The following is an 84,795-nucleotide window of genomic DNA, read 5'->3' as shown; positions in this document are numbered from 1 at the left end:
CACTCGTAGCTCAGCTGGATAGAGTACTCGGCTACGAACCGAGCGGTCACAGGTTCGAATCCTGTCGAGTGCACCATATACCAGAAAGCCCGCGTTTAACGCGGGCTTTTTGCTGTCCGGGATTTGGCTTTTCCCGTCACGCATCCTTTTTCATCAAAATCGACTTGAGCACTGCGACCTCGCTTGAGGTCGTAACGATAGCTCGTTGCCGAATTGCGAATGCTCACCTTGTCGGGTTTGCCCAGGGCGCTTTCAACGTCCTGTTGGCTCATGCCGGCGATGATTCGTTGATTGATGATTGCTTCGCGCTTCTGTCGCGCGTCGATCAGATCTCCGCATTTGTCCTGGGTGCGCCCTACGACGGCCATTTCGCGTTTTCTGATATTCATACCGGATATTTCTTCGTGCCGGGCTTCGGGCATCAGTGCCACCGTCGAGCCAGGCGAGTAGGGGCGTACCTCCTGAAGTGAAAGATGCTCATCGTTCGCGCAGCTCAGTGTCGTGAAGGTGAGGCTGCCGTCAGGGGCTTCGCAGCGATGAAGTGTCGTTGCGTTCCCTGTGGGTGGGAGGCAGAGCAGGGTGGTCAGCATGAATCGGGATGTTTTCGATGGCATTCGGCGTCCTCCATGACGTTCCTCCTCAAGCGTAGCCGGCAGTTTTTTCACCGTCGGTGTGTTTTCTTTTCAGGATGAGTCGTCGCAGTCTGAAGAGTCAGGACAGCGCTCAGGTTTGTCTCGCAAGCGCTTGTTTCAGCCTAGATTTTTAACGTTTAAAACCGTCAGGCGGTGTATCATTGCGCCCGTCAGCCCCGCCGGGGCTTATGGAAAACCTCCATGGACTTACCCAGTAGTTACTCAGTACCCCGTTTTACCAATCATGAATTGACTGATTGATCCTTCCGGCGTGCCCCGCTGCTGGGAGTGGAGTTCGCCTATGTCCGAAATCGAAGTAAAGAAAACACAGGAAAGCCTGCAGGATCGCCTGGCTCAGGTCGTTGAGCTGCTGCAGCGCCAACGGGTCGTCGAAGACCTGACTCACCGCCAGGAAGGCGCACATCATGACCGGGTCGAGAACCTGGTCCACCGGCAAAATCTCGTCGAGCTGCAACGCAAGCTCGATGATCTGCACTCCGCCGACGTTGCCTACATTCTTGAAGCCCTGCCGCTGGACGATCGTCTGACGCTCTGGCAGTTGGTCAAGGCTGATCGCGACGGCGACATTCTTCTCGAAGTATCCGACTCCGTCCGTGAAACGCTGATCGCCGACATGGACGATCACGAGCTCCTGGCTGCCGCCAAGGACATGGATGCCGACGAACTTGCTGATCTGGCCTCCGAGCTGCCGCGAGACGTCGTCCATGAGCTGATGGAGACCCTGGATCAGCAACAACGCGAGCGTGTGCGTTCGGCCCTTTCCTATGACGAGGAGCAGGTCGGTGCGCTGATGGACTTCGAGATGGTGACCATCCGTGAGGATGTCAGTCTTGAAGTGGTTCTGCGTTACCTGCGCCGCCTCAAAGAGCTGCCGGGCCATACCGACAAACTGTTCGTGGTCGATTACGACGGCGTGCTCAAGGGCGTGCTGCCGATCAAGCGTTTGCTGGTCAATGATCCGGAGAAGCAGGTTTCCGAAGTGATGGCCAGCGATCCGGTGAGTTTCCACCCGGACGAAGACGCCTATGACGCTGCTCAGGCGTTCGAACGTTACGACTTGATCTCGGCCCCGGTGGTCGACAAGAACGGCAAGCTGATCGGCCGTCTGACCATCGACGAAATGGTCGACCTGATTCGTGAGGAGAGCGAAAGCGAAGTCCTCAACATGGCGGGTCTGCGTGAAGAGGAAGACATTTTCGCGTCGGTCTGGAAATCCCTGCGCAACCGTTGGGCGTGGCTGGCGATCAACCTGATCACGGCATTCGTTGCGTCGCGGGTGATCGGCCTGTTCGAGGGCTCGATCGAGAAGCTGGTGGCGCTGGCGGCCCTGATGCCGATTGTGGCGGGCATTGGCGGCAACTCCGGCAACCAGACGATCACCATGATCGTTCGCGCCATGGCGCTCGATCAGGTCAGCACCGGCAACACGTCGCGCCTGATGCGCAAGGAGCTCGCCGTAGCCTTGATCAACGGCCTGGTCTGGGGTGGTGTGATCGGTGTGGTGGCTTACTTGCTCTATGGCAGCTGGTCGCTGGGCGTGGTGATGACCGCCGCCATGACGTTGAACCTGCTGCTGGCAGCGTTGATGGGGGTGTTGATCCCGATGACCCTGGCCAAGATGGGCCGCGATCCGGCGATGGGCGCCAGCGTGATGATCACGGCCATGACCGACAGTGGTGGCTTCTTCATCTTCCTGGGATTGGCGACGATATTCCTGCTCTGATTGTCCGTATCGAAACAGCCCGCCGATTGGCGGGCTTTTTTTCGTCCTTGAAAAGCCAGAATGGCGAGCAAAAAAAAGCCAGCATTCATGCTGGCTTGAGATGTTCGGTTTGACTCAGGATGCGTCTGCGGCCATTTCGGCGTCGTGGGCGATCAGAGAAACCAGCGCGTTCTGCTGGCGATGGGAGAGTTGACGGAAGCGTTGCAACAACTCGCGTTCGTGCAGCGAAAGCTCCGGGCTGTCGAGGCGCATGCTCAGCTCTTCGCCCAGTGCACCTTCCTGAATAAGACTCTGCTCAAGGCGCGCAATGATCTCGGAGTTCATGCTGCGATGATGATTGCGAGCCACCTCGGCAATGCGTTCACGCATTCCGTCTGGCAGACGTACGACGAACTTGTCAGCCGTACGGCTGGAATAAATTGCCTGTTTCAATGGGCGCATATATTTAACCGGTTAGTTCAGGGGAGCGGTTCTCGGGATTGGCCGCAGGATGAGTCGTAGGACAAGCATCCGCGCCAAATGGTTCAACCTGAATTGTTAAGAGGCTCGCATCATGCCTCAAAATTGCCAGATCATTGGCGTCAATTCTGTGACAAATATTGATCCGGGTAAAGGCGTAATGCCAGCACCAATTATCAGAAATGCGGACTGGTTTGAAAAGAATGCGTCGGCCCGTATCGCTGACCGCGTCCTGAAGCGCACGAACAGATGCCCGAAGACGTCAGACCGTGCATGCTATGCGGCTAGAATCCTTGTTCCTTACCTTGTACAGGATAGTGGCAAATGGCCGATTTACTAGGGGCAAATGCCCGCCGGAGGGCGTTTTCAGGATGGATGGCAGGCTGATTTATCTCATGGGGCCATCCGGTTCCGGCAAGGACAGTCTGATCGAGGCTGCGCGTGAGCCATTACATGCGTTGAACTGCGAAGTGATGCGGCGGGTGATCACGCGTTCGGCTGAATCGGTGGGCGAGGATGCGATCGGTGTGACGCCGCAAGAGTTCGAACAGCGTCAGCGCGCCGGGGATTTTTCTCTCGCGTGGCAAGCCAACGGCCTCTCTTACGGAATTCCGGTGGAAATGGACCAATGGTTGAAAGCCGGGAAGCATGTGCTGGTCAACGGCTCTCGGGCGAACCTTCGACAAGCGCTGGAAGGCTACCCGACATTGGTGCCAGTGTTGCTGACCGTTCGCGATGATGTGTTGCGTGAGCGCTTGCTCAGGCGTGGCCGGGAGACGTCTGAACAGATCGATGCCAGGCTCGCTCGCAATGCGCTGTTCAAGGAAAGGCGTTCAACTGACATGACTGTGCATCTGATCGACAACTCGGGCGACCTGGCCGATGCCGTTGGTCATCTGCTGGATCTGGTCAGGCTCAACGCAGTACCGGATCAAACTTGATCTTGCGCCCGGCAACCAGGGCCAGCGTAAACAGCACAGCGAAAACGCCGCAGCCAATCAGGGGCAAAGAGATTTCCGTCTCTTCGAACAGCGAGAAATGCAAAACACCGCTCAAGAAAGCGAGGATCAACAACCCCAGGGCGGATTTGGACATGCTGTACTCCGAAAATGATTCAAAACACCAGGCGTTCGGACATCGGTGTCGTCTGTGCCTGATCTGACTCGCTGACATCTTGCGCAACAACGCTGTGCTGATCGCTCAGCACCGCCCACTGTGGCGCCTTCTGTACTTGCAGGTAATGCGGCATGCGCTGGGCTACTGCCTCACTGTGCTGGGGAACGAATTGAAACCCCACCAGAACCATCAGGGCGATTGCGTTGGCGAGCAAGAGGACGCGGTTCATGAGGCGGTTCTCCAGTTGTTCTTTTATAAGAATGACTGAAGCAGCCGTCGTGCCACTAGTCTAACCGCTGCCAAGTCCTTTAAAAACAAGCATTTAGCAGGGTTTTTAGCAGGGCGTGGATTGCATTCTGCAATGATGGCTTTTTGGAGGGGTGCAAATTGCACGATAAAACGTCCGACTGCATTGCAGGGCGCCTGCCTACACTTAAAAAGCCCTGCGGACGACATGACAAATCAGGGCTTGGCCGTTAACATGCACGCCGTCTGTTGCACCGACAGTCCTGTGTCTCAGTAGCTCAATTGGATAGAGCATCCCCCTCCTAAGGGGAAGGTTGGCAGTTCGAACCTGCCCTGGGACACCACATATTCAAAAGCCCCGCGCAGAGTGATCTGGCGGGGCTTTTTTGTGGCTCTCGGCGGCGCAGAATCAACTGCTAGAAAAGCTCGGCTCCGCGAGTACTGATCTCGGAACTGACCTGCGTCACATGTCGACGTCCTTTGACCGAGTAACTCTGCTCCGGATCCGTCGACCCAGGCTTGCGCAACATCAACTTTGCATACAGCCCGTCTTTATCGCCGTAACGCCCATACCAATTGATCAATCTTGCGATGTAGCACTCTTTGCCGATGATCACCGGCATATCGGTCACAGGTTCGTCTACGTAGTAGCCGGCACCATAGCTGTAGTAGGTATCGTCGCCTTCTCCCGATGCAGGAATGGGGCAGAGAGGGCCTTTATGCTCGCTCGGCTGCTGTGGTTTGCCAGCGTTCGATTTGGTCAACGCTTGGCTGAGCGTCTTTTGCAAACCTGGTTGAAGCTTGTAGGCGGTATTGTCGTTCTCGCGGTTTTGGTTGTGGGGCACGGTCAGTTGGTAGTCGTACCGAACCGTAATTGTTGGTATCTGACGATTGATCTTCAGGGGATTGATCAAGTACAGCTCATCAACACCGTATGAGCCATTGCGGAAGGCGAGATACGTTCTCCCGTGAGACTTGATCCAGCTTGCCCATTGTTCGGCTCCGCGTTCACTAACGGAAAACAACGAGCTGCCAGCGCCTGATTCAGGATCATAAGGCGTCAATCGGCGAGTAAACCGCTCTCCATCACGGCGAAAGGTTTCATAGAACGTGAACAGGCCGGTGCCGCCGGTGTAGGTTGCAATGAGTAAGTCGCGTTGACCGTCACCGTCCAGATCCACAAGTGTGTAACTGGCCCGACCTTGCTCTGCATCTGCTTCGAGTCCTGATGCGGTCAGCGCCTTCCATTCATCCTGTGTGACACCCTTGGGAATGGTTTTGGGAAACAGTGTGTGATCCTCGGACGGGTCATCATTTGGATCGCCATCGAATGAGGTTTGACCCTTGCTGATCGTGAGAGAACCCAGCGCCCGTTCCAGGGCGAACTCCGGTTTGACCTTGGTCGCGGCGCGAATGCGTTGTTGCAGATCTTGCATGACCTGTTTGTCGGTGTCGTCAGGTTGATAGGCGACGGCGTCGATCCACTGCGCATGCAATCCTTCTATGCGATGTGAATAGCTCCGATTCAGGCAATCCACATCTTCGCCGCACGCTTCCCTTGTCTTCAGCCACTCGCGCTGGGCAGTCTTGATCCCGGCCTGTCCCGGCGCAATAGCCCTGATTAACCGCCCATAAATCGAGGCCATCTGCGCATCCAGCTCATACAGAGGCTTGTTCGCACAAATGGTGGTTTCCACAACACTCGCAGCCTTTGTGCAGTCCATTCCGCTCGCCTGTGCCTGCTGGAAAAACAGCAGTGCACAGGCCGACACGATGTAGCGTCCTTTGATGTACACGATGAAAACCTTGAAGTAGGAGGGTGAGAGCAGGTGCGCAGGGTAATCGCTGTACAACGAATCTTGAAGCCCCGCTTCAAGAGAACCGTTGATCCGGCCGATAACCCATTCGGTGACTTCAGAGTCGCACGAAATCGCTTGATAGCATTTGGCCGGCAGCTATCATCTGCGCGCCTGAAATTTGCCCTCGGTCCATCCTCTTCAATTGCCTGGAAATCCTCGATGCTGTCGTATCACCAAAAGAGTTTTCTGATCGTCGATGATTTCTCGGATTTCCGCAGTTCCGTACGCTCGATGTTGCGCGAGCTGGGCGTCAAGGACGTGGACACCGCCGACACCGGTGAGCAGGCGCTGAAAATGTGCGCGCAGAAGTCCTATCACTTCATCCTCCAGGACTTCCACCTCGGTGACGGCAAGAAAAACGGTCAGCAGGTGCTGGAAGACCTGATGGTGGACAAGCTGATCAGTCACGAAGCGGTGTTTGTGATGGTCACCGCCGAGACCAGTCAGGCGATGGTGCTCAGTGCCCTGGAGCACGAGCCGGATGCGTACCTGACCAAGCCGTTCAACCGCATCGGCCTGGCCCAGCGCCTGGAGCGTCTGGAGCAGCGCAAGACCCTGCTCAAGCCGATTCTGCAAGCCCTCGACCGTGGCAAACCGGTCGAAGTGCTCAACGCCTGCATCGCCCTGTGCAAACAGGACATCCGCTATTCGCCGCTGTGCCTGCGTTACCGCGCCGATGCCTTGCGCGACATGAATCAGAACGAAGCACTCGAGCGGCTGTATGACAGCATCATCGCCGACCGACCGCTGCCATGGGCATTTGCCGGTCTGGGCAAGTTGCTGTTCAAGCGCGGTCAGATTGCCCAGGCCAAAGGCGTGTATGAAAAAGCCCTGAAGGTGTTCCCGATGATGCCGGCGCTGTACGACGGCATGGCGGATGTCCTAGTGGCTGAAGGCGACACCAAGGGCGCGCAACAGGTGCTGGAAGAGGCGATCCGTCTGTCGCCGCTGGCGGTACGTCGCCAGGCACTGCTCGGCAAACTGGCGATGGCCAACGAGGATTTCGACACGGCGTCGCGGGCCTACCGTCAGGCCGTGTCCCAAGGCGCGCAGTCGCGCTTCAAGGACCCGGAGAGCAATCTGGGCCTGGCCCATGCGCTGATCAGCAAGGGCAGCGAGAAAGGCCTCGATACCCGCACGCGACTGGAGATCAACACCACCCTCAGCGCCGTGGCCAAGGAGAACCCGACCGACCCGGGCCTGCAGATTCGTGCGCGTCTGATGAAGGCCACCAGTCTGCTGCTCAACGACGCCGAAACTGCCGAGAAACTCACCGAACAAGCGCTGATGCGTCTCGACGGCATGGAGCAGTTCATGAGCCCCGAAGCCGCGCTGCTGGTCGCCAAGCAATTGCAGATGCTCGGCCAGGCCGAGGCGGGCACGTCGATGCTCAAGAGCTGCGCGGAAATCTACGGCGATGACCCGACGGTGATGAAAGACATCGCCAAGCTCACCGACGACCCGACTATTCTCAGCTCCAGCAATGCCGCCGCCGACCTCAACCGTCAGGGCGTGCGCGTGTACAAGACCGGCAACCTGGTGGAGGCCCGCGAGGTGTTCCGCAAGGCGCTGAAGATGCAACCGAAGAACATCAGTATTGCGCTGAACATGGCGCAGTCGCTGCTGCACGGCACCGACACCAGTGTGCCGTCGGCGGAGCTGGAAGAATGTCGGGCCTGCCTGAAACTGGTGGGCATGATGCCCGACACCGACGCGCGTTATCCGCGTTATCAGAAGCTGAAAAGCAAGGCGTTTGGCGAATGAACCAAGACGAGCAGGCACTGGATTTTTCCACGGTGATTGCCTCCACCGTGCACGACATGAAGAACTCTCTGGCCATGTTGATGCAGGCCCACAGCCAATGGCTGGCGCGTCTGCCCGAGGCTCAGCGCAAGGTGCCGGAGCAGGGCGTGATCGACTTCGAGTTCGCTCACCTCAACGGCATGCTGGTGCAGTTGCTCGGGCTGTACAAGCTCGGGGTCAACCAGATGCCGTTGCAGCCGGCCTACCACGAGCTGGACGATTTCATCGAGGCGCAACTGGCGGCTCATCAAGAGGTTTTCGCCAGTCGTGGAATCATCGCCACATACGAAGTCGACCCGCTCAGCCCCCTGGGTTTCTTCGACCGGGAACTGATCGCCTCGGTGCTCGGCAACTGCATCAACAACGCGATCCGTTACGCCCGTGAATCGCTGCTGATCACTGTCAGCGACGAGGCCGGGCAGCTGGTTCTGAGCATCAATGACGATGGCCCCGGTTACCCGGTCGAGATGCTCGAGCGCCAGGCCGATTATGTGCAGGGCATCAATCACAGCAGCGGCAGTACCGGCCTCGGTCTGTACTTCGCCGGGCGCATTGCGGCACTGCATCAGCGCAACGGTGTCGGCGGCCGGACCGAGATTCGCAATGGCGGGCCACTGGGCGGCGGCGTGTTCAGTATTTACCTGCCCTGAATCACGGATTCATCGACTCGAAGTCTTTTTGTTGGCCGCTGCTTGATATTCCGAACAGCTGAAGCCTATTTTGTCCGGGTCGCCGTTCGCGGCTCGCACAATAACAAGGATTGCGTCATGACAACCGATGGCCAGCGTTCACTCGCGCAGCGATTGACGGGCATTGATGAGATTGAATGTGTCACGCCGGATTTGAACGGCGTACCACGAGGCAAGGTAATGACCGCCGAGGGTTTCCTCGAAGGGCGGCGTTTGCAGATGGCCCGGGGGGTGCTGCTGCAATGCATCATGGGGGGCTATCCCGCTGCGCGGTTCTACGGCAGCGATGATGGCGACCTGGCGCTGGTGGCCGACCCTGCGCAAATCCATCCTCTACCGTGGAGCCAGGAGCCGCGCGCGCTGGCCATCTGTGATGCCGACGAACTGACCGGCGAAAGCTCCAACCTGTCGACCCGTGGCCAGCTCAAGAAAGTCATTGGTCGCTACGCAGCTCTCGGCCTGGCGCCGGTGGTGGCGACTGAACTCGAATTCTTTGTGTTCGCTCCGAACACTGACCCGACCCAACCGTTCCAGCCGCCAGTCGGTCTCGACGGTCGTCGCGAGGACGGTCACTCGGCCTTCAGTGTCAGCTCCAACAACGGTCTGCGACCGTTCTTCAGTGAAGTCTACAAATGCATGGCGGCCCTGGGCCTGCCGCGCGATACCTTCATGCACGAAATGGGCGTCAGCCAGTTCGAGATCAACCTGCTGCACGGTGATCCGCTGTTGCTGGCCGATCAGACCTTCCTGTTCAAGCACTTGCTCAAGGAAGTCGCGCTCAAGCATGGCCTGACCGTGGTCTGCATGGCCAAGCCGCTGGCGCACACGCCGGGCAGTTCGATGCACATTCACCAGAGCATCGTCGAAATCGGCAGCGGCAAGAATGTGTTCAGCGATGAGAACGGTCAGCCGACCGCGATGTTCCGCCATTTCATCGGCGGGCAGCAGGCAGGCATGGCTGACTTCACCGCGCTGTTTGCACCGAACGTCAATTCCTACCAGCGTCTGTGCCATCCGTTTGCGTCGCCGAACAATGCTTGCTGGTCTCACGACAACCGCGCTGCGGGCTTGCGGATTCCGGCCAGTTCGCCGGTCGCCCGTCGGGTCGAGAACCGTTTGCCGGGCGCCGATGCCAACCCTTACCTGGCGATTGCCGCGAGTCTGGCGGCCGGTCTGCACGGTATCGAACATGAGCTGGAACCGAGCGCGCCGATCCAGGGTGAATTCGAAGTGCCGGACAATCTTTCGCTGCCGTGCACGATGCACGCTGCACTTGAGCGTCTGAAACGCAGCCAGTTGGCCAAGGAACTGTTCGGCAAGGAGTTCATCGAAGGCTACATCGCTTCGAAAACCATGGAGTTGACCAGTTTCTTTGATGAAATCACTCCCTGGGAACGGCGTGTTCTAGCTGCCCAGGCCTGACGAACTGTCGCCATCGGGCTATCGTTTGATAGCCCGATACTCACCGCAAGGAGCCGCTCGGAACGCCGATGCGCCAAATCTGGAAATCCTTTCGAGCGCTGTATTTCGCCTCGCTGATGATGTTGATCGGCTCGGGCCTTCTTTCTACTTATCTGGCTTTGCGTCTGGCGGCCGACCATGTCGACGGACTGTGGGTCGGTGCGTTGATGGCGGCCAACTATTTCGGTCTGGTGCTGGGCGGCAAGATCGGTCACCGGTTGATTGCCCGGGTCGGGCATATCCGTGCTTACTCGGCGTGTGCCGGTATCGTCGGCGCGGCGGTGCTCGGTCATGGTCTGGTGGACTGGTTGCCGGCCTGGCTGGTGCTGCGGACCATCGTCGGCCTCGGCATGATGTGCCAGTACATGGTGATCGAGAGCTGGCTGAACGAACAGGCTGACGCCAACCAGCGCGGCGTGGTGTTCAGCGGCTACATGATCGCCTCGTACCTGGGGCTGGTACTCGGTCAGCTGATTCTGGTCATGCACCCGGGGCTGGGCCTGGAACTGCTGATGCTGGTCGCCCTGTGTTTTGCCCTGTGTCTGGTGCCGGTGGCACTGACCCGACGGATTCACCCGGCGCCGCTGCATCCGGCACCGATGGAACCTCGCTTCTTCATCAAGCGCGTACCGCAGTCGTTGAGTACGGTACTCGGTGCCGGTTTGATCATCGGTTCGTTCTACGGTCTGGCGCCGCTCTATGCGTCGCAGCAGGGGTTGTCCACCGAACAGGTCGGTCTGTTCATGGGTACCTGCATTTTTGCCGGGCTGCTGGTGCAGTGGCCGTTGGGCTGGCTCTCGGACCGCTATGACCGGGCCTTGCTGATCCGTTGCTTTGCCGGGTTTCTGGCCGTAGCCGCGTTGCCGCTGGCGATCCTGCCGCAGGTGCCTCTGGAGGTCTTGTTCGGCGTCGGTTTCCTGTGCTCGCTGGTGCAGTTCTGCCTGTACCCGCTGGCCGTGGCGTTCTCCAACGACCATGTCGAAGGGGATCGGCGGGTCTCGCTGACGGCGATGCTATTGGTGACCTACGGGGTCGGCGCCAGCATCGGGCCGTTGTTGGCCGGTGTGTTGATGAAAATGTTCGGTAGCCAGAGCCTGTATGCGTTCTTCAGCTTCTTCGCGCTGGTGCTGGTGTGGCGCATCCGGCCGAAAGCCGTGACCAATCTGCACCAGGTCGACGACGCACCGCTGCATCACGTGGCGATGCCGGACAGCATGTCCAGTTCGCCGCTGGTGGCCGCGCTCGATCCGCGGGTCGATGAGCAAGTGGTGCAGGAGCAGATGCAGAATAACGTCGCGCCTGAACCGGCACCTGAGTCCGCACCTGAATCTGAGTCACCTGTGGAGCCTGAGACCGGCAACGACAATCCTGCGCCGGACATCAGCGGCGCCAGGCCTTGATTCTGAAAAAACACCAGGCATAAAAAAACGGGCAGTCACCGCAAGGGACTGCCCGTTTTTCATGGTGCGTACGAATCAGAGATCGTCTTTGTCGAAACGCCGTGCTTCACGTTGCAGCTGATAGACGAAACGTTCGACGTTACGCGCCGCCGGGCCGCTGATGTTGTGAAAACGCAGGCCGGCGAAGGTGATGTTGAGTTTTTCTTCGAAGTGCAGGTAGCGCAGCTCGACCGATGTTGGCTGATTGCCGAACAGCGGCGGGGCGATCAGGCGATCGTAGACCTGGCCCAGTTGCAGGCGGTCGGTGATATCACCTTCAAAACGCAGCTTGCAGCCGGTGGCGGAAATATCCAGCAACTTGCCACCGATCGGCGACTTGAGCTTTTCGCCACCCAGTTCGACGCTGACCAGATCGGTCAGCTTCAGCGCTGCGCGGAAGGCATTGCGGCGCTGGTGATAGACCACTTCGGTGGGCATCTCGCCAATGTAAAAGCGGTCACCGTCGGATTCCTTGATATCCAGCGTGCCGTTGCATTCCCAGGCAATGCGTACGCCTTCATGGAAACCTTCGACCTTGAACGGCTCGCCCGCCAGCAGGAAGCGTTCGCCATCGCGCGGGATCATTTCATCCAGGGCAATCGTGGCGGTATCCCGGTCAACCTTGATCAGGTAGCTCTGGAAGCGCTGGCTGCGTTCGTGAAAGGTGATGATCAGCGGATCGTGGCTCTCTTGCAGCTGGCGCAGGTTGCTGGAGATTTCCAGAGGCGTGGTGAGCACCTTTGGTGGCTGCGGAGAATCATCCGCGCTGAGGACGTTGGACACGTTAAATCAATCTCCAGACAAAATTTGACTACGGCTGGCCAGTATTTTGCCAGCATGTTTCGCGCGTTGATAGGGCGCAAGCATAGAAGAACGCATCACGCCTGACTGAGCGCGCGGGGTTTCTGCAGTTTGGAGAAGGTGCCACTGGCGTCATAGAGCGCGGGTGGCTCGCCGCCGGTGAGGATTTTCAGCTGATTGGCCGTGGCGGCCTGCTGAATCACGATCGACTGGCCATTTTTGGCATTGGTCGCCTGGCACTGGGCGATCAGATCGGTCAGAACGTCGCTCTGGGTCAGCAACTGCTCGCCGATGCTCGACTGGCTGGCCAGTTGTTCCAGGCCTTGACGGTCGAGCGACAGATTGAGGCTGGCGAGGATTTCGCTGCGTTTGCGGCCATGCTGCTCAAGCAGAATGATCAATGCCTGTTTGCGCGCCAGAATTTCTTCCAGCAGCGGCATGTCGCGACCGTGCAAGGCGAGGGACTCGGATTGCAGTAACTCCAGCAATTGTTGAGCTGGAGCAAAGTCGTCGGTGATCAGTTGCAATAAAGTAGTGTCGTGCATGGCTGGCCTTGGGTTTTAAGCGTCCAAAAGCCTGGCGCTGACCGAGGCCTAGCGCTGGGCTTCGAAGTTGAGCAGTTTGCTGGCTACACGGTTGCTGTCGACTTTATAGCTGCCATCGGCAATCGCTGCTTTCAACTCGGCCACGCGGGCTTTGTCGACGGCAGGCTGATCGCGCAGCTTGTCAGTGACCTTCTGCAACTGTTGAGCCTCATTGCTGAGGTGTACCGATTCCCCGCTTTTTGCGGTACTGGCCTGTTCGGCCGGGGTATTCAGCGTCGCGGAAGTACCGGTTTCGGCGGTTTCCTTAGGCGTGCTGGTACGTGTACTGCCCGTAAGTGACGAGGAGCTGTTCAAACGGCTGAAATCGATGACCATGTTAAAAACCTCTGGGAATTTGGACGCTTGCCATGTTCTCGGCCATCCCCTGGAAAACTTTAGGCTCTTTTACCAATGAGCCTGCATGCGCCGCACAGATCCTGCTGCGGCACAGTTTAGGGAACAGCTCAGGTTGGCGCCAGTTTTCTGCGCGATCCCTCACGAGGCTTTCCTGTCATTGCTCCAATCGTTGCTCACATTGCCACTTCCACTTGGCCCGGCGCCATGACCTGCGCCTTGATGACCCGTTGGGAATTGAGGTTTTTCACTCGAATCTGTTCTTTCAGGCCACCGTTGGACAGGGCCTCGCCCGGCATGCGCACGGAGAGCGTGCCGCTGCGGGCGGTAATCACCACTTGATCGCCTTTGCGAACGACTTCCGCCTGTTCCAGATGCACCAGGGTAATTACTTGGTCGGCGACCGTTGGTCGGGTTAATTTTTGCCCGATCGCCTCATCCACCGACGTCAGGAAGCCCTGGTTGATCAGGCTCACATCATGCTCGCGCAGGGTCACGTCCTGAGGCTCGATGATGCCGGCGCGCTTGAGCGGGCGAGTGGTGGTCACGACCGGGCGAAACAGGCGGACTTGAGCGGGTACGAACACGGTCCAGGGGGAGGCGCCTTCGCAGCGAACCTTGACGGTTACGCGCCCCAAAGGACGTGCCGGGCTCTCCAGCGACGCTGTCAATTCCTTGTCGCACATAGGCATGTGCATGCGCGGATCGAGCTGCTTGACCTCGATTTCATAACGCCCTTCCGTTTGACTGGTAGCCAGATAGTCTTCTACGGTGAATTCAAGAAAGCCCTGAGTGACGCCGATAAGCATGTCAGGCAAGGTAACCGCATCAGCAATGGCAGGGCTGCCCGCGAAAAACAGGCAAGCGGCAGACACCGCGCAAAGTCCTCTGCGAAGGGGGGATGTCAGGCGTCGGAAAAATGTCGTTTGAATGTTCATAAGAGTTAAAAAGCAAGCGCCGTGCCGTTTAGCAATGAATGTGCGTCGCAACAACACTTGGCGTTGGTGTAGGAGTCTGGGCATGGCTGGTGTAATGGATTCGGTGAACCAGCGCACGCAACTGGTGGGGCAGAATCGCCTGGAGCTGTTGTTGTTCCGTCTCGACGGCCAGCAACTCTACGGGATCAACGTGTTCAAGGTTCGGGAAGTGCTGCAGTGCCCGCAACTGACGCTGATGCCCAAGTCCAGTCCTGTCGTGTGCGGGGTGGCGAATATCCGGGGGGCGACCATTCCGATCCTTGATCTGGCAATGGCAACCGGCTCCGGGGCGTTGAAAGACAAGAACAGTCCGTTCGTGATCATCACGGAATACAACACCAAGACCCAGGGTTTCCTGGTGCGCTCGGTGGAACGTATCGTCAACATGAACTGGGAAGAGATCCATCCGCCACCCAAGGGGACCGGTCGTGATCATTACCTGACCGCTGTGACTCGGGTGGACAATCAGTTAGTCGAAATCATCGACGTCGAGAAGGTGCTGGCGGAAGTCGCACCGACACCGGAAGCGATTTCGGTCGGCGTGGTGGATGTCGAGACTCAGAGCAAGGCGCTGTCTCTGCGGGTGCTGACGGTCGATGACTCGTCGGTGGCGCGCAAGCAGGTGACGCGTTGCCTGCAGACGGTTGGCGTTGAAGTGGTGGCGCTGAACGACGGCAAGCAGGCGCTGGATTACCTGCGCAAGCTGGTCGATGAGGGCAAGAAGCCGGAAGAAGAGTTCCTGATGATGATCTCCGACATCGAAATGCCGGAGATGGACGGGTACACCCTGACGGCCGAAATCCGCAGCGACCCTCGCATGCAAAAGCTTCATATCATCCTGCATACTTCGTTGTCGGGTGTGTTCAACCAGGCGATGGTCAAGAAGGTCGGTGCCGATGACTTCCTGGCCAAATTCCGTCCTGATGACCTGGCATCCCGGGTAGTCGACCGGATCAAAGCAGCAGATATCAGCTAGGGACTTTTCGTCCCTGGCGATCAACACGATTTAAGAGGCGGCATCATTTGTCTACGGGTAATTTGGATTTCGAACAGTTCCGGGTCTTCCTGGAAAAAGCCTGTGGCATTTTGCTCGGTGAAAACAAGCAGTACCTGGTCTCGAGCCGTCTCAACAAACTGATGGAGCAGCAAGGCATCAAGTCCCTGGGTGAGCTGGTACAGCGCATCCAGACCCAGCCGCGCAGCGGTTTGCGCGAGCAGGTGGTCGATGCCATGACGACCAACGAAACCCTGTGGTTTCGCGACACCTATCCGTTTGAAGTCTTGAAGAACAAGGTGCTGCCCGAAGCGATCAAGGCTGCTCCCAACCAGCGTCTGCGGATCTGGTCGGCGGCGTGCTCGTCGGGTCAGGAACCCTATTCGCTGTCGATGTCGATCGACGAGTTCGAACGGACCAACATCGGTCAGTTGAAAATGGGCGTACAGATCGTTGCCACGGATCTGTCCGGCAGCATGCTGACCAACTGCAAGACCGGCGAGTACGACAGCCTGGCGATCGGTCGCGGCTTGTCCGCCGATCGTCTGCAGCGCTACTTCGACCCGAAAGGGCCGGGGCGCTGGGTGATCAAGGCGCCGATCAAGAACCGGGTGGAGTTCCGCTCGTTCAACTTGCTCGACAGCTACGCAAGCCTTGGCAAGTTCGACATCGTGTTCTGCCGCAACGTGCTGATCTACTTCTCCGCCGAGGTGAAGAAAGACATCCTGTTGCGTATCCACAGCACGCTGAAGCCGGGCGGTTATCTGTTCCTCGGCGCTTCCGAAGCGCTGAACGGTTTGCCGGACCATTACCAGATGGTCCAGTGCAGCCCGGGGATCATTTACCAGGCGAAGTGATTGGCACCGGCAACACAAAAAAACGGGAGTCCTCAGGGGCTCCCGTTTTTTTATGCCTGGCCGTTTTTGCAGGGACGGCAAGCGGCAGAAAAGCGGCATCCGGCGGAAACCCGTTGCCGCTTTTCTGGCATTGCCGTATTGCCGATCACCTGCAAAGCCCCGGAATCCGGGGCTTTTTAAAACTGGCACGACGCTTGCTATAACCCAGTTACGAAAAACCCGGTCACCTGAAGGTTCCCGACATGAGCATCAGCTTCGATAAAGCGCTCGGAATTCACGAAAAAGCCCTGGGCTTCCGCGCCCAGCGTGCCGAAGTCCTGGCCAACAACATCGCCAACGCCGACACCCCGAACTACAAGGCTCGGGATCTGGAGTTCTCCAAAGTGCTCGAGGCACAGAGCCAGAAGAATGCCAACGGCACTATCGCCCTGAACATGACCAACAGCCGTCACATCGAAGCTGAAGGTCTGGGCAATGGCGACGAGTCGCTGATGTATCGCACGCCGATGCAGCCGTCGATCGACCAGAACACCGTTGATGCCCAGCTGGAACAGTCGAACTACGCGGAAAACGCCGTCGGCTTCCAGGCCAGCTTCACGCTGCTCAACAGCAAATTCAAAGGGCTGGTTTCAGCCCTGCGCGGAGAGTAATCCATGTCCCTGTCCAGCGTTTTCAACATTGCCGGCAGCGGCATGAGCGCACAGACCACGCGTTTGAACACCGTGGCTTCGAACATCGCCAACGCCGAAACCGTCTCGTCGAGCATCGACCAGACCTATCGCGCCCGTCACCCGGTGTTCGCCACCATGTTCCAGGGCGGCCAGAGCGGCGGCAGCAACTCGCTGTTCCAGAACCAGGACGCGGCCGGCCAGGGCGTGCAGGTCATGGGCGTGGTCGAAGACCAGAGCAACCTCGAAGCGCGCTACGAGCCGAACCATCCGGCCGCCGACGCCAAGGGCTACGTCTACTACCCGAACGTCAACGTGGTGGAAGAAATGGCTGACATGATTTCCGCGAGCCGTTCGTTCCAGACCAACGCCGAAATGATGAACACGGCCAAAACCATGATGCAGAAGGTACTGACCCTCGGTCAGTAATAAGGGGCGACTGCCATGAGTGTTTCCGATACCACCAGCAGCCTGAGCATGAAGGACATCCTGGCGAACTCGTCGAAAAAGACCAGTTCGACAACCGATGGCATTGCTTCGGCCACTAACAGTTCCACCGGCGGCCAGGCCCTGGGCAAGGACGCGTTCCTGCAATTGCTGGTAACCCAGCTGAAAAACCAGAACCCGCTCGACCCGCAGGACAACAGCGCATTCGTTGCCCAGTTGGCGCAGTTCAGCAGCCTCGAGGGTATTACTACCCTCAACAGCACCGTGAGTTCGCTGGCCGGCAATTACAACTCGTCGCAAGCCCTGCAGGCTTCTTCGCTGGTCGGTCGCAACGTGATCGTGCAGACCAACTCGGTCCAGCTCGACGATCCGAGCAAAGGCATGACCGGTTCGGTCACCGTTCCGTCGTCGATTGCCGGCGGCACCGTCAGTATCACCGACAGCAGCGGCACGATTGTTCGCACCCTCGATCTGGGCAGTCGCGCCGCAGGCGCCGCGAGCTTCACCTGGGACGGCAAGGACAAGGACGGCAATCTGGTCAAGACCGGTACCTATACCGTCAAGGCCAACGCATCGATCAACGGCACCGCGACCGATATGGCGACCTACCTGCCGGCCACCGTCACCAGCGTGACGATCAGCCAGACCGGCGGCGAGCTGATGCTCAACCTGTCCGGCAAGGGCACCGTTGCCCTGTCCAAAGTACAAACCATTGGTATATAGAGCCGACTAACCGGCACAAAGGAGTGGAATATGTCTTTCAATATCGGCCTTAGCGGTCTCTATGCAGCCAACAAGCAACTGGACGTGACCGGCAACAACATCGCCAACGTCGCGACCGCCGGTTTCAAATCGTCCCGCGCAGAATTCGAAGACGTCTACTCGGCGACTCGCCTGGGTAGCGGCAGCAAGGTCATCGGCAACGGCGTGCGCCTGGCCAACGTTTCCCAGCAGTTCACCCAGGGTGACATCAACAACACCGGTAACGTGCTGGACATGGGCATCAACGGCTCCGGTTTCTTCACCATGAGCAACAACGGCTCGATTTCCTATACCCGTGCCGGTACGTTCAAGGTCGACGACAAGGGTTTCATCACCAACACCGACTACACCTCGCGCCTGCAAGGTTATGGTGTGGATGCCAACGGCAAGGTCATCAACGGCGTACTGACCGACCTGAAGATCGACACCTCGAACCTGGCGCCGAAGTCCACTTCGCTGGTGACTTCGACCATCAACCTGAACTCGACCGCTCCGGTGATCGACGACACGGTTCCAGCCGGCAAATTCGACCCGACCAACCTGGCGACCTACACCAAGTCGTTCAGCACCCCGATCTATGACAGCCAGGGCAACATGCACCCGATGGATCAGTACGTGGTGAAAACCGGTGCCAACACCTGGAAGGTCTACACCCTGGTCGACGGTCGCAACCCGGACGCTACCGGCAGTGATCCGAAAACCACCGCCCCGGTGCCTTCGACCATGACCTTCGACTCTGCTGGCAAGCTGACTCAGGTCAGCACTCTGCCTGGTCCGGTGATCAGCAGTGACCTGAAGATCACCGGTTGGGTACCAGGCAATGTCGTCAACGGCACCTTCAAGCCTAACGGTGCAGCAGCAAACCCGGCCGGCATCACCATTTCGATGGCCAGTACCACTCAGTACAACGCCGACACCGCGCGCTCGATCCCGACTCAGGACGGCTATGCCACTGGCCAGATCACTAACCTGACCATCGACGGCACCGGTACTTTGTTTGCCAACTTCAGCAACAACCAGAACAAGGCCATCGGCCAGGTTGCGCTGGCCAGCTTCACCAACGAACAAGGCCTGCAAGCGATCGGCGGCACCAGCTGGAAGGAAACCTTCGCGTCGGGCATTCCGGGTTATGACGCTCCGGAAACCGGCACTCTGGGCTCCATCCAGTCCAACTCGCTGGAAGAGTCCAACGTTAACCTGACCAACGAACTGGTAGACCTGATCAAGGGCCAGAGCAACTATCAGGCGAACGCCAAGACCATCTCCACCCAGAGCACCATCATGCAGACCATCATTCAGATGACCTGATATCGATGCTTTGTAAAAAGCTGTAACGGAAAGCCCCTCTTTGAGGGGCTTTCTTGTTTAATGCGCGCGCCGGGGCCACTCGTCCGCTGCATTCGCATTTGCGCGCGTGTATTCACACGCCTGCTCACGCTATACCCGGGCGCCAATGAGCGGTTCGCCCAACCACTGACAGGGATGTAACGACTACTTCATGGTTTTTTTCTCTCGCTCCCGAATCGTGTTCGGGACGCTGCCCGTTGTTGCCTTGTTGGTCTGGTTTGTATGGGGCCAAGGCTGGGGCACCCCTCCAAAGAAATTCCTGACAGCGACCGTCACCGTTGAAGATCTTGAAGAGACCGTATTGGCCAGTGGTACGGTCAAGCCCTTCCAGCAAGTCAGCGTCGGCGCGCAGGTCAATGGGCAACTCCAGAGTCTGAAAGCCGGGTTGGGTGATACGGTTCGCCAGGGTCAGCTGTTGGCTGAAATCGACCCGTTGCTGCCACAGAATGAATTGCTCAAATCCCGGGCTGCGTTGCTCAGTGTCCGCGCGCAATACAAAGCCCGGCAGGCGATGATTCGCCAGTACGAACTTGATTTTCGTCGCAAGCAAAGCCTGGTTGCCAGTGAAGCCGGATCGCGGGCCGATCTGGAAATTGCCGAGGCGCAGCTGCAAAGTTCGCGCGCCGAGCTGGCATCCCTGGCTGCGCAGATTTCCCAGGCGGAGATAGAAATCAGGATCGCCGAAGTCAACCTCGGATATACGCGGATCAGTGCGCCGATGGACGGCGAGGTCATTGCCGTGGTGACCAGACAGGGCCAGACCGTCGTTTCCGCACAGAGTGTCCCGACATTACTGATACTTGCCCGTCTGGACCGGATGACGGTCGAAGCGCGAATTTCGGAAGCTGACGTGGTTCGGGTCAAGGCGGGCCAGGCCGTGTCCTTCAATATTCTGGGTGATCCGGACCGGCGTTTTACCAGCCATATACGGGCGGTAGAGCCTGCGCCCGAGTCCATTGCCCGGCAGGATCAAATGCAGGGTGGCGGTGGCTCGACTGCCGGCGGCGCCGATGCAGCGGTGTACTACAACGCGCTGTTTGACGTACCCAATGACGATCGTTCGTTGCGCACCTCGATGACGGCGCAGGTCAGCGTTCTGCTCGACTCGGTGCGCAAAGCCACAACGGTCTCGGTGGCTGCGCTGGGCAAGCGTGCCGCTGACGGTCGCTACGAAGTTCGCCGACTGGTGGATGGTCAGCCGCAGACGGTGCTGGTGACAACCGGGTTGCGAAATGACCTGAGCGTTCAGGTGCTGGACGGGCTCAAGGAAAATGACGAAGTCGTTCTCGGCGAAGAGCCGGAGCCTCGATGAGCAGCGCCAGTAATCTTCATGGCTGGACGCCAGATCCCGTGAAAGACGAGCTGCCGGTCACGCCGTTGTTGGCTCTTGAAGGCGTGCAGCGTTGGTTCGCCGAGGGTGAGGCACGGACTCATGTGCTGCGCGACGTGAACCTGACCATCGCCGCCGGTGAAATGGTAGCGATCGTCGGGCCGTCGGGCTCTGGAAAATCCAGTCTGATGAATATCCTCGGATGCCTGGATCGTCCCTCTGCTGGCCGCTACAGCATCAACGGTGCGGACATGGCCGAAATGAGTAGCGATGAGCTGGCGACGCTGCGTCGTGAGCATTTCGGATTCATTTTTCAGCGCTTTCATTTGCTGTCGCATCTGAGTGCGGAGGCCAACGTGCAGGTGCCGGCCATTTACGCCGATCAGCCGTTTACCGAGCATCGGCAAAAGGCCAGGGGGCTGCTGCAACGTCTCGGTCTGGGTCAGCGCATGCTGCATCGGCCAGCGCAACTCTCCGGTGGGCAGCAGCAACGGGTCAGCATTGCTCGTGCGCTGATCAATGGCGGTGCGGTTGTTCTGGCCGACGAGCCCACCGGCTCGCTGGACTCGCGCAGTGGCGAGGAGGTGATGGCGATCCTGCGTGAACTGCATCGCAGCGGTCACACGATCATTATCGTGACCCATGACTCGCAGGTGGCGCAGTACGCAGACCGCATCATCGAGATACATGATGGCGAAATCGTCGGTGATCGTTTGAATGCCGACCGCAAGGTGCTTGCGGCGCCGGTCACCGAGCCAGGCGACATCCCGCAAACTCAGGAGCGTGACGCGACGGCGGTGCATTGGCGCCGCTTCAGCGAGGCCTTCAAGATGGCCTGGATCTCTCTGCGCAGCCATCGCATGCGCACATTGCTGACCATGCTCGGGATCGTCATCGGTATTGCCTCGGTGGTTTCGGTGGTAGCGCTGGGGCAGGGCGCACAGACCCGGGTGCTGCGTGATATCAGTGCGATGGGCACCCATACCATCGATGTTTATCCCGGCAAGGATTGGGGGGATGAGCAGGCAGCTTCAATCCGGACATTGCAGCCCGTGGACTTGCGGATCATCCAGGCGCAGTCCTGGGTAGACAGTGTTTCTGCGATGGTCAATGGCAGCCGGACGATTCGTTACCGCAATCTGCATGTCAGTGCCACGGTCAATGGTGTCAGCCAGGATTACTTTCAGGTGATGGGCATCCGCGTGACCCAGGGCGCGATGTTCAATGCAGGCGATGTGATGCGCCGCGCTCAGACACTGATCATTGACCACAACACTCGACAACGGCTGTTCAAGGACTGGGAGCAACCGCTGGGCAAAGTCATCCTGGTTGGTGGCCTGCCTTGTACGGTGGTGGGGGTCATGGAAAGTCGCGATGACGGTTTTTCAGGGCCGAGCCTGCAAGTCTATTTGCCTTATACGACGGTAATGGGGCGCTTGTTGGGGCAGAGCCATTTCAATTCGATCAAGGTTCGGCTCAAGGAGCAGGTTGCCAGTCCCGCGGCAGAACAAGCACTTCAAACATTGTTGGTGGCACGTCATGGGCGCGCGGATTTTTTCCTCAGTTCCAGCGACAGCATCCTGAAAATCGTACAGAAAACCACGGACACCCTGACGCTGCTGATCTCTGCCGTGGCGTTCATTTCGCTTTTGGTCGGTGGTATCGGGGTGATGAATATCATGCTGGTATCGGTCACCGAGCGTACCCGGGAGATTGGCATCCGCATGGCCGTCGGCGCGCGGCGCGCGGACATTCTGGAGCAGTTTTTGATCGAGGCTGTGCTGGTCTGTCTGCTAGGGGGCTTGTTGGGCGTCCTGCTTTCGTTGTTGATCAGCCAGGTGTTCGGCTACTTCGTGCAGGCAATCGTTATGGAGTTCACGGCTCTGGCCATGATTTCAGCGTGTTTGTGTTCGCTGCTGGTCGGCGTGTTGTTCGGTTATATCCCGGCGCGCAATGCCGCCCGGCTTGATCCCATTCAGGCGTTGTCCCGAGAATGAAGTACATGAAGCGCAAGTGGATCTGGGCATTGCAGTTGCCTTTGTTGTTGGGTGGTTGCAGCGCCCTGCTGCACAGCGAATACCGTCAACCGGAAGTGAAGACGCCGGCCTTCTGGTTTGGTGACGCATCCCGTGAGCGCTCATTGAGTGTGCGGGAGCGATGGTGGGAAACGTTTGATGATCCACGTCTGAACGCCTTGGTTGACGACGCTCTGGCGCGCAATAACGATCTTGCAGTGGCTGCGCTCAGAGTGCGTCGGGCAGCGCTTCAGGCAGGACTCACCGGGACCAATATCACGCCCGATCTGGACGTGGGGGCGGGGGCGGACTGGAGTAGGAATCTACATCGAGACAATTCAGGCCAGCGTCGATTTTCCACGAACTCGTCGGTGCGTTACGAGGTCGATTTGTGGGGGCGGCTGGCGAGTACGCGCGATGCCGCGCAGTGGGCGCTGTTGGCGACCGATTTTGACCGGCGTGCCAGTGCGCTGAGTCTGGTGGGTACGACAGCGCGCCTTTATTGGCAGATCGGCCTGTTCAACGAACTGGCCCGGTCTGCGCGGGAAAGTATCCGGTACGCCGAGCAGACGTTACAACTGGTGCAGTCTCAACGTCTGGCGGGTGCGGCGACGGGCCTTGAAGAGGCACAGGCTGAGCAGGTGTTGGCCACGCAGCGTGCTGTATTGAGCGACTATCTGCAGCAACTTGAAGTGGCGCGCAACGCACTGGCCATTGTCTTCGATCAGGCACCCGAGCATCGGTTTGCAGAACTTGTGCAATTACCTTCGATGGCATTGGCGAGTGTGCCGGCAGGCTTGCCGGCTGATCTGGTTGATCGACGCCCGGATCTGCAGGCGGCTGAATGGCGATTACGCCAGGCGCTGTCGAACTATGACGCAACGCGTGCCAGTTTCTATCCTTCGTTCACACTGACTGGCGGTCTGGCGACGGGTGGTAGTCGGGAGTTAAGCCAAGTGCTCAATAACCCTGTCGGTCTATTGGGCGTTGGTATCAGTCTGCCGTTTGTGCAATGGAATGTTCGCAAGTACACAGTGGGTATATCGGCGGTGGACTATGAGGCGGCGATAATCGATTTTCGCCAGAGCCTATATATCGCGCTGGCGGAAGTTGAAGATGCGCTGTCGGCGCAAGTGCAGTTTGCTGATCAGGGGGGACGGCGAGAGCAGGCTCTGGTCGCCGCAATGAAAGCCGAAGGGTTGGCCGAAATTCGTTATCGCAGCGGGCAAACGGGTATCAAGGAGTGGCTGGATCTGCAAGAGAGCCGTCGTGCCGCGCAAATTTCGCTGGCGCAGAATCGCTTCGACCGACTGCAGGCGCAAATGGGACTGTACCTGGCGCTGGGCGGAGGCTTCGCGCGTTAATTTATTGCGCAGACAAACGTTAACTTGTTGGAGCGTTGTTTTTAATTAAGGAAGATTGTGTCGCGTGTCTGGTTTTAGTTAGCGTATATTTTTGATTTGGGTCAATGGTTTATATGCAATTAAGGTTGTAGGTTTTTGCGTGTTTGTTGATTTTTTTTGAGTTTATTTAATTAATAAATAATTTCGGTTGTGGGAGTTTTCTTTATTGTTTTTAGTTTTTTCGCAATGTAAGGTGCGCGCTCTTTCGTCAGGGTCTTGATGAAAAGATGGGTGTTCGGTTGCAACACTCTTACTGCTGTCTCTGGTTGTGTCGGCAAGATGATGAACTATGAAGTTATTGCGCTGACGGCCGTTTGAGACGTTTATTTGAAATGGAGATCGTTATGTCGCTGCGTATTGGTTTTGGTCTGACTTTGGCCGCAAGTTTGCTGTTGGGTGCAGTCGTTGTTCAAGCTGCTCCGGCTTCCTGGTGGCTTTATGAGTCGGCTTCGACCGGCCGTACTATGTGCAGCAACGTTCCGCAAGCCAGTGGCTGGGTTCGTGTTGCCGGTCCTTTCAACAACGGCGGCTGCCGTCGGTAAGCACCGATAGGGAGGCTCCTTCTGTGAAGGGGCCTTTTTTGTATCTGCTGAAACCTGTTCGTTAGAGCCTTGGTGTTTGGCAGACAAAAGAAAACCCCCGACAAACCAGAAGTCTGTCGGGGGTTTCCTTTGTCTGGAGGAATCAGGCGTCTCGCAACGCCCGATTCAGCTCAGCTTATTGGCAAGCTTCGCAATCCGGCTCGTCGATGGCGCAAGCCTTCGGTACTGGAGCAGGGCCGGCAGGCGCTGCCAGGACCGAATCGTCACCGTGGTTGCCGCCGCTGGAAACAGCGTTCAGCTTGCCGGTGTTGATGGTCGACTTCTCGGTGCTGGTCGCAGCCAGGGCACGGAGGTAGTAGGTGGTTTTCAGACCACGGTACCAGGCCATGCGGTAGGTCACGTCGAGTTTCTTGCCCGATGCGCCGGCGATGTACAGGTTCAGCGACTGGGCCTGGTCGATCCACTTCTGACGACGGCTGGCGGCGTCAACGATCCACTTGGTGTCCACTTCGAACGCGGTCGCGTAGAGCTCTTTGAGTTCTTGCGGGATGCGCTCGATCTGCTGAACCGAACCGTCGTAGTACTTCAGGTCGTTGATCATGACCGAGTCCCACAGACCGCGAGCCTTCAGGTCGCGAACCAGGTACGGGTTGATCACGGTGAATTCGCCCGACAGGTTCGATTTCACATACAGGTTCTGGTAGGTCGGTTCGATCGACTGCGATACGCCGGTGATGTTGGCGATGGTCGCGGTCGGTGCGATGGCCATGATGTTCGAGTTACGGATGCCTTTCTGTACACGGGCGCGAACCGGTGCCCAGTCCAGGGACTCGGTCAGGTCGACGTCGATGTACTTCTGGCCACGTGCTTCGATCAGGATCTGTTGCGAATCCAGCGGCAGTACGCCTTTGGACCACAGCGAACCCTGGAACGTCTCGTACGAACCGCGCTCGTCAGCCAGGTCGCAGGAAGCCTGGATCGCGTAGTAGCTGACCGCTTCCATCGACTTGTCGGCGAACTCGACGGCAGCGTCGGAACCGTAAGGGATGTGCTGCAGGTACAGCGCGTCCTGGAAGCCCATGATGCCCAGGCCGACCGGACGGTGGCGGAAGTTGGAGTTCTTCGCCTGCGGTACCGAGTAGTAGTTGATGTCGATCACGTTGTCGAGCATGCGAACGGCTACGTCGATGGTGCGCTTGAGCTTGGCGGTGTCCAGCTTGCCGTCGACGATGTGGTTCGGCAGGTTGATCGAGCCCAGGTTGCAGACCGCGATCTCGTCCTTGTTGGTGTTCAGGGTGATCTCGGTGCACAGGTTCGAGCTGTGCACCACGCCGACGTGCTGCTGCGGGCTGCGCAGGTTGCACGGGTCCTTGAAAGTCAGCCATGGGTGGCCGGTTTCGAACAGCATGGACAGCATCTTGCGCCACAGGTCTTTGGCCTGGATGGTCTTGAACAGCTTGACCTTGCCTGGGTACTCGGTCAGGGCTTCGTAGTACTCGTAGCGCTCTTCGAAGGCTTTGCCGGTCAGGTCGTGCAGGTCTGGTACTTCGGATGGCGAGAACAGGGTCCACTTGCCGTCATCGAAGACGCGCTTCATGAACAGGTCAGGGATCCAGTTGGCGGTGTTCATGTCGTGGGTACGACGACGGTCATCACCGGTGTTCTTACGGAGTTCGATGAACTCTTCGATGTCCATGTGCCAGGTTTCCAGGTAGGCACAGACAGCGCCTTTGCGCTTGCCACCCTGGTTAACGGCAACGGCGGTGTCGTTCACGACTTTCAGGAACGGAACCACGCCTTGCGACTTGCCGTTGGTGCCTTTGATGTACGAACCCAGTGCACGCACCGGGGTCCAGTCGTTGCCCAGGCCACCGGCGAATTTCGACAACATGGCGTTGTCGTGGATCGCGTGGTAGATGCCCGACAGGTCATCCGGAACGGTGGTCAGGTAGCAGCTCGACAGCTGTGGACGTAGGGTACCGGCGTTGAACAGGGTCGGGGTCGAAGCCATGTAGTCGAACGAGGACAGCAGGTTGTAGAACTCGATCGCACGGTCTTCTTTCTGCTTCTCTTCGATCGCCAGGCCCATGGCCACGCGCATGAAGAAGATCTGTGGCAGTTCGAAACGCACGCCATCCTTGTGGATGAAGTAACGGTCGTACAGGGTTTGCAGGCCCAGGTAGGTGAATTGCTGGTCGCGCTCGTGGTTGATCGCCTTGCCCAGTTTTTCCAGGTCGAAGGAGGCCAGCACAGGGTTCAGCAGTTCGAACTCGATACCTTTGGCGACGTAGGCCGGCAGCGCCTTGGCGTACAGGTCGGCCATTTCGTGGTGAGTCGCGCTCTCGGCAACACCCAGGAAGCCCAGGCCTTCGGCACGCAGGGTGTCCATCAGCAGGCGGGCGGTCACGAACGAGTAGTTCGGCTCGCGCTCGACCAGGGTACGGGCGGTCATTACCAGCGCGGTGTTGACGTCGTTCAGGGCAACGCCGTCGTACAGGTTCTTCAGGGTTTCGCGCTGGATCAGGTCGCCGTCGACTTCAGCCAGACCTTCGCAGGCTTCGGTGACGATGGTGTTCAGGCGACCCATGTCCAGCGGCGCGAGGCTGCCGTCGGCGCGGGTGATGCGGATCGACGGGTGAGCGTTGACTGCGGCTTCGGCCGGAGCGTGGGCAGCGCGTTCTTTCGAACGGCCGTCACGGTAGATCACGTAGTCGCGAGCCACTTTCTGCTCGCCGGCACGCATCAGGGCCAGTTCGACCTGGTCCTGGATTTCTTCGATGTGGATGGTGCCGCCCGAAGGCATGCGACGCTTGAAGGTCGCGGTGACCTGTTCGGTCAGGCGGGCAACGGTGTCGTGGATTCGCGACGAAGCGGCAGCGGTGCCGCCCTCAACTGCGAGAAACGCTTTGGTGATAGCGACGGTGATCTTGTCATCGGTGTAAGGAACGACAGTGCCATTACGCTTGATCACACGCAGTTGACCAGGCGCGGTGGCAGCCAGATCCGAATTCGAATCGGCGGCCTGCGGCAAGGTGCCCTGCGGGTTCTCGCGAGTTGTGTCGGTTTGCATGGGTGTCTCCACGTTCTCTATGTTTGTTTGGGCACCATCACGGTGCCCACCGTTCCGTCCTGAAGCACTACGACCGGCCAGCGCCGGGTAACGACTTCGGGACAGTTCAGGAAGTGGGCCTTGTGGGCGCCGCTTCCATGCCGAAGTCTTCGGTTCGCGCGATACGCGTGAAACCGCATTCCTTTCGGGGAGCAGTTTTGAACTGCAACACCCGTACCGTTTACGCCGTGATCGGCTGAAAAACGGTAGCCATCCGCAGGCGCGGTTTGGGCTTCTGAAAATACGTTTGGTTCAACCCGACAATGGCAATAAAAAGCCTTGAATTCACTGTCCGGTTTGTGTTTGGTTTTTAGCGTCAAACCCTATATGTAGGGTTTTTTTGAGCGCGGGCTACAAGATAATGCGTTTTGGGGGGCGATTGCAACGGACAGCCTGTGGATAACCCTGTGCGTAAATTGTGTGCGAAACAGGGAATTCCTTTGTAGGCCGCGAACCTGCTGAGTTAGACCGTTTGTCACTGTTTTCTCTTCGGGAAAAACGCTTCAGCGGATTTTTAAGGGCGCGAACCCTATCACAAAAAACGGCCTTGTCCGAACGCATTTACCGACTTGTGTTCTCGCTGTACGCCGTTTATACAATCGGCCCTGTCACACGCATTCTTATCCTCCTTAAAGATGACAAAAAGACGGGAGGATCCTTCCTTTATTCGCAACATCGGCAAGCAGAGGTCATCCGTGGAGCAAGAAGCCTGGCAGGTATTGATAGTCGAGGACGACCAGCGTCTGGCCGAACTGACCCGCGAATACCTGCAAGCCAATGGATTGCGCGTGGAGATCGAAGGCAACGGCGCCCTGGCGGCGGCGCGGATCATCAAGGAGCAACCGGACCTGGTGATCCTCGACCTGATGCTCCCCGGTGAAGACGGCCTGAGCATCTGCCGCAAGGTGCGCGACCAGTACGACGGGCCGATCCTGATGCTGACCGCGCGCACCGACGATGCCGACCAGATCCTCGGCCTCGACATCGGCGCCGATGACTACGTGTGCAAACCGGTTCGCCCACGGCTGTTGCTGGCGCGCATCCAGGCGTTGTTGCGACGCAGTGACGCACCGGAGCCGGCGTCGGGCAAACCCCGCCGTCTGCAATTCGGCCCGTTGGTGGTGGACAACGCCTTGCGCGAAGCCTGGCTGAGCGACAGCGGCATCGAACTGACCAGCGCCGAGTTCGATCTGCTGTGGCTGCTGGTGTCCAACGCCGGAAGGATTCTGTCGCGGGAAGAAATCTTCACCGCGCTGCGCGGCATCGGCTACGACGGCCAGGACCGTTCGATCGATGTGCGCATCTCGCGCATCCGTCCGAAGATCGGCGACGACCCCGATCACCCGCGCCTGATCAAGACCGTGCGCAGCAAAGGCTATCTGTTCGTGCCTGAAGCTTGCGTAGAACTGCCGCTGTGAACTCGATCTTCCTGCGCATCTACGGCGGCATGTGCGCGGCGCTGATTCTGGTGGCGGTGCTCGGCGTTCTGGCACTGCACCTGCTCAACCAGGTACGCAGCGAGCAGTACCGCGAACGTCTGGCCCACGGCACGTTTTCGCTGATGGCCGACAACCTGCAACCGATGAACGAAACCGAGCGCCACCGCGCCTTGCTGGTGTGGGAGCGGCTGCTGGGGATTCCGCTGGCACTGAAAACCTTCGCCCAGACCGATCTCGATCTCACCCAGCGCACCCGCGTGCAACGCGGGCAGGCACTGGTCGAGCAGACCGGGCCGCACGCGGCAAAGGTCTATCGACTGGTCAGCGACAAGGAGCAGCTTGTGCTGGTGGGCGAGGTGCAACAGATCAGCGAGCAACTGGCCCGGGCGACCATCTACCTGCTGGCCGATGAACTGGTGCGGGTGCCGGTGGGCGAGCAGCCCAAACGACTGGCGCAATTGAAGGAAGAGAAGGGCTTCGGTTTCGACCTGCGGTTGGTAACCGTGAACGAAGCCGACATGGATGAAGACCAGAGTCGTCGCGTGTCGGAAGGCGATACGGTGATGGCGCTGGGCAAGGGCGGGGACTCGATCCGGGTGTTCGCCGGGATGGTCGGTACGCCGTGGGTGCTGGAAATCGGCCCGCTCTATCAGATGAATCCGTACCCGCCGCAGTGGCTGGTGCTGATCGCCGCGCTGGGCCTGACCCTGATCGGTCTTATCGTCTATTTACTGGTGCGCCAGCTCGAGCGGCGTTTGCGTGGCCTCGAAGCGGCGGCCACGCGTATCGCCAAGGGCAGTCTGGAAACCCGGGTGCCGGCCCGCGGCGCCGACTCGGTGGGGAAACTGGCGGCGGCGTTCAACGGCATGGCCGAGCACCTGCAGCAATTGCTGGCGATCCAGCGTGAACTGGTGCGTGCGGTGTCCCATGAGTTGCGCACACCGGTGGCGCGCCTGCGCTTCGGTCTGGAAATGATCGGTTCGGCCACCACCCCGCAAGCGCTGGAAAAGTACCGTGAGGGCATGGACCACGACATCGAGGACCTCGATAAGCTGGTGGACGAAATGCTCACCTATGCGCGGCTGGAGCAGGGTTCACCGGCGCTGACGTTCCAGCGCATCGACCTCGATGCACTGGTCAATCAGGTGATCGAAGAACTGGCACCACTGCGTGCCGACGTCACGGTGCAACGTGGTTTGTGCCTGTCGGCCGCCGACTGCGACGATGCCTGGGTCGAGGCCGAGCCGCGTTACCTGCATCGCGCCTTGCAGAATCTGGTGGGTAACGCCATGCGTCATGCGCGCTCAAGGGTCACGGTCAGTTATCAGGTCGGGCAGATGCGTTGCCGGGTAGACGTCGAGGACGACGGCCCCGGTGTGCCGGAAAGTGCCTGGGAGAAAATCTTCACGCCATTCCTGCGGCTGGACGACAGCCGTACGCGGGCATCCGGCGGGCACGGCCTGGGCTTATCTATCGTGCGACGGATCATCCACTGGCATGACGGCCGGGCGCTGATCGGCAAGAGCAAGAGTCTTGGCGGGGCGTGTTTCAGCCTGAGCTGGCCGAGGAATCAGGAGCGGCGCTGAAGCCGCTCAAGCCTGGATGCTGACCAGGCTCAATAACTGCCCGTCGTGCACCCCGAACTGTGCGTCCAGTTCGGTCCCGTTGCGCCATTCGCTGGACAGGTCCGTCAGCAGTCGCAGTCGTACCTGACCCTGTTCGGTCCACTCGAGCACTTCGGCGTGCTCGAAATAGAAACGCTTCTGGACGATCGGGTACAGCGCCTTGAACAGGCTTTCCTTCACCGAAAACGTCAGCGTCACCCACAACGCCAGTTGATCGCGGGCGCCGGCAGCCATGCGCTGCAACTCTGCCGGCGTCAGAATCTCCCCGGCCAGCCGCTCGGCCCGTTCGGCGTTGAGCAGGTTTTCCAGGTCCATGCCCAGTCCGCGCCAGTGCTGCTTGTTGGCGACAATCGCTGCGGCCCGGCCGGTGCTGTGGGTGATCGAGCCGCAAATATGTGCCGGCCACACGGGTGCGCGATCCTCGCCAATGGCCGGGACGCTGCTTTTGCCTTCCAGTTGTTGCAGCGCGGCCCGGGCGCAAATCCGCCCGGCCAGAAACTCCGCCTGACGCTTAGCCACCGAGCGCTGGATGCTCGGCGGCGGCTCGATGGCGCTGCGGCGGAAGTCATCGCCGAGCAGTTGCGCCGGGTCGAAATGAGTGCTCAGCAGCACGGTGTCCGGCAGCACGGTCGGTAGCGGCCAGTGGGCATCGAGCGGGGTGCAGCAGGCGGGGAGGAGGGGGCTGGAATTCATGGCGGGCATTTTGCCGGGTTGCCTTCAGGCTGAATAGTGCGCTGGTGCAGATCGCTCTCGCGCAGAACGTGGGAGCGATCAGCATACTCCGGCTCAGCCAAAGATTTTCTTGAAGAATGCCTGCATGTCCGCCCAGGACTTTTCATCCGCTGCCTTGTTGTAGCCGATATCCGGGCCACCGTGATCGCCATGGCTCAAGCGATCCGCGTCGGGGTTGGTGAAGCCATGCTTGGCGCCGTCTAGGCTGACGAATTTGTAGTCGGCGCCGGCCTTGTCCATTTCAGATTTGAACGCCGTGACGTTGTCGGCGGTGACCATGCTGTCCAGCGCGCCGTGCTCGACGAGGACTTTGGCTTTGACACTGCCAGGTGTCGCCGGGGTGTTGGTGGCCAGTGCGCCGTGGAAACTCACGACACCCGCCAGCGGTACGCCCTGGCGAGCGGCATTCAACACCACGCCGCCGCCGAAGCAATAACCGATGGCGGCCAGTTTGCCGGTGTCGGTCTGCGGTTGTTTCTTCAGCAGATCAAGGCCGGCCTGGAAGCGTTTGCTGGCCGCATCGGCATTCTGGGTGGCCGCTTGCATGAATGCCATGGCATCTTTCGGGTGCTCGGTGTTCTTGCCTTCACCGTACATGTCGATGGCCAGCGCGCTGTAGCCAAGCCCGGCGAGATCCCGGGCGCGGCGCTTGGCATAGTCGTTGAGGCCCCACCATTCATGCACCACTACAACGCCCGGGCGCGGGCCTTTTATGGCATCGTCGAAAGCGTAGTAGCCGATCAGTTTCGTGCCGTCGGCGCTCTGGTAGGGGATTTCCTCGGTCTTGATGGCTGCCGCGCTGAGGCTGCTGAAGGCGAGCAGGGTGAGGGCAAGGAACAGGCGCATGATCGGGTCTCCTGACAATAAAAGGTCAAAACAGCCTAGTTCATTTGATTGCGCTCGGGTTCAGGGTGTGTTCAGGGCAGGTACAGGCCCGGTTCAGTAAGCTTGAATCATGTCCGAGGGGAGAAATGAACAGGACCCTCAAAAGCGGCAGTACACCGTTGTCGCAGGTATGCTGTTGGAGATTCTGATTTGCCCGGGAGAGCGTCATGAAACTGTTGGTCGTCGAAGATGAAGCGCTGTTGCGCCATCACCTGCAAACCCGCCTGACGGAAAGCGGTCATGTGGTCGAGTCCGTGGCCAATGCCGAAGAGGCGCTGTACCAGACCGGGCAATTCAACTTTGACCTGGCGGTGATCGACCTCGGCCTGCCGGGCATGGGCGGGCTCGACCTGATCCGCCAGTTGCGCTCGGACGGCAAGAGCTTCCCGATCCTGATCCTCACCGCCCGTGGCAACTGGCAGGACAAGGTCGAAGGCCTGGCCGCCGGCGCCGACGATTACCTGGTCAAACCGTTCCAGTTCGAAGAACTCGAAGCACGGCTCAATGCGCTGCTGCGTCGTTCCAGCGGTTTCACCCAGTCTTCCATTGTCGCCGGGCCGCTGCTGCTCGACCTCAATCGCAAGCAGGCGACCCTCGATGAGCAGCCGCTGGCGCTGACCGCCTACGAATACCGGATCCTCGAATACCTGATGCGCCACCACCAGCAAGTGGTGCCCAAGGATCGCCTGATGGAGCAGTTGTACCCGGACGACGACGAGCGTGATCCGAACGTGATCGAAGTGCTGGTCGGGCGCCTGCGTCGCAAGCTGGAAGGTCCGGCCGGGTTCAAGCCGATCGACACGGTGCGCGGCCTCGGCTACCTGTTCAATGAGCGCTGCACTTGATCCGTTCGCTTCGTGTTCGCTTGATGTTGGCCGCCACGACGTTGGCGGTGTTGTTCATGCTCGCCTTGCTCCCGGCGATGCAAGGTGCGTTCAGCCTGGCGCTGCAGGATTCGATCGAGCAGCGCCTGGCCTCGGACGTCACCACACTGATTTCTGCCGCGCGGATTGAAAACGGCCGGCTGGTGATGCCGATGCAGTTGCCGGACGAGCGTTTCAACCTCGCCGATTTCCGTCTGCTCGGCTACATCTACGACCGCGAAGGTCATCTGGTCTGGCGCTCCAAAGCGACCCAGGAAGAACAGATCAACTACAAGCCGCGCTACGACGGGATGGGCAACGAATTCGCGCGGATTCGCGAGGCCAGCGGACAGGAGTTCTTCGTCTACGACGTCGAAGTCAAACTGCTCGGTGGCAAGAATGCGGCGTTCAGCATCGTCGCGCTGCAACCGGTACGCGAATACGAAACCACCCTCGAAGGCCTGCGGGAAAACCTCTACCTCGGTTTCGGCGCCGCGTTGCTGGTGCTGCTCTCGCTGCTGTGGATCGGTCTGACCTGGGGCCTGAAAGCCTTGCGCCGGCTCAGTCAGGAGCTGGACGAAATCGAAGGCGGCACCCTCGAAAGCCTCAGCGAACAGCACCCCCGTGAATTGCTGCGCCTGACCGGCTCGCTCAACCGCTTGCTGCACAGTGAGCGCCAGCAGCGCAGCCGTTATCGTGACTCCCTCGACGATCTGGCCCACAGCCTGAAAACGCCGCTCGCGGTCTTGCAAGGCGTCAGCGAAGACATGGCCCAGCGCCCCGAAGATCGCGATCAGGCCTGGGTGCTGCAAACCCAGATCGAACGCATGAGCCAGCAGATCAGCTACCAGTTGCAGCGCGCCAGCCTGCGCAAAAGCGGTCTGGTACGCCATCAGGTGCGCCTGCGGCCGGTGCTCAAAAGCCTGTGCGACACGCTGGACAAGGTCTACCGCGACAAACGCGTACGCGTGGCGTTCGACCTGCCGGAACACTGCTACGTGCCGATCGAGCAGGGCGCCTTGCTGGAAATGATGGGCAACCTGCTGGAAAACGCCTATCGCCTGTGCCTGGGCGAAGTGCGCATCAGCGTGCGCGAAAGCCTGGCCGGGATCGAGTTGTGCATCGAAGACGACGGCCCCGGCGTTCCACAGCATCAGCGTGCGCGGATACTTGAGCGTGGTGAGCGTTTGGATCGCCAGCATCCGGGACAGGGGATCGGGCTGGCGGTGGTCAAGGACATCATCGAGAGCTACAACGCGAAACTGACGCTGGGTGATTCGCCGATGGGCGGGGCGGCGTTCAGGATTCATTTTCCGGCGGTGTGACCGCCTACTGTTCCTGCGCCCGATAAGCCCCCGGCGTCAGCCCCGTCCACTTCTTGAACGCCCGGTGAAACGCCGACGGTTCGGAAAATCCGAGCTGTTCGGCGATCTGTTGCAACGACAGATCCGCACGCCCCAGATGATAAATCGCGATGTCCCGCCGCAACTGGTCCTTCAACTCCTGAAAACTCGTGCCTTCCTCGCGCAAATGCCGGCGCAGGGTTTGCGGGCTGATGTGCAGGTGCGCGGCCACGGCTTCCAGGTCCGGCCAGCGTGCGCTGTCATGGCTGAGCAAACGGCGCAATCGGCTGCTGAGGCTGTTGCCGTCATCCGGGCGTGACAGCAGGTCGGCGGGGGAGCGTTCAAGAAAATGCTTGAGCGTACGTTCGTCCTGCAGCAGCGGCATGTGCAGATAGCGACTGTGAAACACCAGGCTGCTCTGGGATGCGGAAAACTCCAGCGGGCAGGAGAACAGCAGATCGTATTCGGCTCCGTGCACCGGTTTCGGGTAGCTGAAAGTGGCCTGTTCCAGGCGAATCCGCTGGCCGATCAGCCAGCTGCCGAGGCGATGCCAGATCACCAGCAGGCTCTCGCTGAGAAAGTGATCCGGATCCCACCATTGCGCATCGTCGAGGCTCAGGCGCACCCATTCGTCTTCATGGGTCAGGGTCAGGCGCGGAGCGTCGGGGAATAGGCTATAAAACAATAAGCCGCGTTGCAGAGCCTTTTCCAGGCTGCGGCAATGAATGATGGCGTGGCACATCATGGCGAAGCTGCCGGGTTTGCTCTGCGCGTTGCCGAAGCCCAGGCATTCGTCGTCCAGGGCCAGCCACAGGTTCTGGATCAGTTGGGTGAATTGTTCCGGGGCGATCCGCGCACGCGGCTCGTCGAGCAGTTCGGGACTGATGCCCAGCTGCAGCAGCAGGCCCGAATAATCGAACCCGCGACGGCGTGCGCCACCGAGGGCGGCACGGGCGAAATGACTGGCGATGGTGCGTTCGCGCATAAGCGGCAAATCCTTCCTCTGGCGACCGATGGTAGCCGGCGGCCTTGATCGGCAACAAGGCGGATTTCCGCCAAATTGTAGGACGAGACCCGGTGCGTTGGCGGAAATCCGCCATACTTGGGTAACCGAATGGTGACACAGAAAAACCTGCATCCCCTGATATCAAAAGGCTTGCAGCGAATTGCACCAAAGTGGCACGAGGTTTGCGATAAGAGCGACAGAAGCGTGCGCCGAGCCGGTCCGGAAAGCGTCGTTCGACACAACAAATCCCTCCAGTGCAGGAGGGTTCGCAATTCAAGTGTCGCGTTCAACAGATGGATGTTGCTACGCGGGACTCTTGAGGAACTTTGCAATGACGACTCGTCAGCCACTGTACAAATCCCTGTATTTCCAGGTGATCGTCGCAATCTGTATCGGTATTGCGCTCGGCCACTACTACCCGCAGTTCGGCGTGGCCGTAAAGCCGCTGGGTGACGGGTTCATCAAACTGATCAAAATGATCATCGCGCCAATCATCTTCTGCACCGTGGTCAGCGGCATCGCCGGCATGCAGAGCATGAAATCGGTCGGCAAGACCGGTGGCTATGCACTCCTGTACTTCGAAATCGTTTCGACCATCGCACTGCTGGTCGGTCTGGTTGTGGTCAACATCGTGCAGCCGGGCAACGGCATGCACATCGATGTCGCCACCCTCGACGCCTCGAAAGTCGCTACCTACGTGGCACAGGGCGCTGACCAGAGCGTTGTCGGCTTCCTGCTCAACGTGATCCCGACCACCATCGTCGGCGCGTTCGCCACCGGTGACATCCTGCAAGTGCTGATGTTCTCGGTGATCTTCGGTTTCGCCCTGCATCGCCTGGGTGCCTACGGCAAGCCGATCCTGGACTTCATCGATCGCTTCGCCCACGTGATGTTCAACATCATCAACATGATCATGAAGCTCGCGCCAATCGGTGCCTTCGGTGCAATGGCGTTCACCATCGGTGCCTACGGTGTCGGCTCGCTGGTGCAGTTGGGTCAACTGATGATCTGCTTCTACATCACGTGCCTGGCGTTCATCCTGATCGTGCTCGGCGGTATCGCCCGCATGCACGGCTTCAGCGTGCTGAAGATGATCCGTTACATCCGTGAAGAGCTGCTGATCGTGCTGGGTACTTCCTCGTCGGAATCGGTACTGCCACGCATGCTGATCAAGATGGAGCGTCTGGGCGCGAAGAAATCGGTAGTGGGTCTGGTGATCCCGACCGGTTACTCGTTCAACCTCGACGGTACCGCGATCTACCTGACCATGGCGGCCGTGTTCATCGCTCAGGCGACCGACACCCACATGGACATCACTCACCAGATCACTCTGCTGGTGGTGTTGCTGCTGTCCTCCAAAGGCGCAGCCGGTGTGACCGGTTCGGGCTTCATCGTGCTGGCCGCCACCCTGTCGGCGGTAGGTCACCTGCCGGTAGCCGGTCTGGCGCTGATCCTGGGTATCGACCGCTTCATGTCCGAAGCCCGCGCCCTGACCAACCTGGTCGGCAACGCCGTTGCCACCATCGTTGTGGCCAAGTGGGTCAAGGAACTGGACACCGACGTGCTGCAAACCGAGCTGGCCTCGGGCGGTCGCGGTATCGTTGACCAGCGTCACGAAGACGACCTGGGTGTGGCCGAAGGCCCAACCCCGAGCAATGTGAAGTAAGCATCGCTTGATTGGAAAAACCCGCTTCGGCGGGTTTTTTCATGTCTGTGATTTGAGCGGGCGATTTGAGCGCAACGGTCACAGCAACTGATGCATCCGGTAATTGCCCCATCGCCGACGGCTGCCTAGGCTGCAAGCATCGTTGATGGAGATCGCCCATGTCTGCACCGCTGGCCTCACTGAAGATTCTGGATTTCTCGACCTTGCTGCCGGGACCGTTCGCCTCGCTGCTGCTGGCGGACATGGGCGCCGAGGTGTTGCGCATCGAATCGCCGACCCGCCTCGACCTGTTGCGGGTCTTGCCGCCCCACGATCACGGCATCTCGGCCAGTCATGCCTACCTGAATCGCAACAAGCGCAGCCTGGCGCTGGATCTCAAACAGCCCGAGGCGCTCGAGCTGGTCAAGCAGTTGCTGGCGGACTACGACATCGTGCTGGAGCAGTTTCGCCCCGGTGTGATGGAGCGGCTGGGGCTGGGTTACGAGGCACTGAAGGCGATCAATCCGAAGCTGATTTACGTGTCGATCACCGGTTACGGCCAGACCGGCCCGTACAAGGATCGCGCCGGACACGACATCAACTATCTGGCACTGGCCGGGCTCTCCAGCTACACCGGCCGCGCCGACAGCGGGCCGTTGCCGCTGGGCATGCAGGTGGCGGATGTCGCGGGTGGCTCGCTGCACGGGGTGATCGGTTTGCTGGCGGCGGTGATATCACGACAGCAAACCGGGCAGGGCACGCACCTGGATGTGAGCATGACTGACTGTGCGTTCAGCCTGAACGCCATGGCTGGCGCCGGGTATCTGGCCTGCGGTGAAGAACCGCGCTGGGAGGATCAGATGCTCAATGGCGGCAGTTTTTACGATTACTACCGCTCCCGCGACGGGCGCTGGATGTCGGTGGGCAGTCTGGAGCCGGCCTTCATGCAGCAATTGTGCGCAGCGTTGGGTCAGCCGGAACTGGCGGCCCAGGGCTTGTCACCCAAGCCCGAGCAGCAACGGGCGCTCAAGGAGGCGTTGAAGGTCGAGTTCGAGAAGCATGACTTTGCTGAACTGTGCGAGCTGTTCGCCGGGATCGATGCCTGTGTCGAGCCGGTGTTGAATCTGGGCGAGGCGGTGCAGCATCCGCAGTTGCAGGCGCGGGAATTAGTGGCGCAGGTGCCCCGTGGGGATGGCTCTTCGCAGGCGCAGATCGCTTGCCCGCTGAAGTTCTCCGAGGCATTGCCGGCGCCGCGACATGTCGGGGCGGCGCTGGGGCAGCATACGGATCAGGTGTTGGAGGAGTTGGGCTTGAGTGTTGAGCGCATTGCCGAATTGCGGCGAGCCAAAGTGATCGCCTGACTTACTCGACCCGCATCTCGCCACTGAACACCAGGGTGTTGCGACAGCGACGGCACAAATAGCGCCGACCTTGCCTGACCAGGCTATGGCGCTGGGCTGAAAACGGAAAATCACTGTCGGCGCACGGGCATTTGTAGATGTAGCGGGTCACGCTGCGGCGTTTGACGGCGTAGGTATGGCAGCGGTCCGGCGGCAATTCGTAGACGCCACGCATGATCAGTTGCCACTCCTCGCCATGGGGCTGGATGCGGTCACCGAACAGTTGATGGGCGATCAGGTGCGCGACTTCGTGGGCCACGGTCTGTTTGAGGAAGTGTTCGGCGTTCTCCCGATACAGCTGCGGGTTGAAGCGCAGCAGGTTCTCGTGCAGATGCGCGACCCCGGCTTTTTGCCCGCGCAGCTTGAGGCTCACCACGGGGCGTTTGAAAGGACGTTTGAAAAAGGATTCAGCGAGTTGGAAACAGTCTTCGACGCGGGTATTGAGTTGCTCGGGCATGCTTGATGGATCTCCAGAGGCGTCGAGTATGCCGCAACCCCGGGGCGTTGCGAATCGCCGAACTGCCGAATGGTCGTCGCTCTTTTTCAACCGGCACGAGAAGGCCGCCTTGCGGCGGCCTGTGTTGGCGGATCTTGTTCTTCTCGGGTTGGATCGGTCGTCAGTTGGTGTAGACGGGCCCCACGCCCAGTCCCCAGACAATCACGGTAAACGCCATGATGGCGACCAGCACCACCAGACCCACCGCCAGCACCGAGCTGGAAAACAGGAATCCCTCGTCAGACGGAATGTTCATGAAGGTCGGCAGACCCACATACAGCAGGTACACCGTGTAGCAGATGGCCGCCGTGCCGACGATCATCCCCAGCCACATATGCGGATACAACGCCGCCAGCCCGCCGACGAACAACGGTGTCGCGGTGTAGGTGGCAAACGCGACGCAACGGGCCAGGCTCGGATTGGCGTCATAGGTACGGGCCATCCAGTGCACGAAGGCCCCCATGACCGCGACCCCGCCGAGCATCGCCAGGTACGACATGACGGTCATCCAGATCGCGCTTTCGACGGTGAGCATCACCGGCGCGCGGTTACCGATCACCCAGCCGACCTGAGTCGTGCCGATAAAAGCCGAAATAGCGGGGATCGCCGCCAGAATCAGCGTGTGCGTCAGGTACATGTGGCTGATGCTTTCCTCTTGGTCGCCACGGATTTCCTTCCATTCCTGATCGGGGTGGGTAAAAAGTCCCACTACGTGATGGATCATGCCAGTCACTCCTCTCGTTATTGCCATCGCCCCCCAGCGGAGCGCCTACGGGCCAATGTGGCCGAGCAAATACAGGTCTTCAGATTGTGTGCGACCTTATGTCGCAGTATAGAAAGGTCTTAACCGCACAGGTGATAGGGTCTTAGAGCAAATCGCGCTGTAAACCGGCGGGGTAATCGCGTCGGGGTCTGTGCAAACGGGCAATCGAAGGGGCGACAACCTGTGGCCACAACCCCGGTGTTTTTGCGTAAAATGCCCGCCTTTCGTCACACCTCACGGATTTCGCGTCATGGGCACTCTTACGGTCAACCAGAACAAACTGCAAAAGCGCCTGCGCCGCCTGGCCGGCGAAGCGGTCGCCGACTTCAACATGATCGAAGACGGCGACAAGGTCATGGTCTGCCTGTCCGGGGGCAAGGACAGCTACACCATGCTCGACGTGCTGATGCACCTGCAGAAGGTTGCACCGATCAAGTTCGAGATCGTCGCCGTGAACATGGACCAGAAGCAGCCGGGCTTCCCCGAGCACGTGCTGCCGGCCTACCTGAAAGAGCTGGGCATCGAGTACCACATCGTCGAGAAAGACACGTACTCGGTGGTCAAGGAGCTGATTCCTGAAGGCAAGACCACCTGCTCGCTGTGCTCGCGCCTGCGTCGCGGCACGCTGTACACCTTCGCCGACGAAATCGGCGCGACCAAAATGGCCCTCGGTCATCACCGCGACGACATCGTCGAGACGTTCTTCCTCAACATGTTCTTCAACGGCTCCCTCAAGGCGATGCCGCCGAAGCTGCGCGCCGACGACGGGCGCAACGTGGTGATCCGTCCGCTGGCCTACTGCAACGAGAAAGACATCCAGGCCTACTCGGACTTCAAGCAATTCCCGATCATTCCGTGCAACCTCTGTGGTTCCCAGGAAAACCTGCAACGTCAGGTGGTCAAGGAAATGCTTCAGGACTGGGAACGCAAGACCCCGGGTCGTACCGAAAGCATCTTCCGCAGCCTGCAGAACGTGATCCCGTCGCAGCTGGCTGACCGTAATCTGTTCGACTTCACCAGCCTGAAGATTGATGAAACCGCCGCTTCGCGATTCGTCAACGTGGTGAACCTGTAAGCGATCCGATCGCTTGAAAAAAAACGGCGCTCGCGGGCGCCGTTTTCAATTCGTTTTCTAGGAGAGGGCATGCGCGATTACAAGTGGCTGCACGAATACTGTCTGAACCGCTTCGGTTCGGCGGCTGAACTGGAAGCCCATCTGCCCGTTCCCAAGACCCCGGCGCAACTGCGCCAGATCAGCGACGACCGTTATCTCTCGACCATGGCCCTGCGGGTATTTCGCGCCGGGCTCAAGCACAGTCTGGTGGACGCCAAGTGGCCGGCCTTCGAGGAAGTGTTCTTCAAGTTCGACCCGGAAAAAGTCGTGCTGATGAGCGCCGAACACCTTGAGCGGCTGATGCAGGATGCGCGGATCATCCGCCACCTGGGCAAACTCAAAAGTGTGCCGCGCAATGCGCAGTTCATTCTGGACGTCGAGAAAGAGAAGGGCAGTTTCGGCGCGTTGCTCGCCGACTGGCCGGTGACCGATATCGTTGGCCTGTGGACCTACCTGAAAAAGCACGGCCACCAATTGGGCGGGCTGTCGGCGCCACGGTTCTTGCGGATGGTCGGCAAGGACACCTTCGTGCCGAGCTACGACGTGGTCGCGGCGTTGAATGCACAGAAGATCGTCGACAAGGTGCCGAGCAGTCTGCGGGATCTGGCGACGGTGCAGAGCGCGTTCAACCAGTGGCATGAAGAAAGCGGCGGGCGACCGATGAGCCAGATATCGATGATGCTGGCGTATACCGTCAATCATTGAGACCGAGTGATCGTTCCCACGCTAAACGTGGGAACGATCTCGGGACAGCTGTCAGGCGACGGAGATTTCGCCTTCGCCGGCCAGTTTGCGGTTCAGCTGATACCGCCAGCGCACATACAGCAGCGCCGAGCAGAACACCGCCAGACTGGCGATCATCTCCAGCACGCCGAACAGCTGCCGGCTCGGGTCATACGCCGCCAGTGCGCCCTTGATGAAATACAGGTTCACCACGAAGCACATCCACGAATGCCCGCGGGCGCTGCCCATGATCATGCCCGGTGCGAGCACGATCCACGGGATCAGCTCGATCAGCAGAATCACCCACGGCCGCGCACCATGCAGGTCGGCGAACAGCAGGTAATAAGCGGCGAGCAGTCCGGCCAATCCAAAGAAACACAGCAGACTGACGACCCGCATTGCCCTTACCCGTGGCTCCAGCCATTCGACGGCGGGCAGGATTTTCGGCTTTTTCGCCATCTCAGTTCCCCAGCTTCAAAGCCGTTTTGGCCAGGCGTGCGCCCAGTGCGCGGCACAGCGCCACTTCGTGCTGATCGAGACCGCTTTTGCCATCGGCCCCGGCGTGATGGCTGGCACCGTAAGGCGTGCCGCCGCCCTGGGTTTCCAGCAACGCCGATTCGCTGTAGGGCAGACCGGTGATCAGCATGCCGTGGTGCAGCAGCGGCAGCATCATCGACAGCAGCGTGGTTTCCTGACCGCCGTGCAGGCTGGCGGTGGAGGTGAACACGCCAGCCGGTTTGCCGACCAGCGCGCCGGTCAGCCACAGGTTGCTGGTGCCGTCGAGGAAGTACTTGAGCGGCGCGGCCATGTTGCCGAAACGGGTCGGGCTGCCAAGGGCCAGACCGGCGCAGTTCTTCAGGTCATCCAGCGTGGCGTACAGCGCGCCTTCATCAGGAATGTCCGGCGACACGGCTTCGCACTCGGTGGAGATCGCCGGCACGGTACGCAGGCGCGCTTCGAGGCCCGCCTGCTCAACGCCACGGGCAATCTGCCGGGCCATCTCGTTGGTCGAACCGCTGCGGCTGTAATACAGAACCAGAATGTACGGCGCACTCACGGCAACAGCTCCAGGATCTGCTCCGGTGGACGGCCGATCACGGCTTTGTCACCGGCTTCGAGAATCGGGCGCTCCATCAACTTGGGATGCGCCGCGATGGCTTCGATCAATTGTTTCTCGGTGAGACTGGCATCGGCCAGGTTCAGGGTCTTGTATTCGTCTTCGCCGGTGCGCAGCAGTTGTCGTGCGCTGATTCCCAGCTTGCCGAGCAACGCCTTGATTTGCGCGGCGTCCAGCGGCGTTTCGAGGTAGCGCACCACGTTCGGCGTCAGGCCACGGGCTTCGAGCAGTTCGAGCGCACCGCGGGATTTCGAGCAGCGCGGGTTGTGATAAAGCGTCAGATCGGTCATGGCGGGTCGCTTCTTGCGTAGAGTGGCGGCTATTCTAACTGTGCAGCGCGCAATCCAGAACCTTGGGAGGCGATGGGTCGCAGGCGCATTCAATTTTTGACAAGGAACATGACATGACACGGCGACTGGCAGCGGCATTGACGATCATCGGGGCGTTGATGCTGGGGGGCTGCGGTAACGACTACGGCATTGACCAGAACGGGCAGAAGGTGGCGTCCGAGCGTCTGGACAAACAATGGGTCGTGCTCAACTACTGGGCCGAATGGTGCGGTCCGTGCCGCACGGAAATCCCGGAACTCAATCATCTGGCGGACGAGCTCAAGAGCAAGAAGATCGGTGTGTTCGGGGTCAACTTCGACAACGTGCAGGGCGAAGAACTGAAAGGTGCCAGCGAGAAACTCGGCATCAAGTTCACCGTGCTGGCGCAGGATCCGGCGGACTTGTTCGAACTGCCGCGCAGCGAAGCCTTGCCGGTGACCTACATCATCGACAACAAGGGCAAGGTGCGGGAACAGTTGATGGGCGAGCAGACGGCGGCGGGGGTAATGGCGAAGCTTGAGGCGTTGAAGGCGGCCAACTGAGGATCGTTCCCACGCTGTGCGTGGGAACGATTGGAAGGCTCAGCCTTCTTCCAGCCACCAGCGTAATGGCTTGCCCTCGGCAGGCCAGAAACGCATCTGCTCGATTGGCGAGATATCCCAGCGCTCCACACGCTCCAGCGCCTGGAGGAAGCGTTGCTCCTGCTCCATCAGCGCCGGGGCACACAGTTTGCGGGTCTTGCCGATCTTGCCGAAGCTGAGCTTGTCGCCTTCCAGGGTGTAAGGCGCGAACCAATGGTTGCAGCCGCCATTGCCATACGCCCGGCCATCATCGCCCAAGGTCACGGTCAGGTGGCTGTAGTCCATCAGTGGCCGTTCGCCGATCCACTCCAGAATGTAGCTGCGGTTCTGTTGCAGTTGCACAGGCTCCGCGGCGCAACCCATCAGGCCGGCGCCGACAGCGGCGGTCAGGGCCAGGTGTTTCATCACACCGGCTCCTGGCATTTCGGGCACAGGTGCTTGTCATCGACGGCTTTCCAGCCCAGTTCGGCGATACGCGCCGTGGCGGCCGGTTTTTCTGCCGGTTTGCCGAGCTTGGCGTCCACCGCGAATTCGAAGCTCAGCTCCTTGGCGCAACTGTCGCAGTTGACCTGCCAGGTGTGGATCGCCAGTTCGCCGAACACCGGGCCGGTGGTCATCGCGGTCCATTGACCCGGCGGGTTGATCAGGTGGCGGACGGTGTCGACGGTCAGGCGCATGGACAAGTCCTTGCTGCCTTTGAGGGTCACGACCAGCACGTCGCCGATACGGATCGAGCCACCGTTGCCGGTAACCTGATAACGGCCCGGTACGAGGGCGCGGCATTCGGTGAGGGTGTGTTGCGGGTTCATCAGGGTGTAGCGGAAATCGTGTTCGACCATGGGTCCTCCAAATATGCGCGACATGCTAGCACGGGCTTGATTGCAGAATAACGCGCGCTTGCGACCTTCGATCCGGTTCAAATCGACACTACAGTCGTGGCAAACTGCCGCCTTCATCTCTAAGGAACGGAACATGGCGCTGATCGAATGTTATGAATGCAAGCGGAGCATCAGCCCCGAAGCGAAGACCTGCATTCATTGCGGGGCTCCGATGACGGGGAAACATGCACCGCTGCAGGCGACCCGACCGGCCACCGCGACATCAACGATTTCCTTTGGCAGTCTGCCCCGGAACAAGGCGGTTGCCGACGCTTTCGTCGCAGAATCCGCTTCCACTCCAGCCCCGGCGCCGAAAGTAATGCCCGCCGCCGCTGGACGCCGGCGCCGGCAACAGGCCGAACAAGCGGTCGAACTTCAGTTGAATGCCGATGGCTCTCGCCCGGTGGAGGGCTGGCTGAAGGTCATGGCGTTCCTGATGCCGATCATCTTTGTCTGGTTCCTGCTGCGCCGGGGCCATTCCCTCAAGCAGCGACTGATTGGCTTCGGCTGGTTGGCGCTACTGATTTTCTGGGTGGCGATTTCCCCGGCTACGCCTCCGGCCTGACGATCGATTGTCAGCTCTCGACCTGGTTCTGCGGCGTTCCTGCCGCCCAGGTCGCGATGTTGTGCAGGGTGGTGGCGGCAATCGCGCCCAGCGCCTCGCGGGTCAGGAACGCCTGATGCGCGGTGATGATCACGTTGGGAAAAGTCAGCAGCCGCGCCAGCACATCGTCCTGTAATGGCAGGTCGGAGCGGTCTTCGAAAAACAGCTGCGCTTCCTCCTCATAAACGTCCAGCCCCAGATAACCCAGTTGACCGTCCTTCAGGGCGTCGATCAGCGCCGGGGTGTCTACCAGACCACCGCGACCGGTGTTGATCAACATCGCGCCCGGCTGCATGTGCGCCAGCGAATCACGGTTGATCAGGTGTTTGCTCTGCTCGTTGAGCGGGCAGTGCAGGCTGATGATCTGCGATTGTTCGAGCAGTTGCGGCAGGCTCAGGTAGCGCGCACCCAGGGCTTCGACGGCCGGGTTTGGATACGGGTCGAAGGCCAGCAACTCGCAGCCGAAACCGTGCATGATTTTCGCGAACGTCGCGCCGATCTGGCCGGTGCCGACAATGCCGACGGTCTTGCCCACCAGATCGAACCCGGTCAGGCCGTGCAGGCTGAAATCGCCTTCGCGGGTGCGGTTGTAGGCTCGGTGCAGTCGGCGATTGAGCGCAAGAATCAGCGCCACCGCATGCTCGGCTACCGCGTGGGGCGAGTAGGCCGGTACGCGCGTGACGACCAGTCCCAGGCGTTTGGCGGCGCTCAGGTCGACATGGTTGTAACCCGCCGAGCGCAGGGCGATCAGCCGGGTTCCGCCGGCCGCCAGACGTTCCAGCACGGGAGCACTGAGGTCATCGTTGATGAAGGCGCAGACCACTTCGTGCCGGTCGGCCAGCGGTGCCGTGTCGAGACTCAGTCGGGCCGGTTGAAAGTGCAGCTCGATGCCGGCCGGGCAGTCGGCGGCGAGAAAACTGTCGCGGTCGTAGGTCTGGCTGCTGAAAACGATCGTGCGCATGCAATCCTCCTGAAGCATCGACGCGGGCGTGAATCACCCGCGACCACTTTAGCCGCGTCGGCGTTGATCGGCATTGCCGTGGATCAGGCGCTGATCTTCGCCTGCGCCGCCAGACGATTGATCGCCCGCTCCAGTTCATCCAGAGCGGTGGAGGCCTTGGGGTCTTCCTGTTTGAGCAGGGTCTCGCTGCGCTGGCAGGCCGCGCGCAATTGCGGAACGCCGCAGTAGCGGGTGGCGCCGTGCAGGCGATGCACCCGTTCGATCAGGCCAGTCTGGTCGTGGCTGTCGCGGGCGCTGCGGATCGCTTCGCGGTCGGCCTCAAGGGACGCCAGCAACATGGCCAGCATGTCCGCCGCCAGATCCGCCTTGCCGGCGGCCAGACGCAGGCCTTCTTCCTGGTCGAGTACCGGCAGGTCCTGATGGCCCGCCAGGCTTTCGCTGTTGCGGTCCGGTGCCTGATTGCGCAGTGCCAGTCCTGTCCACTTCAGCACCACTTGGGCCAGTTGCCGTTCGCTGATCGGTTTGGTCAGGTAGTCGTCCATGCCGCTTTGCAGCAGTGCGCGTTTTTCGTTGGCCATGGCGTGGGCGGTGAGGGCGACGATCGGCAGTGGTGTGCAATGGCGTTCGCTTTCCCACTGACGGATCGTCTCGGTGCTCTGACGCCCGTCCATGCCTGGCATCTGCACGTCCATCAAGACCAGATCGAAGGTTTCGCTCTGCACAGCCTTGACCGCCGCGTAGCCACTTTCGACGGCCAGCACCTTGGCGCCCATGTCTTCGAGCAGGGTCTGCACCAGCAACAGGTTGGCCGGGTTGTCGTCGACACACAGCACTTTCGGTGCACGGCTCGACAGCGGTTCGCCGGGTTCGCTGCGCGTCTGGCGCGGGTTGACCATGTCCGACAGTGCCCGGCGCAGTTTGCGCGTGCAGGCCGGTTTGGACTGGAGCTGGCTGTGCGGGTTGGGTACCGATAGATGGAACAGCGTCAGTTCGGTGGTCGGGCACAACACCAGTACCCGGCAGCCGAGGTGTTCGAGGTCCCAGATGTGCTGGTTGAGTCGTTCCGGCGGCATGTCGTTGCTGGTGATGCCGAGCACGGCGAGGTCGATGGCCTGATCGGTCTGGTGGGCGCCAGTGACGCCATTGGTCAGGCTTTCCAGAGTATTGAACGGCGTGACGTCGAGCCCGCAGTCTTCCAGTTGATGCTGCAGCGCCTGACGCGCCAGTTCGTGGTTTTCCAGCACCGCTACCCGGCGGCCGAGCAACGGCGCGGCGGGCAGGTCTTCGGCATCGTCGCGGGTCTTGGGCAGGCTCAGGCTGATCCAGAACTCCGAGCCTTCGCCCGGGGTGCTGTCGACGCCGATCTCGCCGCCCATCTGTTCGATCAGGCGCTTGGAAATCACCAGCCCCAGACCGGTGCCGCCGGGTTGACGCGACAGCGAGTTGTCAGCCTGGCTGAAGGCCTGGAACAAGGCGCGCACGTCCTGGTTCGACAGACCGATGCCGGTGTCCTGAATGCTGATGCGCAGTTGCACGCTGTCTTCGTGTTCTTCTTCGAGCATCGCGCGGGCGACGATGGTGCCTTCGCGGGTGAACTTGATCGCGTTGCTCACAAGGTTGGTGAGGATCTGCTTGAGCCGCAGCGGATCGCCGACCAGCGACAGCGGCGTGTCGCGATAGACCAGACTCACCAGTTCCAGCTGCTTGGCGTGGGCCGCGGGGGCGAGGATGGTCAGGGTGTCCTGCAACAGATCGCGCAGGTTGAACGGAATATGATCGAGCACCAGTTTGCCGGCCTCGATTTTCGAGAAGTCGAGAATTTCGTTGATGATCCCCAGCAGGCTGTCGGCGGACTTTTCGATGGTGCCCAGATAGTCGAGCTGGCGCGGGGTCAGCTCGCTTTTCTGCAACAGATGAGTGAAACCGAGAATGCCGTTGAGCGGTGTGCGGATTTCGTGGCTCATGTTGGCGAGGAACTCGGACTTGATCCGGCTCGCTTCCAGCGCTTCCTTGCGGGCCAGGTCCAGTTCGATGTTCTGGATCTCGATGGTCTCCAGGTTCTGGCGCACGTCTTCGGTGGCCTGATCGACGCTGTGCTGCAATTCTTCCCGGGCATTTTGCAGGGTGCCGGCCATGCGGTTGATGCCGGACGCCAGTTCATCCAGTTCCTGACTGCCGAGGGGCGGCAGGCGGGTTTCCAGATGACCGTCCTTGAGTTGCGCGACCGCCTGTTTGATCTGGCTGATCGGGCGATTGATCGTGCGGCCCATGCGCAGGGCCAACAGTGCGGCGCCGGCCAGTCCCGCCGCAATCAGCAGCAGGCTGGCGAACAGGCTTCGGTAACCGCGCAGCAACATGCCGTTGTGCGACAGCTCCAGTTCGACCCAGCCGAGCAGGCGGTCGGACTCTTCAGGGATCAGTTCGCCAGCGAGGTTGCGATGCTTGCCGAACACCGGCAGCAGATAGCGGGTGGCGTCGTTGCCGCTGCGCCGCAGCAGTTGCGTGCTGTCGCCGCTGGGGGCCTGGTTGAGCATGGTCGGGCCGGCGTGGGCCAGTGGTGAGCGGTCGGGTGCGAGGAAGGTCACCGCGCGCACGTCCGGCTGTTCAAGGGATTGGGTGGCGATGCGCTCGAGCAGATCGGAATCGCCGTGACCCATGGCCGGTGCCACCAGCGGCGCGAGTTGCTCGGCGATCATTTCGCCGCGCTGCATCAATTGGGCCTGCAGGTCGGACTGCTGCGTCCAGGTGAAATAGCCGCCCAGCACCAGTGCCATCAGGCTGGTCGGCAACAGGGTCAGCAACAACACGCGACCTTTGATTCCCAGTTTCTTGAGCACGCCTATCTCCTGCATCCCGCTGATCATTGACTCTTGCGTGCTTCCGGCACGCGGCATGGGCGCAGTGTAGCGATTTGCTTGCGGGCATTCCCGGGAAAAATCATGTCGTGATCCGTCGTTTCAGCACCGGTCATTTGTCCGACAGGTCAACCTTGGGTTGCCGGGCGGCGGGCAATCTTGAATAATCGCCCAACTGAGAATTATTTGCAGATAGTCATGACTCCTGTCTCTGTTGGCCAGCCACGCATTCTTTCCATCGAGGACGATCCCGTGCTCGGTGCCTATGTTCACGAGCAATTGGGGCGCAGCGGCTTCCAGGTCACCTGGTGCCAGAACGGCAGCGAAGGCCTGAGCATTGCCCGGCGCCAGCCGTTCGATGTGGTGTTGATGGACATTCTGTTGCCGGGCCTCGATGGTTTGAACGTGCTGACGCAACTGCGCCAGAGTCATTCCACGCCGGTGCTGCTGATGTCGGCGCTGGGGGCCGAGGCCGATCGCATCAGCGGTTTTCGCCTGGGGGCAGACGACTATCTACCCAAGCCGTTCAGCATGGCGGAGCTGCACGTGCGGATCGAAGCGATCCTGCGTCGGGTCGCTCTCGATCGGCGCCCGGCCGTCAGCGTTGAGCCGGTGGCGGCGGGCGGTCTGCACTTCGACGACGAGCAGTGCGAAGTGTCTTACTGCAATCAACCGGCCGGCCTGACCCGCAGCGAATACCGCTTGCTGGAAACCCTCAATCGCAATGATGAAGAGGTGCTGAGCAAAGCCTTCCTTTATCAGCATGTACTTCAGCGCGGTTACGCGGCCCACGACCGCAGCCTCGACATGCACATCAGCCAGATCCGCCGCAAACTCAAATCGATCGGCTACACCGAGCGGGAAGTGCGCACGGTGTGGGGCAAGGGCTATGTTCTGAGCGCCGTCGATGAGGGTGTCTGAACTTCCGGGTCGGCATTCGCTGTTCTGGAAACTGGCCTGTCTGCTGGTGGCGTTCTGTCTGTTGATGATCTGGCTGAGCTGGTCCTGGGGCCGTTATATGGAGGAGCGCAATCAGTTCCTCTCCGACGAGGCTCGCGGCACGCTCACGCGTTATGCCGCCGAAGCCGAAGCGGCTTGGCGGCGCGATCAGCGTGACGGCGTCGACCGCTGGTTGCAGAGCATGGAATTGCGCGAAGCTGGTTGGGTCGGTGTGATCGACGGCAACTTGCAGTCGCTGAGCCGTGATCCATTGAACGAAAAGGAAATCCAGCACCTGACCTTTCTGCGGGGGCTCGACTGGCCGATACACAAGAAAGGCCGGCCGTGGCTGCGTGTTCCCTTTCCCGCAGAACCCTCCGCCGGCAGCCTGGTCATCGAGTTGCCTGAGCGATTCCTGCCGGGCAAATACCGAGTGTTCTGGCGGGTGATCACCAACGGCGTGATTCCCGGCCTGTTCACCCTGTTGCTGTGCGTGGGCCTGTATCGCTTGCTGGTGGTGCCGCTGAACAACCTGCGCGAGCAGGCCAACGCGTGGCGTGCCGATCAATTGAATGTGCGCCTGTCGAGCGGCATCACCCAGCGCCCGGACGAACTCGGCGAACTGGCCCGGGCTTTCGACTCAATGTCCGAACGCCTGCAATCGACCGTCGCCCTGCAACAGCAATTGTTGCGCGACTTGTCCCACGAATTGCGCACCCCCCTGAGTCGCCTGCGGGTGGCCAGCGAAAGCGAACAGAATCTGTTGCCGTTGCGCGAACGCATTGGCCGCGAAGTCGATGGCATGCAGCGGTTGGTCGAAGACACCCTGCAACTGGCCTGGCTCGAAACCGAACGCGCACCACTGCCGGACGAGGCGATCCAGATCCAGGCCCTGTGGGAAATGCTCACGGAAAACGCCTGTTACGAAAGTTGCTGTCCGGTGGGCCAGTTGCAATGTGCGGTGGATGCATCGTGCTGGGTGCGCGGCAATCTCAATACCCTGGCCCAGGCGCTGGAAAACATCCTGCGCAACGCGATCCGGCATTCGCCAGCGGGCGGCATCGTGCGGCTGGATGGCCGGCGTGACGGGGATTACTGGCATCTATGGCTGGAGGACGAGGGCGGCGGTGTGGCCGAGGCGGATCTGGAGCGGATCTTCTCGCCGTTCACCCGACTCGACGGCTCGCGGCCGGGGGACGGTGGATTTGGTTTGGGGCTGAGCATTGCGAGGAATGCGGTGCAGCGGCAGGGCGGGAGCCTTTGGGCTGAGAACGGCGAGTCAGGGTTGCGCTTGAATTTGCGGTTGGTGGCCGATGATAGCGCCGCCCATTCCGACGTCTTCGCTGGCAAGTCGGCTCCTACCGTGGATGTGTGTCGCCCGCAGATTGTGTGAGCGGCACAAAAGTCTCACCACTGGTGAGACTTTTACTGCTTATTCCAAGAAACCATAAGCACCACACTTTGCGTGATATGGGCCGCGCAGGTTTGCCGGTATGATAGGCGCCCCCGCTGTCCGGATTGCGAAAAACGCCATGACCTTGCAGTACCCAACCATCGCCGATTGCGTCGGCAACACGCCGCTGGTGCGTTTGCAGCGCCTGCCCGGTGTCACCAGCAACACCCTATTGCTCAAGCTCGAAGGGAACAACCCTGCGGGTTCGGTCAAGGATCGTCCGGCGCTGTCGATGATCACCCGTGCCGAGTTGCGCGGGCAGATCCACGCCGGCGATACGCTGATCGAAGCGACCTCGGGCAACACCGGGATCGCGTTGGCGATGGCCGCCGCGATCAAGGGTTACAAGATGATCCTGATCATGCCGGACAACTCCAGCGCCGAGCGTAAAGCGGCGATGACCGCTTATGGCGCGGAGCTGATTCTGGTCAGCCAGGAAGAGGGCATGGAAGGCGCTCGCGATCTCGCCCAGCGGATGGAAGCCGAAGGTCGTGGCAAGGTGCTGGATCAGTTCGCCAACGGCGACAACCCCGAAGCGCACTACACCACCACCGGCCCGGAAATCTGGCGCCAGACCCAGGGCACCATTACTCATTTCGTCAGTTCCATGGGGACCACCGGGACCATCATGGGCGTGTCGCGCTACCTGAAAGAGCAAAGCGACAGTGTGCAGATCATCGGTCTGCAACCGATGGAAGGCTCGGCCATTCCCGGCATTCGCCGCTGGCCGCAGGAATACCTGCCGAAGATCTATCAGGCCGATCGGGTCGATCGCATTGTCGACATGGCGCAAAGCGAAGCCGAAGACGTCACCCGTCGTCTGGCCCGCGAAGAAGGCATCTTCTGCGGCGTGTCCTCGGGCGGTGCGGTGGCAGCGATGCTGCGCCTGTCCAAAGAAGTTGAAAACGCGGTGATCGTCGCGATCATCTGTGACCGTGGCGACCGATACCTGTCGACCGGCATTTTCGACGCGCCCAACTGATGGCCAAGCACGAGAGAGGCCTGCGCTTCCAGCCCACCGGCGGTAGCAAGGCCCCGCAAATCCCGACCGGCAAAAAGCAGCGCTTGAACATCGAGCGCCTGGCCAATGACGGTCGCGGCATCGCGTTTTTTGAAGGCAAAACCTGGTTTGTCCTAGGCGCCCTGGCGGGTGAAGAGGTCGAGGCGCGGGTACTGGGCGCCCACGGCAAAGTGGTCGAGGCGCGTACCGAACGTGTATTCACGGCCAGCGAATTGCGTCGCCCGGCACCTTGTCAGCACGCGGGTCGCTGCGGCGGTTGCAGCGTTCAGCATTTGCCCCACGGCGAACAGCTTGCCCTGAAACAGCGCATGCTCGCCGAACAGCTTTCGCGGGTCGCCGGTGTCGAGCCTGAAGAATGGGCTGCACCTTTGACCGGTCCGGAATTCGGCTACCGTCGCCGCGCCCGGGTGGCCGTGCGCTGGGACAGCAAGGCCAAAACGCTCGAAGTCGGTTTCCGCGCCGCCGGCAGCCAGGACATCGTGGCGATCAGCGAATGCCCGGTGCTGGTACAGCCCTTGCAACCGATCATGACCCGTTTGCCGGAGATGCTCCGTCGCCTGAGCAAACCTCAGGCGCTGGGTCATGTGGAATTGTTCAGTGGCTCGTCCCTGGCCGTTCTGCTGCGTCACATGGCGCCGCTGTCCGAGGCCGACCTGACGATCCTCAAGGATTTCTGCGCATTCCATCAGGCGCAGTTGTGGCTGCACGGCGAAGACGGGCCGCAACCGGTCGATGCCTCGCAATCGCTGGGTTATCGCCTGGAGCCGTGGGATCTGGAACTGGATTGGCGGCCAGGAGATTTCATCCAGGTCAACGCCGGGGTCAACGAATCCATGGTTGCCCAGGCCCTGGAGTGGTTGAAACCAACCGCCGATGAGCGCGTGCTCGACCTGTTCTGCGGTCTCGGCAACTTTGCCTTGCCGCTGGCCAAAGCTGTGCGCGAAGTAGTAGCGGTCGAAGGCGTGCAGACCATGGTCGATCGGGCCGCGGCGAATGCCGCTAGCAACAATTTGCATAACACAAAGTTTTTTCAGGCCGATTTATCCCAGCCTTTGACCGATGCCGAGTGGATCGGAAACGGCTTTTCTGCGGTACTCTTGGACCCACCGCGTGACGGTGCTTTCGAGGTGGTGCGCAAGCTCGCGACCCTGGGTGCCGAGCGGTTGGTTTATGTGTCGTGCAACCCTGCAACTCTGGCGCGCGATACGGTCGAATTGATCAAGCAGGGCTACCGGTTAAAACGTGCCGGGATTCTCGATATGTTTCCTCAGACGGCACATGTCGAGGCCATGGCGTTATTTGAAGCGAGCTAGGATGGCTCGTCTGATCCGACTGGTCCGCCCGTGCAGCGCTCGTCTTAGCCCCGCGAGTGCGAACGGGCAATACAGGTCAGTGATTTGACGCATTGAATCTGCGTCGTAGGGAAGGTAAAGCAAGATGGTACAGGTGAGAGCACACCAGCCGATCAACACCGACGGCAGTATCAATCTCGAGGCTTGGCTCGATCATGCGGTCAGTGTCGATCTGGCACTGGATCGCGAAGCCTTGAAAGAGGCCTGTGAGTTCGCTCGACAGGCCGAGCAACAGTCCAATGCGGCCAAGAATCTCTGGACCGAAGGCAGCGGCAGTTTCAGCACCGGCCTCGAAATCGCGGAGATTCTTGCCGACCTCAAGCTGGATCAGGATTCGCTGGTCGCGGCGGTGCTTTACCGTGGCGTGCGCGAAGGCCAGATCGAACTGGCAGCGGTCAGCCAGCGCTTCGGTCCGGTGGTCGCCAAACTGATTGACGGCGTGCAGCGCATGGCCGCGATCAGCGCCAGCCTCAGTCCTCGCCAATCGATGGTGATGGGCACTCAGGGCCAGGTGGAAAACCTGCGCAAAATGCTGGTGGCGATGGTCGACGACGTACGCGTCGCACTGATCAAACTTGCCGAACGCACCTGCGCGATCCGCGCGGTGAAAACCGCCGATGACGAGAAGCGTAACCGGGTCGCCCGGGAAGTCTTCGACATCTATGCGCCGCTCGCCCACCGACTCGGCATCGGCCATATCAAGTGGGAACTGGAGGACTTGTCCTTCCGTTACCTGGAACCCGACCAATACAAACAGATCGCCAAGTTGCTGCATGAGCGGCGGCTCGACCGCGAGCGTTTCATCGCCGATGTGATGACGCAGCTCAAGGACGAATTGCAGGCCACCGGCGTCGACGCCGACATCAGCGGCCGGGCCAAGCACATCTATTCGATCTGGCGCAAAATGCAGCGCAAGGGTCTGGAGTTCAGCCAGATCTACGACGTGCGTGCAGTGCGCGTGCTGGTGCCGGAAATGCGCGACTGCTACACCGCGCTCGGCATCGTCCACACCCTGTGGCGGCACATTCCGAAAGAGTTCGACGACTACATCGCCAACCCGAAAGAGAACGGCTACCGCTCGCTGCACACCGCGGTGATCGGTCCGGAAGGCAAGGTGCTGGAAGTCCAGATCCGTACCCATTCGATGCACGAAGAGGCCGAGCTCGGCGTCTGCGCGCACTGGCGCTACAAGGGCACCGACGTCAAGTCCGGCTCGAACCACTACGAAGAGAAAATCTCCTGGCTGCGTCAGGTGCTCGAGTGGCACGAAGAACTGGGCGACATCGGTGGTCTGGCCGAACAGTTGCGGGTCGATATCGAACCGGATCGGGTCTACATCTTCACCCCGGACGGCCACGCCATCGATTTGCCGAAGGGCGCGACGCCGCTGGACTTCGCTTACCGCGTGCACACCGAAATCGGTCACAACTGCCGTGGCGCCAAGATCAACGGGCGGATCGTCCCGCTCAACTACAGCCTGCAGACCGGCGAGCAGGTCGAGATCATCACCAGCAAGCACGGTACGCCGAGCCGCGACTGGCTGAACTCGAACCTCGGTTACGTCACCACGTCCCGGGCGCGGGCGAAGATTGTTCACTGGTTCAAGTTGCAGGCTCGCGATCAGAACGTCGCAGCCGGCAAGACCCTGATCGAGCGCGAACTCAATCGCCTCGGTCTGCCGGCGGTGGATTTCGACAAGCTGGCCGACAAGGCCAACATGAAAACCGCCGAAGACATGTTCGCCGCCCTCGGGGCCGGCGACCTGCGTCTGGCGCAACTGGTCAACCTGGCGCAACAACTGGTCGAGCCGGAACGCGGCAACGAACAGCTGGAACTGATTCCACGCAAGGCCACCGGCTACAAGCCGGGCAAGCGCGGCGACATTCAGATCCAGGGCGTCGGCAACCTGATGACCCAGATGGCCGGCTGCTGCCAGCCGTTGCCGGGCGATGCGATCGTCGGTTACATCACCCAGGGCCGCGGCGTGAGCATTCACCGTCAGGACTGCGCCTCGGTGCTGCAACTGTCCGGGCGTGAGCCGGAGCGGATCATTCAGGTCAGCTGGGGCCCGGTGCCGGTGCTCACCTATCCGGTGGACATTGTCATTCGCGCCTACGACCGTTCGGGTCTGCTGCGTGACGTTTCGCAGGTGCTGCTCAACGAGCGGATTAACGTGCTGGCGGTCAACACCCGCTCGAACAAGGAGGACAACACGGCGTTGATGTCCCTGACCATCGAGATTCCGGGGCTGGACGCACTGGGGCGGTTGCTGGGGCGGATTTCCCAGTTGCCGAACATCATCGAGACGCGGCGTAACCGGACTCCATGAAATCGATCTACAGCCTTGAAGACCTGTTGCACCTGATGAATCGCCTGCGCGACCCGCAGTTCGGTTGCCCGTGGGACATCAAGCAGACTTACGCGACCATCGTCCCGCACACCCTCGAGGAAGCCTACGAAGTCGCCGACGCCATCGAGCGCGGCGACTTCGATCACTTGCAGGGCGAGTTGGGCGATCTGCTGTTTCAGGTGGTGTATTACAGCCAGCTGGCGCGGGAAGAAGGGCGGTTCGAGTTTGCCGGTGTGGTCGACAGCATCACCCGCAAGTTGATTCGTCGTCACCCGCATGTATTCCCCACTGGCGATCTGTATGCGCCGCTGGACGTGCCGCGCCTGAGCGAAGAGCAGGTCAAGCAGCGCTGGGAGGAGATCAAGGCCGAAGAACGCGCCGAGAAATCCACCGCGCCGCAGCAACTGTCATTGCTTGACGATGTGCCCGCCGCGTTGCCGGCATTGTCCCGCTCGGCCAAGTTGCAGAAGCGCGCCGGGCAGGTCGGTTTCGACTGGCCGGACGCGTTGCCGGTGCTGGACAAGGTGCGCGAAGAGCTTGATGAAGTGCTCGAAGCCATGTCCGAGAATGACCCGCAAGCGGTGGCCGACGAGATCGGCGACCTGCTGTTTTCCGTGGTCAATCTGGCCCGGCATCTGAAGGTCGATCCGGAAACCGCGCTGCGTGGCGCCAATGGCAAGTTCGAAAGACGTTTCCGATTTATCGAACAGGCATTGCGCGACACCCACCGACCCATAGAAGATTGCACCCTCGAAGAGTTGGACGCCCTGTGGGGTGAAGCCAAACGTCAGGAAAAGAATTTGCCCAGCTGCGGCTGAGCCGTTGCCCAAGTGAGTAAGCATCAATGAGCCTTTCCCTTCGCGACCAGTTGCTCAAGGCAGGACTGGTCAACCAAAAGCAGGCCAAACAGGTCAGCAAAGACAAGCAGAAACAACAGCGTCTGGCCCACAAAGGCCAGATCGAACTGGACGACTCCCAGCAGCGCGCTGCCCAGGAAGCTCAGGCCGAGAAGGTCAAGCGCGACCAGGAGCTGAACCGTCAGCAGCAGGAGAAGGCCGAGGCCAAGGCCCGCGCCGCGCAGGTCAAGCAGTTGATCGAAGTCTCGCGTCTGCCGAAGCTGACCACCGAGGACTACTACAACTTCGTCGACGACAAGAAGGTCAAGCGCATCTCGGTCAACACGCTGATGCGCAACAAGCTCAGCAGCGGTTCGCTGGCGATCGTGCACCATGCCGGCGGCTATGAAGTGATTCCTCGTGAGGCGGCCCTGAAGATTCAGGAGCGCGATCCACAGCGCATCGTGCAGCTCAACGAGAAGGTCGAAGAGGTCAATGCCGAGGACGATCCGTACGCGGCTTATGTGATCCCTGATGATCTGATGTGGTAAACGGGTCCCGCCGGGCTGTGAAGCTGCGCTGAAACGCCCAATAACGACAAACCCCGCTCATGGCGGGGTTTGTTGTTTTCAATGCTGTGGTTTGATCAGGCAGAGCGTTGGTCACGTTGCCGTTCGAGCAGTTCCAGTTCGGCCTTGTAGTTGTGGGCGTCGATCTCGTTGTGGAACATGCCGACCAGCAAGTCTTGTTGATGCACATCCCAGATCCGTACACCGGCGGCTACGCCTTCATGGGACATGTGTGAATCGTCGCGTTCAGTTACTTTTACAGTCATCTGCTAGCTCCAATCTCTGTTATCTGCAGCAAGGCGTGTGCAGGCCTCTGTTATAGAATTTGTTAGCCTGCTAAGTAAATGCTCGATTTGTGCAACGTATACTTGCGAAATCTGCAACAGTCCTGGAGCCCGCCAAATACGCGACATTCGGTCGCAGGGCAGTAAGTTGCATGACAGAAGTTTCATCTTGGTGCTGCTGAAAAAGCGCTTTTCTCCAGGCGAAAAAAAAACGCCCCGAACCAGTCGGGGCGTTTTCATGTGCGGCTCAGCAGGAAGGAATTACTTGCCTTCCCAGCGCTTCAGCACGAGGGTGGCGTTGGTGCCACCGAAGCCGAAGCTGTTGCTCATCACGGTGTTGATGGTGGCGTTTTCGCGGGTCTTGGTCAGCACCGGCAGATCGGCCACTTCAGGGTCCAGTTCGTCGATGTTGGCGGAACCGGCGATGAAGTTGCCTTCCATCATCAGCATGCAGTAGATCGCTTCGTGAACGCCGGCGGCGCCCAGGGAGTGACCCGACAGGCTCTTGGTGGAGCTGATGGCCGGGGCCTTGTCGCCGAACACTTCACGCACACCTTTCATTTCCGCGACGTCACCGACCGGAGTCGAGGTGCCGTGGGTGTTCAGGTAGTCGATCGGGGTGTCGACGGTGGACATTGCCATCTGCATGCAGCGGATGGCGCCTTCGCCGCTTGGAGCCACCATGTCGTAGCCGTCGGACGTCGCGCCGTAGCCAACGATTTCCGCGTAGATCTTCGCGCCACGGGCCAGAGCGTGCTCCAGCTCCTCGACCACGACCATGCCGCCACCGCCAGCGATGACGAAACCGTCACGGTCGGCGTCGTAGGCACGGGAGGCTTTTTCCGGGGTGTCGTTGCGCTTGCTGGACAGGGCGCCCATTGCGTCGAACAGGAACGACTGGCTCCAGTGCTCCTCTTCACCGCCACCGGCGAACACGATGTCCTGCTTGCCCATCTGGATCTGTTCCATGGCGGTACCGATGCAGTGAGCACTGGTGGCGCAGGCAGAAGCGATGGAGTAGTTCAGGCCCTTGATCTTGAACGGAGTGGCCAGGCACGCCGAAACGGTGCTGCTCATGGTCCGCGTGACGCGGTATGGGCCGACGCGCTTGACGCCTTTCTCGCGCAGGATGTCCAGCGCTTCCATCTGGTTCAGGGTCGACGCACCACCGGAACCTGCGATCAGGCCGGTACGCGGGTTGGACACCTGCTCTTCGGTCAGACCGGAATCGGTGATGGCGTCTTTCATGGCCAGGTAGGCGTAAGCCGCTGCGTGGCCGACGAAGCGATAGATCTTGCGATCGATCAGTTCTTCAAGGTTGAGGTCGATGGAGCCGGAAACCTGGCTACGCAGACCCATTTCGGCATATTCCGGGTTGAACCGGATGCCAGGGCGGCTTGCACGCAGGTTAGCGGAGACGGTCTCTTTGTCATTGCCCAGGCACGAAACAATGCCCAGACCAGTGATAACGACGCGGCGCATGCGAATAACCCTTAGAAGTTGTCAGTGGAGGTGAACACGCCGACGCGAAGGCCTTCGGCGGTGTAGATTTCGCGACCGTCGACAGTCACCGAACCGTCGGCGATGGCCAGGTTCAGCTTGCCTTTGAGGACGCGCTTGATATGAATGTTGTAGGTGACTTTCTTGGCGGTCGGCAGGACCTGGCCGAAGAATTTCACTTCGCCCGAGCCCAGCGCACGGCCGCGGCCCGGCAGACCTTGCCAGCCCAGGAAGAAGCCGACCAGTTGCCACATGGCGTCCAGACCCAGGCAGCCCGGCATCACCGGATCACCCTCGAAGTGGCAAGCGAAGAACCACAGGTCAGGGTTGATATCCAGCTCGGCGACCAATTCACCTTTGCCGTACTTGCCGCCTTCTTCGCTGATCAGGGTGATGCGATCCACCATCAGCATGTTCGGGGCGGGCAGTTGCGCGTTACCTGGGCCGAACAGCTCACCGCGACTGCAGCGCAGCAGGTCTTCCCGAGTAAAGGCGTTTTGTTTGGTCATGCGAGCTCCTCAATAATCCCATGCGGCAGGTGGGGCAAATCTTCCCGACCGATCGACGCGTTCATGCCTCGAACCGGCAGCCTACTCATAGACTATTGCGTTGTGGTGAAAGTCACAGCACCAAGGACATGAATGTACACTTGTGCACTGAAATTTTTATTCAAGCCCCTTTTGAGGCTCGTTCGGGTGCCTAAGACTGCCGCACTTTCGCTTTTCACGCCAGTCGCAGATGCTCGAAAGGGCCTCCCTACTGCACCCAGCGCTGCAGAATCTGCTGCAGGTCATTACGTTTGAACGGCTTGGCCAGGTAATCATTCATTCCCGCCGACAGGCAGTTTTCGCGGTCGCCCTGCAACGCGTTGGCGGTCAGGGCGATGATCGGTACATGACCGCAGCCGGGCAGGCGGCGGATCTGTCGGGTCGCCTCGTAACCGTCGATGATCGGCAAGCGGCAATCCATCAGGATAGCTTCGTAACGACTGCCCCCGGCACTGCGCACGGCCTGCATACCGTCGGTGGCGACGCTCACAGTGAAGCCCAGACTGCGCAACATTGCCTCGATCACGGTCTGGTTGACCGGGTTGTCTTCCACCAGCAAGACATTGCGACCTTCGCCGTGCGCATTGCCATCGATTGCACGCGGCGCCGCCAGTGCAGGCAATGCCTGCTTATATAGAGCCAACGGAATTTCCAGGGTAAACACCGAGCCGCGACCTTCTTCGCTTTGCGCGCGCAAGGTGCCGCCCATTCGCTCGGCCAGGGTGCGTGCGATCGGCAAGCCCAGACCGGTTCCGCCATAACGACGCGAAATCGAGCTGTCGGCTTGCTGGAACGCGTTGAACATCAATTCCAGGCTTTCCGAAGAAATCCCGATGCCGCTGTCGCGCACCGAGCAGGTGAACCACAGCAGTTCGTGATCCAGCGACTGCCACTGGGCCTCGATGCTGACGCGCCCCTGCTCGGTGAACTTCAGCGCATTGCCCACCAGATTGACCAGGATCTGCCGGATCCGCGTCGGGTCGCCCTGCACCTGCAAGCCGCGCAGGTCTTCGGGAATCCGCAGTTGCAGGGTCAGGCCGCGTTGCGCCGCACTGTGCTGGAACGACTGCGCGCACGCGCCGATCAGGTCGGCGAGGTTGAATGGAATGTGTTCCAGCTCCAATTCCGAACGCTCGATGCGCGAGAAATCCAGAATGTCGTTGATCACTTTGAGCAAATGCTCGGTGGACTCGGAAGCCAGCGCCGCGTATTCGATCTGCTCCTCAGTCATTTCGGTGGTTTCCAGCAGTTGCAGCATGCCCAGTACACCGTTCATCGGGGTGCGCAGTTCATGGCTCATCATTGCCAGGAAATCCGATTTGGCGTTGTTGGCCTTTTCCGCCTCTTCGCGGGTCTGGATCAGTTGCGCCATGGCCTGATGCTGTTCGCGGCTGGCCTGTTCCAGGGCCTGGGCCAGATTGTTGATGTGTTGCGAAAGGGCGCCCAACTCGGTGTCATCGACAATCGGCAGCGGGGTCTTGTAGTCACCGTCCTGAATCGCCTTGACCGCATCGCCGATGTCGCGGATCGGTTGCGACAGGCTGCCGGCCAGTCGCCGCGCCAGGACAAAGGTGAAGAGCAGGGCGAACAGCGCCAGAATCCCGGCCTTGAGCAGGATTTCCTGTTGGCGCTGACTGAAGGCATCGTTGGACAGACCGACGATCACTCGCCCCAGATAATCTTCGCTGGCGCCGCCGTTGCTGCTTTTGCCGTCCTGAAAGAAATCATTGTGCAAGGCAATCCGTTGCAGCCGCACCGGCGACTGGAACACTTCGACCTGATGCGGGCGTTTGTGCGTGTCCGACGGTTGTTCGACATACGCCAGAATGCGGTTGGCGCTGTCCTGTACTTCAAGAAAGCGCACGTTCGGCGTGGCCAGTGTGGCTTTGAGCAGGCTTTCCAGCACTTCGTTGTTGCCGGAAATCACCCCGTATTCGGTGGCGGGTGCGAGCTGGTTGGCGATCAGTTGGCCGGTGTGGTTCAGCTCCTGACGCAAATCCTGGATGCGCACGAAGGTGAAAAAGCTGATCAGCAGCAAGGTCAGCAACAGCGCAGGACCCAGGCTGATCAACTGGGTGCGGGTATTGATGTCCCAACGGCGGAAAATCATGGGCGGCGCTCTCCTTGGGCCAGCTCTTCGGCAACAGACGCTTCATTCATTGGTTCTATCCCTAATGAACGAGCCACCTGCGCATTGCTTGATACTTTAAAACGCTCGGGATAGAGCGCTCTCGGCCAGGTGGCCGGCGGGCGGTCGAGCAATTCGTCGAGCACCGCCAGCCAATCGCTCTGATCGCTGTAAGTACTGGCGAGGCTGCCGGCGCGTACGAACGAGACGTTCGGGCCGATCAGTGCCAGTTGCCGCGAATAGCTGCTGAGCAGCAGGTTTTTCGCGGTTTTCGGGTTGTACAGGTCAGGATCGTCGAGACCCAGCAGCACATCGCTGTTTTTCAGCACGGTCTGCAACGGGCGACTGTCGTGGGTGTTGTCCCAGCGCTGCGGGACGATTTGCAGATTCAGCGGCTGGGCGGCCGATTGCAGCTCCTTGAGCAGGAACTCGCTGTGCTGATCGAACAGCACGCCGACTCGCTGAGCCTGGGGCAGGATCCGTCGGATCAGTTGTAACTGGCGACTCAGCGGCGGATCGCTCCACAGCAGGCTCAAATGGGGTGGTTGTGCGTTACCGAAGCGTTGTCGGGCCTGCAAACGGCTGATGCGCAGGACCAGCGTCGCCGGCCCCTGGGGTTCCTGCATGCGCCAGTCGAGGCTCGGCAGGTCCAGCAGAATCAGGCGCAGGCTGGACGGCAGCTTACCCGGCGCCGGCAAGCTCGCCAGTGGCTGGAAATGTACGCGGTCGGTGGGGCGCAGTTCGCTCAGGGCCTGGACGAACGATTGCACGCCGGGGCTTTCCTCGGCGCCGGTCAGCAGAATGTCGGCCGCCTGCACCGCCACGCCGTGCAGCCAGGCTGTCAGGAACAGGCACAGCCCGGCCAGCCATTGGGCGGCCGTTGGCATCTTCCGCGACATGGCGTAGCGCATCTAGAACTCCAGCTCGGCGCTGAAATACATCACTCGGCGTTCGTCGTAATTGTTGTCGACGAAGGTGGTCGGCTCATTGTCCAGACGCTGTTGCAGCACTCCGGCCAGTTGCAGTTGGGCCTTGCCCAGCGGGATGCGTTTGGCGATGCGCGTGTCGACCCGCTCGAAGCGATAGCCGTTGAGGGCGTTGTCACCGTAATAGAAGAGGGCACTGTTCCAGCCCTGACCCCAGTCGCGCAGCCAACCGGCCGAGCCGCTGTTGCGCGCGGTGAACTGCTGGTCCAGCGGGTTGCTCGCCTCGGCGTCGACGTAGGCGTAAGTCAGGCGCAGCCGATCGGCCGCACTCAGGCGCCAATCCACCTGGGTCTCGGTGCCGCGAAAGCGCGAGTCATTGGCGTTGCTGGCAATGTACTGATTGTTGCGCAGCGGCTCGCTGATCATCCCGGTGATTTCGTCGTAGAACAGCTTCACGTCCAGCGCCAGGCCCCATTCAGGGAAATAGCCGTTGTAGCCCAGTTCCCGCGAGCGCATGTGCTCCTGGTCCAGATCGCCGGGGCCCCGGGTCTTGACGAAGTAGCGGGCCGAAGACTGGCCGAAGGCGGACGGGCGCAGGTTGGTCACCTGATAACTCCAGTTGACGTTGTTCTCGAACATGTCCGGCGAACGGATCGCTTCCGAGTACACCGCACGCAGGCTGTGGCGCGGGTTGATCAGGTAATTGACGGCAAACCTGGGCGTCAGCGAACTGCCGATCAACTGGGTGTTTTCAAACATGGCGCCGCCCTGCAACAGCCAGTGTTCGCTGGCGCGCCATTCCAGTTGGCCGAACGCACGCCACGTGGTGTCGTCCAGCGTTCCGTTGAAATAGGTCTCGGAATCGGCCCGGTCGTAACGATAGTTCAGGCCGCTGACCAGACGCAGACTGTCGGACAGGCTGAGGGTGTCCTGTAATTCCAGGTCATAGCGCGATTCCCGGGCGCTCTGGTCGATGTCGCCGCACAAAGTCCGGCTGGCACCATTGCGCCATTGATCGAGCACTTGATTGGCCAGGGCCATTTCCGTGGGTGTGCCGGGTGCAGCACCAGGCCCGACGAAGCGGGTGATGTTGCGCGCCAGTTGCTCGGTGTAGTTCGGGTTGAGTTGCCACAACTCCGTCAGCTGCGGGCTGAACGACACCTCGGCATCGCAGGCGCGCCAGGTCTGCTGGCGATCCCAGTGTTGCGCCGAGCCTTGTACATAAAGGCTGTGATCGGGGTTGATGTCCAGATTCCAGCGCACCGAACCGGCGTAATCCTTGGCGATCACGTCAGAATTGTTCCCGGCGGCGGTAATCCCCGAGAACACAGGGCGATAGGTGTAAGGCCGCTGGTTGGTCCCGTCCTTGGCGTTGAGCTGCCAGTCCACGCTCTGGTTGTCGCTGAGGGTCTGGCTGACCGCAAGGCTGAAGCGGTTCAAGCGGCGGCTGTCGCGGTAATCGGCGCCGGTGCGGTCGCTGTCGAAGCCGTCATCTTCCTGGCCGGACAGCGACAGACGCAGGTCGCCGCCATTCCAGCCTGTTCCCTGACTGGCATAGAAATCGTTGATGCCGCGTTGGCCACGGGTGATTTTCAACCGTGTGCCGTGGCTGTCCGCCGGGTTGCGAGTGATGATGTTGACCACCGCCATCAGCGCGTTGGCGCCATAGCTGACAGTGTTCGGGCCGCGAAAGACTTCGATGCGCTCGATGTCTTCCATGGCCACCGGAATGTCGCTCCAGTCCACCGTGGCCAGGCCGGCGCGGTACACCGAGCGGCCGTCGATCAGTACCTGCATGCGCCGTGCTTCGGTGGCGTTGGTGCCGTGATAGTTGACCACCGCCTGATTGCCGCTGATGTTGCCGACCATCATCCCCGGCACCAGGCGCAGCAGCTCGCTGATGTCCCGGGCGCCGCTGGCGTTGATCAGTTCGCTGTCGAGCACGGTCATGCTGCCGGGGACTTCCGCCGGGGACTGTTTCAGACGCGTTGCCGTGAGGATCTGGGGCAAGGCCTCGCTGTCGAGAAACAGGTCGTCCGCCAGCAACATCGGGCTGAACAGCAGCGCCAACAGCAGGGACGAACGCGGGGAGGGAGTGCCAGAAAACACGACGCAGCCTTGATAGCAAAGAATTGGCGCGCATGTTAACCGAGGACAGTGACTTTTCCAGTCACGTTGCGGGCATTTTCCTCGGTTTTATTGGTCTTCTTCCTACAAGTGCCGGTAATTGACGCCGGGGCTGTCCGAGAAGGGGCCGCTCCGTATAATGCCCGCATCGCCACTGGTATGGATTAACGGATTACATATGACTGAACAGCGCCCGATTGCGGTCCTGGGAGGCGGAAGTTTCGGTACCGCCGTGGCCAATCTGTTGGCCGAGAACGGCCATCAAGTCCGGCAGTGGATGCGTGACCCCGAACAGGCCGAGGCCATCCGGGTCAATCGCGAGAACCCGCGTTACCTCAAAGGCATCAAGATTCTGCCCGGCGTGACGGCGGTCACCGACCTGCAGGCAACCCTCGATGCCTGCGAATTGTGTTTCGTGGCGTTGCCGTCCAGCGCGCTGCGCACGGTATTGGCGGCTCATGCCGAGCGCCTGAGCGGCAAGATGCTGGTCAGCCTGACCAAAGGCATTGAAGCTCACACCTTCAAACTGATGAGCCAGATTCTCGAAGAGATCGCCCCGCAGGCGCGCATCGGCGTGCTGTCCGGGCCGAACCTGGCACGGGAAATCGCTGAACACGCGCTGACCGCCACGGTAGTCGCCAGCGAAGACGAAGAACTGTGCAAAGAAGTGCAGGCCGCGCTGCATGGCCGCACCTTTCGCGTCTACGCCAGTGCCGACCGTTTCGGCGTGGAACTGGGCGGCGCACTGAAAAACGTCTACGCGATCATCGCCGGCATGGCGGTGGCGCTGGAGATGGGCGAGAACACCAAGAGCATGTTGATCACTCGCGCCCTGGCCGAGATGACCCGGTTTGCGGTGAATCAGGGGGCTAACCCGATGACCTTCCTCGGTCTGGCCGGGGTCGGCGACCTGATCGTCACCTGCTCGTCGCCGAAAAGCCGCAACTATCAGGTCGGTTTCGCCCTCGGTCAGGGCTTGAGCCTCGACGAAGCGGTGTCGCGTCTCGGTGAAGTCGCTGAAGGGGTCAACACCCTGAAAGTGCTCAAGGCCAAGGCCCAGGAGGTCGGCGTGTACATGCCGCTGGTCGCCGGGCTCCACGCGATCCTGTTCGAAGGGCGCACGCTGGATCAGGTGATCGGCCTGTTGATGCGCGCCGAGCCGAAGACCGACGTCGACTTCATTTCCACCAGTGGTTTCAACTGATTGCTTTTTATTTCAGGGCAAGGGAGCTAGACATGAACGATCCGAAAACCGAAGCCAAGTACGAATCCATCCTGCTGCGGGTGTTGTGGATGATCGTTTACATCGTGGTCTGGCAGGTGGCGCAGTTCATCCTCGGCGCGGTGGTGCTGGTGCAGCTTGTGTATAGACTGATCTATGGCGCTCCAAGCGCCGGTCTGATGAATTTCGGCGACAGCCTGAGCCAGTTCCTGGCCCAGATCGGCCGGTTCGGCAGTTTCCACAGCGACCAGAAGCCCTGGCCGTTCGCCGACTGGCCGGCGCCGCGTACCCCGGAAGGTGAAGCGCCACACGTTGTTGCGCCAGCACCGCATCCGGCCCGGGATGAGGAACCCAAGCTATGAAACTCTGGGTATTGCGTCACGGTGAGGCCGAGCCCTATGGCTCGCGCCCCGATTCGGAGCGGGAACTGACCGCTCACGGTCGCAAGGAAGTGCTCAGCAGCGCCGCCCGGTTGATGGGCCAGCCACTGACGGCCATCTACGCCAGCCCGTACTTGCGGGCGCAGCAGACCGCGCAACTGGTGCGCGAGGCGTTGGGTTTCGAGCCGGAGATCCGCACGGTCGAATGGCTGACGCCAGAGGTCGATCCGGATCGTGTCGCCGAGCAACTGGTGTCGGTGAGCAATGTGCTGCTGGTCAGCCACAATCCGCTGGTCGGGCATCTGCTCAGCTACCTGCAACACGGCGCCGGCTATCCGCCGGAAAAGGTCAGCACCGCCGGGCTCGCCGAGCTCGAACACAGCGAGTTGTTGATCGGGTCGATGACGCTGAACAGCCTCAAGCATCCGTGAAATTTTTTGTATGAAATAGTCAACCAAGCACTTGCTTGGTTGGCTACGCTTGCTCCATCCCAAAAAGAAAGGAGCGAGTCGCATGTCTGCTGCTTTTCGATTGCCGCTGGACGTGTTCTACGAGCGCGAGGTCCGGCACCCGCGCCAACGCTTCCTGGTGCAGCCCATCGGCGGTGGGCAGGTCGAAACGCTGACCTGGGCCGACGTCGGCCATCAGGCCCGCTGTGCCGCGCACTGGCTGCGCTCCCGGGAGTTGCCCCAAGGCAGCCACATCGCGCTGATTTCGAAAAACTGTGCCCACTGGATCATCGCCGACCTGGCGATCTGGATGGCCGGACACGTTTCGGTGCCGCTCTATCCCAATCTCACTGCCGACTCGGTCAATCAGGTTCTCACCCATTCCGAAAGCGTGCTGGCGTTCATCGGCAAACTGGATGACTGGCCGGGGATGTCGACCGGTGTGCCGGTGGGTTTGCCGACCATCAGCCTGCCGCTGCACCCGCCAGGCACGTTCGATTTCAACTGGGACGACCTGCAACGCAGCTCACCGATCCAGGACGATCCGCGACCCGCCGCCGATCAACTGGCGACCATCATCTACACCTCCGGCACCACCGGCCTGCCCAAGGGTGTGATGCACAGTTTCGCCAATCTCGGTTTCGCCACCACCCGTGGCACGCAGTTGTTCGGCCTCAATGAAAACGATCGTCTGCTGTCCTATCTGCCGCTGTGTCATGTGGCCGAACGGATGTTCGTCGAACTGGCGTCGATCTATACCGGGCAGACGGTGTTCTTTGCCGAGAGCCTCGATACCTTTCTCACCGATCTGAAACGCGCGAGGCCCACGGCGATGTTCGGTGTGCCAAGAATCTGGACCAAACTCCAGATGGGCGTGTACGCGAAGATCCCCGCCAAACGCCTGGATTTCCTGCTCGGTTTGCCTTTCATCGGCAAGCGGGGCGGGCACAAAGTCCTTGCCGGGCTGGGGCTGGATGCCTTGCGTGTGGCCTTGTCCGGTGCCGCGCCGGTGCCGCAGGCCTTGCTCGACTGGTATCAGAAACTCGGGCTGGATGTGCTGGAGGTCTACGGCATGACCGAGAGCTGCGGCTATTCGCACATCTGCCTGCCGGGTCAGTACAAGCAGGGTTGGATCGGCCAGCCTTGCCCTGACGTCGAAGTGCGGATCGACGAAACTGGCGAAGTGCAGGTGCGCAGCCAGGCCAACATGCTCGGCTATTTCAAGGAACCGCAGAAAACCGCCGAGACGCTGACCGCCGACGGTTTCCTGCGTACCGGTGACAAGGGCGAGCAGGACGCCGAAGGCCGTTTGCGCCTGACCGGGCGGCTCAAGGAAATCTTCAAGACCAGCAAAGGCAAATACGTCGCCCCGGCCCCGATCGAAAACCGCCTCGCCGTGCATACGCGGATCGAGCAGGTCTGCGTGGTCGGCGATGGTTTGAGTGCACCGCTGGGGCTGTGTGTGCTTTCGGCCGCCGGCCACGAGGAAGCGCGACCGCAAATGCATTCGAGCCTGGAAAAGTTGCTGGAGGAGGTCAACGGTGCCCTCGACAAGCACGAGCGCCTGCGGCGTCTGGTGGTGGTCAAGGACAGCTGGGCGGTGGAAAACGGCTTTCTCACGCCGACCCTGAAGATCAAGCGCAACGTCATCGAAGACACCTACGGCGCACGCTTCGAAGAATGGAGCGAGCGCAGCGAGGCGGTGCTGTGGCAGGATTGAGTGACGATCAAAACAACAAAGGAAGCCTGCGATGACCTTGTGGCGCACCACTCCCAACATCGAGCAGTTGAACGCAATCCAGAAAAACACCATCGGCGAAGTGCTGGACATCCGTTTCGAGTCCTTCGACGAAGAGTCCCTGACCGCCAGCATGGTGATCGACCATCGCACCCACCAGCCTTATGGCCTGCTGCACGGCGGTGCGTCGGTGGTGCTGGCCGAAACCGTCGGCTCGATGGCCAGTTACCTGTGCATCGATGCCAGCAAGTTCTATTGCGTGGGCCTGGAGATCAACGCCAACCATCTGCGCGGCCTGCGCAGTGGACGGGTAACGGCGGTGGCCAAGCCGATTCACATCGGCCGCACGACCCACGTCTGGGACATCCGCCTGACCAGCGATGAAGGCAAGGCCAGTTGCGTGTCGCGGCTGACCATGGCGGTGGTGCCGCTGGGCGAACAGCCGCCGGCACGCTGACCGATCCGTCATAGCCCTGACCGGACTGTCATCATTCCTGGCAGTTACGGTCATTGCTGTGAAGCGCGGTCTTACGGACAATCAACGCCACGTTTACCGCCCATGGATTTGCCCGTATGTCGCAACCGATCTTCTTCGCCCACGCTAACGGTTTCCCTTCCGGTACCTACGGCAAGCTGTTCTCGGCGCTGGCGCCCGAGTTCCGGGTGACGCATCTGGAGCAGCATGCCCACGACCCGCGTTTTCCGGCAGGTGACAACTGGTACCACCTGGTCGACGAGCTGATTCATCACCTGCAACAACAGGATGAGCCGGTGTGGGGCGTTGGCCATTCCTTCGGCGGAATGCTGCATCTGCACGCCGCGCTGCGTTGCCCTGAACTGTATCGCGGGGTGGTGATGCTCGACTCGCCGGTGCTGACCCGCACCGATCGCTGGGTGATCCGCGCTGCCAAGCGCTTTGGCTTTATCGACAGACTAACCCCGGCCGGGCGTACGTTGGGACGACGCGAAGAGTTCGCCGATCTCGACAGTGCCCGCAGCTATTTTGCCGGCAAGACCCTGTTCCGCGGGTTCGATCCCGAGTGCTTCGACGCCTACCTGCAACACGGTCTGCACAAGGTTGGCGACAAATTGCGCCTGCGCTTCGATCCGGCCACCGAGATCAGTATTTATCGCGGTGTGCCGCACACCAGTCCCGGGCGTACCCGCCAGCTCCAGGTGCCGCTGGCAGTGGTGCGCGGGCACAAGAGCCGCGTGGTGATGAACCATCACACCCGCTTCGTCGGCCGTCTGCCTCAGGGCGAGTCGTTGACCGTGCCCGGCGGCCACATGTTTCCGCTCGAACGCCCGCAGGACACCGCGCAACTGCTGAAAAAACTGTTCACTCGCTGGGAAAACCGCCAGCACAAGGATTGCGCATGAGCCCGGCGGTCGAAGAGGTGCGCCTGAGCCTGCCGCATATCGAACTGGCGGCGCATCTTTTCGGCCCTGAAGACGGGTTGCCGGTGATTGCCCTGCATGGCTGGCTGGACAACGCCAACAGCTTCGCCCGTCTGGCGCCGAAACTGAAAGGCTTGCGCATCGTGGCGCTGGACATGGCCGGCCACGGTCACTCGGGACATCGTCCGGTTGGAGCGGGTTATGCGTTGTGGGATTACGCCCATGACGTGCTGCAAGTCGCCGAACAACTGGGCTGGCAGCGCTTCGGCCTGCTCGGGCATTCGCTGGGGGCGATTGTTTCGCTGGTGCTGGCAGGCTCGTTGCCGGAGCGCATCACCCACCTGGCGTTGATCGACGGGGTGATTCCTCCGACGGACAAAGGCGAAAACGCTGCCGAACGCATGGGCATGGCCCTGCAGGCGCAGCTCGATCTTCGGGAAAAACGCAAACCGGTCTACAACACCCTCGACCGGGCTATCGAAGCACGCATGAAAGGTCTGGTGGCGGTCAGTCGTGAAGCCGCCGAACTGCTGGCGCAACGAGGCCTGATGCCAGTGCCCGGCGGTTACACCTGGCGAAGCGACAATCGTCTGACCCTGCCATCGCCATTGCGTCTGACTCAGGAACAGGCGATGGCCTTCATCCAGCGCATCGCCTGTCCTACGCAATTGGTGGTGGCGGCCGACGGCATGCTGGCCAAACATCCCGAGCTGCTGGAGCGTCTACCCTTTAACCGGGAACAGCTGCCAGGCGGGCACCATCTGCACCTGAATGACGAGTCGGGTGCGGTTCTTGTCGCAGACTGTTTCAATCGGTTCTTCGCCATTCCTTGACTTGCCCCGGGCAACTGTCGAGGCTGGGCGGGTTGAAATGGGAGACAACCACAATGGATTTCTACACCGCTGCGAACCCGAATAGCCAGAAAGGCGCCCCGGCCATGCCGATCCGATGAGCCTGTCCATGCGATCTTTCAGTCTGCTGGCGCTGTGCTGTTTCAGTCCCGTGTTGCTCGCTGCCGACCTGCCGGGCAGTCAGGATCTGCCGATCGTGCCGCGTCTGGCCGATGCGCAGATCGTCGACTATCGCCCTCCCGTGGAACTGGAGCGGATTTACCCGATGGGCTCGATCCGCAAGATCAGCGGCCAGTTGCGTTTCGACGGCCAGGTCGGCGCCCGCGGGCAAACCACCTCGGTCACCTACGAGTTACCGCCCGAACATTCCGCCAATGAAGCGTTCACCGTCGCCCGTGAGGCCCTGCAAAAACAGGACGCCGAGCTGTTGTTCTGGTGTCAGGCCCGGGATTGTGGCGAAAGCAGCCTGTGGGCCAATGAAGTGTTCGGCAACGCCAAGCTGTACGGCGCCGACGAGCAGCAGGCCTATCTGCTGCTGAGGCTGGCGGCGCCTCGTGACAACACGCTGGTGGCGCTGTACAGCATCACTCGCGGCAATCGCAAAGCGTATCTGCACGTCGAACAGTTTGAAGCCGCCACGCCATTGGGTGATCTGCTGCCGACGTCTGCGACCCTGTTGCGACAGTTGAAAGACACCGGTGAGCTGAAGTTGCCGAAACTGACCGGCGATCCCGACGACACCTGGCTGCGTCTGCTGTCCCGTGGCCTGAACCTCGACACCACGTTGCGGGTCACGGTCTCCGGGCCCAAGGCCGAGGCCTGGCGTCAGGCGTTGATCGTCCAGGGTGTGCGTGCGGCACGCATGGAGACCGCTAATGTCGAAGGTACCGGCCTGCGCATCGATCTGTTGCGATAAGGTGTCTCTGGCGGGCACGTTTGGCGTGTTCGCCTACTCTTTGCCTGACTGACTTTTTCGAGATTTCACATGCCCAATAATGATCGTCTGCTGGTGCAGATCCTGTTGCTGGTGTTGTTCGGCGCCAGTTTCTGGGTGATGGCGCCGTTCTGGTCGGCGCTGTTCTGGGGCGCGGTGCTGGCGTTCGCCAGTTGGCCGCTGATGCGCCTGCTGACCCGTTGGCTCGGCGGCCGCGAATCTCTGGCGGCAAGTATCCTGACCCTGGGCTGGATGGTGCTGGTGGCGGCACCGCTGGTATGGCTGGGGTTCAACCTGGCCGATCACGTGCGCGATGCCACGGTGTTCATCAAGGATGTGCAGGTCGATGGTCTGCCGGAAGCGCCGGCCTGGCTCGGCACGATTCCGCTGGTAGGGGAGCGGCTGGTCGGGTTCTGGAACAGTGTCGATCAGCAGGGCGCGGCGCTGATGGTGTCGATCAAGCCTTACCTGGGACAGGTCGGCAACTGGCTGCTGGCGCGCAGTGCGCAGATCGGCGGCGGGATTCTCGAGCTGACCCTGAGCATTGTCTTCGTGTTCTTTTTCTACCGTGACGGGCCGCGGCTGGCGGCGTTCGTGCACAGTCTGCTGGAGCGCTTGATCGGTGATCGCGCCGGGTACTACATCGAGTTGGTGGCCGGCACCGTGCAGCGGGTGGTGAACGGGGTGATCGGTACGGCGGCGGCGCAGGCCATTCTGGCGCTGATCGGCTTCCTGATTGCCGGGGTGCCGGGGGCTCTGGTGCTGGGGATCGTGACGTTCCTGCTCAGTCTGATTCCGATGGGGCCGCCGCTGGTGTGGATTCCGGCCACGGCGTGGTTGGCCTGGAAGGGTGAGTACGGGATGGCGGTGTTTCTCGGGATCTGGGGGACGTTCATCATCAGCGGCGTGGACAACGTGCTCAAGCCGTATCTGATCAGCCGTGGCGGGAATCTGCCGCTGGTGATTGTGTTGCTCGGGGTGTTTGGCGGGTTGATTGCGTTTGGGTTTATCGGGTTGTTTATCGGGCCTACGCTTTTGGCGGTTGCTTATAGTTTGTTGACGGATTGGAGCAAGAGTCAGGGGCGGGTTGAGGATCGGCGTTGACGGTGGGCCTTGGCGACCTTTGGGCCGGCCAGGCTCTGGGTTGTTTTGGGTGAATATCCGTTTCTTCGGTAACGGCGGCTTATGGTTTCGCCTTTACGGCGACTCACTTTTTTACAAGCGCCTAAAAAAGTAAGCAAAAAACGCTCGCCCCGGCGTTCGGCCCTCGCAGGCTCGGGTTCCTTCGCTCCGGTGTCCCTCCGGGGGCATCGACTTCGTCGATGAGTTCGGCTTCGCCGCACGGCACTACGTGCCAATCCCCGGATGAACACCTCCACTCAGCCTTCCGAAGGGGCGGGTGGATCAAGATCAAAAGCGTTGTCGAGCTAACGCTCATCCTGTTTTTGGATTACCTCACGTCGCCACATTCAAATACTTGCCCACCGACGCCGCACTATCGAGCGAATACTGCTTGCTCAGATTGGCAATCATCCGGTTCAACGCTTCAGTCGTGGTTTGAGTAGTACTGGCAGTCTGTTCATCGCTCGGACGCTGGTGTCCCGCCTGCAACGCGGCCTTCAATTCATCACTGCTTACGCCACCGCTGCTGTCGCTATCCAGCACCTTGAGCAACGCCGCGCTGGTGTCGCTGCTGTTCGATGAGGTGCTGTCGCTGGCCTGCAACGCGCTGCTCAATTCGGTCGCCGTCACATTTCCATCACCGTCCGCATCAAGCTGGCTGAACAGTTCGTCACTGGAAACCCGGGGTGGTGGCGGTGGTGGCGGGGTGAGGCTGGCGGTGAGTTCGTCCTGGCTGACGATGCCGTCCTTGTTCTTGTCCAGGGCGGAGAAGATTTTGCTGCTGTCGGCGGTGCTGCCGGCGCTGGTCAGGCCGCTGCTCAGTTCGTCGCCGCTGATGGCGCCGTCACCATCGGTGTCCAGGGCTTTGATCAGGGCGTCGGCCAGGTCGGTGTTGGGGGCCTGGTCGTGGTCGGGTGGCGGTGGTGGCGCCATGGCGGCCATTTCGTCGGCGCTGAGGCTGCCGCTGCTGTCGCTGTCCAGGTCGCCGAATTGTTTGCTCAGGTTGACCAGCAAACCGTCGTTGGATTTTTGCGACAGGGCGCTGTTCAGTTCGTCCTGATCCACCGCGCCGTCGCCGTTGCTGTCGAGTTTGGCGAACAGTTCTTTTTGCAGTTGCTGGCTACGGGCGTTTTGCGTGGTGGTGCTGCTGGTGCTGGTGTAGCTCGTGTAGTTGCTCACGCTACCGATCATCGGGCTCTCTCCTTGGGCTGGAAAACCGGTTTGTGTACCGGCTTATGCAGCCTCAAGGCGGGAGGTGTCGTGGGTATGTGGATTTTGTACCGGGCGGTACACAGTCGGCTTCAGTGGCGGGGCAGGCGGATCACGGCGGTGAGGCCGCCGCCGGGGGTTTCTTCGAGGTTGAGTTGTCCGCCCTGGCGTTGCGCGGCTTCCCGGGCGATGGTCATACCCAGGCCGACGCCGCCGGAGTTGCGGTTGCGCGAGCCTTCCAGGCGGAAGAACGGTTCGAACACCGCTTCACGCTTGTCCGCAGCGATGCCCGGGCCGTGGTCGATGACGCGGATCAGCAGTTGCTCGCGCTGATCCTGCAGTTCGATGTGTGCTTGCCCGGCGTAACGCAAGGCGTTGTCCATCAGGTTGTTGATGCAGGAACGCAAGGCCATCGGCTGCACCTGCAAGGGCGCGCAGTGGCCGCTGACCTGCACGTCGGCGCCCTGGTCCTGGGCGTTCTCGCACAGGGACTCGACCAGCGCCTGCACGTCCATCAGTTGCAGCGCTTCGCTGGTGCGTTGTTCGTGCAGGTAGGTGAGGGTGGCGTCGAGCATGCCGATCATGTCGTTGAGGTCCTGACGCATCTGGCCCTGAAGTTTGTCGTCGTCGATCTTTTCCAGGCGCAGTTTCAGCCGCGACAGCGGTGTGCGCAGGTCGTGGGAGACGGCGCCAAGCATGCGGGCACGCTGTTGTACCTGTTCACGAATCCGCTGCTGCATCAGGTTGAAAGTGTGCGCCGCCTGGCGTGCTTCGCGGGGGCCGGATTCGTCCAGCGGCGGGCTGTCGAGGTTTTCACTGAGGCGTTCGGCAGCGTCGCTCAGACGCTGGATCGGGCGGCTCAGCAGCTTGGCGCCGTACCACGCAGCGATCATCAATGAGATGAACTGAAAGGTCAGCGGCACCAGCGGCCCGCCGAACCACGGGCGTGGGGGGCGCCGTGGGAAGCGCGGATCTGGCGGTGGCCGTTGGCCGTCGATCCCTTCGGAAAACTCCGGTGGTGGAGGCGGCGGTGGCGGGCCGTAATGGTGGAACCAAGCGAAAGCCAACAGGTGCGCCAGGACGATCGCCACGAACAGCACGCCAAACAGGCGACCGAACAGCGTGTCGAAGCGCGCCCGCATCAGCCGATGTCCCGTGCGTCGAACAGGTAACCCTCACCGCGTACGGTTTTGATCAACTGTGGGGCTTTCGGGTCGTCGCCGAGTTTTTGCCGCAGGCGCGAGACCAGCAGGTCGATGCTGCGGTCGAACGCTTCGATCGAGCGGCCACGGGCGGCGTCCAGCAACTGTTCGCGGCTGAGCACACGGCGCGGACGTTCAATGAACACCCAGAGCAAGCGGAATTCGGCGTTGGACAGCGGCACGACCAGGCCATCGTCGGCGATCAACTGGCGCAGGACGCTGTTCAGGCGCCAGTTGTCGAAGCGAATGTTCGCACGCTGTTCGGTGCGGTCGTCGCGCACCCGGCGAAGAATCGTCTGGATCCGCGCCACCAGTTCCCGAGGTTCGAACGGCTTGGCCATGTAGTCATCGGCACCCAGTTCCAGGCCGATGATGCGGTCGGTGGGTTCGCAACGGGCGGTGAGCATCAGGATCGGGATGTCCGATTCGGCGCGCAGCCAGCGGCACAGCGACAGACCGTCTTCGCCGGGCAGCATCAGGTCGAGCACCACCACGTCGAAATGTTCGGCCTGCATCGCCTGGCGCATGGCCGCGCCATCGGTGACACCGCTGGCGTGAATGTTGAAGCGGGCCAGGTAGTCGATCATCAGTTCGCGGATCGGCACGTCATCGTCGACGATCAGGGCCCGGATGCTCCAGCGCTTGTCGTCTTTCTGCTCTTCATTCACGGAGACTTGGGAGTTGTGCATGAGGCTGTTCATCTGCCAGTAGGCCGCCAACCACAAAGATAGGCTGCGAGGTTGTGGTTTCAGCATAGGCGTCCGGCCGTGAGGCGGGAAGGGCTGCTGTAAGGACATGTTGCGGCTGGCGAGGCTAGCGCGGACGCATGTTGTCGGCGTGTCGGTTGTGTATCGGCTTCGACACAATACCCTGCAAGGCTATGCTGATCACGTCCGGCGCGACGATTTACCGATCATCGGGTGCCGCGCCGCCGCCGGTTCCGCTACAATGCGCGCCGATTTCGACTTGCCTGAGAGCCCATCCATGTCCGCCTGCCAGACTCCTATCATCGTCGCCCTGGATTTCCCCACCCGTGACGCCGCACTGAAGCTGGCCGACCAGTTGGACCCGAAACTGTGCCGGGTCAAAGTGGGCAAGGAACTGTTCACCAGTTGCGCCTCGGAAATCGTCGGCACCCTGCGTGACAAGGGTTTTGAAGTATTCCTCGACCTGAAATTCCACGACATTCCCAACACCACGGCGATGGCGGTCAAGGCCGCTGCCGAGATGGGCGTGTGGATGGTCAACGTTCACTGCTCCGGTGGCCTGCGCATGATGGCGGCCTGCCGTGAAGAGCTGGACAAGCGCAGCGGCCCGCAACCGTTGCTGATCGGCGTGACCGTGCTGACCAGCATGGAGCGCGAGGATCTGGCGGGTATCGGTCTGGACATCGAACCGCAGGAGCAGGTGCTGCGCCTGGCTGCACTGGCCGAGAAGGCCGGGATGGACGGTCTGGTGTGCTCGGCGCTGGAAGCCACGGCGCTGAAAACCGCGCACCCGTCGCTGCAACTGGTGACGCCGGGGATTCGTCCGGCCGGCAGCGCCCAGGACGACCAGCGTCGCATCCTGACCCCGCGTCAGGCGCTGGATGCCGGTTCCGACTATCTGGTGATCGGCCGTCCGATCAGCCAGGCGGCGGATCCGGCCAAGGCACTGGCCTTGGTGGTCGCCGAACTGGCCTGATCGAACAGCTGAAGATGCAATGAAGGGAGCCCGATGGCTCCCTTCATTGTTTTCAGACCTTCAACACCAGCTTGCCGAAGTTCTCGCCGCTGAACAGTTTGCCCAGGGTCTCCGGGAATGTTTCCAGGCCTTCGACGATGTCTTCCTTGCTCTTGAGCTGCCCCTTGGCCATCCAGCCGGCCATTTCCTGGGCGGCACTGGCGTACTGCGCGGCGTAATCCATCACCACGAAGCCTTCCATCCGCGCGCGGTTGACCAGCAGCGACAGGTAGTTGGCCGGGCCTTTGACCGCTTCCTTGTTGTTGTACTGGCTGATGGCGCCGCAGATCACTACGCGCGCCTTGACGTTCAGACGGCTCAGCACGGCGTCGAGGATGTCGCCGCCGACGTTGTCGAAATACACGTCCACGCCTTTCGGGCATTCGCGCTTAAGGCCGGCCAACACGTCTTCGCTCTTGTAGTCGATGGCACCGTCAAAGCCCAGTTCGTCGATCAGGAACTTGCATTTGTCGGCACCGCCAGCGATGCCGACCACCCGGCAACCTTTGATCTTGGCGATCTGCCCGGCAATGCTGCCGACCGCACCCGCTGCACCGGACAACACCACGGTGTCGCCGGCCTTCGGTGCGCCGACATCGAGCAGGGCGAAGTAGGCGGTCATGCCGGTCATGCCCAATGCAGACAGGTAAACCGGCAGCGGTGCCAGTTTCGGATCGACCTTGTAGAAACCTCTTGGCTCGCCAAGGAAATAATCCTGCACGCCAATGGCACCGTTGACGTAGTCGCCGACCGCAAACCCCGGGTTGTTCGACGCGATGACTTTGCCTACACCCAGCGCTCGCATGACTTCACCGATACCTACCGGCGGGATGTAGGACTTGCCCTCGTTCATCCAGCCGCGCATGGCCGGGTCGAGGGACAGGTATTCGTTCTTGACCAGGATCTGTCCCGCCGTCGGTTCACCCACCGGTACTTGCTGATACGTGAAGGTCTCGCGGGTGGCGGCGCCCACCGGGCGTTTGGCGAGCAGGAACTGACGATTGGTCTGGTTAGTCATGACAGGCACTCAACGGGATGAAGCCTTGTTGATAGACCCTCCTTGGTGATGCCGCAAGGTTGGCTGACGAGGCGAATGCAGGTCGATCAAACAGGGTGATAGTGGCTGTCACCGTTTTATCACTGCGATTCATGGGCGGTTAAACGGCCTTCTGATAGTGCTGCCGCTGTCGGGGTGGCTGTGGCTATGCTGCCCTCATCAATCCCCGCATTCGAGGACATAACAATGAGCATGACGTTTTCCGGTCAGGTCGCCGTCGTCACGGGCGCCGCCAACGGTATCGGCCGCGCGACCGCCCAGGCGTTCGCCGCTGAAGGTCTGAAAGTGGTGGTGGCCGACCTGGATGCCGCCGGGGGCGAGGGGACGGTGGCGCTGATTCGTACCGCCGGCGGTGAAGCGACTTTCGTGCGGTGCAACGTTACCGTCGAAAGTGATGTGAAAAATCTGATGGACGAGGTGATCAAGACCTACGGGCGACTCGACTATGCCTTCAACAACGCCGGGATCGAAATCGAGAAAGGCAAACTGGCCGAAGGTTCGATGGATGAATTCGACGCAATCATGGGCGTCAACGTCAAAGGCGTCTGGCTGTGCATGAAGTACCAGTTGCCGTTGCTGCTGGCCCAGGGTGGCGGGGCGATCGTCAATACCGCATCGGTGGCCGGCCTGGGCGCCGCGCCGAAGATGAGCATCTACGCCGCCTCCAAGCACGCAGTGATCGGCCTGACCAAGTCGGCCGCCATCGAATACGCCAAGAAGAAAATCCGCGTCAATGCCGTTTGCCCGGCGGTGATCGACACCGACATGTTCCGTCGCGCCTATGAGGCCGACCCGAAAAAAGGCGAATTCGCCAACGCCATGCACCCGGTGGGTCGCATCGGCAAGGTCGAGGAAATTGCCAGCGCCGTGCTGTACCTGTGCAGCGATGGTGCAGCGTTCACCACCGGCCATTCGCTGGCCGTGGACGGTGGCGTGACCGCGTTCTGAAACGCGTCCATTGATGCAGGAAAAGACCCGCCCGCCGGCGGGTTTTTTTTCGTCTGCCGTCAGTTACATGTCGTTGATAAACAATGTGTATCAAATAGTTAGAACGGTGGCTTTTGACGGCGTTGTCGCACAGCCTGACCGGCGCGGCTGTGATTTACTGCCGCGGGCAAAACGGACAGGAGTTTGGGTACTCATGGAATTGAGAATTGACCGACAGGCAATGGTGCCGGTTGTGCAGCAGATTGTTGATGGATTGATCGAATGGGTCGTGCAGGGAGAGGTGCCGCCAGCCACGCGCCTGCCTTCCGTGCGACAAATCGCGCGGTTGAACCTGCTCAGCCAGTCGAGCGTCATGGAAGCTTGCGAGCGTCTGGTGGCGCAGGGTGTCCTGGCCTCGCGGCAAGGCTCGGGGTTCATGGTCGCGGCCACATTGCCGAAGTGTTGCAAGGCCTTCGACAGTCCTGCGTTCGAGGGTGAGCGTCACGGCTGTGATACGGATCCGGAATGGCAAAGAGGGCTGAAACTGGGCGACGGCGTTTTGCCGCAGAGCTGGCGAGAGCCCGATGATCTCAGCTACGCGATCCGTCAGGTGGCTCGCACCGACATGACCAGCCTGTTCAACTACAACACGCCCCTCGGGCTCCCCGCGCTGCGCGAGCAAATCGTCAAACGACTCGGGTTGCTCGATATCAAGGCTGACGACGAACGGGTGCTGACCACTGCCGGCGCCAGCCACGGGCTGGATCTGATCGTGCGTACCCTGTTCCGGGCCGGTGACTGTGTGGTGGTGGAAACACCGGGTTATGCGCCGCTGTTCGACCTCCTGCGGCTGCACGGTGTGCGCATGCTGGAGGTTCGCCGTACGCCTGGCGGGCCGGACCTTGAGGCGCTTGAGGCGTTGTTGCAGCAGTTCCGGCCGGCGGCGCTGTTCATCAACAGTCATCACCACAACCCCACGGGGAGCTGTCTGGCGCCGGCCGTGGCGCGGGGTATTCTGCAATTGAGCAAAACCTACGACCTGCGGTTGATCGAAGACGACGTCTACGCCGATCTGCACAATGGCAGCGGCACGCGTCTGGCGGCACTGGATGAAGACGGGCGGGTGATTTACGTCGGCAGTTTTTCCAAGACGCTGAGCAGCTCGTTACGGGCAGGTTTCGTAATGGCCAGTGTTGAGGTGATCGAGCAACTGGCGCGGGTCAAAATGATCAGTTGCATGGGCACTTCAAGGTTCAGCGAGGCGGTTCTGGCGGCGCTGCTGGCCAGTGGCGCCTATCGAAAACTGGTGCAGCGCCAGCGTCAGCGGCTCAATACCGATCGGGCAGCAGCCTTGCAGGCGCTGGAGGATGCCGATTGGGAAGTGTTCGGCAAACCCACTGGCGGGCTGTTCATCTGGGCCCGTTCGCCGCTGGCGAATGACGAGCACCTGCGCAGGCAGGCCTTGCGTCATGGTGTGCAACTGTCCTGCGCGACATCATTCAGCCCCAGTGGCGAAGCCAGTGACTGGCAGAGGATCAATGTGGCCTACGCTTGTGATCCGAGGGCGCGGCAGTTCTTTCGCAGTACAGCCGTGGATCGACCTCAAGTGTTCTGAAAACGACGCACACCTAGCTTTTTGCCATTATTCCGACGCCAGAGTCTTGTGCTGGTTCATGGCCGTTGCGACTCTTCGGCAACAGACTTTGGCAGGGGACTACGCGCAATGATTTCGGCCGTGCAAGGACGTTTTGCCAACCTCGGTATGGCGAAAAAACTGGGTATCGGGTTTGTGCTGGTTTTGCTCTTGACCGCGCTGGTGGCGGCCATCGGCGTCTGGTCCCTGCAAACCATCAGTCAGCGCTTCGACGGGCTCAAGCAGATGTCCTCGCTCAACAGCGGCCTGCTCAAGGTGCGTCTGCTGGAACAGGACTACGCCTTGCACGGCAATCCGAAAACCGCCGATGCCTTGCACGAGGGCGTGGATGGTCTGATCGCCATGGCCGATCAGCTCAAGGCTCTGTCGCCGGGCAATGAGTCGGTCATGAACGACGTCCAGCAGTCGCTGGGCGCTTACCGCAAGGCGTTCGATGAGTTCGTTTCGTTGACCCAGGCCAAGGACCTGGCGCTGGAAATGGCCAGTTGGTCGGTGTCCAGCGTCGCCAACAACCTCGACGTCCTGCAGGCCGGGCTTGCCGATGATGGCGCCTATACGCTGAAAGACAGCGAGGGCAAGGATGGGGCCCAGTTCATTGAGCAGGCCAGTCAGGTCAGCCAGGTCTCGCGCCTGATGTTGCAGGCCATGAACGAAGCGCGGGTGCGGCTGGATCAGAGTCGCAAGGGCGACGACAGCGCCAAGGGCAACATCGAACAGGCCGCGCAGGCCCAGACGCAAGCCGAACAACTGAAATCCACGGTCAAGGACGAAGGTTATCTGACGGTTCTCAATGAAGTGTCAGGACACATCGCTGGTTTCAATGACAAGCTCGCCGAGTACACCGGGCTTCTGGCTCAGGAAAAAACCGTCTATGAGCAACTGCATCAGCGTGCTGCCCAGGTAGTGGAACGGGTCGATCAGGCCTATGTCGCCCAGGACGTCGCGATGCAGGGTGAGTTGAAGAAGAACTCGGTGCTGATTATCGGCTCGTCGGCGCTGGCGCTGCTGGTCGGTCTGATTGCGGCGTGGGTGATCACCCGCTTGATCGTCGCCCCGTTGCGCAGTGTGATGCATGTCGCGCAGCGGATCGCCGCCGGTGACTTGAGTGCAACGGTAGAGGTGACCCGTCGTGACGAAATCGGCCAGTTGATGCAGTCCATGCAGCAGATGGGCGCGGGCCTCAGCACCATCGTCAGCGGGTTGCAGGCGGGTATTGAACAGTTGGCCAGTTCCGCGCAATCGCTGTCGGCGGTGACCGAGCAGACCAACCTTGAGGTCAGCAGCCAGAAAGAGGAAACCGAGCAGGTCGCTACGGCCATGAACCAGATGACCGCCACCGTTCACGATGTGGCGCGCAATGCCGAAGAAGCGGCGCTCGCCGCACAGACTGCCGACGACAAGGTCGAGAGTGGCCAGCAGGTGGTGCGCCAGAGCATGGCGCGGATCGAGCAACTGGCGGATTCGGCGACGTCGGCCAGTTCGAGCATCGAAAGCCTGAGCGCAGAAATCCAGAACATCGGCACGGTGCTCGGAGTGATCAAGAGTGTTGCCGAACAGACCAACTTGCTGGCGCTCAACGCCGCGATCGAAGCGGCGCGGGCGGGCGAGCAGGGTAGGGGGTTTGCGGTGGTTGCAGACGAGGTTCGGGCGCTGGCTCGACGCACCCAGCAGTCGACCGAGGAGATCGAGCGGCTGGTCAGTGCCTTGCGCTCGGCGGCGCATTCGTCGGTGCAGCAGATTCAGAGCAGTGGCGAGCTGGTGAAGCTGGCGGTGAGTGATGCGTTGCAGACGGAAAGTGCGCTGGGGAGTATTGCGGCGGCGGTTTCGTTGATTCAGCAGATGAACCAGCAGATTGCGGCGGCGGCCGAGGAGCAGAGTTCGGTGGCCGAGGAGATCAATCGCAGTGTGACCAGTATTCGGGCGAGTGCGGATCAGTCTTCGATTGCGATGCGCGGGAATGCGGCTTCGAGTGTTGAGCTGGCGCAGTTGGGGAGTGAGCTCAAGGGGATGGTGGGGCACTTTCGGCTTTGATTTGGATTTGACCTTGGCGGCCTTTGGGCCGACCAGGTTGCTGGTTGTTTGGTGTGAATATCCGTTTCTTTGGGTGCTGCCGCTGGCGGTTTCGCCCTTACGGCGAGTCCCTTTTTCAAACGCCAAAAAGGAACCAAAAGGCTGGGCCCCGGCGTTCGGCCCCTCGCTGAGGCTCGGTGTTCCTTCGTTCCGGGATTCATCCGGGGGCATCGCCTACGGTTTGCTTCGCTGCACCTCCTCTCGATGTGTTCGACTTCGTCGAACGGCGCTACGCGCCCACCCCCGGATGAATCCCTCCACTCAGCCTGCCGAAGGGGCCGGCACGTCAAAAGCGGTACTCGAGCTAACGCTCATCGTGTTGAGTGGTGGGAAGCAAAAGCCAAAGCCAAAGCAGAAGCAAGAGTAAAAGCAGAAGAAGCAGAAGAAGCAGAAGAAGCAGAAGAAGCAAAAGGTGTAGCAGCAGGAGTCGAGTTGCATGCGTTTCAAAACCCGAGTTCGACTCGGTATTTCACGTCGGCGTATCTCTCCCAATCATCTCGGTCAGTCCCCTCTCCCTCCGGGAGAGGGTTAGGGTGAGGGCGCTTTGGATTTTGATCTTTGCCGCGCCCAATAAAAAAGCCACCTCTCGGTGGCTTCTCTCTGACTGCACTCAGTCGTAAATCACTTTCTTCTTCCAGTCCGCATCAGCCTCGACATCCTTGAGGCCTGCAGTCAGTTGGTTTTCTTCGCCTTCGACCGGGGCAATCTTGTCCATGACCTGGGCGTTGGCGCGGGCCAGGAGTTTTTCCAGGTATTGGAGTTGTTCGGCGTAGATCTGCGGGTCCTGCTGTTTGCGCAGGTATTGCACGCCGCGTTCGAACGCGAGGCGGGCCTGGCCTGGCTGGTTTTGTTGCAGGGCGTGCTGGCCGAGGTTGTTGAAGAACTCGATGTGCAGCAGCACCAGGATATGGCGTACTTCGCGAATCCAGTGCTTGGCTTCGTTTGGTGGCAGGAAACCGTCCTGGGCGGCGCGGGTGATCTGGCCGTGGAGGGCTTCAAGAAGGAAGCGGACGTCCTTGGCCTTGGCTTCGGTCTGGATCGGGGCCGGCGGGTTGTTGACCGGGATCGATTCGCCCTGGGCGACGAGGGCGCTCAGTTCGGTGATGCGGGCCTTGGTGGTGGCGCTGGTCTTTTCCAGGTTCAGCAGGCGCTGGCAGACGTTCAGTTCCAGGCGGGTCATCAACAGCTTGAGGGCCGGGGTCATGAACTGGCCGGGGAAGGTTTCGGTCAGTTCGCCACAACGGCGCAGGCGGTCGTTGAGTTCGACCTTGGTGCGGGCCTTCTCCAGTTTGGTGTTTTCCACCACATGGTTCATGTAGCCAATGGCGATCAAGATTGCAATCCCGGCTATGACTAGCAGGGTGATCATGAGTGGTGTCACCGGTAAGACCTCTTTATAGGGTTCGCGTGCGAGTGTAGTGGCTTGGCATATAGGAGCCTAGCGCCGCTCGACGGGTTGGATCGACTAAGCTCAATCTGTATCGGCCGCAGGGCTGCTTATATAAATGCTGGCCCTTGGGGTGCAGATTGCCATCACCTTTGCCGTGGACTATAGCGCCTTGGCGAGTGGCGGAATATAGGCGTCAATCGTCGGGCGACGGAAAAGTCCGAATCGGCTCGTAAAGCAGGGCGAAGTCATTGATTTAAATAAATTTATATCAGGGGGTTGACGACCTTCCAATCCATCCATAGAATGCGCGCCACTTGCAGCGTAAAGCACACAGCGATACGAAGCAGGGAGTGAATGTTGTAGTGTGTCCCCTTCGTCTAGTGGCCTAGGACACCGCCCTTTCACGGCGGTAACAGGGGTTCGAGTCCCCTAGGGGACGC

Annotated in this window: 79 protein-coding genes, 2 tRNA genes and 1 pseudogene; 49 read left to right on the top strand and 33 right to left on the bottom strand. The window is 60.5% G+C overall.

From position 1 onward, the window contains the following. Positions 1–95: 95 nt before the first annotated feature. Positions 96–614: a cell envelope protein SmpA gene (locus AC1RME_RS16255; RefSeq protein WP_096818088.1), complete on the bottom strand. Its 519-nt coding sequence runs from the start codon at positions 612–614 to the stop codon at positions 96–98. A 319-nt stretch (positions 615–933) separates the two neighbouring features. On the opposite strand from AC1RME_RS16255, the gene mgtE reads away from it, so the two are divergent. Continuing rightward, positions 934–2,376, top strand: coding sequence for a magnesium transporter (gene mgtE, locus AC1RME_RS16250; protein ID WP_085730362.1), 1,443 nt, complete (start codon positions 934–936; stop codon positions 2,374–2,376). Positions 2,377–2,490: 114 nt separating this feature from the next. Here mgtE and AC1RME_RS16245 read toward each other — a convergent pair whose 3' ends face one another. Beyond that, positions 2,491–2,817, bottom strand: a complete 327-nt coding sequence (locus AC1RME_RS16245; protein ID WP_003178899.1) for an Arc family DNA-binding protein — start codon at positions 2,815–2,817, stop codon at positions 2,491–2,493. Positions 2,818–3,206: 389 nt separating this feature from the next. Between AC1RME_RS16245 and phnN the strand changes: the two genes are divergently transcribed. Continuing rightward, complete coding sequence (gene phnN, locus AC1RME_RS16240) at positions 3,207–3,776, top strand: phosphonate metabolism protein/1,5-bisphosphokinase (PRPP-forming) PhnN (RefSeq protein ID WP_493091556.1); 570 nt, start codon at positions 3,207–3,209, stop codon at positions 3,774–3,776. Here the strand turns inward: phnN and AC1RME_RS16235 are convergent. Both AC1RME_RS16235 and AC1RME_RS16230 read right to left on the bottom strand, forming a co-directional pair. Next, complete coding sequence (locus AC1RME_RS16235; protein WP_096818082.1) at positions 3,751–3,930, bottom strand: PA3371 family protein; 180 nt, start codon at positions 3,928–3,930, stop codon at positions 3,751–3,753. The two genes, phnN and AC1RME_RS16235, sit on opposite strands and share 26 nt — an antisense overlap. Positions 3,931–3,949: 19 nt before the next feature. Continuing rightward, positions 3,950–4,180 carry a hypothetical protein gene (locus AC1RME_RS16230; RefSeq protein ID WP_096818080.1) on the bottom strand — a complete coding sequence of 77 codons (231 nt, stop codon included), beginning with the start codon at positions 4,178–4,180 and terminating at the stop codon, positions 3,950–3,952. A gap of 284 nt (positions 4,181–4,464) precedes the next feature. On the opposite strand from AC1RME_RS16230, the gene AC1RME_RS16225 reads away from it, so the two are divergent. Continuing rightward, positions 4,465–4,541 (top strand) — tRNA-Arg (locus tag AC1RME_RS16225). Positions 4,542–4,613: 72 nt separating this feature from the next. Here AC1RME_RS16225 and AC1RME_RS16220 read toward each other — a convergent pair. Beyond that, positions 4,614–5,993 carry a lysozyme inhibitor LprI family protein gene (locus tag AC1RME_RS16220; RefSeq protein ID WP_493091555.1) on the bottom strand — a complete coding sequence of 460 codons (1,380 nt, stop codon included), beginning with the start codon at positions 5,991–5,993 and terminating at the stop codon, positions 4,614–4,616. A 222-nt stretch (positions 5,994–6,215) separates the two neighbouring features. Between AC1RME_RS16220 and AC1RME_RS16215 the strand changes: the two genes are divergently transcribed. From AC1RME_RS16215 to AC1RME_RS16200, 4 genes are all read left to right on the top strand, one after another. Next, positions 6,216–7,820 (top strand): tetratricopeptide repeat-containing response regulator, encoded by a 1,605-nt coding sequence (locus AC1RME_RS16215; RefSeq protein ID WP_192558748.1) that lies wholly within the window; start codon positions 6,216–6,218, stop codon positions 7,818–7,820. Then, positions 7,817–8,509 (top strand): sensor histidine kinase, encoded by a 693-nt coding sequence (locus AC1RME_RS16210; protein ID WP_096818078.1) that lies wholly within the window; start codon positions 7,817–7,819, stop codon positions 8,507–8,509. The genes AC1RME_RS16215 and AC1RME_RS16210 overlap by 4 nt, the downstream gene beginning before the upstream one ends. Before the next feature lie 219 nt (positions 8,510–8,728). Next, positions 8,729–9,970, top strand: a complete 1,242-nt coding sequence (locus AC1RME_RS16205) for a glutamine synthetase family protein (protein WP_493091597.1) — start codon at positions 8,729–8,731, stop codon at positions 9,968–9,970. Positions 9,971–10,038: 68 nt separating this feature from the next. Continuing rightward, positions 10,039–11,409, top strand: coding sequence for an MFS transporter (locus AC1RME_RS16200; RefSeq protein ID WP_096818074.1), 1,371 nt, complete (start codon positions 10,039–10,041; stop codon positions 11,407–11,409). A gap of 75 nt (positions 11,410–11,484) precedes the next feature. Here the strand turns inward: AC1RME_RS16200 and AC1RME_RS16195 are convergent, their stop codons facing one another. The 4 genes from AC1RME_RS16195 to flgA form a co-directional block, all read right to left on the bottom strand. Continuing rightward, positions 11,485–12,231, bottom strand: a complete 747-nt coding sequence (locus AC1RME_RS16195; RefSeq protein ID WP_096818072.1) for a flagellar brake protein — start codon at positions 12,229–12,231, stop codon at positions 11,485–11,487. A gap of 95 nt (positions 12,232–12,326) precedes the next feature. After that, entirely contained in the window at positions 12,327–12,794 is a 468-nt protein-coding gene (locus AC1RME_RS16190) for a flagella synthesis protein FlgN (RefSeq protein ID WP_096818071.1), read from the bottom strand. Between the two features lie 48 nt (positions 12,795–12,842). Continuing rightward, the gene (gene flgM, locus AC1RME_RS16185) at positions 12,843–13,169 is read right to left on the bottom strand and encodes a flagellar biosynthesis anti-sigma factor FlgM (RefSeq protein WP_096818069.1); all 327 of its coding nucleotides are present in this window, start codon (positions 13,167–13,169) and stop codon (positions 12,843–12,845) included. Positions 13,170–13,363: 194 nt separating this feature from the next. Beyond that, positions 13,364–14,125 (bottom strand): flagellar basal body P-ring formation chaperone FlgA, encoded by a 762-nt coding sequence (flgA, locus tag AC1RME_RS16180; RefSeq protein ID WP_096818067.1) that lies wholly within the window; start codon positions 14,123–14,125, stop codon positions 13,364–13,366. A gap of 82 nt (positions 14,126–14,207) precedes the next feature. Between flgA and AC1RME_RS16175 the strand changes: the two genes are divergently transcribed. The 10 genes from AC1RME_RS16175 (at position 14,208) to AC1RME_RS16130 (ending at position 24,529) form a co-directional block, all read left to right on the top strand. Next, positions 14,208–15,140 (top strand): chemotaxis protein CheV, encoded by a 933-nt coding sequence (locus AC1RME_RS16175; RefSeq protein WP_007960326.1) that lies wholly within the window; start codon positions 14,208–14,210, stop codon positions 15,138–15,140. A 47-nt stretch (positions 15,141–15,187) separates the two neighbouring features. Further along, positions 15,188–16,015 (top strand): protein-glutamate O-methyltransferase CheR, encoded by an 828-nt coding sequence (cheR, locus tag AC1RME_RS16170; RefSeq protein ID WP_007960327.1) that lies wholly within the window; start codon positions 15,188–15,190, stop codon positions 16,013–16,015. 242 nt (positions 16,016–16,257) lie between these two features. Continuing rightward, a complete protein-coding gene (flgB, locus tag AC1RME_RS16165; RefSeq protein ID WP_007960328.1) occupies positions 16,258–16,665 on the top strand; it encodes a flagellar basal body rod protein FlgB in 408 nt (135 codons plus the stop codon). A 3-nt stretch (positions 16,666–16,668) separates the two neighbouring features. After that, positions 16,669–17,112 carry a flagellar basal body rod protein FlgC gene (gene flgC, locus AC1RME_RS16160; RefSeq protein ID WP_007960329.1) on the top strand — a complete coding sequence of 148 codons (444 nt, stop codon included), beginning with the start codon at positions 16,669–16,671 and terminating at the stop codon, positions 17,110–17,112. A gap of 15 nt (positions 17,113–17,127) precedes the next feature. Next, entirely contained in the window at positions 17,128–17,853 is a 726-nt protein-coding gene (gene flgD / locus AC1RME_RS16155) for a flagellar hook assembly protein FlgD (RefSeq protein ID WP_096818065.1), read from the top strand. 30 nt (positions 17,854–17,883) lie between these two features. Then, positions 17,884–19,200: a flagellar hook protein FlgE gene (flgE, locus tag AC1RME_RS16150; RefSeq protein ID WP_096818063.1), complete on the top strand. Its 1,317-nt coding sequence runs from the start codon at positions 17,884–17,886 to the stop codon at positions 19,198–19,200. A gap of 190 nt (positions 19,201–19,390) precedes the next feature. Next, a complete protein-coding gene (locus AC1RME_RS16145; RefSeq protein ID WP_096818061.1) occupies positions 19,391–20,551 on the top strand; it encodes an efflux RND transporter periplasmic adaptor subunit in 1,161 nt (386 codons plus the stop codon). After that, entirely contained in the window at positions 20,548–22,566 is a 2,019-nt protein-coding gene (locus AC1RME_RS16140) for a MacB family efflux pump subunit (RefSeq protein ID WP_493091554.1), read from the top strand. The genes AC1RME_RS16145 and AC1RME_RS16140 overlap by 4 nt, the downstream gene beginning before the upstream one ends. Before the next feature lie 5 nt (positions 22,567–22,571). Then, positions 22,572–23,948 (top strand): efflux transporter outer membrane subunit, encoded by a 1,377-nt coding sequence (locus AC1RME_RS16135; RefSeq protein ID WP_217993296.1) that lies wholly within the window; start codon positions 22,572–22,574, stop codon positions 23,946–23,948. A gap of 383 nt (positions 23,949–24,331) precedes the next feature. Further along, positions 24,332–24,529: a hypothetical protein gene (locus tag AC1RME_RS16130; protein WP_096818055.1), complete on the top strand. Its 198-nt coding sequence runs from the start codon at positions 24,332–24,334 to the stop codon at positions 24,527–24,529. A gap of 175 nt (positions 24,530–24,704) precedes the next feature. On the opposite strand, the gene AC1RME_RS16125 is transcribed toward AC1RME_RS16130, so the two are convergent. Further along, positions 24,705–27,599, bottom strand: coding sequence for a ribonucleoside-diphosphate reductase subunit alpha (locus AC1RME_RS16125; RefSeq protein ID WP_096818053.1), 2,895 nt, complete (start codon positions 27,597–27,599; stop codon positions 24,705–24,707). A 734-nt stretch (positions 27,600–28,333) separates the two neighbouring features. On the opposite strand from AC1RME_RS16125, the gene AC1RME_RS16120 reads away from it, so the two are divergent. Both AC1RME_RS16120 and AC1RME_RS16115 read left to right on the top strand, forming a co-directional pair. After that, positions 28,334–29,056: a response regulator gene (locus AC1RME_RS16120; protein ID WP_096818051.1), complete on the top strand. Its 723-nt coding sequence runs from the start codon at positions 28,334–28,336 to the stop codon at positions 29,054–29,056. Further along, on the top strand, positions 29,053–30,663 hold the full coding sequence (locus AC1RME_RS16115) for an ATP-binding protein (RefSeq protein ID WP_096818050.1): 1,611 nt from the start codon (positions 29,053–29,055) through the stop codon (positions 30,661–30,663). The genes AC1RME_RS16120 and AC1RME_RS16115 overlap by 4 nt, the downstream gene beginning before the upstream one ends. Before the next feature lie 6 nt (positions 30,664–30,669). Here AC1RME_RS16115 and AC1RME_RS16110 read toward each other — a convergent pair whose 3' ends face one another. Next, positions 30,670–31,395 (bottom strand): 4'-phosphopantetheinyl transferase family protein, encoded by a 726-nt coding sequence (locus AC1RME_RS16110; RefSeq protein WP_096818641.1) that lies wholly within the window; start codon positions 31,393–31,395, stop codon positions 30,670–30,672. 93 nt (positions 31,396–31,488) lie between these two features. Continuing rightward, complete coding sequence (locus AC1RME_RS16105; RefSeq protein WP_096818048.1) at positions 31,489–32,280, bottom strand: dienelactone hydrolase family protein; 792 nt, start codon at positions 32,278–32,280, stop codon at positions 31,489–31,491. Between the two features lie 206 nt (positions 32,281–32,486). Between AC1RME_RS16105 and AC1RME_RS16100 the strand changes: the two genes are divergently transcribed. Next, entirely contained in the window at positions 32,487–33,164 is a 678-nt protein-coding gene (locus AC1RME_RS16100; RefSeq protein WP_096818046.1) for a response regulator transcription factor, read from the top strand. Next, complete coding sequence (locus AC1RME_RS16095) at positions 33,161–34,507, top strand: ATP-binding protein (protein WP_096818044.1); 1,347 nt, start codon at positions 33,161–33,163, stop codon at positions 34,505–34,507. The genes AC1RME_RS16100 and AC1RME_RS16095 overlap by 4 nt, the downstream gene beginning before the upstream one ends. Before the next feature lie 4 nt (positions 34,508–34,511). Here AC1RME_RS16095 and AC1RME_RS16090 read toward each other — a convergent pair whose 3' ends face one another. Continuing rightward, positions 34,512–35,510: an AraC family transcriptional regulator gene (locus AC1RME_RS16090; protein ID WP_096818041.1), complete on the bottom strand. Its 999-nt coding sequence runs from the start codon at positions 35,508–35,510 to the stop codon at positions 34,512–34,514. Between the two features lie 352 nt (positions 35,511–35,862). Between AC1RME_RS16090 and AC1RME_RS16085 the strand changes: the two genes are divergently transcribed. Together AC1RME_RS16085 and AC1RME_RS16080 are read left to right on the top strand one after the other, a co-directional pair. Continuing rightward, positions 35,863–37,197, top strand: a complete 1,335-nt coding sequence (locus AC1RME_RS16085; RefSeq protein WP_096818039.1) for a dicarboxylate/amino acid:cation symporter — start codon at positions 35,863–35,865, stop codon at positions 37,195–37,197. Between the two features lie 158 nt (positions 37,198–37,355). Further along, entirely contained in the window at positions 37,356–38,537 is a 1,182-nt protein-coding gene (locus AC1RME_RS16080) for a CaiB/BaiF CoA transferase family protein (protein WP_096818037.1), read from the top strand. Between the two features lies 1 nt (position 38,538). Here AC1RME_RS16080 and AC1RME_RS16075 read toward each other — a convergent pair whose 3' ends face one another. After that, positions 38,539–39,033, bottom strand: a complete 495-nt coding sequence (locus tag AC1RME_RS16075) for a SprT family zinc-dependent metalloprotease (protein ID WP_096818035.1) — start codon at positions 39,031–39,033, stop codon at positions 38,539–38,541. A gap of 160 nt (positions 39,034–39,193) precedes the next feature. Then, positions 39,194–39,796 carry a Yip1 family protein gene (locus AC1RME_RS16070; RefSeq protein WP_053122787.1) on the bottom strand — a complete coding sequence of 201 codons (603 nt, stop codon included), beginning with the start codon at positions 39,794–39,796 and terminating at the stop codon, positions 39,194–39,196. A 289-nt stretch (positions 39,797–40,085) separates the two neighbouring features. On the opposite strand from AC1RME_RS16070, the gene ttcA reads away from it, so the two are divergent. After that, on the top strand, positions 40,086–40,910 hold the full coding sequence (gene ttcA / locus AC1RME_RS16065; protein WP_096818033.1) for a tRNA 2-thiocytidine(32) synthetase TtcA: 825 nt from the start codon (positions 40,086–40,088) through the stop codon (positions 40,908–40,910). Positions 40,911–40,979: 69 nt separating this feature from the next. Beyond that, on the top strand, positions 40,980–41,654 hold the full coding sequence (locus AC1RME_RS16060) for a DNA-3-methyladenine glycosylase I (RefSeq protein WP_096818031.1): 675 nt from the start codon (positions 40,980–40,982) through the stop codon (positions 41,652–41,654). 51 nt (positions 41,655–41,705) lie between these two features. Here the strand turns inward: AC1RME_RS16060 and AC1RME_RS16055 are convergent, their stop codons facing one another. From AC1RME_RS16055 to arsC, 3 genes are read right to left on the bottom strand one after another with little or no spacing between them, the layout of a single operon-like run. Next, the gene (locus AC1RME_RS16055; RefSeq protein ID WP_096818030.1) at positions 41,706–42,131 is read right to left on the bottom strand and encodes a DUF2069 domain-containing protein; all 426 of its coding nucleotides are present in this window, start codon (positions 42,129–42,131) and stop codon (positions 41,706–41,708) included. A gap of 1 nt (position 42,132) precedes the next feature. Beyond that, entirely contained in the window at positions 42,133–42,729 is a 597-nt protein-coding gene (wrbA, locus tag AC1RME_RS16050; protein ID WP_096818028.1) for an NAD(P)H:quinone oxidoreductase, read from the bottom strand. After that, entirely contained in the window at positions 42,726–43,079 is a 354-nt protein-coding gene (gene arsC / locus AC1RME_RS16045) for an arsenate reductase (glutaredoxin) (RefSeq protein ID WP_011335489.1), read from the bottom strand. The genes wrbA and arsC overlap by 4 nt, the downstream gene beginning before the upstream one ends. A 113-nt stretch (positions 43,080–43,192) precedes the next feature. Here arsC and AC1RME_RS16040 point away from each other — a divergent pair, with 113 nt between their 5' ends. After that, complete coding sequence (locus AC1RME_RS16040) at positions 43,193–43,660, top strand: TlpA disulfide reductase family protein (RefSeq protein WP_096818026.1); 468 nt, start codon at positions 43,193–43,195, stop codon at positions 43,658–43,660. Between the two features lie 39 nt (positions 43,661–43,699). On the opposite strand, the gene AC1RME_RS16035 is transcribed toward AC1RME_RS16040, so the two are convergent. Beyond that, positions 43,700–44,104, bottom strand: a complete 405-nt coding sequence (locus AC1RME_RS16035) for an META domain-containing protein (RefSeq protein ID WP_096818024.1) — start codon at positions 44,102–44,104, stop codon at positions 43,700–43,702. Further along, on the bottom strand, positions 44,104–44,538 hold the full coding sequence (locus AC1RME_RS16030) for a hypothetical protein (protein ID WP_096818023.1): 435 nt from the start codon (positions 44,536–44,538) through the stop codon (positions 44,104–44,106). Before AC1RME_RS16030 ends, AC1RME_RS16035 begins: the two co-directional genes overlap by 1 nt. 133 nt (positions 44,539–44,671) lie before the next feature. Here AC1RME_RS16030 and AC1RME_RS16025 point away from each other — a divergent pair, with 133 nt between their 5' ends. Further along, positions 44,672–45,142 (top strand): hypothetical protein, encoded by a 471-nt coding sequence (locus tag AC1RME_RS16025; protein ID WP_096818020.1) that lies wholly within the window; start codon positions 44,672–44,674, stop codon positions 45,140–45,142. A 10-nt stretch (positions 45,143–45,152) separates the two neighbouring features. Here the strand turns inward: AC1RME_RS16025 and AC1RME_RS16020 are convergent, their stop codons facing one another. Both AC1RME_RS16020 and AC1RME_RS16015 read right to left on the bottom strand, forming a co-directional pair. Continuing rightward, a complete protein-coding gene (locus AC1RME_RS16020) occupies positions 45,153–46,142 on the bottom strand; it encodes a 2-hydroxyacid dehydrogenase (protein ID WP_096818018.1) in 990 nt (329 codons plus the stop codon). 83 nt (positions 46,143–46,225) lie between these two features. Beyond that, on the bottom strand, positions 46,226–48,979 hold the full coding sequence (locus AC1RME_RS16015) for a response regulator (protein WP_096818639.1): 2,754 nt from the start codon (positions 48,977–48,979) through the stop codon (positions 46,226–46,228). Positions 48,980–49,195: 216 nt separating this feature from the next. Here AC1RME_RS16015 and AC1RME_RS16010 point away from each other — a divergent pair, with 216 nt between their 5' ends. From AC1RME_RS16010 to AC1RME_RS15980, 7 genes are all read left to right on the top strand, one after another. Next, entirely contained in the window at positions 49,196–49,918 is a 723-nt protein-coding gene (locus tag AC1RME_RS16010; RefSeq protein ID WP_096818016.1) for a response regulator transcription factor, read from the top strand. Next, positions 49,905–51,329: a histidine kinase sensor domain-containing protein gene (locus AC1RME_RS16005; protein ID WP_493091553.1), complete on the top strand. Its 1,425-nt coding sequence runs from the start codon at positions 49,905–49,907 to the stop codon at positions 51,327–51,329. Before AC1RME_RS16010 ends, AC1RME_RS16005 begins: the two co-directional genes overlap by 14 nt. A gap of 139 nt (positions 51,330–51,468) precedes the next feature. After that, positions 51,469–52,371, top strand: a complete 903-nt coding sequence (gene cysM / locus AC1RME_RS16000) for a cysteine synthase CysM (RefSeq protein ID WP_096818012.1) — start codon at positions 51,469–51,471, stop codon at positions 52,369–52,371. Then, positions 52,371–53,723, top strand: a complete 1,353-nt coding sequence (gene rlmD, locus AC1RME_RS15995) for a 23S rRNA (uracil(1939)-C(5))-methyltransferase RlmD (protein ID WP_096818010.1) — start codon at positions 52,371–52,373, stop codon at positions 53,721–53,723. Before cysM ends, rlmD begins: the two co-directional genes overlap by 1 nt. Positions 53,724–53,847: 124 nt before the next feature. Continuing rightward, entirely contained in the window at positions 53,848–56,091 is a 2,244-nt protein-coding gene (gene relA / locus AC1RME_RS15990) for a GTP diphosphokinase (RefSeq protein ID WP_096818008.1), read from the top strand. 5 nt (positions 56,092–56,096) lie between these two features. Then, on the top strand, positions 56,097–56,930 hold the full coding sequence (gene mazG, locus AC1RME_RS15985) for a nucleoside triphosphate pyrophosphohydrolase (RefSeq protein ID WP_096818637.1): 834 nt from the start codon (positions 56,097–56,099) through the stop codon (positions 56,928–56,930). A 26-nt stretch (positions 56,931–56,956) separates the two neighbouring features. Next, positions 56,957–57,499: a DUF2058 domain-containing protein gene (locus tag AC1RME_RS15980; protein WP_007957793.1), complete on the top strand. Its 543-nt coding sequence runs from the start codon at positions 56,957–56,959 to the stop codon at positions 57,497–57,499. 95 nt (positions 57,500–57,594) lie between these two features. Here AC1RME_RS15980 and AC1RME_RS15975 read toward each other — a convergent pair whose 3' ends face one another. From AC1RME_RS15975 to AC1RME_RS15950, 6 genes are all read right to left on the bottom strand, one after another. After that, the gene (locus AC1RME_RS15975; protein WP_096818006.1) at positions 57,595–57,783 is read right to left on the bottom strand and encodes a hypothetical protein; all 189 of its coding nucleotides are present in this window, start codon (positions 57,781–57,783) and stop codon (positions 57,595–57,597) included. A gap of 279 nt (positions 57,784–58,062) precedes the next feature. Continuing rightward, the gene (fabB, locus tag AC1RME_RS15970; RefSeq protein ID WP_096818004.1) at positions 58,063–59,283 is read right to left on the bottom strand and encodes a beta-ketoacyl-ACP synthase I; all 1,221 of its coding nucleotides are present in this window, start codon (positions 59,281–59,283) and stop codon (positions 58,063–58,065) included. A gap of 11 nt (positions 59,284–59,294) precedes the next feature. Next, a complete protein-coding gene (fabA, locus tag AC1RME_RS15965) occupies positions 59,295–59,810 on the bottom strand; it encodes a 3-hydroxyacyl-[acyl-carrier-protein] dehydratase FabA (RefSeq protein WP_003227150.1) in 516 nt (171 codons plus the stop codon). A 247-nt stretch (positions 59,811–60,057) separates the two neighbouring features. Next, positions 60,058–61,959, bottom strand: coding sequence for an ATP-binding protein (locus tag AC1RME_RS15960; protein ID WP_096818002.1), 1,902 nt, complete (start codon positions 61,957–61,959; stop codon positions 60,058–60,060). Beyond that, a complete protein-coding gene (locus tag AC1RME_RS15955) occupies positions 61,956–62,888 on the bottom strand; it encodes an ABC transporter substrate-binding protein (protein ID WP_096818000.1) in 933 nt (310 codons plus the stop codon). Before AC1RME_RS15955 ends, AC1RME_RS15960 begins: the two co-directional genes overlap by 4 nt. After that, positions 62,889–64,952 carry a TonB-dependent receptor plug domain-containing protein gene (locus tag AC1RME_RS15950; protein WP_493091596.1) on the bottom strand — a complete coding sequence of 688 codons (2,064 nt, stop codon included), beginning with the start codon at positions 64,950–64,952 and terminating at the stop codon, positions 62,889–62,891. A gap of 256 nt (positions 64,953–65,208) precedes the next feature. On the opposite strand from AC1RME_RS15950, the gene AC1RME_RS15945 reads away from it, so the two are divergent. From AC1RME_RS15945 to AC1RME_RS15905, 9 genes are all read left to right on the top strand, one after another. Continuing rightward, positions 65,209–66,234 carry an NAD(P)H-dependent glycerol-3-phosphate dehydrogenase gene (locus AC1RME_RS15945; RefSeq protein ID WP_096817996.1) on the top strand — a complete coding sequence of 342 codons (1,026 nt, stop codon included), beginning with the start codon at positions 65,209–65,211 and terminating at the stop codon, positions 66,232–66,234. 32 nt (positions 66,235–66,266) lie between these two features. Next, complete coding sequence (locus AC1RME_RS15940; protein WP_096817994.1) at positions 66,267–66,614, top strand: DUF4389 domain-containing protein; 348 nt, start codon at positions 66,267–66,269, stop codon at positions 66,612–66,614. Beyond that, positions 66,611–67,063 carry a phosphohistidine phosphatase SixA gene (sixA, locus tag AC1RME_RS15935; protein ID WP_085710970.1) on the top strand — a complete coding sequence of 151 codons (453 nt, stop codon included), beginning with the start codon at positions 66,611–66,613 and terminating at the stop codon, positions 67,061–67,063. The genes AC1RME_RS15940 and sixA overlap by 4 nt, the downstream gene beginning before the upstream one ends. Positions 67,064–67,145: 82 nt before the next feature. Beyond that, positions 67,146–68,801, top strand: coding sequence for an AMP-binding protein (locus AC1RME_RS15930; RefSeq protein WP_096817992.1), 1,656 nt, complete (start codon positions 67,146–67,148; stop codon positions 68,799–68,801). 31 nt (positions 68,802–68,832) lie between these two features. Then, positions 68,833–69,276 carry a hotdog fold thioesterase gene (locus tag AC1RME_RS15925; RefSeq protein ID WP_007957810.1) on the top strand — a complete coding sequence of 148 codons (444 nt, stop codon included), beginning with the start codon at positions 68,833–68,835 and terminating at the stop codon, positions 69,274–69,276. 116 nt (positions 69,277–69,392) lie between these two features. Then, a complete protein-coding gene (locus AC1RME_RS15920; RefSeq protein WP_096817990.1) occupies positions 69,393–70,199 on the top strand; it encodes an alpha/beta fold hydrolase in 807 nt (268 codons plus the stop codon). Then, complete coding sequence (locus tag AC1RME_RS15915; RefSeq protein WP_096817988.1) at positions 70,196–71,050, top strand: alpha/beta hydrolase; 855 nt, start codon at positions 70,196–70,198, stop codon at positions 71,048–71,050. The genes AC1RME_RS15920 and AC1RME_RS15915 overlap by 4 nt, the downstream gene beginning before the upstream one ends. A gap of 127 nt (positions 71,051–71,177) precedes the next feature. Next, entirely contained in the window at positions 71,178–71,984 is an 807-nt protein-coding gene (locus AC1RME_RS15910) for a DUF4892 domain-containing protein (RefSeq protein ID WP_096817986.1), read from the top strand. 69 nt (positions 71,985–72,053) lie between these two features. Further along, a complete protein-coding gene (locus AC1RME_RS15905) occupies positions 72,054–73,106 on the top strand; it encodes an AI-2E family transporter (RefSeq protein WP_096817984.1) in 1,053 nt (350 codons plus the stop codon). A 351-nt stretch (positions 73,107–73,457) separates the two neighbouring features. Here the strand turns inward: AC1RME_RS15905 and xopAW are convergent, their stop codons facing one another. The 3 genes from xopAW to AC1RME_RS15890 all read right to left on the bottom strand — a co-directional run bounded on the left by xopAW (position 73,458) and on the right by AC1RME_RS15890 (position 76,224). Further along, positions 73,458–74,315: a XopAW family type III secretion system calcium-binding effector gene (gene xopAW / locus AC1RME_RS15900; RefSeq protein WP_249482744.1), complete on the bottom strand. Its 858-nt coding sequence runs from the start codon at positions 74,313–74,315 to the stop codon at positions 73,458–73,460. 110 nt (positions 74,316–74,425) lie between these two features. After that, positions 74,426–75,475 (bottom strand): sensor histidine kinase, encoded by a 1,050-nt coding sequence (locus tag AC1RME_RS15895; protein WP_096817981.1) that lies wholly within the window; start codon positions 75,473–75,475, stop codon positions 74,426–74,428. After that, positions 75,475–76,224: a response regulator gene (locus tag AC1RME_RS15890; protein ID WP_085710962.1), complete on the bottom strand. Its 750-nt coding sequence runs from the start codon at positions 76,222–76,224 to the stop codon at positions 75,475–75,477. The genes AC1RME_RS15895 and AC1RME_RS15890 overlap by 1 nt, the downstream gene beginning before the upstream one ends. Positions 76,225–76,519: 295 nt before the next feature. Here AC1RME_RS15890 and pyrF point away from each other — a divergent pair, with 295 nt between their 5' ends. Then, the gene (gene pyrF / locus AC1RME_RS15885; protein WP_493072590.1) at positions 76,520–77,218 is read left to right on the top strand and encodes an orotidine-5'-phosphate decarboxylase; all 699 of its coding nucleotides are present in this window, start codon (positions 76,520–76,522) and stop codon (positions 77,216–77,218) included. A 52-nt stretch (positions 77,219–77,270) separates the two neighbouring features. Here the strand turns inward: pyrF and AC1RME_RS15880 are convergent, their stop codons facing one another. Continuing rightward, the gene (locus AC1RME_RS15880; protein ID WP_096817979.1) at positions 77,271–78,275 is read right to left on the bottom strand and encodes an NADP-dependent oxidoreductase; all 1,005 of its coding nucleotides are present in this window, start codon (positions 78,273–78,275) and stop codon (positions 77,271–77,273) included. A gap of 225 nt (positions 78,276–78,500) precedes the next feature. On the opposite strand from AC1RME_RS15880, the gene AC1RME_RS15875 reads away from it, so the two are divergent. The 4 genes and pseudogenes from AC1RME_RS15875 (at position 78,501) to AC1RME_RS15860 (ending at position 82,926) form a co-directional block, all read left to right on the top strand. Then, on the top strand, positions 78,501–79,262 hold the full coding sequence (locus AC1RME_RS15875; RefSeq protein WP_260520574.1) for an SDR family oxidoreductase: 762 nt from the start codon (positions 78,501–78,503) through the stop codon (positions 79,260–79,262). 193 nt (positions 79,263–79,455) lie between these two features. Further along, positions 79,456–80,856 carry an aminotransferase-like domain-containing protein gene (locus AC1RME_RS15870; protein WP_096817975.1) on the top strand — a complete coding sequence of 467 codons (1,401 nt, stop codon included), beginning with the start codon at positions 79,456–79,458 and terminating at the stop codon, positions 80,854–80,856. 108 nt (positions 80,857–80,964) lie between these two features. Beyond that, positions 80,965–82,017, top strand: a pseudogene (locus AC1RME_RS15865) (HAMP domain-containing protein); the annotation flags it as partial. 27 nt (positions 82,018–82,044) lie between these two features. Next, positions 82,045–82,926, top strand: coding sequence for a methyl-accepting chemotaxis protein (locus AC1RME_RS15860; RefSeq protein WP_371858316.1), 882 nt, complete (start codon positions 82,045–82,047; stop codon positions 82,924–82,926). Positions 82,927–83,575: 649 nt separating this feature from the next. Here AC1RME_RS15860 and AC1RME_RS15855 read toward each other — a convergent pair. Next, the gene (locus AC1RME_RS15855; RefSeq protein WP_065261849.1) at positions 83,576–84,334 is read right to left on the bottom strand and encodes a hypothetical protein; all 759 of its coding nucleotides are present in this window, start codon (positions 84,332–84,334) and stop codon (positions 83,576–83,578) included. 387 nt (positions 84,335–84,721) lie between these two features. On the opposite strand from AC1RME_RS15855, the gene AC1RME_RS15850 reads away from it, so the two are divergent. After that, positions 84,722–84,794, top strand: a tRNA-Glu gene (locus tag AC1RME_RS15850). Position 84,795 lies beyond the last annotated feature (1 nt).

This window comes from Pseudomonas sp. GW822-FHT03F08 (assembly GCF_058801265.1).
Note: the sequence above shows the minus strand (reverse complement) of the source record. Positions and strands in the feature narration are given on the sequence as shown.

Coding starts and splice junctions, on each gene's coding strand:
- AC1RME_RS16255 (WP_096818088.1), bottom strand. CDS start 614: ATGCCATCGAAAACATCCCGATTCATGCTGACCACCCTGCTCTGCCTC.
- mgtE (WP_085730362.1), top strand. CDS start 934: ATGTCCGAAATCGAAGTAAAGAAAACACAGGAAAGCCTGCAGGATCGC.
- AC1RME_RS16245 (WP_003178899.1), bottom strand. CDS start 2,817: ATGCGCCCATTGAAACAGGCAATTTATTCCAGCCGTACGGCTGACAAG.
- phnN (WP_493091556.1), top strand. CDS start 3,207: ATGGATGGCAGGCTGATTTATCTCATGGGGCCATCCGGTTCCGGCAAG.
- AC1RME_RS16235 (WP_096818082.1), bottom strand. CDS start 3,930: ATGTCCAAATCCGCCCTGGGGTTGTTGATCCTCGCTTTCTTGAGCGGT.
- AC1RME_RS16230 (WP_096818080.1), bottom strand. CDS start 4,180: ATGAACCGCGTCCTCTTGCTCGCCAACGCAATCGCCCTGATGGTTCTG.
- AC1RME_RS16215 (WP_192558748.1), top strand. CDS start 6,216: ATGCTGTCGTATCACCAAAAGAGTTTTCTGATCGTCGATGATTTCTCG.
- AC1RME_RS16210 (WP_096818078.1), top strand. CDS start 7,817: ATGAACCAAGACGAGCAGGCACTGGATTTTTCCACGGTGATTGCCTCC.
- AC1RME_RS16205 (WP_493091597.1), top strand. CDS start 8,729: ATGACCGCCGAGGGTTTCCTCGAAGGGCGGCGTTTGCAGATGGCCCGG.
- AC1RME_RS16200 (WP_096818074.1), top strand. CDS start 10,039: ATGCGCCAAATCTGGAAATCCTTTCGAGCGCTGTATTTCGCCTCGCTG.
- AC1RME_RS16190 (WP_096818071.1), bottom strand. CDS start 12,794: ATGCACGACACTACTTTATTGCAACTGATCACCGACGACTTTGCTCCA.
- flgM (WP_096818069.1), bottom strand. CDS start 13,169: ATGGTCATCGATTTCAGCCGTTTGAACAGCTCCTCGTCACTTACGGGC.
- flgA (WP_096818067.1), bottom strand. CDS start 14,125: ATGAACATTCAAACGACATTTTTCCGACGCCTGACATCCCCCCTTCGC.
- AC1RME_RS16175 (WP_007960326.1), top strand. CDS start 14,208: ATGGCTGGTGTAATGGATTCGGTGAACCAGCGCACGCAACTGGTGGGG.
- flgB (WP_007960328.1), top strand. CDS start 16,258: ATGAGCATCAGCTTCGATAAAGCGCTCGGAATTCACGAAAAAGCCCTG.
- flgC (WP_007960329.1), top strand. CDS start 16,669: ATGTCCCTGTCCAGCGTTTTCAACATTGCCGGCAGCGGCATGAGCGCA.
- flgD (WP_096818065.1), top strand. CDS start 17,128: ATGAGTGTTTCCGATACCACCAGCAGCCTGAGCATGAAGGACATCCTG.
- flgE (WP_096818063.1), top strand. CDS start 17,884: ATGTCTTTCAATATCGGCCTTAGCGGTCTCTATGCAGCCAACAAGCAA.
- AC1RME_RS16145 (WP_096818061.1), top strand. CDS start 19,391: ATGGTTTTTTTCTCTCGCTCCCGAATCGTGTTCGGGACGCTGCCCGTT.
- AC1RME_RS16140 (WP_493091554.1), top strand. CDS start 20,548: ATGAGCAGCGCCAGTAATCTTCATGGCTGGACGCCAGATCCCGTGAAA.
- AC1RME_RS16135 (WP_217993296.1), top strand. CDS start 22,572: ATGAAGCGCAAGTGGATCTGGGCATTGCAGTTGCCTTTGTTGTTGGGT.
- AC1RME_RS16130 (WP_096818055.1), top strand. CDS start 24,332: ATGTCGCTGCGTATTGGTTTTGGTCTGACTTTGGCCGCAAGTTTGCTG.
- AC1RME_RS16125 (WP_096818053.1), bottom strand. CDS start 27,599: ATGCAAACCGACACAACTCGCGAGAACCCGCAGGGCACCTTGCCGCAG.
- AC1RME_RS16110 (WP_096818641.1), bottom strand. CDS start 31,395: ATGAATTCCAGCCCCCTCCTCCCCGCCTGCTGCACCCCGCTCGATGCC.
- AC1RME_RS16105 (WP_096818048.1), bottom strand. CDS start 32,280: ATGCGCCTGTTCCTTGCCCTCACCCTGCTCGCCTTCAGCAGCCTCAGC.
- AC1RME_RS16100 (WP_096818046.1), top strand. CDS start 32,487: ATGAAACTGTTGGTCGTCGAAGATGAAGCGCTGTTGCGCCATCACCTG.
- AC1RME_RS16090 (WP_096818041.1), bottom strand. CDS start 35,510: ATGCGCGAACGCACCATCGCCAGTCATTTCGCCCGTGCCGCCCTCGGT.
- AC1RME_RS16085 (WP_096818039.1), top strand. CDS start 35,863: ATGACGACTCGTCAGCCACTGTACAAATCCCTGTATTTCCAGGTGATC.
- AC1RME_RS16080 (WP_096818037.1), top strand. CDS start 37,356: ATGTCTGCACCGCTGGCCTCACTGAAGATTCTGGATTTCTCGACCTTG.
- AC1RME_RS16075 (WP_096818035.1), bottom strand. CDS start 39,033: ATGCCCGAGCAACTCAATACCCGCGTCGAAGACTGTTTCCAACTCGCT.
- AC1RME_RS16070 (WP_053122787.1), bottom strand. CDS start 39,796: ATGATCCATCACGTAGTGGGACTTTTTACCCACCCCGATCAGGAATGG.
- ttcA (WP_096818033.1), top strand. CDS start 40,086: ATGGGCACTCTTACGGTCAACCAGAACAAACTGCAAAAGCGCCTGCGC.
- AC1RME_RS16060 (WP_096818031.1), top strand. CDS start 40,980: ATGCGCGATTACAAGTGGCTGCACGAATACTGTCTGAACCGCTTCGGT.
- AC1RME_RS16055 (WP_096818030.1), bottom strand. CDS start 42,131: ATGGCGAAAAAGCCGAAAATCCTGCCCGCCGTCGAATGGCTGGAGCCA.
- arsC (WP_011335489.1), bottom strand. CDS start 43,079: ATGACCGATCTGACGCTTTATCACAACCCGCGCTGCTCGAAATCCCGC.
- AC1RME_RS16040 (WP_096818026.1), top strand. CDS start 43,193: ATGACACGGCGACTGGCAGCGGCATTGACGATCATCGGGGCGTTGATG.
- AC1RME_RS16035 (WP_096818024.1), bottom strand. CDS start 44,104: ATGAAACACCTGGCCCTGACCGCCGCTGTCGGCGCCGGCCTGATGGGT.
- AC1RME_RS16030 (WP_096818023.1), bottom strand. CDS start 44,538: ATGGTCGAACACGATTTCCGCTACACCCTGATGAACCCGCAACACACC.
- AC1RME_RS16025 (WP_096818020.1), top strand. CDS start 44,672: ATGGCGCTGATCGAATGTTATGAATGCAAGCGGAGCATCAGCCCCGAA.
- AC1RME_RS16020 (WP_096818018.1), bottom strand. CDS start 46,142: ATGCGCACGATCGTTTTCAGCAGCCAGACCTACGACCGCGACAGTTTT.
- AC1RME_RS16010 (WP_096818016.1), top strand. CDS start 49,196: ATGACTCCTGTCTCTGTTGGCCAGCCACGCATTCTTTCCATCGAGGAC.
- AC1RME_RS16005 (WP_493091553.1), top strand. CDS start 49,905: ATGAGGGTGTCTGAACTTCCGGGTCGGCATTCGCTGTTCTGGAAACTG.
- cysM (WP_096818012.1), top strand. CDS start 51,469: ATGACCTTGCAGTACCCAACCATCGCCGATTGCGTCGGCAACACGCCG.
- rlmD (WP_096818010.1), top strand. CDS start 52,371: ATGGCCAAGCACGAGAGAGGCCTGCGCTTCCAGCCCACCGGCGGTAGC.
- relA (WP_096818008.1), top strand. CDS start 53,848: ATGGTACAGGTGAGAGCACACCAGCCGATCAACACCGACGGCAGTATC.
- AC1RME_RS15980 (WP_007957793.1), top strand. CDS start 56,957: ATGAGCCTTTCCCTTCGCGACCAGTTGCTCAAGGCAGGACTGGTCAAC.
- AC1RME_RS15975 (WP_096818006.1), bottom strand. CDS start 57,783: ATGACTGTAAAAGTAACTGAACGCGACGATTCACACATGTCCCATGAA.
- fabB (WP_096818004.1), bottom strand. CDS start 59,283: ATGCGCCGCGTCGTTATCACTGGTCTGGGCATTGTTTCGTGCCTGGGC.
- fabA (WP_003227150.1), bottom strand. CDS start 59,810: ATGACCAAACAAAACGCCTTTACTCGGGAAGACCTGCTGCGCTGCAGT.
- AC1RME_RS15960 (WP_096818002.1), bottom strand. CDS start 61,959: ATGATTTTCCGCCGTTGGGACATCAATACCCGCACCCAGTTGATCAGC.
- AC1RME_RS15955 (WP_096818000.1), bottom strand. CDS start 62,888: ATGCGCTACGCCATGTCGCGGAAGATGCCAACGGCCGCCCAATGGCTG.
- AC1RME_RS15950 (WP_493091596.1), bottom strand. CDS start 64,952: ATGTTGCTGGCGGACGACCTGTTTCTCGACAGCGAGGCCTTGCCCCAG.
- AC1RME_RS15945 (WP_096817996.1), top strand. CDS start 65,209: ATGACTGAACAGCGCCCGATTGCGGTCCTGGGAGGCGGAAGTTTCGGT.
- AC1RME_RS15940 (WP_096817994.1), top strand. CDS start 66,267: ATGAACGATCCGAAAACCGAAGCCAAGTACGAATCCATCCTGCTGCGG.
- sixA (WP_085710970.1), top strand. CDS start 66,611: ATGAAACTCTGGGTATTGCGTCACGGTGAGGCCGAGCCCTATGGCTCG.
- AC1RME_RS15930 (WP_096817992.1), top strand. CDS start 67,146: ATGTCTGCTGCTTTTCGATTGCCGCTGGACGTGTTCTACGAGCGCGAG.
- AC1RME_RS15925 (WP_007957810.1), top strand. CDS start 68,833: ATGACCTTGTGGCGCACCACTCCCAACATCGAGCAGTTGAACGCAATC.
- AC1RME_RS15920 (WP_096817990.1), top strand. CDS start 69,393: ATGTCGCAACCGATCTTCTTCGCCCACGCTAACGGTTTCCCTTCCGGT.
- AC1RME_RS15915 (WP_096817988.1), top strand. CDS start 70,196: ATGAGCCCGGCGGTCGAAGAGGTGCGCCTGAGCCTGCCGCATATCGAA.
- AC1RME_RS15910 (WP_096817986.1), top strand. CDS start 71,178: ATGCGATCTTTCAGTCTGCTGGCGCTGTGCTGTTTCAGTCCCGTGTTG.
- AC1RME_RS15905 (WP_096817984.1), top strand. CDS start 72,054: ATGCCCAATAATGATCGTCTGCTGGTGCAGATCCTGTTGCTGGTGTTG.
- xopAW (WP_249482744.1), bottom strand. CDS start 74,315: ATGATCGGTAGCGTGAGCAACTACACGAGCTACACCAGCACCAGCAGC.
- AC1RME_RS15895 (WP_096817981.1), bottom strand. CDS start 75,475: ATGCGGGCGCGCTTCGACACGCTGTTCGGTCGCCTGTTTGGCGTGCTG.
- AC1RME_RS15890 (WP_085710962.1), bottom strand. CDS start 76,224: ATGCACAACTCCCAAGTCTCCGTGAATGAAGAGCAGAAAGACGACAAG.
- pyrF (WP_493072590.1), top strand. CDS start 76,520: ATGTCCGCCTGCCAGACTCCTATCATCGTCGCCCTGGATTTCCCCACC.
- AC1RME_RS15880 (WP_096817979.1), bottom strand. CDS start 78,275: ATGACTAACCAGACCAATCGTCAGTTCCTGCTCGCCAAACGCCCGGTG.
- AC1RME_RS15875 (WP_260520574.1), top strand. CDS start 78,501: ATGAGCATGACGTTTTCCGGTCAGGTCGCCGTCGTCACGGGCGCCGCC.
- AC1RME_RS15870 (WP_096817975.1), top strand. CDS start 79,456: ATGGAATTGAGAATTGACCGACAGGCAATGGTGCCGGTTGTGCAGCAG.
- AC1RME_RS15860 (WP_371858316.1), top strand. CDS start 82,045: ATGCAGTCCATGCAGCAGATGGGCGCGGGCCTCAGCACCATCGTCAGC.
- AC1RME_RS15855 (WP_065261849.1), bottom strand. CDS start 84,334: ATGATCACCCTGCTAGTCATAGCCGGGATTGCAATCTTGATCGCCATT.